The following is a 112766-nucleotide window of genomic DNA, read 5'->3' as shown; positions in this document are numbered from 1 at the left end:
CCAGCAGTTGGGCCAGGGCCTGGACGCCAATGGCGAGTTCGGCTCGTCGCTGTTTAACAGCATCAACAGCGAACAGGCCATCAGCCAGCGCAGTTTGGCAGCCACGGGCAACAGCAAGGGCTCGGGCAACCTGAACGTGAGCATTACCGACAGCGGCAAACTCACGACTTATGATTATCAGGTGACGTTCAGCAGCGACAAGGACTACACAGTCAAGCGCTCTGATGGCACCACGCTGGGTCCGTTCGATCTCACCCGCAAACCGGCCGCCGTCATCGACGGGTTCAGTCTCGATCTCAAGGGTGGCCCGGTTGCGTCGGGCGATACGTTCAAGGTCAGCCCCACCCGCAACGGCGCGAGCACTATTGGCGTGCAGATGACCGATGCCAGCAAACTGGCATTTGCTGGTCCTCTGGTGGCAGGTAAGGGCGGCTCCAACACGGGCACCGGCGCCATCAGCGGCCTGAACCTGTCATCGGCACTGGATATTTACAGTGGCAGCAATCTGGGGCAGGCGCAGGTCGAGGCCGCGATGCCGGTGCGTGTGGTCTTTGATGGCGCTAACGCAGATGGCACCCATGGCTACCGGGTGCTGAACGAAAAAGGCGAAAACATCAGCAGCGGTACCTATGTGCCGGGCCAGGACAACGAAATCAAGGTCAAGGTGCCTGTCACTAACGCGGACGGCACCACCACGGATGTCGCTTTCGGGGCCACGATCAGCGGTTCGCCCGCCAAAGGCGATAGTTTCGACATCAAGTTCAACAAGGACGGCAAGGCGGACAACAGCAATGCCAACCAATTGCTGGAGCTGCAAACGAAGAAAACCGTTGGTGTGAGTGACGGGGGAGGCGGCTCCAGCCTGGCCGCCTCGTACAGTCAACTGGTCTCCAAAGTCGGTGGCAAGGCCAGTCAGGCTGCGGTCGACGGCACGGCCAACAGCGCGGCACTGGCGTACGCCAAGGAAGTGCGCGGCTCGGTATCCCAGGTCAACCTGGACGAAGAAGCATCCAACCTGGTCAAGTTCCAGCAGTACTACACGGCATCGTCGCAAATTATCAAAGCGGCGCAAGAAACCTTCAGCACGCTGATCAACAGCCTTTAAGGGAGCCCTCGACGATGCGCATTTCCACGTCCCAGTTTTTTGAGTCGACCAGCGCCACTTACCAGAACAATTTCTCGTCGGTGATCAAGACCCAGCAACAGATCGACTCCGGCGTGCGGATCCAGACCGCGGCAGATGATCCGGTGGGCGCGGCCCGCTTGCTGCAATTGCAGCAGCAAAAAGACATGCTGGGCCAATACACGGCCAACATGAACAGCATCAAGTCGTCGCTGGGCAGCCAGGAAATCGTACTCGACAGCATCAACATTGCGCTGCAAAAGGCCAGTGAGCTGGCGCTGCGGGCCGGGGGCGCGATCAGCGACGCCGACCGCGGCGCGATCGCCAACGAGCTGGGCAGTATCGAAGACCAGGTCTTCGGCCTGCTCAACAGCAAGGACGCCGCGGGCAACTACATGTTCTCCGGCTCCAAAACCGACACCCCGCCCTATACCCGAAACAATGATGGCACTTACAGCTATCAGGGCGATGATACCCAGCTCAACCTCAAGATTTCGGACACCTTGTCCATGGCCAGCACCGACACGGCCAAAAGCATCATGGAAGGCTCGGTCAATACCGGGCGCACCCAGGCCACACTGCAGCCGCCATCGGTCAACGATGGCAAGGTCTCCGTGTCGGCGGGCCTGATTACCTCAAGCCCGGTGTTCAACCAGAGCTTTGCCCAAGGCCAGCCTTACACACTTGAATTCACCAGTAGCACCCAATACACGTTGACCGATGCCACGGGCAAGGATGTGACCTCGCAGGTACCGGGCAATGGCGTGCTGGATCCGGATAAAGCAGGCGGGCAGAGCATCAGTCTGAACGGGGTCTCGTTCGACATAAACCTTGATCTCAAGGATGTGCCGGCGGCAGAGCGGGATGCGGCAGTGGCCGGGCGCGTGTTCAGCCTTGAGGCCAGGCCTGATTCGTTCAGTGCTTCGCGGACCCCGAGCAACGACTCGACGGCGCAGATTACCGGTACCACGATCGACAAGGTGGACGCGGGCGCTGCCGATGCGTACCGCGACAGCTTTCCGAGCAACGGCGCGGTGATCAAGTTCACCAGCGAGACCGAGTACGAGGTCTACGCCCAGCCACTGACGGCCAGCAGCAAGTCGATTGCCGCTGGCAGCATGAACGGTGATTCACTCAGCGCCATGGGCGTTACCTTCAGCTTCTCCGGGGCGCGGGCGGCGGGCGACCAGTTCGTGGTCAATCGCAACAATCATCAGAGCCAGAGTGCGCTGGATACCTTGAGCCAGTTGCGTCAGGCGCTGGTCATTCCCATCGACAAGGACCCGCAGGCCCAGCAAGCCCAAAGGGATGCGATCAACTCGGCGATCGGTAACCTGAAAAACGCCAGCGCAGGCGTCGACAGCGCACGGGGGTCGATCGGTGCGCGCTTGAACGCGGTGGACATTCAGAACGAAGAAAACATCAGCATGGGCCTGGCCAATAACTCCACCACGGCAGCCATTGGCAATACCGACCTGGCCGGTGCATCCATTGATCTGGCTTTCCAGAAAGCCATGCTCGAAGCCTCGCAGTTGGCTTTCGTGAAAATCTCCCAACTGAGCCTGTTCAACCAGTTGTAACTGCGCAGGCTTTGCCGGCACCCTCTCCAGCGGCTACAGAGATGATCCAGCGCGTAATCTGTAGCAGCGGACGAGTAGAACGAGGCCGCGTCCGGCGGCGTAGCCGTCGTAAAGCCTGGCGGACCTATCCTTGCGTACGGCCTCCCGAAAGGGGGCGGATGGATCAAAGGCAAGATCAAACCCGGACGCGGCCTCGCTTCGCTCGACCGCTGCTACGGGTCTCGGGTGATCCTGAAATCTTGAAGCCCCTTCGGGCCTTTTCGCAGTCTGTGGCAGCGGCTACAGGTTGGGTGATCCTGTAGCAGCGGACGAGTAGAACGAGGCCGCGTCCGGCGGCGCAGCCGTCGTAAAGCCTGGGGGGCCTATCCCTACGGCCTCGCTTCGCTCGACCGCTGCTACGGGTCTCGGGTGATCCTGAAATCTTGAAGCCCCTTCGGGCCTTTTCGCAGCCTGCGACAGCGGCTACAGGTTTTGGGTGATCCTGTAGCCGCTGCCGAGGCACGAAGGCTGCGAGGCTTGGCGGGCAGCAGCGTTTCGACAGTGTTTATCCGCGGTAATCCTTGAAATCTTTTGTATAAAAGCGCACAAAATTGAGTGACTTGCGAGTCATAACGCGCATCTTCACTGTATCGTGTGAAACCTATGGGCGGGCGCCGGGCCTTTTTCAGGCTATTTTGTGTCTATTCGGGTGCCCACTTCGCCGAATTTTTTCGCGACGAAGCCCTTTTATTGTCAACGCCCCTCGATTGTGAGAGCGGGTGATCTCCAGCTATTCAGTATTGGGAAGCCACAATGATTGGCATTAAAAGCATCGCCAGTTACGTGCCAGCAAGCGGTGTAGACAACTACGCGCAAGGCGCGAAGTTCTCCAAGGACGAAGAATTCATTCTGGGCAAGATTGGCTCGGCATTCCTGCCGCGTAAAGATGCTGACCAGGAAACCTCGGACCTGTGTGTCGAAGCGGTTAACGCGCTGTTCGCCAACAATCCGCAGCTCAATCGCGAATCCATCGATGCGCTGATCGTTGTCACGCAAAACGGCGACGCCGAAGGCCTGCCGCACACGGCCGCCATCGTTCAGGACAAGCTCGGCCTGCCGACCCACGTCGCTGCGTTCGATATTTCCCTGGGGTGCTCGGGTTATGTCTACGGCATCTACGCGATGAAGGGCTTCATGGAAGCGGCCGGTCTGAAAAACGGCCTGCTGGTGACCGCTGACCCGTATTCGAAAATCGTCGATCCCGAAGACCGCAACACCACCATGCTCTTTGGCGATGCTGCTACTGCCACCTGGATGGGCGAAGATGCGCCCTGGCAGCTGGGCAAGGCCAAGTTCGGCACAGACGGTTCGGGTGCTCCGCACTTGAAAGTCAGCGATGGCGTGTTCTTCATGAATGGCCGTCAGGTGTTCAACTTCGCGCTGCTCAAAGTGCCGGCGCACTTGAATGAGCTGCTGCAAGAGTCCGACCTGACGTCTGCCGACATCGATGCTTTCTGCATCCATCAGGGCAGTGCGGCGATTGTCGATGCCGTGGCCCGTCGCTTTGAAGGCGAACCGGAGAAGTTCATCAAGGACATGGTCGAGACCGGTAACACCGTGTCTTCGAGCATTCCGCTGCTGCTGGAAAAGCACGTGATGGACGCCACCTGGACACGCGTAGCCCTCAGCGGTTTCGGCGTAGGCCTGTCGTGGGGCTCGGCGATTATCTATCGCCCTTAAGCTGCTCGTCGAAACACCCCGCGCCCGTGGCCTCAAAGCCATGGGCGTTTTGCATTCATCCCCTCTGTTCTTTGCAGGCGTTGAGCGTGCTCGCGATCCGGTCGACGCGGTATGCCTGACTTAGCGCGGTGATTCCATCGCGAGCAAGCTCGCTCCTACGGGGATTTTTGTCGCTTCAGGTGTCGCTAACCCCCTGAAATAAAAGGGATGGCACGCCGCCAGTAAAAAAATTCAAAAAATCCCTCAAGCAACCTGCATTCACGACGATAACTATTACGAAGGTTCTCTAGGCCACACCCGGCGGTTGCCAGGGCCGGAAGCCGCAGTATTCATCCAATGAGGATTTCGTCATGGCTTTATCAGTAAACACTAACGTCACGTCCCAGACCGTTCAGAAGAACCTGAACAAAGCCGGCGATGCTCTGAGCACCTCGATGACCCGTCTGTCTTCCGGCCTGAAAATCAACAGCGCCAAAGACGACGCCGCCGGCATGCAAATCGCCAACCGTCTGACCTCTCAGGTTAAAGGCATGACAGTGGCCATCGCCAACGCCAACAACGGCACCTCGATTGCCCAGACCGCCGAAGGCGCGATGCAAGAGTCGACCAATATTCTGCAACGTTTGCGTGAACTGGCCCTGCAGTCCGCGAACGGTGATAAAAGCGCCGAAGACCGTGCGTCCCTGCAACAAGAATTCACGGCGAAAACCGGTGAACTGACCCGTATCGCCCAAACCACCACTTTCGGTGGTCGTAACCTGCTGGACGGCTCGTTCCAGAACCAATCCTTCCAGATCGGTTCCGACGCCAACCAGACCATCTCGTTCGGCATGAACGACATCAGCGCTACCGGTTTGAAAGGCTCTTTCAGCGAGGCAAGCGTCGCGGGTTCGGCGACCAGTCAGTTGAAGGCTTCGGTAACGGGCAGTGCTGTGACCTTGCCGGGCGGTACTGCGGGTACTCCAGCTGTTCCTGCGACTGATTTTGTTCGTACAGGTGCTGCGTATGTTGCGCCAGCGGGTGCTGACGGCACGTTGAACATTAACGGCACAGCCGTAACAATCGCCGATGGCGCCACGATTCAAGACGCCGCGGATGCCATCAACCTCGCAGCTGTTGGCGATGTTAAGGCGACCTTGAACACGGCAGGTGATGCGCTCGTTCTGACTTCTGCCGCTACGATCACCATTGACCCGACAGATAACTCTGGTCTTGGCGTCAGCACTGAAGTTGCAGGTTCGGCCGGTACACCAGCCGTTCCAGGCACGCCAGGCGCACTGGTTGCCGCAACGACCATCAAGATCAACGATAAGGATGTGGTGTTTGCCGCCGGTGACAGCATGGCTGACGTCATGGATGCCATCAACACCGCTAACACCGCTGCCAACCCAGGTGGGGCGACGGGTGTGAGTGCGACCTTGTCGACAGATGGCCGTCTGCAATTGGCGACCGCTGATGGCAGCGACATCAAGCTGGCCAACGGCACGGGTGGTTCTCTGGCCGCGCTGGGCCTAGCGTCGGGGACGACTCCGGCCAAACTGGAAAACGCAACGTCGATCAGCCTGAACGGTACTGAAGTCAAGTTCACCGCCGGTTCGACCATGGCCGATGTTGTTTCGTCGATCAACAGTGCAAGCACCGGCGTCACCGCCAGCCTGAAAGATGATGGCAGCCTGAGCCTGTTCTCCACTAAAAACATCAACATTGCAGACGGCAGTGCGGGTACGGGCCTGGCGGCATTGGGTCTGACGGCTGCTCCGGCATCGACCACTGCCATCAAGCAGGAAACCACCGTTTCCGACCTGAGCATTCTGAGTGCAGAAGATTCGCAGCGTACTGTCCAGGCGCTGGCTGATGCGATCTCGCAGATCGACACCCAGCGTTCGGCTCTGGGTGCTGTTCAAAACCGTTTCACCAGCACCGTGGCCAACCTGCAGAGCATTTCCGAGAACTCCACCGCGGCACTGGGTCGGGTTCAGGACACTGACTTCGCTTCCGAAGCTGCTGAGCTGACCAAACAACAAACCCTGCAGCAGGCGTCCACTGCGATCCTGTCCCAGGCTAACCAGCTGCCATCCGCTGTGATGAAACTGCTTCAGTAATTTCAGCGCTTGGTTGAAAACAGAAGGGCGCGTTTACGTGCCCTTTTGTTTTTTCAGGTTTTGGCGTTTGAAGGTGGCATGAAATGTGAAGCACTCTGTGGCTTCGGCACGCTTCGCCAATAAAGCGCCAGCCACCGGATAAGGAGAATACAGATGGCAAGTTCAACCATTACGGGGGTCGGCTCGGGTTTCGACACGGTCGGTATTGTAAAAGCCCTGGTTGATGCGGAAAAAGCGCCCAAGCAAAGCCAGATTACCAAGCAGCAAACCGTCACCACGACTCAATTGTCGGCGGTGGGTACGGTCAAGGTTGCGCTTGAGGCCTACCGTACAGCGATTGCCAAGCTCGATAACGCGTCCAGCTTCAATGGTCTGGCCGCATCGTCGTCTGACGAAAAAATTTCCAAAGTCACCATCGATGACAAAGCGTCCAGCGGCACCTATGCGCTGGACGTCACTCAGTTGGCGACTGCGTCGAAAATCACCAGCAAGATGTTCGCGGGTGGCCCTTCGGCGGTTGTGAACACCAGCGAAGCGGCTGCAACCCTGACCCTCTCGCAGTCTGGTGACAATTACGATGTCACGATTCCGGCGGGGGCGACCATGCAGCAGACCCGCGACGCAATCAACACGCAGTTGCAATCCAAGGGTATCAGCGCCAACGTCCTGAGCGACGCCAATGGCTCGCGGCTGGTGATCAGCTCGCAGACCACAGGCAAAGGCACCGACATTACCATCAGTGGCGATTCGGAGCTGGCGATCGGTTATGACGCCGGCAAGCCGCCGGTGAACGCCGAATACACGATTGATGGCATTGCCATGGAGTCGAAGAGCAATAAAGTGACGGCGGCCATCAGCGGCGTGAGCCTGGAGTTGATTGACACCAAGGCATCCACCATTACCGTGGCGTCCAACACCACCACCCTGAAAACCTCGGTTCAGTCGTTCATCACGGCGTACAACGCGCTGTTGACCAGTATCAACACCCAGACCAAAGTCACGGCCACCGGCGATGCGTCGACCACCACCTCGGGCGCGCTGACGGGCGATGCGTCAATGCGCCAACTGGTCAACGGTATCCGCAACGAGTTGCTGCAAAACACTGGTTCGTCGAGTGTCGGCAACCTGTCGCAGATGGGAATCAGCACTGACCAGAAAACCGGGCTGCTGACGCTGGATGACACCAAGTGGAAGGCTGCGGTGGAGACCGCCAATGGCCCCACCGAGATTGCCAAGGTGTTTACTGGCGACACAGGCCTGGTGGCACGAATGACCAAGGCCACCGAAAGCTATGTCGGAAGTTCTGGGTTGCTGGCGTCCCGCGCCACTGACTTGAATACCAAACTGACGGACCTGACGACGCAACAGGCAGACCTGGATCGGCGCATGGACGCCCTTAAAGACACCCTCAGCGCCAAATACACGGCGATGGACACCTTGATCGCGAAGATGAACGCCAGCAGCTCCAGCATCATGACCACGCTCAACTCGTTGAATAACCCTAAAAAAGACTGATGTGAGGCGCTCGGGTGGCTAAAGTTTTGCGCCCCTGGGTCGACATATAAAGCATGTCCCAGTCATTTTGCCTGTCATCTGTAATGAGGTAGAAACATGAACCCGATGCGCGCCCTTCGTCAGTATCAGAAGGTCAATTCCCACGCCCAAATCTCCGAAGCCAGCCCCCATCGTTTGATTCAGATGCTGATGGAAGGCGGTCTGGATCGCATGGCGCAGGCCAAGGGTGCAATGAGCCGTGGTGATGTTGCGCAGAAAGCACTGTTTATTACCAAGGCCATCGACATCATTACCGGTCTGCGTCAGGGCCTGGATGAAGAGAAGACCGACGACAAGGCCGCCTTGCAGCAGCTCGACAGCCTGTACGAATACATGGCCGTCCGCCTGACCCTGGCCAACGCGCAAAACGACCCTGAAATCATCGACGAAGTGGCTCGTCTGCTGATCACTGTGAAAAGTGGTTGGGATGCGATCGCAGCTGAATAAACCCCGCAGGTTTGAGGAGTGCGCCATGAGTCAATTGCAACGAATTCAAGAAACCCGCGTAGCGCTGATTGATGCTCTGGCCGAGCGTAATTGGGATGCGATCGGTGAGCTGGACTCGGCGTGTCGGGTATGTGTCGAGAGCGTACTGGATGAAGCACCGCTGGATGAGGCGGTGTTGCGCGAGAACCTGGAAGGGTTGTTGGTGGTGTATCGCATGCTGCTGGAGGCGGCGACGGATGAGCGGCAATTGCTCGTTGAGCAAATGGGGCAGATCAATCAAGCAAAAAATGCTTCAAAGGTTTACCATCTCTTTGGTTAAGGCCTAAAAAAGATGTGGTTAATCGCGTTTAAAGCGCCATAAATTTGACTATGCACGGTTTTTTGACTTAACTAGCGCGTTATTTTGTTTTTTAGTCGTCTTGGATATCCATCGGGTCAGGGCGACGAATATGTCCTGCTTGGCCAGGGCATTGAGTTGACTAGGGAAGTTGCTATTGCATGTGGCGTGAAACCAAAATTCTGCTAATCGATGACGATAGCGCTCGCCGCCACGATTTGGCGGTGATTTTAAATTTTCTGGGTGAAGAAAATTTAGCCAGCCCTAGCCACGACTGGGAACAGGCGGTGAGCGCTCTGTCGTCGAGTCGTGAAGTGCTTTGTGTCCTGGTCGGCGACGTCAGCATCGCTGGCGGCGTATCAGGACTGCTTAAGACACTCGCTGCATGGGATGAGTTCCTGCCCATCATGCTTTTAGGTGAAATTTCTTCGGTCGACCTGCCTGAAGATCAGCGCCGCCGGGTGCTGTCCACCCTCGAAATGCCTCCCAGCTACAGCAAATTGCTTGATTCCCTGCACCGTGCGCAGGTTTATCGCGAGATGTACGATCATGCCCGTGTGCGTGGCCGGCATCGTGAACCCAATTTATTCCGCAGCCTGGTGGGCACCAGCCGTGCGATTCAGCACGTGCGGCAAATGATGCAGCAAGTGGCCGACACCGAGGCCAGCGTGCTGATCCTCGGTGAGTCCGGGACTGGCAAGGAAGTGGTCGCCCGTAACCTGCATTACCATTCCAAGCGCCGCGATGCGCCCTTTGTGCCGGTTAACTGTGGGGCGATTCCTGCCGAACTGCTTGAGAGTGAGCTGTTCGGCCATGAGAAGGGCGCCTTCACCGGAGCAATCACCAGCCGCGCCGGGCGTTTTGAGTTGGCCAACGGCGGTACGCTGTTCCTCGATGAGATCGGTGACATGCCGTTGCCGATGCAGGTCAAGCTGCTGCGGGTGTTGCAGGAGCGGACGTTTGAGCGGGTGGGCAGCAACAAGACCCAAAGCGCGGACGTGCGGATCATTGCCGCGACTCACAAAAACCTCGAAAGCATGATTGAGGTCGGCGCCTTTCGCGAAGACTTGTACTACCGCCTCAACGTGTTCCCGATCGAAATGGCCCCCTTGCGCGAGCGGGTCGAAGACATTCCGTTGCTGATGAACGAGTTGATCTCGCGCATGGAGCACGAAAAACGCGGCTCGATCCGCTTCAATTCCGGCGCCATCATGTCGCTGTGCAGTCACGGGTGGCCGGGGAATGTCCGGGAGCTGGCCAATCTGGTCGAGCGCATGGCAATCATGCATCCGTATGGAGTGATTGGTATCGCCGAACTGCCGAAGAAATTCCGCTACGTCGACGACGAAGACGAGCAGATGGTCGAGAACCTGCGTTGCGACCTGGAAGAGCGTGCAGCGATCAACAATGCCCCCGATTTCACGGCCACGGCGATGCTGCCGCCCGAAGGCCTGGACCTCAAGGATTACCTCGCCGGTCTGGAGCAAGTGCTGATTCAGCAGGCGCTGGACGATGCCAATGGCATCGTGGCGCGTGCCGCTGAGCGTCTGCGCATCCGGCGTACTACGCTGGTTGAAAAAATGCGCAAGTACGGCATGAGCCGTCGTGAAGGGGACGACCAGGCAGAAGATTGACGCCTGGCTGTTTCCCCGTAGCCGCTGCCGAGTGCAGCAAGGCTGCGACCGATTGCGCAGCAGTCGCCAAACCTGTCCGCGAGGGCGGGCCTGCCCCCACCGTATTATCCGGCTTTGCGGCCGATCGCAGCCTCGCTGCGCTTCCCGGTGGCTGCATTTTGAGCTGTGCATAGCGCGCGTCCAGCTGATTCATTCGATGTGGGCACGGGTATTGCTTCGTCAGGGCTAACGAACCGTTTTATGACGGTCAGCCACGCGAGAACACCTCATGCCTCATGCCGCCCACCGGTCCTCGATTCCTGATCTTGCAGGGCAAGCCACTGCACTCGCAGCGCAGCCGACCAGCCGCGAAGGGCTTGAGCAGGCGTTCTCGCTGTTCAATCAAATGTCCACTCAATTGAGTGACTCCTACAGCCTGCTTGAAGCCCGGGTCACTGAGCTCAAGGGCGAGCTGGCGCTGGTCAGTGCCCAGCGCATGGCCGAGCTGGCCGAGAAGGAGCGACTCGCCAATCGTCTGCAGCATCTGCTGGATCTGTTGCCAGGCGGGGTGGTGGTGATTGATGACCGTGGCCGTGTCCGCGAAGCCAATCCGGCGGCCGGTGAGTTGCTGGGGCTGCCCTTGGAAGGTGAGCTGTGGCGGCATGTGATTGCCCGCTGTTTTGCACCCCGTGAAGACGATGGTCACGAAGTGTCCCTCAAGGACGGTCGACGGTTGTCGATCACCACGCGCTCGCTGGACGCCGAGCCCGGGCAATTGGTGGTGCTTAATGACCTGACAGAAACCCGGCGCTTGCAAGACCAGTTGGCCCGGCATGAGCGGCTGTCTTCTTTGGGGCGCATGGTCGCCTCCCTGGCGCATCAGATTCGTACGCCGCTGTCGGCGGCCTTGATTTATGCCAGCCATTTGACCGAGCAAGCACTGCCGGTGGAAACCCAGCAGCGGTTTGCCGGGCGCCTCAAGGAGCGCCTGCACGAACTGGAACATCAGGTGCGCGACATGCTGGTGTTCGCCCGCGGCGAGCTGCCGCTGACGGATCGGGTCAGCCCCAAAGCGTTGATGCAGGCCCTTCAGGCCGCTGCCCAGCCCCATGTTGAGGGCGTCTCGCTGCGCTGGCAGTGCGATGTGCACGGCGGGCAGGTGCTGTGCAATCGGGACACACTGGTGGGGGCGCTGCTCAACCTGATTGAAAACGCGCTGCAGGCGGGCGCCGCGAACGTGCGGCTCAAGGTGCATCTGTATGCCCGCGATCACAGCTTGCGGTTGTGTGTGAGCGACAGTGCCGGCGGGATTGAACCCAAGGTACTGGCGCGCGTGGGTGAGCCTTTCTTTACCACCAAGGCCACGGGCACCGGCCTGGGTCTGGCGGTGGTCAACGCGGTGGTGCGAGCGCACCAGGGCGAGCTGAAACTACAGTCGCGCCTGGGGCGCGGTACGTGTGCCTTGCTCAGCTTGCCGCTGATACCGCACACACTGGAGACAAACTGATGGTGATGAACATCAACGTGTTGCTGGTGGAGGACGATCGCGCCCTGCGCGAAGCCCTGGCTGACACCCTGTTATTGGCGGGGCATGGTTTTCGTGCTGTGGCGTCGGCTGAAGAGGCGCTGGCGGCTGTTGCGACCGAGTCGTTCAGCCTGGTGGTCAGCGACGTCAATATGCCGGGCATGGACGGCCATCAGTTGCTTGCCCGGTTGCGTGCAAGCCAGCCGCAATTACCGGTGTTGCTGATGACTGCCCATGGCGCCGTCGAGCGTGCCGTGGATGCCATGCGCCAGGGCGCAGTGGACTATCTGGTCAAGCCGTTTGAGCCCAAGGCCTTGCTGGACCTGGTGGCCCGTCATGCGCTCGGCAGCCTCGGCGTTGCCGACAGCGAAGGTCCGGTGGCCGTTGAACCGGCCAGTGCGCAACTGCTGGAATTGGCAGCGCGGGTGGCCCGCAGCGACTCGACGGTGCTGATTTCCGGTGAGTCCGGAACCGGCAAGGAAGTGCTGGCACGCTACATTCATCAGCATTCCCATCGGGTTGATCGACCGTTTGTAGCGATAAACTGTGCGGCGATCCCGGACAACATGCTGGAAGCCACTTTGTTCGGCCATGAAAAAGGCTCGTTTACCGGGGCCATTGCAGCCCAGGCCGGCAAGTTTGAGCAGGCGGATGGCGGCACCCTGTTGCTCGATGAAATTTCCGAGATGCCCCTGGGGTTGCAGGCCAAGCTGTTGCGCGTGTTGCAAGAGCGTGAAGTCGAGCGTGTGGGCGGGCGTAAACCGATCGTGCTGGATATTCGCGTGGTTGCCACCACCAACCGCGATCTGGCGGGCGAGGTGGCGGCGGGGCGCTTCAGGGAAGATCTCTACTACCGGCTTTCGGTGTTTCCGCTGGCCTGGCGTCCTTTGCGCGAGCGTACCGCCGACATCGTGCCGCTGGCCGAGCGCTTGCTGGCCAAGTACATCAGCAAAATGAAACACACAACGGTGCGTTTTTCGCCCCGCGCCAAAGCGTGCCTGATGGGGTATCCGTGGCCGGGCAACGTGCGTGAGCTGGATAACGCGATCCAGAGGGCGCTGATCCTGCAACAGGGCGGGTTGATCGAAGCGGCAGACTTTTGCCTCGCCGGGCCGGTGACCTGCGCGCCTTTGCCGGAGATGGCAATGGCGCCCGTGGAAGAACCGACGGGAGGCTTGGGCGATGACCTGCGCCGCCGGGAATTCCAGATGATTATCGACACCTTGCGTGCCGAGCGCGGGCGGCGCAAGGAAGCCTCCGAACGCCTGGGCATCAGCCCGCGCACCTTACGTTACAAGCTGGCGCAAATGCGCGATGCGGGGATGGATGTCGAGGCGTATTTGTTTGCGGCGACCTGAGTGCGCGCGCCATCGCTGACCTACCGAAGGGCCTGAATGTGTGAGGGCTTCGTCAGGATGTCTTGCCGCGCCGGTCGCAGCCTTCGTGCCTCGGCAGTGGCTACAGGGAGGCGTTTGATTTTACAGCCTGCGACGATTGGTAACGTTTATTCGGATACTGTGACAAAGAGCTGGCACCCTTGTTGCTACACCACTTCCAATGTCGTGAAAGTGTCAAAAAAATGCGTGTTGTCGGAGGCGGTTGTCCATGAGCCAAGGTATTGAATTTAATCGATTGATGTTGGACATGCGGGCCATGCAAATGGACGCGATGGCCCAGCCGAAGTCGGCTGTGCAAGTCCCGCAAACGGGGGCCGGCAGTTTCTCCGACATGCTCGGCAACGCGATCAACAAGGTCAGCGAAACGCAGCAGGCATCGTCCCAGCTGTCGACGGCTTTTGAAGTCGGTAAAACCGGCGTTGATCTGACGGATGTGATGATTGCGTCGCAAAAAGCCAGCGTGTCCTTCCAGGCATTGACCCAAGTGCGTAACAAACTGGTTCAGGCGTATCAGGACATCATGCAGATGCCGGTTTAAGGACGATATCAAGTCATGGCAGATGCACTTCCGGATAACGTTCCGGCCACTCCGGGCCCCGGCGGCAAACCGCTGTTCGGCCTGACCTTCCTCGATAATCTGGCCGACATGACCATGCTGCGTCAGGTCGGTCTGATGGTCGGCCTGGCCGCGAGCGTGGCGATTGGCTTTGCCGTGGTGCTGTGGTCGCAACAGCCTGATTACCGGCCGCTGTACGGCAGCCTGGCCGGGCTGGATGCCAAGCAGGTCATGGAGACCCTGGCAGCGTCGGATATCGCCTATACCGTTGAGCCAAACTCCGGGGCCTTGCTGGTCAAGGCCGATGACGTGGCGCGTGCCCGTCTCAAGCTGGCGGCAGCGGGGGTGATGCCTACCGACAGCAACATCGGCTTTGAAATCCTCGATAAAGAACAGGGCCTGGGTACCAGCCAGTTCATGGAAGCCACGCGCTATCGCCGTGGACTGGAAGGCGAGCTGGCGCGGACCATTTCCAGCCTGAATAACGTCAAGGGTGCCCGGGTTCATCTGGCGATCCCTAAAAGCTCGGTGTTCGTGCGCGATGAACGTCGGCCAAGCGCTTCGGTGCTGGTTGAACTGTACGCCGGGCGATCCCTAGAGCCGGGACAGGTGCTGGCCATCGTCAATCTGGTGGCGACCAGCGTGCCCGAGCTGAACAAGTCACAGATCACCGTGGTCGACCAAAAAGGCAACCTGCTCTCGGATCAGGCGGAAAACTCCGGGCTGACCATGGCCGGCAAGCAGTTCGACTACAGTCGCCGCATGGAAAGCATGCTGACCCAGCGCGTGCACAACATTTTGCAGCCGGTGCTGGGCAATGACCGCTACAAGGCTGAAGTCTCGGCCGACGTCGACTTCAGTGCGGTGGAGTCCACCTCCGAGCAGTTCAACCCGGATCAACCGGCCCTGCGCAGTGAGCAATCGACCACCGAGCAGCGTACGGCCAGCAATGGTCCGCAAGGTGTGCCCGGGGCGTTGAGCAATCAGCCGCCAGGCCCGGCCACGGCACCCCAGCAAGCCGGTCAGGGCGCTGCAGCGGCCGGCATGATCCAGCCCGGTCAGCCGTTGCTCGATGCCAACGGTCAGCAAATCATGGACCCGGCGACGGGGCAGCCGATGCTGGCGCCGTACCCGGCGGACAAACGTTCGCAGTCGACCCGCAACTTCGAGCTGGACCGCTCCATCAGCCACACCAAGCAGCAGCAGGGCCGCGTCAATCGCCTGTCGGTGGCGGTGGTGATCGACGATCAGTTCAATGTCGATCCGGCCAGTGGCGACGTCACTCGGGCGCCGTGGAGCACCGATCAATTGGCGCGCTTTACCCGCCTGGTGCAAGACGCCGTAGGCTTTGATGCCAGCCGCGGCGACAGCGTGAGCGTGATCAACGTCCCGTTCTCCCCGGAGCGTGCTGAAGTAGTGGCCGATATCCCGTTTTATTCCCAGCCCTGGTTCTGGGGCGTGGTCAAGCAAGTGCTGGGCGTGCTGTTCATCCTGGTGCTGGTTTTCGGCGTGTTGCGCCCGGTGCTCAACAACATCAGCGGGCAGGGCCGCAACAAACACGCAGCCGGGATTGGCAATGATGCCGAGTTGGGGGCGATGAGCGGCTTCGACAGCGAGCTGGCCAATGATCGCGTCAGCCTCGGCGGCCCGCAAAGCATTCTGTTGCCGAGCCCTAGCGAAGGCTATGACGCTCAATTGAATGCGATCAAAAGTCTGGTAGCAGAAGACCCGGGCCGTGTGGCTCAGGTCGTGAAAGAATGGATCAACGCTGATGAGTGACAACCGAGCTGCCCTTAACGCCAAGCTGAGTCGGGTCGACAAGGCCGCCATCTTGCTGTTGTCGCTGGGTGAAACCGATGCGGCCCAGGTGCTGCGGCACATGGGGCCCAAAGAAGTCCAGCGGGTGGGTGTGGCGATGGCGCAAATGCGTAACGTGCACCGCGAACAAGTTGAACAGGTGATGAGCGAGTTCGTCGAAATCGTCGGTGATCAGACCAGCCTCGGCGTGGGTTCTGACGGTTATATCCGCAAAATGCTGACTCAGGCCTTGGGCGAAGACAAAGCCAATGGCCTGATCGACCGCATTCTGCTGGGCGGCAATACCAGTGGCCTCGACAGCCTGAAGTGGATGGAGCCGCGAGCGGTGGCGGATGTAATTCGCTTCGAACACCCGCAAATCCAGGCCATTGTGGTGGCTTACCTCGACCCGGATCAGGCGGGCGAGGTGCTGGGGCATTTTGACCATAAAGCGCGGCTGGACATCATCCTGCGGGTTTCATCGCTCAACACGGTGCAACCGGCGGCGCTGAAAGAGCTGAACCAGATTCTTGAAAAGCAGTTCTCGGGCAACTCCAACGCCGCACGCACGTCTTTGGGCGGGATCAAGCGAGCGGCCGACATCATGAACTTCCTCGACAGCTCGATGGAAGGTCAGTTGATGGACTCGATTCGTGATGTCGACGAAGACCTGTCCGGCCAGATCGAAGACCTCATGTTTGTCTTCAACAACCTGGCCGATGTCGACGACCGCGGGATTCAGGCATTGTTGCGCGAAGTGTCTTCGGACGTGCTGGTGCTGGCCCTCAAGGGTTCCGACGAAAACGTTCAGGAAAAGATCTTCAAGAACATGTCCAAGCGTGCGGCCGAACTGTTGCGCGATGACCTCGAAGCCAAGGGGCCGGTACGCGTCAGCGATGTCGAAACGGCGCAGAAAGAAATCCTCACCATTGCCCGCCGTATGGCCGAAGCCGGAGAAATCGTTCTCGGTGGGAAGGGCGGCGAAGAGATGATCTAAGTGAGCAATGGCGAGTCTCCGGCAGATGTAATCCGCGCCAAGGATGTGGGTGCTTTCGAGGTATGGGGGTTGCCCAGCTTCGATCCGTGGCGCGAGCCTTGCGAACCTGAGCCGCAGCCGGAACCCGAGCCGGTTGAGGCGCCGCCGGTGGAAATGGAGGAGGTGCCGCTGGAGGACGTCCAGCCACTGACCCTCGAAGAACTCGAGAGCATTCGCCAGGAAGCCTGGAACGAAGGCTTTGCCACGGGTGAAAAGGAAGGCTTCCACAGCACTCAGCTTAAAGTGCGTCAGGAGGCCGAGACGGCCTTGAGCGCCAAGGTCGCAAGCCTTGAGCGTTTGATGGGCAACCTGTTGGCGCCGCTGGCCGAGCAGGACCAGCAACTTGAAAAGGCCATGGTCGGCCTGGTCGAACACATCACCCGGCAGGTGATCCAGCGCGAATTGAAAACCGATTCCCGGCAAATCGAGCAGGTGCTGCGCGAGGGGCTGAAGCTGTTGCCGATGGGCGCCGAGAATATCCGACTGCTCATCAATCCCCAGGACTTTGATCAGATCAAGGCCCTGCGTGAACGCCATGGCGAACATTGGCGGATCGTCGAAGACGACACGCTGCAACCGGGTGGCTGTCGCATTGAAACCGAACACAGCCGGATCGATGCCAGCATCGAAACCCGCATCACCCAGGCCATGAGCCAGCTGTTCGATCAGTTGCATGAGCAGTCGCTGCACCCGGCTACGGCGGACCTGGACATCGATCTGGACGCGCCGGATGCGCCTTAGACGCACCAGCTTTGCCAAGCGCCTGAGCAGCTATGCGCCAGCGGTGTCGTTGCCCGCACAGCCGGTGGTCGAAGGCCGCCTGCTGCGCATGGTCGGCCTGACCCTTGAGGCCGAAGGCCTGCGCGCCGCCATGGGCAGCCGCTGCCTGGTGATCAACGACGACAGCTTTCATCCGGTCGAAGTTGAGGCTGAGGTGATGGGCTTTTCCGGCAGCAAGATTTTCCTCATGCCAGTGGGCAGTGTCGCCGGGATTGCGCCAGGAGCACGGGTGGTGCCCTTGGCCGATACCGGTCGTTTGCCGATGGGCATGAGCATGCTCGGCCGGGTGCTGGATGGTGCCGGGCGGCCGCTGGACGGCAAGGGCGGGATGAAGGCTGAAGACTGGGTGCCCATGGACGGCCCCACCATCAACCCGCTCAAGCGCGACCCCATCAGTGTGCCGCTGGACGTGGGTATTCGCAGCATCAACGGTTTATTGACGGTCGGCCGCGGTCAGCGGCTGGGCCTGTTCGCCGGTACTGGCGTGGGCAAGAGTGTGTTGTTGGGCATGATGACCCGCTTTACCGAGGCCGATATCATTGTGGTTGGCCTGATCGGCGAGCGGGGCCGCGAGGTGAAGGAGTTCATTGAGCACAGCCTCGGCGCAGAAGGGCTCAAGCGTTCTGTGGTGGTCGCATCGCCGGCCGATGACGCGCCCTTGATGCGTTTGCGTGCCGCCATGTACTGCACGCGGATTGCCGAATACTTTCGGGACAAGGGTAAAAATGTCCTGCTGCTGATGGATTCCCTCACCCGATTCGCCCAGGCCCAGCGGGAAATCGCCCTGGCCATCGGTGAGCCGCCGGCGACCAAAGGCTATCCGCCTTCGGTGTTCGCCAAACTGCCGAAACTGGTAGAGCGCGCCGGCAACGCCGAAGCCGGTGGCGGCTCGATTACCGCGTTTTATACCGTGCTGTCCGAAGGCGACGATCAGCAGGACCCGATTGCCGACTCGGCACGGGGCGTGCTCGACGGTCATATCGTGCTGTCCCGGCGCCTGGCGGAAGAGGGGCACTATCCGGCCATCGATATTGAAGCGTCCATCAGCCGGGTGATGCCGTCGGTGGTCAGCGAGGAGCACCTGAGGCGGGCGCAGCAGTTCAAGCAGTTGTGGTCGCGCTTCCAGCAGGCGCGGGACTTGATCAGCGTCGGTGCCTACGTACCCGGCGGTGACCGCGAAACCGACACGGCGATTGCCTTGCAGCCGGCGATGGTGGCGTACTTGCGCCAAGGATTGAACGACAACGTCAGCCTGGCTGAGAGTGGTGGTCACCTGGGCTCGATTTTCGCGCCGGCAGCGGGTGGCTAATCCGTTATGGCCAGTGGAGGAAGGGCGGCGCGCCTGGCGCCGGTGGTGGACATGGCCGAGAAGGCAGAGCGCGCGGCCGCCCAGCGTCTGGGGCACTTTCAAGGCCAGGTCAATCTGGCGAACAGCAAGCTCGGCGACCTTGAGAAGTATCGCGGCGAATACCAGTCGCAATGGGTCGAGCGCGGCAGTCAGGGCGTGAGCGGACAGTGGTTGCGCAACTATCAGTACTTCCTCAACCAGCTTGAAACGGCCGTCGGCCAGCAGCGCCAGAGTCTGGTGTGGCATGAAAACAATCTCAACAAGGCCCGTGAAACCTGGCAGCAGGCCTATGCCCGGGTCGAAGGGTTGCGCAAGCTGGTTCAGCGCTATGCCGACGAAGCACGGCAGCTCGACGACAAGCGTGAACAAAAGCTGATGGACGAGTTGTCCCAGCGCTCGTCACGCCAGGACGCTGACTGATCCTTTCGGCGCAACGACACCGTTGGTCGGCCCGCTTGGGCCAGCCGCCGTCCCCCCGGCGATGGTCGCAGTGCGGCCATAGAGTTTTCATGGGAGGCTCTGGCATACTTCGCCCATTCTTGATCAAGGAGTGAACAAGTGTCTGACATTCATATGGATTCAAACGTCGTCAGTGCGTTGCGCGATGTCATGGAAGGCGGGTTTGCCGACCTGCTGGACACCTTTCTTTCCGACTCGGAAGAACGCCTCGGGCAATTGCACAATGCCAATGAAGCCGGTGCTCTGACGCTGGTTGCCCATAGCTTCAAAGGCAGCAGCAGCAACATGGGGGCCATTCGGCTGGCGCACCTGTGCGGCTTGCTTGAAGAGCGTGCGCAGAAGAAGCAACTGGCAGGCATCGAAGAGCTGGTGATCAAAATCGACGATGAATATCAAATGGTACGGCAGCTTTACCGCGCCGAACGCCAGCGTCTCGTGCCGCCCAACCTCGCCTCCAGCTGATTGCGCCAAAACTGGCCCGAACCTTGCTCTAAGTCTCTGACCTGTACCTAAGCCAGCGTACAGCGGAGACCTGTCAATGCCCCTTGCTGCCCAAACACTGCTTCAGACACCTGCCTCTGCTGCCTCCCGGTCAGCAGCGGCAAACCCTGCGCCACCGGCCGCCGAGCCCGTCCGTTCCGGGACGGAGCACTTTTCGCGGGTTTATGCCAAGGCGTCAGAGGGCAAGTCTGGGGGCGTTGCACACAAGGTCGAGGTGAGCAAGGACGCGCCAGCAGACAGGTCACCTGACGTTGCCGATAGCGGCAAGCCCTTGCCTGCCGGCAAGGGCACGGCCGGCACTGATCAGGATGCCGACACCGCCGCCTCCGTGGATGAGGCGGGTGTTGTGGCGCCGGGGGCTGTGCAAACACCGACGGTGCCTGTAACCGATACACCGCCCGACAGCGTGTCGCCGCAACCCGAGCTCCAGGCGCCGCAATGGCTGGCCGTGGCAGTGCCGCCGCCCACCGTGACGGATGAAACATTCGATCCCGAAGCCGATCCCCTCGACAACCTGCCGGCGGTACGCCTGGCAATGGAGCAGGGCGGGCATGTTTCGGCCAGCAGTCAGGCGTCTGTCAAGCCCGGCACCCCCGACAATGCACCGGTTGCGGCTCAGGGTCAGACCAGCGGGATCGCCATGCTGGTCGACTCGCAAGCAGATGCCGCGACCAGCGGGGAAGGTGGGGAGAAGGCATTCAAAGGGCTGGTTGACGATGGGCTGAAGGATCTGGCGAATGCCTCCAGCGATACCCGAGTCGATGATTTTGCCAATCGCCTGGCGGCACTGACGCAGGCGGCGGTGCCCAAAACCACCCATGCGCTGCCGGTCAATCAGCCATTGGCCATGCATCAGAGTGGTTGGTCTGAAGAAGTGGTCAATCGGGTGATGTACCTGTCCAGCGCCAACCTCAAGTCGGCGGATATCCAGCTGGAGCCTGCGGAACTGGGCCGTCTGGATATTCGGGTCAATATCAGTGCCGACCAGGCGGCACAGGTCAACTTCGTCAGTGGTCACGCCGGGGTGCGTGAGGCGCTGGACAGCCAGATGCATCGTCTGCGTGAAATGTTTGCCCAGCAGGGCATGGGGCAGGTCGATGTCAGCGTGTCCGACCAGTCGCGTCAGTGGCAGGGCCGGGAGCAGGAGCATCAGGAGCAGGCTCGCCGTGGCGCCAGGCCTGAAAACAGCCACGAAGACGAGCTGAACATCGCCCCGGCCCAGGCGGTAGCGCCAGGCATCGTGCTGGGCTCCAGCGCCGTGGATTACTACGCGTAACCCGTGCAGTCCAGCGCCTGAATCGACGACGGCGACGAAAGCCCGTAGCCGCTGCCGAGGCACGAAGGCTGCGATGCTTGACGGGCAACAGAGTATCTACAGTGTCATCTGCCACTTCTGGCACAACCCTTGCTCTGCCTAGTCCCGCACCTGTGAAAACCAAATAGTGACGGATTATTGGCATGGCGACGAATGACGCAGTGAATGACACCGCAGGCAAAGGCAAGCTCAAGCTGATTATTCTGATCGCCGTAGCCCTGCTGTTGGCGGTAGGCCTTTCCGTGGGCGCGACCTGGTATGTCATGCACACCCCGAAAACTGAATCGGCACCTGTGGTTGAGTCCGGCATCAAGCCCGCCGCCATTTATGAGGCGATGGCTCCGGCCTTTGTGGTCAATTACAACGCCAATGGCCGCCAGCGCTACATGCAAGTGAGCATGACCTTGCAAGCGCGTGATGCCGCGGACCTCAATGCCCTTAAAGTGCATATGCCGGTGATTCGCAATAATTTGGTGATGCTGTTCTCTGGCCAGGCCTTTGACGATCTGGCAACGCCGGTGGGCCAGGAAATCTTGCGCCAGAAAGCGACTGCCAGCGTGCAGGCCGTGGCGCAAAAAGAACTCGGCAAAGTGGTTATCGACCAGGTGCTCTTTACTAACTTTGTATTGCAGTAGGATCACGACATGGCCGTGCAAGACCTGCTGTCCCAGGATGAGATCGACGCGCTGTTGCATGGTGTCGACGACGGTCTGGTACAGGCCGAAACCGCTGTCGAACCCGGCAGTGTCAAAAGTTATGACCTGACCAGTCAGGACCGCATTGTCCGGGGCCGCATGCCGACCCTGGAGATGATCAACGAGCGCTTCGCTCGCTACACCCGCATCAGCATGTTCAACATGCTGCGCCGCTCCGCAGACGTGGCCGTGGGCGGGGTACAGGTGATGAAGTTTGGTGAGTACGTGCACTCGCTGTATGTGCCCACCAGCCTAAATCTGGTCAAGATCAAGCCGTTGCGTGGCACGGCGCTGTTCATTCTCGACGCCAAGCTGGTGTTCAAGCTGGTGGACAATTTCTTTGGTGGTGACGGCCGTCATGCCAAGATCGAAGGTCGTGAATTCACCCCCACCGAGTTGCGGGTGGTGCGCATGGTGCTGGAGCAGGCCTTCATCGATTTGAAAGAAGCCTGGCAAGCGATCATGGAAGTCAATTTCGAGTACATCAACTCGGAAGTGAACCCGGCCATGGCCAATATCGTCGGCCCCAGTGAAGCGATCGTGGTGTCTACCTTCCACATCGAACTCGATGGCGGGGGCGGCGACCTGCACGTGACCATGCCGTATTCGATGATCGAGCCGGTGCGCGAAATGCTCGATGCCGGTTTCCAGTCTGACCTCGACGATCAGGACGAACGCTGGAGCAAAGCGCTGCGCGAAGACGTGCTGGACGTCAGTGTGCCGCTCAGTGCCACCGTGGCCCGGCGTCAATTGCGCCTGCGTGACATCTTGCACATGCAGCCCGGGGATGTGATTCCGGTCGAGCTGCAGGACGAACTGGTCATGCGCGCCAATGGCGTGCCTTCGTTCAAGGTCAAACTGGGCTCGCACAAAGGCAACCTCGCGTTGCAAGTGGTTGAGCCCATCGGCCGGCGCTGAGCGTCGGTCTTTCTACAACATTGCTGTGCTAATGATTGACTGCCCGCCGAGGACACCCGATGGCTACCGAACACGAAACAATTTCTGCGCAAGATCAGGCGCTGGCTGACGAATGGGCGGCGGCTCTGGAAGAAACCGGTGATGTCGGCCAGGCAGACATCGACGCGTTGCTGGCAGCCGACGCGGCGAAAAAACCGGCCTCCAGCCGTTTGCCGATGGAAGAATTCGGCAGCGTACCGCGCAATAACGAACCCGTCTCGCTGGAAGGCCCCAACCTGGATGTGATTCTGGATATCCCGGTGTCCATCTCCATGGAAGTGGGCAGCACCGAGATTAACATCCGCAACCTGCTGCAACTCAACCAGGGTTCGGTGATCGAACTCGATCGCCTGGCCGGAGAGCCGCTGGACGTGCTGGTCAACGGCACCCTGATTGCCCACGGCGAAGTGGTGGTGGTCAATGAAAAGTTCGGCATCCGCCTGACTGACGTGATCAGTCCAAGCGAACGCATCAAGAAGCTGCGCTAAGTGAAGCGGATTCTTGGCGGTTTACTGGCGTTACCCTTCAGTGTGCTGGCGGCCGAGCCGCTGGCCACCGGCGCGGCCGCGGCTGCCCCGGTCGTCGTGGCCGGTACGGGCGTGGGGGCACAACTGACACAACTGGTGCTGGGCCTGTTGCTGGTGCTGGGGCTGATTTTCGCCCTGGCCTGGCTGTTGCGTCGGGTGCAGCAGACGGGCGCGCGCCAGGGCGGCCAAGTGATCGAGCTGATCAGTTCGCGGGCGCTGGGTGCTCGTGATCGGCTGGTGCTGGTCCAGGTGGGCAACGAGCAAATTCTGCTGGGGCTCACCCCGGGACGGATCACCCCGTTGCACGTGCTCAAGGAGCCGGTGCCGGTACCACAGGGCGCACCTGCGGCCACCTCGGAGTTTGCCAAGCGTTTGATGGACGTGTTGGGTCAGCAAAAGGACAAGCCGTAATGCGTTTAGTGGTTGCGCTGTTATTGGCGTTGGTTGCGCCCATGGCGCTAGGGGCGGATCCGCTGTCGATTCCGGCGATCACCCTGGGCACCGGCGCCAACGGCCAGCAGGAGTATTCGGTCAGCCTGCAGATTTTGCTGATCATGACGGCGCTGAGTTTTATTCCGGCGTTCGTGATGCTGATGACCAGCTTTACCCGCATCATCATCGTGTTCTCGATCTTGCGTCAGGCCCTGGGTTTGCAACAAACGCCGTCGAACCAGATCCTGACCGGCATGGCGCTGTTTCTGACGATGTTCATCATGGCGCCGGTGTTCGACAAGGTGAACGAAAACGCCTTGCAGCCGTATCTCGCCGAAAAGCTCTCGGCCCAGGAGGCGATCCTCAAGGCCGAAGTGCCGATCAAGGATTTCATGCTGGCGCAAACCCGGACCAGTGACCTGGAGCTGTTCATGCGGCTGTCAAAGCGCACCGACATTGCCACTCCGGACGCCGCCCCCTTGACCATTCTGGTGCCGGCGTTCGTGACGTCGGAGCTGAAAACTGCCTTCCAGATCGGCTTCATGATCTTCATCCCGTTCCTGATCATCGACCTGGTGGTCGCCAGTGTGCTGATGGCGATGGGCATGATGATGCTGTCGCCGCTGATTATCTCGTTGCCGTTCAAGATCATGCTGTTTGTGCTGGTGGATGGCTGGGCGCTGATTATCGGCACCTTGGCCAGCAGCTTCGGCGGGGTGTGACGCCATGACCGGGAGTAATGCGCAATGACCCCTGAAGTGGCTGTTGACCTGTTTCGCGGTGCCTTGTGGCTGACCACCCTCATGGTGGCCGTGCTGGTGGTGCCCAGTTTGCTGGTGGGCCTGCTGGTGGCGATGTTTCAGGCCGCTACCCAGATCAACGAACAGACCCTGAGCTTTTTGCCGCGTTTGCTGGTGATGCTGGTAACCCTGATTGTGGCCGGGCCCTGGCTGGTGCAAACCTTCATGGAGTACATCCTGCAGTTGTACGGCAGTATTCCGCAGTTGATCGGTTAAATGTCTCTGCTCGCCCTGACTGACGCACAGATCAGCACCTGGGTCGCCAGCTTTATGCTGCCGCTGTTCCGGGTGGGCGCGTTGCTGACCACCATGCCGATTATTGGTACGACGCTGGTGCCCAAGCGCATCAAGCTGTTTTTGTCCCTGGCCATCACCCTGGCGATCATGCCGAGCCTGCCGCCGATGCCCACCGTCAACGCTCTGGATTTGAGCGGGCTGCTGCTGATTGCCGAGCAAATCATCATCGGTGCGCTGCTGGGCTTTTCGTTGCAGCTGTTCTTCCAGGCTTTCGTGGTGGCCGGGCAAATTGTCGCGATCCAGATGGGCATGGGCTTCGCGTCCATGGTCGACCCGGCCAACGGGGTCAATGTGGCGGTGATCGGGCAATTCTTCACCATGCTGGTGACCTTGCTGTTTTTGTCGATGAATGGCCACCTGGTGGTGTTCGAGGTGATAACCGAAAGCTTCACCACGTTACCGGTCGGCGGCGGGTTGCTGTCGAATCACTACTGGGAAATCGCCAACAAAATGGGCTGGGTGCTCGGGGCTGCGCTGTTGCTGGTATTGCCGGCCATCACCGCGTTGCTGGTGGTCAACATCGCCTTTGGCGTCATGACCCGGGCGGCGCCGCAACTGAATATCTTCGCGATCGGCTTTCCGCTGACGCTGGTGCTGGGCATGGTGATCCTGTGGATCGGCCTGGCTGACATTCTCAATCAGTATCAACCGCTGGCCTCACAGGCCTTGCAGTTTTTACGTGAGCTGGCGCGAGCACGGTAGCGATGGCAGAAAGTGAAAGCGGTGCCGACAAAACAGAAGACCCCACGGAGAAACGAAAAAAGGACTCCAGAGAAAAGGGTGAAATAGCGCGCTCCAAAGAACTTAACACGCTGGCAATCATGCTCGCCGGATCGGCGGGGCTGTTGATTTTTGGTGGCGCCCTCGCTCAGGACCTCATGGCGTTGATGCGCTACAACTTCAGCCTGAGCCGCGAAGTGCTGCTTAATACCGACTCCATGGGTATTTTCCTGCTGCACTCCGGAAAAATCGCACTGCTGGCTGTGCAGCCGGTGTTGATCACCTTGTTGATTGCCGCGCTGGTCGGTCCCATTTCGCTTGGCGGCTGGTTGTTTGCTGCGGGCAGCCTGGCCCCGAAATTCAGTCGCATGAACCCGGCCGCCGGGATCAAGCGCATGTTCTCGACCAAGGCGCTGGTAGAGCTGCTCAAGGCATTGGCCAAGTTTTTCATCATCTTGATCGTCGCGCTGCTGGTCTTGAAGTCCGACATCGACGACCTGTTGCGCATTGCTCACGAACCGCTGGAGCTGGCGGTGATCCATAGCCTGCAAGTGGTGGGCTGGAGTGCTTTGTGGATGGCCTGCGGGCTGATCCTGATCGCTGCGGTCGACGTGCCGGTGCAGCTGTGGGAAAGCCATCAGAAGCTGCTGATGACCAAGCAGGAAGTGCGCGACGAGCACAAGGATCAGGAAGGCCGACCCGAGGTCAAGCAGCGGATCCGTCAGCTTCAGCGCGACATGTCCCAGCGGCGGATGATGGCGGCAATCCCCGATGCCGATGTGATCATCACCAACCCGACGCACTACGCCGTCGCCCTCAAGTACGACCCGCAAGAGGGTGGGGCGCCGATGTTGCTGGCCAAGGGCAGCGACTTCCTGGCGCTGAAAATCCGTGAGATCGGTAAGGAGCACAACGTCCTGTTGCTTGAGTCCCCTGCATTGGCGCGCTCGATCTACTATTCCACTGAGCTAGAGCAGGAAATCCCCGCCGGGTTGTACCTGGCCGTGGCCCAGGTATTGGCCTACGTGTACCAGATTCGTCAGCACCAGGCCGGCCGCGGCAAACGCCCGGACCCACTGAAAGACCTGCCGATCCCGCCTGACCTGCGACGTGATGAGTAAGGCGGCATGGCTGCGGCGCTTGTTATCAGTAGTGGCTTTGCGTAAATCTGCTTAACTTGAGAAGGCCGAGAGTCATGAAGCTTCGTGCCTGCAATGGAGATGCGCGATGTCCATCGAGTTAACCCTTATTCCTCAAGGCTCTGCCAGCACTTATGCGCTGAGCGACTCGCGCGATATCGCGTGCGTCGATCTTGAGAGCCCGTTCACCACCTTCCCGGTGCTGGACGGCACATTTGCGATTTTCTGGCTGGATCAGCTACAGGGTTCGCACATTATTGGCTTTGGCAATGAATGCACCAACCTGCTGGCATTGATTGCGCTACCGACGGTGCCCGAAAGCAGCGGTCGGGCGCAGTACTACGAGGCAATCATGTCGCGTTGCCATCAGGAGCGTGATTCGATCCTGGGATTCCTGCGCAAATCATTGAGTTTTGAAGGCATCAATGGACGTTGTGTGCGCAGCTTTATTTTGTACAAGCTGCTGCGCCAGTTGCGGCTGGCCAATGTGCCGATATGGCAGGGTGGCGCGGGCGAGTGGGACGAGCGATGCGGCGAGATCCTGATCGGTGGACGCGGCTCGCCGCATTACGAGCCCAATCGCAGGATCGATGTGGCATTTGAGTCCAGCAGCAATGCGTGCCTGGTGATCGACCTGGGTGAGTGGCACTGGAACTGACCGCGTTTTCGTAACCGCCGGACGCGGCCTCGCTCTGCTCGTCTGCTGCTACAGAATGCTTGTAGCAGTTGTCGAGTGAAACGAGGCGACGTCCGGGCAGCATCCCGCCTGCTTCGCCATCTTAATCGAATGATTTTTAGAGCAAACAGAGAGTTGGAAGGCTTCTTGCACAAGCAGGCTTTGTGGCGCGTATGGCGTCAAAAGTTTGCTAAAGGTTTCTCGCAATGTCATTGGATCGCTCTCAGTTAATCAACACCGCACGCAACGGTCTGGCCGGATTGGGTCAGGGGCAGTTGGGTGTGCCGTTGTTGCTGTTGGTGATGCTGGCGATGATGATGTTGCCCATCCCTGCATTTTTGCTGGATGTGTTTTTCACCTTCAACATCGCGCTGTCGATTGTGGTGCTGCTGGTGTGCGTGTACGCCTTGCGTCCGCTGGACTTCGCGGTGTTTCCGACCATTTTGCTGGTGGCGACCCTGATGCGCCTGGCGCTGAACGTGGCGTCGACCCGGGTGGTGATGCTCCACGGGCAAGAGGGTCACGCGGCGGCGGGCAAGGTGATCCAGGCCTTCGGCGAGGTGGTGATCGGCGGTAACTACGTGGTCGGCATCGTGGTGTTCGCCATCCTGATGATCATCAACTTTGTGGTGGTGACCAAAGGTGCCGGGCGCATTTCCGAGGTGAGTGCGCGCTTTACCCTCGATGCCATGCCCGGCAAGCAAATGGCGATCGACGCGGACCTCAATGCCGGCCTTATCGATCAGAACCAGGCCAAGCTGCGCCGTCAGGAAGTGGCCCAGGAGGCGGAGTTCTATGGCTCCATGGACGGTGCCAGCAAATTCGTGCGCGGGGATGCCATCGCCGGCTTGCTGATTCTGTTCATCAACCTGATCGGCGGTATGGCCGTGGGTATCTTCCAGCACGGCATGAGCTTCAGCGAAGCCGGCAAGGTCTACGCCTTGCTGACCATCGGTGACGGTTTGGTGGCGCAGTTGCCCTCGCTGCTGCTGTCGACGGCCGCCGCGATCATGGTCACCCGGGCTTCAGGCTCTGAAGACATGGGCAAGCAAATCAATCGGCAGATGTTCGCCTCGCCCAAGGCGCTGGCGGTATCCGCCGGTTTGATGGCGGTGATGGGGATTGTGCCGGGCATGCCGCATTTTTCCTTCCTGAGCCTGGCCGCAGTGGCCGGCGGCGTGGCGTACCTGATGTGGAAAAAACAGGCCGTGGTCAAGTCGCAGGCCCTGCAAGAGGTGCAGCGCCAGCAAGAGTTGCTGCCGTCTCCGGCCCGAGCCCTGGAAACCAAGGAGCTGGGCTGGGATGACGTGACGCCGATCGACATGATTGGCCTGGAAGTGGGTTACCGCCTGATCCCGCTGGTGGATCGCAATCAGAGCGGCCAGTTGCTGGCGCGGATCAAGGGCGTGCGCAAAAAGCTGTCTCAGGACCTGGGCTTTTTGATGCCCACCGTGCATATCCGCGACAACCTCGACCTCGCACCCAGCGCCTATCGGCTGACCCTGATGGGGGTGATTCTGGCCGAGGCCGAGATTTACCCGGACCGGGAGTTGGCGATCAATCCAGGGCAGGTATTCGGTACGTTGAACGGCATTACCACCAAAGATCCGGCCTTTGGTCTGGAAGCTGTGTGGATTGAGGTCAGCCAGCGCAGTCAGGCGCAATCGCTGGGCTATACCGTAGTGGATGCCAGTACGGTGGTGGCGACCCACTTGAATCAGATTCTGTACAAACACTCCCATGAACTGATCGGTCATGAAGAAGTGCAGCAGTTGATGCAGTTGCTGGCCAAGGCTTCCCCCAAGCTGGCTGAAGAGTTGGTGCCCGGGGTGTTGAGCCTCTCGCAGTTGCTCAAGGTGTTGCAGGCCTTGTTGGCCGAGCAGGTGCCGGTGCGTGATATTCGCAGCATTGCCGAGGCGATCGCCAATAATGCCCATAAGAGTCAAGATACTGCCGCTTTGGTCGCGGCGGTGCGGGTCGGGCTGTCCCGCGCAATCGTGCAAAGCATTGTAGGTGTTGAGTCCGAGCTGCCTGTGATCACCTTGGAGCCAAGGTTGGAACAAATATTGCTCAATAGTTTGCAGAAGGCCGGACAAGGCCAGGATGAAGGTGTTTTGCTGGAGCCGAGCATGGCTGAAAAGCTCCAGCGTTCGTTGATCGATGCGGCTCAGCGTCAGGAGATGCAAGGCAACCCGGTGATCTTGCTGGTGGCAAGTCCGGTACGCGCAATGCTTTCGCGGTTTGGCCGTTTGGCGGTGCCGAACCTGCATGTGCTGGCGTACCAGGAAATTCCTGACAACAAGCAAGTCACGATCGTCGCGACAGTAGGCCCTAACGGCTGAGGGTTTGATTTATGCAAGTGAAGCGATTTTTCGCCGCCGACATGCGTCAGGCCATGAAGCTGATACGTGATGAGTTGGGGGCAGATGCCGCCATTATTGGTAACCGCCGGATTGCCGGGGGCGTGGAATTGACCGCGGCCCTGGATTACAAGCTGTCCGCGCTGGCACCCCGGGTGCCAAACATTGAACTTGAAGAAGAGCTGCGCAAGACCCAGTCACGGATTGTTTCGGCCCAGGCCGAACTGAGTCTGCGCGGTGAGGGCGATGCCGAGGGCAGCCGTCAGCTGTTTGCCGGTTTGCCGCTGACCGCCGCCGAACCGTTGATTGAGCCGGTCCCGGTCGAACCGCTGCGCCCGGCGCCGGTGGTCATGCAATCGATGGATCAGCATGCGTTCGACACCATGCGCTCCGAACTCTCCGGGTTGCGGGAGTTGCTGGAAGTGCAATTGGGTTCGCTGGCCTGGAATCAGCTCCAGGGAAGCATGCCCGAGCAGGCCAATTTATGGCGCCGACTGCAGCGCATCGGTTTGTCCGGGCCGCTGTCGCGGGATCTGCTGGCGCAAGTGGTGGGCATCCAGGAGCCGCGCCAGGCCTGGCGCATGTTGTTGGCGCACCTGGCACGGATGATTATCACGCCGGAGCTTGAGCCGCTGGAAGAGGGCGGGGTGATTGCGATGGTCGGCCCCGCGGGCATGGGCAAAACCACGACGCTGGCCAAGCTGGCGGCGCGTTATGTACTCAAGTACGGCGCGCAGCATATCGCGCTGGTGAGCATGGACAGTTTCCGGATCGGTGCCCAGGAGCAGCTCAAGACCCTGGGGCGTATCTTGAATGTATCCGTGACCCATGTAGCGCCTGGCCAGTCGTTGGGTCAGACGCTCGAACCGCTGGAACGCAAGCGCGTGGTACTGGTGGATACCGCCGGCCTGCAGGCCAGCGACCCGGCGCTGCGGTTGCAACTGGAGAGCCTGGCGGGGCGCGGCATCAAGGCGAGAAATTATCTGGTATTGGCCACCACCAGTCAGAAGCAAGTACTGGCGGCCGCGTACCTGAGCTACAAGCGTTGCGGGCTGGCCGGGTGCATCCTGACCAAGCTGGATGAAACGGCAAGCCTGGGTGAGGTGTTGAGTCTGGCCATCGGTCACGAGTTGCCGGTGGCCTACCTCACGGACGGTCCTCGTATCCCCGATGACCTTCACCTGCCGCGGCGTCACCAGTTGGTGAGTCGTGCAGTCAGTGTGCAAATGCAGGAAGAACCCAGCGAAGAGGCCATGGCCGATATGTTCGCTGATATCTATCACAGCCCCCCCAAGCGGGTCGGCTGAGTTAGCTACGATTACGTTGCAATGTACCTACATTGATGGTCTGCAAGGTGTTGTTCCGCTGGGGAACGCGCAGCCAACCTATGTAGCCGCGCCTAAGTAAGACAAGGTAAAGAAAGATCATGGGCAGCATGCATCCCGTACAGGTTATCGCAGTGACCGGCGGCAAGGGTGGCGTCGGTAAAACTAACGTGTCAGTCAACTTGTCCATCGCGCTGGCCGAGTTGGGCAGGCGCGTCATGTTGATGGACGCTGACCTTGGGTTGGCGAATGTTGATGTCCTGCTCGGACTGACGCCCAAATTTACCCTGGCCGATGTGGTCGAGGGGCGTTGCGAGCTGCGTGACGTATTGGTGCAAGGCCCTGGCGGGATTCGCATTGTGCCGGCGGCCTCAGGCACCCAGAGCATGGTTCATTTAAGCCCGGCGCAACACGCCGGCCTGATTCAGGCGTTCAGCGACCTGGGCGACAATCTGGACGTACTGGTGATCGACACGGCGGCCGGGATCGGCGAGTCGGTGGTGAGCTTCGTGCGCGCCGCTCAGGAAGTGCTGCTGGTGGTGTGCGACGAGCCGACGTCGATCACCGATGCCTATGCCTTGATCAAGCTGCTGAATCGTGATTACGGCATGAACCGCTTTCGCGTGCTGGCAAACATGGCCCAAAGCCCGCAGGAGGGTCGCAACCTGTTCGCCAAACTGACCAAGGTCACTGACCGTTTTCTCGATGTGGCCCTGCAATACGTAGGCGCCGTGCCCTACGACGAATGCGTGCGCAAGGCGGTGCAAAAACAGCGGGCTGTCTACGAAGCATTCCCGCGCTCCAAATGCTCGCTGGCGTTCAAGGCCATTGCGCAGAAAGTCGATACCTGGCCATTGCCGGCCAACCCCCGTGGGCACATGGAATTTTTTGTTGAGCGTCTGGTGCGCCAGGGTGGGGGGCGGATCTGATGACGGCCAGCGGTTATCGCATGTACAGCAAGTCGTCACGCGACAGCCAGTATGAGCTGATCGAGCGCTATGCGCCGCTGGTCAAGCGCATTGCGTATCACCTGCTGGCGCGCTTGCCTGCCAGCGTGCAGGTGGATGACCTGATTCAGGCGGGGATGATCGGCCTGCTTGAAGTGTCGACCAAATACGACGCAACCAAAGGCGCGAGTTTCGAGACCTATGCGGGGATCCGCATTCGTGGCGCGATGCTCGACGAAGTGCGCAAGGGTGACTGGGCACCGCGCTCGGTGCACCGCAATACCCGTATGGTCAGTGACGCCATTCGGGTAATTGAAGCAAAAACCGGCTGTGACGCTAAAGATCATGAAGTTGCGGCCGAACTCCAGTTAAGCCTTGATGATTATTACGCGATTTTGAATGACACCCTGGGCAGTCGCCTGTTCAGTTTTGACGACCTGCTGCAGGACGGTGAACACGAAGGGCTGCACGAGGATGGCGCGAGCGCTCAACTCGGGCCTTCGCGGGATCTGGAAGACCAGCGGTTTCAGACGGCGCTCGCCGACGCCATCGCCAATTTGCCGGAGCGTGAGCGCCTGGTACTGGCGCTGTATTACGACGAAGAACTGAACCTCAAAGAAATCGGCGAGGTGCTGGGGGTGAGCGAATCGCGGGTCAGCCAGCTGCACAGCCAGTGCGCCGCACGATTGCGCGCACGTCTGGCCCAGTGGCGAGCACACTGATCGCATAGGCCCCCTGTAGGGGCGAGCTTGCTCGCGATGCGGTTTACGCGGCCTCATCGCGAGCAAGCTCGCTCCTGCAGGTTCTGAGACGTATTAACCGAATTGATTGAATGGCGCGCTCACAGGCTGGGCGCGTTTAAAACTGCTTGGAGGTCGAATTGGACAAGAACATGAAAATCCTCATCGTTGATGATTTTTCAACGATGCGGCGGATCATCAAAAACCTGTTGCGTGACCTCGGGTTCACCAACACGGTCGAGGCAGATGACGGTATTACCGCGCTGCCGCTCCTTAACCAGGGTCACATCGACTTTTTGGTGACGGACTGGAACATGCCGGGCATGACCGGTATCGAGTTACTGCGCCACGTGCGGGCCGACGAAAAGCTCAAGCATTTGCCTGTGCTGATGGTGACCGCCGAAGCCAAGCGTGAACAGATCATCGAAGCCGCCCAGGCCGGGGTTAATGGCTATGTGGTCAAGCCGTTCACGGCGATCGCACTCAAAGACAAGATTGAAAAAATCTTTGATCGCATCGGCTGATCGGTTTGCCTCGGGGGCGTTATGGAGCAGCAAGAATCTACATTGGGCGAGTTTGAGTCGACCCTGAAAAAACATGCACGGGAATTGGTCGAAAGCCTTGAAAACGGCCAGTTCGGCGATGCGGTGCAACTGATTCATGAACTGAACCAGACCCGCGACCGCGGACTGTATCGGGAAGTCGGCAAGCTGACCCGTGAATTGCACAGTGCCATCGTCAACTTTCATATTGACCCGACGGTGCCGCAAGCTGAAGAAGTGTCGCAGATCACGGATGCCACTGAGCGTTTGGCTTATGTTGTGCGCCTGACGGAAGCGGCTGCCAATCGAACCATGGACCTGGTTGAACACTGCACGCCACTGGTCAACGGCCAGGGGCAGGAAGCCAAAGCCCTGAGTGCTGACTGGGGACGCTTTATGCGGCGCGAGATCGGTGCTGAAGAGTTTCGTGAGCTGGCGCGCCGGGTTGACAGTTTTCTGACGCGCAGTGATCGCGACAATCAGGTGGTGTCCGCTCATCTCACCGACATCATGCTGGCCCAGGATTACCAGGATCTCACCGGTCAAGTGATCAAACGGGTGACGCAACTGGTCACGGATGTCGAAAGCAATCTGCTCAAGCTGGTGCTCATGGCGAGCCAGGTCGATCGCTTCGCAGGGATCGAACATGACCGTGAAGCCCTGCGCGCTGAAAATAATTCGCAAAAAAACCAAGCGAAGGGTGAAGGTCCGCAGATTCATGCCGATAAGCGTAATGACGTCGTATCCGGTCAGGATGATGTAGACGATTTGCTGTCCAGTTTAGGTTTCTAGGTCTTGAGTTGGCGCGCGGGCGCTGTTGTCCGACGGCGTCGCACAGACCTACTTCAAGGAGCACATACATGAGCTTCGGCGCCGATGAAGAAATCCTTCAGGATTTCCTGGTTGAAGCCGGCGAGATTCTAGAGCTGTTGTCCGAACAACTGGTTGAGCTGGAAAGCCGACCGGACGATGCGGATTTGCTCAATGCAATCTTTCGCGGTTTTCACACTGTAAAAGGGGGCGCCGGCTTTTTGCAGCTGCATGAGCTGGTGGAGTGCTGCCACATTGCCGAGAACGTTTTCGACATCCTGCGCAAGGGTGAGCGCAAGGTCGACTCGGAATTGATGGACGTGGTGCTGGAAGCGCTGGACGCCGTCAATGGCATGTTCACCCAAGTGCGCGAGCGCAGCCCGGTCACGGCGGCAACGCCCGAGTTGCTGGCGGCACTGGCGCGCCTGGCAGAACCTGCAGCGCTGGTGGTGCCTGAACCGCAACCCGCAGCGGCTGTGACCAGCGACAGCAGCGATATCACCGATGACGAGTTCGAGTTGCTTCTGGACTCGTTGAATGCAATCAAGGCCGATGCCCCGGCCATCGCCGCCAGTGATGACATCAGCGATGCCGAGTTCGAGTCGCTGCTCGATCAGTTGCACGGCAAGGGGCGTTTCTCTGCGGACACCGTGGCGGACACGGTACCCGATGCGGTACCTGCCGCCGCTGTAGAGCCCGCCGAAACTGGCAATGAAATCACTGACGATGAGTTTGAAGCGTTACTGGATCAGTTGCATGGCAAAGGTGCATTCAGCAGCGATGCGCTGCAGGCATCCGCCGTACCTGTCACCGAGGCTGCCGTCTCGGCCACGGTTGCCGCGCCATCCGCAGCGCCTGAAGCTGCCAGCCATCCGGACCTGATCAGTGATCATGAGTTTGAGGCCTTGCTCGATGAGCTGCATGGCAAGGGCAAGTTCTCGGCCGACTCGGCTGCCGTCGCTGTAGCGCCTGCGGTGGAAGCGCTGGTCACACCGCAACCGAAAAAAACCGCCGCCAGGCCTGCTCCGGCGCCGACGCGTCCGTCCGCTGGCGCAGAAAAACCGGTCGCCTCCGAGGCTGAAACCACGGTTCGGGTGGATACCGCGCGACTCGACGACATCATGAACATGGTCGGCGAGCTGGTCCTGGTGCGTAACCGTTTGGTGCGCCTGGGCCTCAACAGCAGTGACGAAGCGATGGCCAAGGCGCTGTCGAACCTCGACGTGGTGACCGCCGACCTGCAAACCGCGGTGATGAAGACCCGCATGCAGCCGATCAAGAAAGTCTTCGGTCGCTTCCCGCGACTGGTGCGGGATCTGGCGCGTCAGCTGAATAAAGAAATCAGCCTGGAACTGGTCGGCGAAGAGACCGACCTCGACAAGAATCTGGTCGAGGCGCTGGCCGATCCTCTGGTGCACTTGGTGCGCAACGCTGTCGATCACGGCATTGAAACCCCGCAAGAACGTGAAGCCGCGGGCAAGCCGCGTGGCGGTCGGGTGATCCTGTCGGCCGAACAGGAAGGCGACCATATTCTGTTGTCGATCTCCGATGACGGCAAAGGCATGGATGCCAATGTCCTGCGGGCCATCGCGGTGAAAAAAGGCCTGATGGACAAGGACGCTGCTGATCGCCTGAGTGAATCCGATTGCTACAACCTGATCTTCGCCCCGGGGTTTTCGACCAAGACCGAGATCAGCGACGTGTCCGGACGGGGTGTGGGCATGGACGTGGTGAAAACCAAAATCGCCCAGCTCAATGGTTCGCTGAGTATTCATTCGACCCTGGGCCAGGGTTCGAAAATCGTGATCAAGGTGCCGCTGACCCTGGCAATCATGCCGACCCTGATGGTGATGCTGGGCAACCAGGCGTTTGCCTTCCCGCTGGTCAACGTCAACGAGATTTTCCACCTCGACCTGTCACGTACCAATGTGGTCGACGGTCAGGAAGTGGTGATCGTGCGCGACAAGGCATTGCCGCTGTTCTACCTCAAGCGCTGGCTGGTGGCGTCTGCGGCCCATGAAGAACAGCGCGAAGGGCATGTGGTGATTCTGTCGGTGGGCACCCAGCGCATCGGTTTCGTGGTCGATCAGTTGGTCGGTCAGGAAGAGGTGGTCATCAAGCCGTTGGGCAAAATGCTTCAGGGTACGCCGGGCATGTCGGGCGCCACCATCACCGGTGATGGCCGTATTGCCTTGATCCTGGATGTGCCGAGCATGCTCAAGCACTACGCCGCACGGCGTATTTGATTCTGGCGGCGCAGGGCATTTTCGCCGTGCGCTGTCTAACGGAGTGTTTATGGTAGTCAAGGTCCTGGTGGTGGATGATTCCGGTTTTTTCCGCCGCCGCGTCTCGGAAATTCTGTCGGCCGATCCGACGATTCAAGTGATCGGCACTGCCACCAATGGCAAGGAAGCGATAGACCAGGCTCTGGCGCTCAGGCCCGATGTGATCACCATGGACTACGAGATGCCATTGATGGACGGCATCACAGCGGTGCGTCATATCATGCAGCGCTGTCCGACCCCGGTGTTGATGTTCTCCTCGCTGACTCACGAAGGGGCCCGGGTAACCCTGGATGCGCTGGATGCAGGGGCGGTGGATTTCCTGCCGAAAAACTTCGAGGACATCTCGCGTAACCCGGAGAAGGTCAAGCAACTGCTGTGTGAGAAAGTCCACAGCATTTCCCGCAGCAACCGTCGCTCGTCCAGCTACAGCGCGCCAGCCCCCCAGCTCTCGACCCCGCTGCCAACGCCACGGGTGCCCAGTGCCAGCCCGTCGCCCGTTCGCACGACCCCGATTGCCAGTCGCACGGCACCGGCCCCGGTGACGACGTCTGCGGCGCCGAAGCGCAAGGCTTACAAACTGGTGGCCATTGGTACCTCGACCGGCGGCCCGGTGGCTTTGCAGCGCGTATTGACTCAGTTGCCCGGGCACTTTCCGGCCCCCATCGTGCTGGTGCAGCACATGCCGGCGGCGTTCACCAAGGCGTTTGCCGAACGTCTCGACAAGCTCTGCCGGATCAGTGTCAAAGAGGCCGAGGACGGCGATGTCCTGCGTCCGGGCCTGGCCCTGCTGGCCCCGGGCGGCAAGCAGATGATGATCGATGGCCGTGGTACGGTGTGTATCCTGCCGGGTGACGAGCGGTTGAACTACAAGCCGTGCGTAGACATTACCTTTGGTTCCGCAGCCAAGTCCTATGGTGACAAAGTTTTGGCGCTGGTCCTCACCGGCATGGGCGCGGACGGCCGGGAAGGTGCGCGCCTGCTCAAGCAAAGTGGCAGCCATGTATGGGCTCAGGACGAAGCCAGCTGCGTGATTTACGGCATGCCGATGGCCATCGTTAAAGCCGGCCTCGCGGATGCGGTGTACAGCCTCGACGATATGGGCAAATACCTGGTCGAGGCCTGCCACTGATGGATGTGCTCAGCCTGATCGGCATCATCATGGCTTTTGTCGCGATTATCGGCGGCAACTACCTCGAAGGCGGCCACCTCGGCGCCCTGGTCAATGGCCCGGCGGCGCTGATCGTGCTGGGTGGCACGGTGGGCGCGGCGTTGTTGCAGTCGCCAATGAGTGCGTTCAAGCGGGCGATGCAAACCGTGGTGTGGATTCTGTTCCCGCCGCATATCGATCTGGCGGGCGGCATTGACCGTGTTGTCAACTGGAGCCTGACGGCCCGCAAGGAAGGCCTGCTGGGTCTCGAAGGCGTGGCCGATAGCGAGCCGGACAACTACGCGCGCAAAGGCTTGCAGTTGCTGGTCGATGGCATGGAGCCGGAGGTTATCCGGAGCATCCTGGAAGTCGACTTCCTGACCCAGGAAAGCCGTGACATTGAAGCTGCGAAAGTGTTTGAAAGCATGGGCGGCTATGCGCCGACCATTGGCATTATCGGGGCGGTGATGGGCTTGATCCATGTGATGGGCAACCTGGCGGACCCCGGCCAGCTGGGCAGCGGCATTGCGGTGGCCTTTGTCGCGACCATCTATGGCGTGGCCAGTGCCAACCTGGTGTTGTTGCCGGTGGCCAGCAAGCTCAAATCGATTGCCCGGCGCCAGGCGTTGTACCGCGAGATGCTGCTCGAAGGCATCCTGTCGATTGCCGAAGGCGAAAACCCGCGCTCCATTGAACTCAAGCTTCAGGGCTTTATGGGGTAATCATGAGTCGCCGTCGTCGCCAGGATGAAGAGCCTGTAAATCACGAACGCTGGCTGGTGTCCTACGCTGACTTCATCACCTTGCTATTCGCTTTTTTTGTGGTCATGTATTCGATTTCATCGATCAACGAAGGCAAGTACAAGGTGGTCTCCGAGGCCTTGCTCGGGGTGTTCAATGATGCCGAGCGCAGCGTCAAGCCGATCCCGCTCGGGGATGAGCGCGCCCGGACCATGAAGCCCGCCCAGCCACTGGTCAAAGACAGCGAACTGAGCGACGCAGGCCTTGGGCAAAACCCCGACGACCCGCTCAAAACCATTGCCAATGACATCACCACCGCGTTCGGTGACCTGCTCGCGTCCAAACAATTGACGGTGCGCGGCAATGAGCTGTGGGTCGAGATCGAACTCAACTCCAGTTTGTTGTTTGGCAGCGGTGATGCGATGCCCAGTGATCTGGCGTTTTCCATCATCGACAAGGTGGCCGCGATTCTCAAACCTTTCGACAACCCGATCCATGTAGAAGGTTTTACCGACAATCAGCCGATTCGCACCGCGCAATACCCCACGAACTGGGAGCTGTCGTCGGCCCGCTCGGCGAGCATCGTGCGCATGCTGGCGATGCAGGGTGTGAACCCCGGGCGCATGGCGTCGGTGGGCTATGGCGAGTTTCAGCCGGTGGCCAATAACGCCACGGCGCAGGGGCGCGCACTCAATCGCCGGGTGGTGCTGGTGGTGTCGCGCAACCTGGAAGTGCGACGCAGCCTGACCGGAACCGGTACGGCGAATGCCACACCGGATGCCGCCTTGAAGCGGGCTGGCACACAAACTGCACCGCCGCCCGTACAGTCACTGGTTCGTGGGAATGCCGTCAATTCCCCGTCGCCAACCCTATAAGTGCATGTCAATTCTCGGCCGGCACAGCCATAGCCGGGAGGAACAACTGAATGAGAGTCTGGGCAGTAGCCAATCAAAAAGGTGGAGTCGGCAAGACCACCACATCCATCGCTCTGGCCGGTTTGCTGGCTGAGGCGGGCAAGCGCGTGGTGGTGGTCGATCTCGACCCCCACGGTTCCATGACCAGTTATTTCGGTTACGACCCCGACGCCCTGGAACAGAGCAGTTACGACTTGTTCTTGCACAAGGGGCAGGTGCCGCAGGGCATGACGGCGCAATTGCTGTTGCCCACCAGCCATGAACAGATTGCCTTGCTGCCTTCCAGCACCGCGCTGGCGACGCTGGAGCGCCAGTCGCCGGGGCAGAGTGGCCTGGGGCTGGTGATTGCCCGTGGCCTGGCGCAGCTGTGGCAGGACTATGACTACGCCATTATCGACAGCCCGCCGTTGCTGGGCGTGCTGATGGTCAATGCACTGGCGGCGAGCCAGCAACTGGTGATCCCGGTGCAAACCGAACACCTGGCTGTCAAAGGCCTGGAGCGCATGGTGCACACCCTGACGATGATCAACCGCTCACGCAACCAGGCGCTGCCGTTTTGCGTGGTACCGACCCTGTTCGACCGTCGCACCCAAGCATCAATGAGCACACTGCGGCATTTGCGTGATCATTACCCGGACACGCTGTGGCAGGGCTTCATTCCGGTCGATACCCGGCTGCGCGATGCCAGCCGGGCAGGGCAGACGCCTTCGCAGTTCGATGGCAAAAGCCGTGGCGTTGTCGCCTATCGTGCCTTGCTCAAGCAATTATTGACCCGTCAACTTGCGCCGCAGGCCGTTTGACGTGACCGTGCATTCAAGTATCTGCGCTGCGCGGCCGATAACCACCACAGGCCTGTCTCGCAGGACCGTTGAATGGGTCACCTCATGAAGCCGCCAGTCGCTCTCGCCAGCCGTCCGCAGTTGGCATTGCAGTCCTATCTCGATGAGTTGCTGCAAGACGCGACTGAAGCGTTGCCGTCGCCTGAGCCGCACGCCCCGTTGCTGGACGAGTTTGCCGCCGCCGTGCTTGAAGAGCAGGTGCGCGATGCCCGTGTGGTACCGCCGGCGATGCCGGTGCAGTTGCCGGCTCTGACCCAGCCCTTGGCAGAACCGCCCCGGCCTTGGGTGCCGGTGCCTGATGACGGTCGACCCGCGTGGGCCGCCGAGCCCTTCGAGTGTTTATTGTTCGATGTGGCCGGGCTGACGCTGGCGGCGCCGCTGGTGTGCCTGGGTTCGATCCACTCCCTGACCGGGCGCGAGCTGACGCCGTTGTTCGGGCACCCTGACTGGTTCCTGGGAATACTGCCCAGCCAGAGCGGCAACCTCAATGTGCTGGATACGGCGCGCTGGGTGATGCCCGAGCGCTACCGCGAGGATTTTCGCGACGGCCTGCAATACGTAATTTCGGTTCAAGGTCATGACTGGGGGCTGGCGGTGCATCAGGTCAGCCGTTCGTTGCGCCTGGACCCCGACCAGATCAAATGGCGCACCCGCCGCGGGCAGCGTCCGTGGCTGGCGGGCACTGTGATTGAGCACATGTGCGCGCTGCTGGATGTAACGCAGCTGGCGCAATTGATCGCCAGCGGTGCGCTCAAGCACAAAGACACTGCCGTTGCGCCAGGCACAGACAAATAGCGACCGGGCCTTGGCCGCGGTCAGACCGTACACACCGCACCCGCGGTTTTTTAGTCAGAGGTTTGGGTATGCAACAATCAGCCGCACAGGGTTCCGAAGATCCGATCCTGCAATGGGTCACCTTCAAGCTGGACAACGAAACCTACGGCATCAATGTGATGCAGGTGCAGGAAGTACTGCGCTACACCGAAATCGCTCCGGTGCCGGGTGCACCATCCTACGTGCTGGGCATTATCAATCTGCGCGGCAACGTGGTGACGGTCATAGATACGCGTCAGCGTTTTGGCCTGATGAACAGCGAAATTACCGACAACTCGCGCATTGTGATTATTGAAGCCGACAAGCAAGTGGTCGGTATTCTGGTCGACAGCGTGGCGGAGGTGGTTTACCTGCGTCAGTCTGAAATTGAAACTGCGCCGAATGTGGGCAACGACGAGTCGGCCAAGTTTATCCAGGGCGTGTGCAACAAGAACGGCGAACTGCTGATTCTGGTTGAGCTGGACAAAATGATGAGCGAAGAAGAATGGTCGGATCTGGAGAACTTCTGATTGATGCTTGAGGCGGCGGTAATCGTCCTGGGCCTGCTATGGGCAGTGACCTTGTGGGTGTTCGTGTCCCATGTGCGCGGTCAGCGCGTGATCGCAGCGCAACAGGCGGCGGGCGATGCGCTGCGTGATCGGCGTATCAGGGAGCTGGCTCGCCGTCTGGACACCTACCAGAACGGCACCGTGCAAATGGGTGAAGACTTGCATCAGCTGCGTGCGGTGCTGGCGCCGTTGCCCGAGAAACTGACGCTACTCGAACAGCGCGACCCCACCAGCCTGTCCTTCACCCAGGCGGCGCGTCTGGTGAGCATGGGCGCCAGTGTCGAAGAGCTGACCCACTCCTGCGGCCTGACCCAGGCCGAAGCCGAACTGATGCGCAAAATGCACAAAGGCTGAAGCGCATCGTCAACGCCGCAGGCAACCTGAAGGCCTTTCGGGTCTTTACCCGGCCTGCGGCAGCGGCTACTGATCGTGATCCGTGCAATCCCGCTCCGGCGTCCCCGCATCCGGATCAAATCCCACCGGGAACTTGCCTTTGAGTTGCCAGGCAAACGCGATGATCTCGGCCAGGGTCAGGTACAGCTCCCGCGGGATGCTGTCTCCCAGTTCCAGGCGCGCCAGCAATTTGACCAGTTCGGCGTTTTCATAGATCGGTATCTCGTGCGCTCGGGCGCATTCAAGAATGGCGGCAGCCAGTTCGTCGTCCCCTTTGGCGGTGAGAGTAGGGGCGTGCTTGCCGTCGTATTTGAGGGCGATCGCCTGGCGCGGTTCGGGCGGTGTATTCATGCGGTTTCGTCGACCCAGCGTTGTTCGAGTTGGGTGGGGCCGCTGTCTGGCGGGGTGCCTTGGTGGCAATCGAGATCGGTCACGCTTAACCCGGCATCGTTCAAACGTTGACGCAATTCGCCCAGTTGGCTGGCAATCAGTTCGGCGGTAAAAGCCCGTTGTGCCCAGAGCTGGCCCGAGAGGTTGCCGCGCAGCAATTGCGCCTGAACATGCAGCGGGCCCAGGGGTGAGAGGTCGAAGGCCAGTTCGATCCGCCACAGAGGGTCCTTGATTGCGCGTGCTTGCGGGGTTTCTGCTGATTCTTTTTCGGGGGGCTCTTCTCGCTGGAGCTTGACCTGCAGCGGCACGATGTCGTGGGCGTTGCGCATCGGGATTTCCAGCTGCCAGGTGGTCAGCAGATTGCCGTCGGGGGTGCGTCCGCTTTGTTCCAGGCTGGACAGTTGATGGCTTTGCAGGCGGGACAGCGCGGCTGCCGCCAGTTTCAGCAGGCTTTCCAGGCTGTCTTCGTTGTCGGTATTTTGCAGCGCCCGTTGTGGCAGCGGAAAGCCACCGGGCTGGGCTTTGGCGCTGATCTGGCCGAGCATGCCCAGAGCATTGCGAACAAAGGTCGGCATGGCCTGGGCCTGAACGCTGGCGGCGACGGCCGGATTGAAACCGGGGTTGGCCGGGACGCCGGGCAGGATCTGGGCAATCAGGCGTAACACGCTGGCCTTGAGATCCGGCGTCAGTGCGCGACCTTCGCCATTGAGCAGCCGGGCTTCCAGAAAGGCACCGCTGTTGAGCAAGGCGTTGCTCAAGGTCTTGGGGTCGCCCAGTTGCTGCGGTGTCGGCAGCCCCGTCAGCAGGGCTTCAACCGAGGTGCGCAGACCGATGGGAAGGTTTTGGTGGGCGGGCAGTTTTTGCAGGGCGCTCAGCAGACCTTCCAGCGAGCCTTGGCGGCTGAGTTGCCGGGCCAGTTGCTGGGTCACGGCCAGTTGATCCTGACGCCCGCCGAGCGAGACGAACTTCAGGGTGTGGGCGTCTTCTACCCGGGCGCTGAGCAAGCTGCCGACCCGCAAGGGTTGCGGGCTGTCCAGCATCAGGGTGCGGGTGCTCAGGGCGCTGTTGAGCAGCGTCACCAGCGAGCGGTAGATCGTCGGTCCGCCGTTTGCCTGTGCCAGCACTTGAGCACTCAGCACCTTGCCTTGTAGCAAAGTGCCCGGTGGCAGCTGTTGCGTATCCAGGCGGGTGAGGGCGTTTGCCTGGTGACTCAATGCCTGTTGTACGCTGATGGCCAGGCTGCCTGCCGTGGGTTGACTCACGCTCAGTAGCGTACCCAGCGGCAGGGGTTGGCTGCTGCTGACATGCACGTTTGCCTGGCGCCCGCTTTCAAGGGTCAACTTAAGCAATAGCTGGAAGGCCAGTTCACCCTGCTTGAGCGATAACACTTCAGCGGTGGCGCGGTGACCGGGGCTGATCAGGCCTTCGAGGGGTTGCAACAAGGTGAGCACGTCACCACCGCTCAGGGCGGGCCGTGGGCCGTTTGGCACGGCTGACGGAAGAGGTGGAATATTCATGTCGGCTTTCATCGTTACAACCTGTCGAAATTGCCATCTTTAGAGTAGGACATGGCATGTATAATGCGGCCCCGTTGTTCAAGGAGCCTAAAAACATCACCATTGTTTGATCCAGCTCCCTGAAACGGGCCGCAAATGCATTTATCCTGCATCACTTTAACGGCCGAGCCTGAGCCGACTTGAACCGTGAAGGCCTCAATTACGTGACCAGCCCTCTTCTAGAAGCCGTAGCACTCGCCTGTGAGCGTGATTGGCGGATGTTGTTCGAGAACCTCGAATTGCGTCTGTCCAGCGGTGACATGTTGCAAATCAGCGGCCCCAACGGGAGTGGCAAAACCAGCCTGCTGCGATTGTTGGCGGGCCTGATGCAGCCGACGGCGGGCGAAGTCCGGCTCAACGGCCAGGCCCTGGGCAACCAGCGTGCGCAACTGACCAGCAACCTGCTGTGGATCGGACATGCTGCCGGGATCAAGGACCTGCTCACGGCCGAAGAAAACCTCGCCTGGTTATGTGCCTTGCACCGTCCTGCCAGCCGCGAGGCGATCTGGGCAGCGCTGGCCGCAGTCGGCCTCAGCGGATTTGAGGATGTGCCGTGCCACACGCTGTCGGCCGGCCAGCAGCGACGGGTGGCCCTGGCCCGCCTGTATCTGGACAGCCCGCCCTTGTGGATCCTTGACGAACCGTTTACAGCGCTCGACAAACACGGTGTGGCGCAACTTGAAGAACACCTGGCCGGCCACTGCGAACGTGGCGGCATGGTGGTGCTCACCACTCACCATACGTTGACCCGGATGCCGGCCGGTTACCGCGATATCGACCTGGGGCGATGGGCTTTATGAATGTGTTTGGCGTATTACTGGCGCGTGAGGCGCGCCTGTTGTGCCGGCGTCCTGCCGAGTTGGCCAATCCGCTGGTGTTCTTCGCGATTGTGATCGCCATGTTTCCCCTGGCGGTCGGGCCCGAGACTCAATTGTTGCAAACCTTGTCTCCGGGGTTGCTCTGGGTGGCAGCACTTTTATCGGTTCTGCTCTCGCTGGACGGGCTGTTTCGCAGTGATTTCGAGGACGGTTCGCTAGAGCAGTGGGTCCTTTCGCCGCACCCTCTGGCGCTACTGGTGCTGGCCAAAGTGCTGGCACACTGGATGTTTTCCGGCCTGGCGCTGGTCATTCTGTCGCCGCTGCTGGCGTTGATGCTGGGACTGCCGGTAGCCTGCCTGCCAGTACTGCTGATGTCGTTGCTGCTTGGCACACCGGTGTTGAGCCTGCTCGGGGCCGTGGGCGCGGCGCTGACAGTCGGCCTCAAGCGCGGCGGTCTGTTACTGGCATTGTTGATTCTGCCCCTGTATATCCCGGTGTTGATTCTTGGCAGTGGCGCCCTGCAAGCCGCCCTCCAGGGAATGCCCGCGACGGGTTATCTGCTCTGGCTGGGCAGCCTGACCGCCCTGGCCGTAACCCTGACACCTTTTGCAATAGCTGCCGGACTGAAAATCAGCGTCGGCGAATAATGAGGTCTGGTCCAACGGACCAGTAAAGACCCTGGCTTTGATAACGGCCCGTACAGGCCGTGTCCTGGCACCGTGATGGAAACAGCGTGATGAACTGGACTTGGTTTCACAAACTGGGCTCGCCCAAATGGTTTTATGCCATCAGTGGGCGCCTGCTGCCCTGGCTAAGCATTGCCTCCGTGCTGCTGATCAGCGTCGGGGTGGTCTGGGGCCTGGCGTTTGCGCCACCGGACTACCAGCAGGGCAATAGCTTTCGCATCATCTATATCCACGTTCCGGCGGCGATGCTGGCCCAGTCCTGTTACGTGATGCTGGCAGTCTGCGGCGTGGTGGGGCTGGTCTGGAAGATGAAAATTGCCGATATCGCGCTGCAGTCCGCCGCACCGATCGGCGCCTGGATGACAGCCCTGGCGCTGGTCACTGGGGCCATTTGGGGCAAGCCGACCTGGGGCTCATGGTGGGTCTGGGATGCGCGCCTGACCTCGATGCTGATTCTGCTGTTTCTGTACTTCGGCCTGATTGCCCTGGGCAATGCCATCACCAATCGCGACAGCGCGGCCAAGGCCTGTGCGGTGCTGGCGATTGTCGGTGTGATCAACATCCCGATCATCAAATACTCGGTGGAGTGGTGGAACACCCTGCACCAGGGCGCGACCTTCACCCTTACCGAAAAACCGGCGATGCCCGCAGAAATGTGGCTGCCGCTCTTGCTCACGGTGCTGGGGTTCTATTGCTTCTTTGGGGCCGTGGTTCTGCTGCGCATGCGCCTGGAAGTGCTGAAGCGTGAGGCCCGCAGCAGTTGGGTCAAGGCGCAGGTTTCAAAAGCTCTGGAGGGCGCGCGATGAGTTTTGCTTCATTTGGCGACTTTATCGCCATGGGTCATCACGCGGTGTATGTCTGGTCGGCCTATGGCATTTGCCTGGCGGTGCTGGGAGTGAACGTGGCGTTGCCGATCATGGCGCGCCGACGTTATTTGCAACAAGAGGCGCGACGCTTGCGCCGGGAGAATTCGAAGTGAATCCGCTGCGCAAAAAACGCTTGATCATCATCCTGGCGATTCTGGTAGGGGTGGGCATTGCCGTGGCCCTGGCCTTGAGCGCTTTGCAGCAGAACATCAACCTGTTCTACACCCCGACCCAGATCGCCAATGGCGAAGCGCCGCTGGACACCCGGATCCGTGCCGGGGGCATGGTGGAAGCCGGCTCGCTGAAACGCTCCGGGGATTCGCTGGACGTAGCGTTCGTGGTCACCGACTTCAATAAGTCCGTGACCATCCAGTACCGTGGCATCCTGCCCGACCTGTTCCGTGAAGGGCAGGGCATCGTCGCATTGGGCAAACTCAATGCCGAGGGTGTGGTGGTGGCCGATGAGGTACTGGCCAAGCACGACGAAAAATACATGCCGCCCGAAGTGACCAAAGCGCTGAATGAAAGTGGTCAATCGGCGCCGGCGAAAGGGGTTAAGTGATGACGTCTGGACTGTTTATTCCCGAGCTTGGCCATCTGGCCATGATCCTGGCCCTGTGTTTTGCCGTGGTGCAGGCTATCGTGCCGCTGCTCGGCGCCTGGCGTGGCGACAAGTTGTGGATGAGCCTGGCGCAACCCGCCGCCTGGGGGCAATTCGCTTTCCTGCTGTTCTCCTTCGGCTGCCTGACCTATGCCTTTATGGCCGATGATTTTTCGGTGGCCTATGTGGCCAGCAACTCCAACAGTGCGCTGCCGTGGTACTACAAGTTCAGTGCCGTGTGGGGTGCCCACGAAGGGTCGCTGTTGTTGTGGGCGATGATTCTGGGCGGCTGGACGTTCGCGGTCTCGATTTTCTCGCGCCAATTGCCGCAAGTCATGCTGGCGCGGGTGTTGTCGATCATGGGCATGATCAGCATCGGTTTTTTGCTGTTTCTGATCCTGACTTCAAACCCGTTCGCACGTCTGTTGCCGCAGGTTCCTGCTAACGGCAACGACCTCAACCCGTTGCTGCAAGACATCGGCCTGATCGTTCACCCGCCGATGCTGTACATGGGGTATGTCGGCTTCTCTGTAGCCTTCGCGTTTGCCATTGCGGCTTTGCTCGGTGGTCGTCTGGATGCGGCCTGGGCCCGCTGGTCACGACCGTGGACCATCGTGGCCTGGGCTTTCCTGGGGATTGGTATCACCCTGGGCTCCTGGTGGGCTTACTACGAACTTGGCTGGGGTGGCTGGTGGTTCTGGGACCCGGTGGAAAACGCCTCGTTCATGCCTTGGCTGGTGGGCACCGCGCTGATTCACTCGCTGGCGGTGACTGAAAAACGCGGTGTGTTCAAGAGCTGGACCGTTCTGCTGGCGATTGCTGCATTTTCCTTGAGCCTGCTCGGGACCTTCCTGGTGCGTTCCGGCGTGCTGACCTCGGTCCATGCGTTTGCTTCAGACCCAGAGCGCGGCGTGTTTATCCTGATCTTCCTGTTGTTTGTGGTCGGCGGTTCGCTGACGCTGTTTGCGTTGCGCGCACCGGTGGTGAAAAGCCACGTGAGCTTCAAACTGTGGTCTCGCGAGACGTTGTTGCTGTGCAATAACCTGGTGCTGGTGGTAGCGGCTTCGATGATTCTGCTGGGCACCCTGTACCCGCTGATTCTGGATGCCATCAGTGGCGCCAAGATGTCGGTTGGCCCGCCGTACTTCAACGCGCTGTTCATTCCGCTGATGGGCTTGCTGATGGTGGTCATGGCCGTGGGCATGCTGGTGCGCTGGAAAGACACCCCGGTCAAATGGCTGCTGGGCATGCTGACCCCGGTCTTGCTGGGCACCGCGGCGTTGTCGGCAATTGCCGGAGTGGCCTATGGCGACTTCAACTGGGCCGTGATCACGACCTTTGCCCTGGCGGCCTGGGTGCTGCTGGCCGGTGTGCGCGATATTGGTGACAAGACCCGGCACAAAGGCCTGGTCAAGGGTGTACGCAGCCTGACCCGCAGCTACTGGGGCATGCAGATCGCTCACCTGGGCATCGCCGTTTGCGCGCTGGGCGTCGTGCTGTCGAGCCAGAACAGTGCCGAGCGTGACTTGCGCCTGGCCCCGGGCGAATCGATGGAGCTGGGCGGTTATCACTTCCTGTTTGAAGGGGCCAAACATTTTGAAGGGCCGAACTTCACCTCGGACAAAGGCACGGTGCGGGTTATTCGCAACGGCAAGGAAGTCAGCGTGCTGCACCCGGAAAAACGCCTGTACACCGTGCAGAACTCGATGATGACCGAAGCCGGTATCGACGCGGGTTTCACCCGCGACCTGTATGTGGCGCTGGGTGAGCCGCTGGGTGATGGCGCGTGGGCTGTGCGGGTTCACGTCAAGCCCTTTGTCCGCTGGATCTGGTTCGGCGGTTTGCTGACAGGGTTTGGCGGTTTACTGGCGGCCATGGATCGCCGCTACCGGACCAAGGTTAAAAGCCGCGTGCGTGAAGCACTGGGCATGACAGGAGCCACCGCATGAGACGCTGGTTGATGCTGATCCCGCTGGCTGTCTTTTTGGGCATGGCGTGGTTTCTTTATAAGGGCTTGTACCTGGATCCGACCGAATTGCCTTCGGCGATGATCGACAAGCCGTTCCCGGCGTTCAGTCTGCCGTCGGTCGAAGGTGACAAGACCCTCACTGAAGCGGACCTCAAGGGCAAGCCGGCGCTGGTCAACGTGTGGGCTACCTGGTGCATTTCGTGCCGGGTCGAGCACCCGGTGCTGACCAAGCTGGCCGAGCAGGGCGTGGTGATCTATGGCGTCAACTACAAGGACGTCAATGCCGATGCCAGGAAGTGGCTGCAGGAATTCCATAACCCGTACCAGTTGGACATCAACGACGAAGCCGGTTCGCTGGGCTTGAATCTGGGCGTGTACGGCGCACCTGAGACTTTCCTGATCGACAGCCAGGGCATCATCCGCCACAAGTTTGTCGGCGTGATCGACGAGACCGTGTGGCGCGAACAACTGGCCGGCAAGTATCAGGCGCTGGTTGACGAGGCTCGACCATGAAGCGCTGGTTAGCTGCGGTGGCCCTGGGGTTGACGTTGAGCGGCCTGGCCCATGCCGCCATTGACACCTATGAGTTCGCCAACGACGCCGAACGTGATCGTTTTCGTGAACTGACCAAGGAGTTGCGTTGCCCCAAGTGTCAGAACCAGGACATTGCGGATTCCAACGCACCGATTGCCACTGATCTGCGCCGGGAGATTTTCCGCATGCTCGGCGAAGGCAAGAGCAATCAGCAGATCATTGATTTCATGGTCGACCGCTATGGCGAGTTCGTGCGCTACAACCCGGCCCTGACCGGTAAAACGGCGGTGCTCTGGTTTGGGCCGCTGGGGCTGTTGGTGGGCGGGCTGGTGGTGATCGGGGTGATTGTCGGCCGCCGTCGTCGTACATCCCTGAGCGATCACGCTGACACACTTTCTGCCGAGGAGCGTCAGCGCCTCGACACCTTGCTGGATAAAAAACAAGATGATTGATTTCTGGCTTGCAGCAGGCTTGCTGCTGCTCATCGCCCTGAGCTTTATATTGATCCCGGTATTGCGTGGGCGTCGTGCCCAGCGTGAAGAAGATCGCACGGCCTTGAACGTGGCGTTGTACCAGGAGCGCGTGGCTGAGTTGCAGGTTCAGTACGAGGAAGGCGGCTTGACCGCCGAGCAACTGGAAACCGGGCGTGCCGAAGCGGCCCGCGAATTGCTGGCCGATACCGAAGGTGTGGCTCCGGCACGCGTGTCGAGCCTCGGCAAAGCGCTGCCGCTGTTGGCAGCGGTGCTGGTGCCGGTGCTGGGGTTGGGCCTGTACCTGCACTTTGGTGCCAGCGACAAAGTCGAGCTGACCCGCGAATTCTCCCAACCGCCGCAGTCCCTTGAAGAAATGGTGTCACGCCTTGAGCGTGCTGCGGCCGCGCAACCGGAGTCGGCCGAAGGCTGGTACTTCCTGGGGCGTGCCTACATGGCGCAAAACCGTGCAGCCGAGGCGGCCAAAGCGTTCGAACGCGCCGTGGCAGTGGCCGGCCGTCAGCCTGAGCTGTTGGGGCAATGGGCTCAGGCCCAGTACTTTGCCAACAACAAGCAATGGAACGACACGCTTCAGGCCTTGACCGATGAAGCCTTGAAGGCCGACCCGAAAGAAGTCACCAGCCTGGGCCTGTTGGGTATCTCGGCGTTTGAAGCCAAGCGCTACCAGGAAGCCATCAACTATTGGCAGCGTCTGCTGAACGAGTTGCCCGCCGGGGATCAGTCCAGCGTGGCGCTGCAAGGCGGCATCGACAAGGCCCGCGAGCAGTTGCTCGCCAGCGGCGGCCGGGTTGAAGCTGCGCCTGCCAAGACTCAAGCCTCGATCAAGGTCAGCGTTGACCTGGCCGACGCAGTCAAGGCCAAAGCCTTGCCCGGCGACAGTGTGTTCATCTTTGCCCGGGCCGTGTCCGGCCCGCCGGCACCTTTGGCCGTCAAGCGGGTGACGGTGGCGGATTTGCCAATCACCGTCGAGCTGAGTGATGCAGACGCAATGATGCCGCAGTTGAAACTGTCCAGCTTTCCTGAAGTCCAACTGATGGCACGCATCTCCCGCGCCGGTCAGCCAACCGCCGGCGAGTGGGTAGGGCGTAGCAAGCCACTGTCCAGCAGCACCGATACGCTGCAACAGTTGACCATCGACAGCCCGGATAAATAAGAGAAACCGCTATGGCCGCACTTGCACGCATCACCTTGTTCAGTCTTGTCCTCGGCCTGAGCGCCTGTGCGGTTCATCCTCCTTACGAGGAGCCCACTGCGCCGTCGGTGCCTTCAGTACCTTCAGTACCGAAGCCGCAGCCGTCCAGCAAGCCGTTGCCGGACATGCCGATTCCCAAGCCGCCGAAGCCGCTGCCGCGCACGTCGGCAACCTTCGCGCCGCCGCCCGGTGGCCCGAGCCATTGGGACGCACGTCTTGGGGTCTATGTGCTGGATAACCAGAGCAACACCTTCTACCGTCAGCGCGCCTACTACCGCTGGGACAACGGCTGGAGCCGCTCGGTCAGCCCCAACGGGCCGTGGGAAGAAACCGACATCAGCGGTGTACCGCCGGGGTTGAGCCGCCAGTTCAAGTGATGCATCGCGGCGGCCCTTGGGCCGCCGTTTTGCTTATGGCCTGCGGTATCAGGTCAATCCGCAATAGCCGCGTCAAATCTGTATAATCCGCTTCTGTTCGTGTCAGGGCTTTGCCTTTGATACAGGACTCATCTTCCGGCAACTGCCGGCCCTTGCTGCAAGCACCCGGCTCAACGTGCTAGCGCACGCTTTGCCTTTTGACGTGGGACGCCCTTTGCGTTCCGTCACTTGCCAGCCTTCACGACCACAACCCACGGACCGCTGTCCGCTATCGCCTGTTTCTCAGGAAAACCGGGTTGTTGCGCCTGCCAATATTGGCCTTTCGTTGCGTCTGCAACGGCTGTGGCGCACATAAAGGAGAAAGGAATGTTCCAACTTTCCACCCCCACTGTGCTTCTGCTTTTGTTTTGTTTCTATGGCCTGACGTTTTTGGTGTCTTTGCGTGTGGGTCGCAAAGAGGAAAACGTCGACGGTTACATGGTTTCCAATAACTCGATCGGCTTTGGCATGTCAGCCGCCAGCATGACCGCCACCTGGATCTGGGCAGCATCGTTTTATGCCGCCGCCAGCGCGGGTTATAAGTTTGGCCTGTCAGGCGCCTTGCATTACGGCTTCTGGGGGGCGCTGATGATTTTGTTCATCTACCCGTTTGGCCGGCGTTTTCGGCAACTCGCACCCAAAGCCCATACCCTCGCTGAAATCATGCATGCCCGTCACGGGCGTTCCAGTCAGATGATTCTGGCAGGCTCCAACATTGTCGGGAGCCTGATCAGCCTGATGGTCAACTTTACGGCTGCCGGGGCCCTGGTGGCAGTTCTCTCGCCTCTGAGCTTTACCCATGGCGTATTGATCGCTGGTGTCGGGGTCCTGACGTACACCATTTGGTCCGGTTTCCGCTCTTCGGTACTGACAGACTTCGGCCAGTTGTTTGCCATGATCTTTGCTGCGGTGGTGATCATCCCGATCATCTTCTTTCAGCTTGGCGGGCCGGAAATCTTCACTCAGGGCATGCCGAACATTACGCCTGAGCAAGCCAGTTTCTACTCAAAAACCGCAATTCTGGAGCAGGGTGCTCCCTACTTCGTGGCCGTGCTGGCCTACGCCATTGGTAATCAGACGATCGCCCAGCGGTTGTTTGCCGTGCGCGAAGACTTGATGAAGTCGACCTTTGTCACCGCGACCATCGGCTATGCCTCGATTGTCATCGGCCTTGGCATGCTGGGTTTTCTGGCGCTGCTGGCAGGTATCGAGCCGCAGGATGGCGATCTGAATAACTTGATCCCGCAGATGGCTTCGACCTATTTGCCGCCCTTTGCGGTCGGCCTGTTTTTCATCATGGTGATCGGCTCGCTGTCGTCCACCGCTGATTCTGATTTGTCGGCGCTGTCGGCGTTGGTGATGACCGATGTCTACGGTAAAAACGTCGCCAAAGGTAAGCCCAATCCCAAAACCATGTTGTTCGTGGGGCGCTTGACGATGGTGGTGGCGACGATGCTGGCCATGCTGTTCGCCAGTATGAAACTCGACATTCTGACCATGCTGATTTTTGTCGGCGCGTTGTGGGGCGCGATCGTGTTTCCGGTGATTGCCAGCCTGTATTGGGAGCGGATCACCAATGCGGCCTTTACCAGTGCAGCCATTGCCGGCTTCTTGATGTTCCTGGTGGCGCGTTTCGAATTGCTTGAAATGCAAGGCACTGTGGCGTTGTTGTTCGAACTGTGTGCCTCCATCGGTGGCGGCGTCGTGATTGGCTTGATGGCGTTCGGCTTCTTCGGCAAACGTGTGGGGTTTGTACTGGGTACATTGGCCTTCTTGATCATGGCCCCGTTCGCCTTTGGCTTCTTGCGCGATTATCCGGTTCTGTTGAGCTCCTTGACGGCTTACGGAGTCAGCACCGTGGTCTGTGTGCTGGTCAGCTTGCTGGCCAATGAATCCTTCGACTTCGACTGCATCAATGAACGCGTGGTCGCCTTCCACGGCACCGCTGAATCTGCCCCGGAAAGCAAACCTGCCACTGAAAAAGGAACCTCTCCATGTCCAGTTTCGCTCTAACCCTGTACGTCCTGATCTGGCCGGCGATTGCGGCGGCCGTGATGATTACTTTATGCGTCAGCCTGTATCGCGACATGCGCAAGGCCAAGCGTGATGGCACCGATTTGCTGTAGGTCGATGAAAAAACGGGCAAGGCGGTACGCTTGCCCGTGACGGATTTAAAACGCCGCTTTCCCGATTGACGCGCCACCGTCTACAAACAGGGTCTGGCCGGTGATGTAGCCGCTGTTCTGCGACAGTAAAAAGGCAATGGCCGAGGCGATTTCTTTGGGCTGACCCAGGCGCGCCATCGGGACACTGGCCAGATAACGTGCTTCACCGGCCGAGCCTGGCGGATTATTGTCGCGGAACAGTTCGGTTTCGGTCGGGCCGGGTGCGACAGCGTTTACCGTGATCCCGGTTTGCGCCAGTTCCAGTGCCCACGAACGGGTAAAACTCACCAGGGCCGCCTTGGCGGCGGCGTAGGCCGTGCGTTGAGTGATGCCGAGCACGGTGAGACTCGAAATGTTCACAATCCGCCCCCAGCCCGGGCGCGCATCCCCGGCAACAGTGCTTGTGTGGCTTGCAACGCTGAATGCAGATTGACCCGCATCACGTCATCGAATGCATCCAGATCAATCTCGCCCAGCGCTTGCGGGCGCACCAGCCCGACGTTGTTTACCAGTCCGTCAAACGCAAAGCGTTCGCTGAGTTCCTTGAGCACCTGCGCACTGCGCTCGCGATCCGCCAGATCCAGGGCAATCAAGGTACCGGGAAAGCTTGCGTCGTCAGCGTGACGAGCGATGCCTACCACTGTGTGGCCCGCCTGGGCCAGATACGTTGCCAGTGCGCGACCGATGCCTTTGCTGGCGCCGGTGATGAGGAAAGTACGTGCGGTCATGGTGTGCTCCTGAGTAAAAACTCTGGGGATGATACTGATTTGCTCAGCGGGTGTGCGTAAGAGGCTGGGCGGTTATGCTCTGCCCGGAAGTTGTCTTTTCGTGAACGGGAGTGGGATGTGAGTCGATTTGAATTCAAACAGGTGGATGTTTTCAGCGCCGTTGCCCTCAAAGGCAACCCGGTGGCTGTTGTTCTGAACGCTGACAGTTTGACCGATGCGCAAATGGTCGACTTTGCGCGCTGGACCAATCTGAGTGAAACAACATTTGTCCTGAAACCGCAAAACCCCGAAGCCGATTACCGGCTGCGTATTTTTACTACCCTCTCAGAATTGCCTTTTGCCGGACACCCGACGCTGGGCAGTTGCCACGCCTGGTTGGAAGCGGGCGGTAAAGCCCGTGGCGAAGTCGTGATTCAGGAATGCTCGACAGGCTTGATCCGAATCCGCCACAGGGACGGGCCGCTGGCTTTTACCGCGCCGCCTCTGTTGCGACAAGGTGCCGTCGAGGATGCCTTGCTGCAACGCATTTGCCGAGGCCTTGGGATTGAACTCAAGGCGGTGGTGCAGGCGCGTTGGGTGGATAACGGCCCGGGCTGGATAGCCTTGCTGTTGCGTGATCGCGAACAGGTGCTGGCCTTGAAACCTGATTACGCACAATTGATGGGCTTGTCCATCGGCGTGGTGGCCCCCTGGAACCCTGAGTGCGATGGGGATGAGGCGCAGTTTGAAGTGCGCGCGTTTTGTGCCGGTGAAGGCATGTCCGAAGACCCGGTGACCGGCAGCCTGAATGCCGGGCTGGCACAGTGGTTGATCGGAGAAGGCCTAGCGCCGGCGCGTTATGTGGCCAGCCAGGGCACGGCCATGGGGCGGGCCGGACGGGTATCGATCGAGCAAATTGGCGAGGATATTTGGGTCGGCGGCTCGGCAGTGACCTGCATTTCGGGGTGGCTGGATATTTGAACCGGTTTCAGCCAGCGGTAAATATCCCTCAGGCGGGTCGGTATCTTGAGTGTTGACTCCCCTTAAACACTTTTACTCTTGGGCTTTACCGCCCGTTTTGCCTTTGTTTTGCCGGGCGTTGACTTGCGCTTTTTCTTCCACGCCGGCGCGACGCCGGCCGGGCTGGCCGGTCCGCTGATGGTCATGCTCATGCCGCTGCAACGGGCGATATGCTTGCTCATCCAGGCGGCCTGCTTGGCGACGAACGTCTCCAGGGGCATTTCGCCACTTTGCACCATGTCCAGAGCCTGTTCCCAGATGGCGGTTGTGCCGGGGTCGGCGATGGCCCGGGGCACGGCGTCGATCAGGCTGAACGCCGGCGCAGTGGCGGCCAGGGCCTTGCCGTTTTTACTCAGGTAGCCGCGATCGAGCAGGCCCTGAATGATTCCGGCGCGGGTGGCTTCGGTGCCGATGCCGGTGGTGTCCTTGAGTTTTTGCTTGAGTTGCGGGTCCTGCACCAGCTTGGCCACGTTTTTCATGGCCTTGATCAAGTCACCTTCGGTGAAGGGCTTGGGCGGCTGGGTCCACAGGTCTTTAAGCTGGACGCCGGCAATGGCGCAGTCGAGCCCTTCGCGCAATACGGGCAAAGGTTGCGGGGCAGGGGCTTCGCGGCCTTTGGCTGGTGCCAGGGCTTCAGGCAGCGCGCGTTTCCAGCCGGGCTCGACGATCTGCTTGCCGACGGCACGCAGGGCCTGGCCGGCGCAGTCGAAGTCGGCCTGGGTGCGATCGTATTCGTGGTTGGGCAGGAACTGCGCCAGATAGCGTGCACGAATCAGGGTGTAGACCGCTCGATGTTTGCCGGTCAGACGCTCAAGATTTTTTGCGGCAGCGGTAGGAATGATGCCGTGGTGGGCGCTGACCTTGGCGTCGTTCCAGGCGCGTGAGCGCCGTTGCGGGTCCAGATGCCCGCTGAGCGGGGCCAGCGTCGGATCGACCCGCTGCAAGGCGGACAGGATCGACGCCGCCTCGCCGTGCTGACTTTGTGGCAAGTAGCCGCAGTCGCTGCGCGGGTAGGTGATGACCTTGTAGGTTTCGTACAGCGCCTGGGCGATGTCGAGGGTTTCTTGGGCACCGAGACCGAGTTTTTTCGAGCACACCTCTTGCAGCGTGCCAAGGTCGAACGGCAGCGGGGCGACTTCGCGTACGCGCTCGGTGCGCAATGTGCTGACACGGGCGCTGCTGGCGCTGTTGATTGCTGTAGCAGCCTGTTGCGCGTGGGGCTGATTGAGGCAGCGGTCATGTTCGTCGCAGGTATCGGGATCGGCTCGCCATTGTGCGGTGAACAGTTGCCCGTCGTGCTTGAGCTGTACGTCGATGGCCCAGTACGCGACGGGCACAAAGTCACTGATGCTGCGGTCGCGATCGACCACCAGGCGCAAGGTCGGGGTTTGCACCCGGCCCACGGGCAACACGCCCTGATACCCGGACTGGCGCCCGAGCAGGGTGAACAGGCGGCTCATGTTCATCCCGATCAGCCAGTCGGCCCGCGAGCGGCCCAGGGCTGAATGGTACAGGTTGAAGGTTTCGGTGCCAGGCTTGAGGTTAGCCAGGGCCTTGCGAATGGAGGCATCGTCCAGCGCTGACAACCACAGGCGCTGGATGGGCCCGCGATAGCGGCAGTGATCGAGCAGTTCGCGGGCGATCATCTCGCCTTCGCGGTCGGCGTCGGTGGCAATCACCAGCTCGCTGGCTTCGCCGAGCAGGCGCTTGACCGCCTTGAACTGGCTGGCCGTCTTGGGCTTGACGCGCATTTTCCACTTTTCGGGGATGATCGGCAGGTCGGCCAGCACCCAGCGCTTGTAGCGTTCGTCATAGGCGTCAGGCGGGGCCGTTTCGAGCAGGTGACCGATGCACCAGGTGACCGTGGCATTGGGCCCCACCCAGCAGCCATCACCGCGTCGGCTGGCACGGAGCACGGCTGCAATATCTTTGGCCTGGGAAGGTTTTTCACACAGAAACAGCCGCATAACGCCACTCATTGAACTTGCCGCGCAGAAGGTGCACAGCATGGGCAGAGTTTGGCTGCAGGGCAACTGTTTTTACTGGGTTTATGTACAGCTTGCTGTGTGCGCAGCGAAGGTTTTGCGCAGGGGCAAGGCCATTTTGCTGACGTTTGTGGCTGATTGACAACACAGAGCCGCGGTCAGGGCGCAAACCGTAGAGCGCCGCGGCGCACTCAACGGAAAGGTACACCAGGCTTTGCGACGGCTGCGCCGGCGGACACGGCCTCGTGCTACTCGACCGCTGCTACAGGCTGCGATAAGGGCGAGGATTCACCCAAACCCGTAGCAGCTGCTACGGGTTTGGGTGCAAAGCGATTACTGGCCGCTGTAGATCTGATCGAACACGCCACCGTCGTTGAAGTACTTTTTCTGCACGTCACGCCAGTCGCCGAAGGTTTTCTCTACCGACAGGAAATCGACTTTCGGGAAGCGGTCGGTGTACTTGGCCAATATTGCCGGGTCCCGTGGACGCAGGTAGTTCTTGGCTGCGATTTCCTGGCCTTCAGGCGACCACAGGTACTTCAGGTACTGTTCGGCAACGGCACGGGTGCCTTTTTTGTCGACCACTTTGTCGACCACGGTCACTGGCGGCTCGGCTTCGGCGGAGACGCTGGGGTAAACCACTTCGAACTGGTCGCGGCCGAACTCACGGGCGATCATTTCGGCTTCGTTTTCGAAGGTCACCAGCACGTCGCCGATCTGGTTGGTCATGAACGTGGTGGTTGCGGCACGGCCACCGGTATCCAGCACCGGGGCCTGTTTGAACAGCTTGGCCACGAAGTCTTTGGCCTTGGTCTCATCGCCGCCATTTTTCAGCACGTAACCCCAGGCCGAGAGGAAGGTGTAACGGCCGTTACCCGAGGTTTTCGGGTTGGGGACGATCACTTCCACGCCATCCTTGAGCAGGTCTGGCCAGTCTTTGAGGGCTTTCGGGTTGCCTTTGCGCACGATAAACACGGTGGCCGAGGTGAATGGCGCGCTGTTGTCCGGCAGTCGGGTGACCCAGTTTTCCGGCACCAGCTTGCCGTTGTCGGCCAAGGCATTGATGTCGGTGGCCATGTTCATGGTGATGACGTCAGCCGGCAGGCCATCGATCACCGAACGTGCCTGTTTGCTTGAACCGCCGAAAGACATTTGTATGTTGAGCTTGTCTTTGTTTTCGGCTTGCCAATGTTTCTGGAAGGCAGTGTTGTAGTCCTTGTAGAAGTCTCGCATCACGTCATAGGACACGTTTAATAGCGGTGGCTGAGCGGCATGAGCAATGCTGCCGAGCACCAGGCCTGCGGCCAGAATTGAGACGCTAAAGAGTTTTTTCACTGCGCATTCCTTGTTATGGGAGCAATAAAGGGGCAATTTGCGAGCGACTATAGCTGCTGCTGTATAGTCCTTAAAAGATTAAAAAGTACTTTTGTTATGCTTTTTTACTAAATAGCGCATTGCCACACCGCGAACAAAATGAGGCCGCCGGTTCGTGGGTGTTCTTCTTGCAGGTGGGGCAGTTGTGCTTGAGTTGCTCGCCGCGCATGGCATTGGCCAGTTCGGCGGTAAAAATCCCGGTGGGCACGGCGATGATCGAGTAACCGGTGATCATCACCATGGCCGAGATGATCTGGCCGAGCACGGTTTTGGGCACGATATCACCGAAGCCGACCGTGGTCAGCGTGACGATGGCCCAATAGATACTGAGCGGGATGCTGGTAAAACCGTTTTCAGGACCTTCGACGACGTACATCAAGGTGCCGAACACGGTAACCAGCGTCGACACGCTGACCAGAAATACGATGATTTTCTGTTTGCTGCCGCGCAGGGCCGAGAGCAGGTAATTGGCCTGGCTCAGGTACGGGCGCAGCTTGAGTACGCGAAAAATTCGCAGCATGCGGATGATGCGGATAATCAGCAGGTACTGCGCATCGCTGTAGTAAATGGCCAGAATCCCCGGCACGATCGCCAGCAAGTCCACCAGCCCATAAAAACTGAAGGCGTAACGTAGGGGCTTGGGCGAGCAATACAGGCGCAAGGCGTATTCCACCGCGAACACAAGGGTGAATCCCCATTCGATGTACGCCAGCAACGCCGCGTAGTCGCGGTGGATGCTGTCGATACTGTCGAGGACCACCACCACCAGGCTGAGCAGAATAATCAGCAGCAGTGCGGTGTCGAAGCGCCGTCCGGCTGCCGTGTCGGCTTGAAAGACCATGACATACAAGCGTTGGCGCCAATCGTTGTTATCCATGCAGGTTGCTCGATGCCCAAATATCAGAAGGTTCGAGGATTAACGCTCAATGCGCAACCTGCATTGTTCTTTTGCTTCTAGAGGCTTGGGCCAGAGCGCCCTCAGTGTGGCCTGGACCAGCCAGCAGCCAAGAATAAAAGGGGCGGTCAGGGGTGGCAGGCCAAGTGCCGAAAAAACCGGAAGCAGCAACAACGTCAGGAGAATGCCGAGTGCGGGCAGCCAGGGACGCTGAGGTTGATGGCTCAGGGCCAATGCGGCCAGCACCGGGTTATAGCCGGTGAGTCCGCTCAGCGCGTCGCCCGGTTCCTGCTGCCAGAGCCCGAACAGCAGGCCGGCCAAAGAGCCCGTCAGTGCCCACAATGCCGCGCGCCAGTTGCTCAGCCACACACCGATCACGATCAACAGCCCCGCAAGCGGATGTTGCAGCAGCATCACCTGGCCGACACCTTTGAGCAGGGCCAGCACCAGCGTCAGGCTATTGAGCGTTGAGTCGAGAGGCGCGGCGGGAGCTGGGTTGGCAGTGAAGTGCAGCACGATCCAGCCCAGGCCCACAAAAGGCGCGGTGTAGGCCATCAGGACAGGCGTATGGCGGGTACGCTTGAGCCATTGCTGGATCAGGATCGAGCTGAACCCGGCGCAGGCGATGATCAGCAGGGGCAGCAGCGCGGACCACGGCAGTTGATGGCTCAGCAGCAGGCCCAGCAGCGCACCGTTGTAGCTGTAAAGTCCGGCCTGGCGTTCGGCTTTGGCATAGCCCCGGCGTTGGGCCGTCAGCAGGCCCGATGCGGCGCCCAACAAGGCACCGGCGAGCAAGGTGGGGGCACTGACCAGAATCGCCAGCAGGCAAAACACGCCGCACACGGGATGACGTTGCAGGAAAATCTGGCTGAAACCATTGCACAGAGCAGTGGCCCAGTCGGGGCACTGGGGAGTGAGCAGGGGCATACTCGTGGCTCGATCAGCTTTTTTGGGGATGTGCAGAGGTCCCCGCGTCAAAGGCAGGTGCCTGCAGTCGATGTAGACATCACAGCGGCGCCTGCGGGGCAGGCGCCGGAGAAGGAGTCAGTCGCGGATCGAGAAGTTGGCCATGTGTTCCAGGCCTTTGATCAGCGCGGAGTGATCCCAGTTGCCGCCACCCAGCGCAGCGCAGGTACTGAACACCTGCTGTGCGTTGGCAGTGTTGGGCAGGTTGATCCCCAGTTCACGAGCGCCAGCCAGCGCCAGGTTGAGGTCTTTCTGATGCAGGCTGATACGGAACCCTGGATCGAACGTGCCTTTGATCATGCGTTCGCCATGCACTTCGAGGATTTTTGACGAAGCAAAGCCGCCCATCAGCGCTTCGCGAACCTTGGCCGGATCCGCCCCGTTTTTGGCCGCGAATACCAGCGCTTCGGCAACCGCCTGAATGTTCAGGGCCACGATGATCTGGTTCGCCACCTTGGCGGTCTGGCCATCGCCGTTGCCGCCGACCAGGGTGATGTTTTTACCCATGCTCTGCAGCAAGGGCAGAGCCCGCTCGAAGGTTTTTTCGTCACCGCCGACCATGATGCTCAGGGTGCCCGCTTTTGCGCCGACCTCACCGCCGGAAACCGGGGCGTCCAGGTATTGCGCACCCTTGGCGTTGATTTTTTCAGCGAAAGCCTTGGTCGCGGTCGGTGAGATCGAGCTCATGTCGATCACCACCTTGTTCGGGCTCAGGCCAGCGGCAATGCCGTCCTCGCGGAACAGCACGTCTTCGACCTGAGGGGTGTCGGGCACCATGACAATGATGAACTCGGCCTCTTGGGCAACTTCCCTGGGGTTGGCCAGCGCCACGGCGCCTGCGGCCACCAGTTCGGCGGGAGCGGCGCCGTGGTGAGTCGACAGGAACAGGCTGTGCCCGGCCTTTTGCAGGTTGCTGGCCATAGGTGAGCCCATGATGCCGGTGCCGATAAATCCGATTTTAGCCATGACAAATCCTCTTGTTTTTATTGGAGGTCTGATTCGTTTCTGCAGGAACGGTGCTTGCTCCAGCAATAGAAAGAGGGTGTTGCTTAAACCGCATTATGGGTTTTGAGCCAGCCAAGGCCGGCTTCGGTGCTGGTCAGGGGCTTGTATTCACAGCCTACCCAGCCTTGATAGCCAATGCGGTCGAGGTGTTTGAACAGGAAGCGGTAGTTGATTTCACCGGTGCCCGGTTCGTGGCGGCCGGGGTTATCGGCCAGCTGGATATGGTTGATCTGCGGCAGGTGCGCTTGCATCGTGCGGGCCAGATCCCCCTCCATGATTTGCATGTGGTAGATGTCGTATTGCAGGAACAGGTTGGCGCTGCCGACCTTCTCCTGGATGGCCAGGGCCTGGCGGGTGTTGTTCAGGTAGAAGCCCGGAATGTCACGGGTATTGATGGCTTCCATGACCAGTCTGATACCGTGCGCCTGCAGCTTGTCGGCCGCGTACTTGAGGTTGGCGACAAAGGTTTTTTCGACCACGGCGGGGTCTGTGCCCTGCGGGCAGATACCGGCCAGGCAGTTGATCTGGTCATTGCCCAGCACTTGGGCATAGGCAATGGCGAGGTCCACGCCGGCACGAAACTCTTCGATACGGTCGGGGAGGCAGGCAATGCCGCGTTCACCGTTGGCCCAATCCCCGGCCGGCAGGTTGAACAGGACTTGGGTCAGCTTGTTGGCCTCGAGCTGGGCCTTGATCTCGGCGGAGCTGTAATCGTAGGGAAACAGGTATTCAACGCCGTGGAAACCAGCGTTGGCAGCCGCTTGAAAACGGACAAGAAAATCCTGTTCGGTGAACAGCATGGACAGGTTGGCGGCAAAACGCGGCATGGTGAACTCCTGTGAAAGTGTTGGCCCCCTGAGGGGCCTTTGCGTCTGTTCAGATCTCGGCAACGTTTGTGCGGCGGATAGACCTGAGATTAATCCAGCATCGAAATGGCGGTCGGTGCATCGTTACCTACCAGCGCCAAGTCTTCAAACTCATTCACGGCGTTGATTTCAGTGCCCATCGAAATATTGGTCACGCGCTCCAGAATGATTTCCACCACCACCGGCACGCGGAACTCTTTGATCAGCTCTTGTGCCTGGCGCAGTGCGGGCTGGATCTGGCCGGGCTCGAACACGCGCAGCGCCTTGCAGCCCAAGCCTTGTGCGACCGCCACGTGATCGACGCCGTAACCGTTGAGTTCAGGGGCATTCAGGTTGTCGAAAGACAACTGCACGCAGTAGTCCATTTCGAAACCGCGCTGCGCCTGACGAATAAGCCCCAGGTAGGAGTTGTTCACCACTACGTGGATATACGGCAGGTTGAATTGAGCGCCCACCGCCAGCTCTTCAATCATGAACTGGAAGTCGTAGTCGCCCGACAATGCCACGACATTGCGGTTCGGGTCGGCTTTGACCACGCCCAGTGCGGCTGGAATGGTCCAGCCCAACGGGCCGGCCTGACCGCAGTTGATCCAGTGACGCGGTTTGTAAACGTGCAGGAATTGCGCACCGGCAATCTGCGACAAACCGATGGTGCTCACATAACAGGTGTCTTTGCCGAAGACCTGGTTCATCTCTTCGTACACGCGTTGTGGTTTGACCGGTACGTTGTCGAAGTGAGTCTTGCGGTGCAGGGTGGCCTTGCGCTGCTGGCAGTCCTGGAGCCAGGCGCTGCGGTTTTTCAGCTTGCCGGCAGCTTTCCACTCGCGGGCAACCTCGAGGAACACCTTCAGTGCCAGACCTGCATCGGAAACGATGCCCAGATCCGGGGTGAAGACACGGCCGATTTGCGTCGGCTCGATATCAACGTGAATAAAGGTGCGGCCTTTGGTGTAGACCTCGACTGAGCCGGTGTGGCGGTTCGCCCAGCGGTTGCCGATGCCCAGCACCACATCGGATTCAAGCAGGGTGGCGTTGCCGTAACGGTGGGAGGTTTGCAGACCGACCATACCCACCATCAGCGGGTGATCATCGGCAATGGTGCCCCAGCCCATCAATGTCGGGACAACCGGGATGCCAGTCAGCTCAGCGAACTCGACCAACAGTTCGCTGGCATCGGCGTTGATCACACCGCCGCCGCTGACCAGCAGCGGACGTTCGGCCTGATTGAGCAGGGTCAGGGCTTTTTCTACCTGGGTCCGCGTCGCCGAAGGTTTGGCCAGCGGCAGCGGCTCATAGGCGTCGATATCGAATTCGATTTCTGCCATTTGCACGTCAAAAGGCAGGTCGATCAATACCGGGCCGGGGCGGCCGGAGCGCATTTCGTAAAAGGCTTTCTGGAAGGCGTAGGGCACCTGGCCCGGTTCCAGCACGGTGGTCGCCCACTTGGTCACGGGCTTGACGATGCTGGTGATGTCCACGGCCTGGAAGTCTTCCTTGTGCATCCGGGCCCGGGGTGCCTGGCCGGTAATGCACAGAATCGGGATGGAGTCGGCGCTGGCGCTGTACAGGCCGGTCACCATGTCGGTGCCCGCCGGCCCGGAAGTGCCGATGCACACCCCAATATTGCCGGCCTTGGTGCGGGTATACCCCTCAGCCATGTGCGAGGCACCTTCGACGTGGCGAGCAAGGACGTGATCGATGCCCCCGACCTTTTGCAGGGCCGAGTACAGCGGGTTGATGGCGGCGCCCGGGATGCCGAATGCAGTGTTGACACCTTCGCGACGCATCACCAAAACGGCGGCTTCGATTGCTCTCATTTTGCTCATTGCTTTGTGCCTCTTACGTTTTGTAATTGTATACAAGTGGCTGTGTGGCGAGTGTATTCATGCTCCGGTGTATCGGTCAATCGGTTTTATCGGTTGAATGAGGCGAAGGCTTTAAGCCCTGTATTGCAGCGCTTAAGGGTAAGGGTTATTAAATTTATGAAAAAAATTGTATACATAATGATTGTAAGTTGTGATCTATTATTGCGATCGGCTGGGCCCTGAATGGCCGGCAAAAGGCTTTCCATAACAAGATAAGGACAGCAACCATGAGTGCTTTAACCTTGAAAGTCGCTTTAAACCTGACTGCCCAGGCCTTGGGCGCCGGGCGCCAGATAAACGCGGCACCGCTAACAGTGGCGGTGCTGGATAGCGGTGGACATTTACTGGCGTTGCAACGCGAAGACGGTGCCAGCCTGTTGCGCCCCTCGATTGCAATCGGCAAGGCGTGGGGCGCGGTTGCACTGGGCAAGGGCTCGCGGTTACTGGCGCTGGATGCGCAGCAACGGCCGGCATTTTTTGCCGCGCTCAATGGCATGGGGCAGAGCGACGTAGTGCCGGCACCGGGCGGGGTCTTGATTCGTGACGATGCGGGTCATGTGATCGGCGCGATTGGCATCAGCGGCGACACCTCGGATATCGACGAGCAATGCGCGATCAGTGCGATAGAGACGCTGGGCCTGCGGGCGGATGCGGGAGTGGCGATCTGATGTAGCGAGCAAGCCCGACGCCTGCAGGGATGGGGAGCTGCCATCGCTCTACGTTTCTGCAGGCGCGTGCTTGCTCGCGATTCAGACGACGCGGTACGCCTGCTAAAACACGGTGCTGCCATCGCTCTACGTTTCTGTAGGAGCGAGCTTGCTCGCGATTCAGGCGACGCGGTACGCCTGCTAAAACACGGTGCTGCCATCGCTCTACGTTTCTGTAGGAGCGAGCTTGCTCGCGATTCAGGCGACGCGATACGTCAGCCAAAACACGGTGCTGCCATCGCGAGCAAGCTCGGCGCCTACAGGGACGCGGTCTGTCAGTCGGGCGCGCAGCCTTTCAACACCATGCGGATGATGGTCTGGGTCGCGGCTTCGTAGTCGCTGTCTTCAAGTTTGGCTTTGCCAGTGATGGCGGAGATTTGCCAGTCGAAGTCGGCGTAGGTCTGGGTGGCCGCCCAGATGCTGAACATCAGGTGATGCGGGTCGATCGGGGCGATCTGACCACGGTCGATCCAGATCTGGATGCAGTCGATGTTATGCCGGGCTTGTGCGTTGAGCAGTTCCACCTGACTTTCGCTCAGGTGCGGGGCGCCATGCATGATTTCGCTGGCGAATACCTTGGACGCAAAAGGCAGGTCGCGTGAAATGAGGATTTTGGAGCGGATGTAGCCACTCAGCACCTCGTTCGGTTCGCCGTCGGCATTGAATGGCGTCGAGGCCCGCAGAATCGGGTCGATGATGCTTTCAAGCACCTCGCGATAGAGGTTTTCCTTGGATTTGAAGTAGTAATAAACATTGGGCTTGGGCACGCCTGCCTTGGCCGCAATGTCGCTGGTCTTGCTGGCCGCGAAACCCTTGTCGGCGAATTCTTCGCTGGCGGCACGCAAAATCAGTTGTTTATTACGTTCGCGGATACTGCTCATAAACCCGATATTTCCTTGCCTGTTTGGGCGGTCGGCCATGGTAGCACCGGGCTTGCAAGCGTCTCAAGATTGTCGCTGCGAGGCTGGCACGCGCTATGCTTAGCGCCATTCATTCAGGAAAGGATCTTCTCCATGGCAGGCAGCAGTTTGCTGATGTTGCTCGACGATATCGCCGCCGTACTCGACGACGTCGCGCTGATGACCAAAATGGCCGCCAAAAAGACTGCGGGGGTACTGGGTGATGACCTGGCGCTCAATGCGCAACAGGTGTCGGGGGTCAGGGCCGAGCGGGAATTGCCGGTGGTGTGGGCAGTGGCCAAAGGCTCGTTTCTCAACAAGCTGATTCTGGTCCCGGCGGCGCTGGCCATCAGCGCTTTTGCACCCTGGGCGGTGATCCCGCTGTTGATGGTCGGTGGTGCTTATCTGTGCTTTGAAGGGTTCGAAAAACTCGCGCACAAGTTTCTTCACAGTGCCGCTGAAGAACAAGGTGAGCGACAAGCCCTGCACGAGGCGGTTGTCGACCCCGAAATCGACCTGGTGGCTTTTGAAAAAGACAAGATCAAAGGCGCTGTGCGCACCGATTTCATTTTGTCGGCCGAGATCATTGCCATCACCCTGGGCACGGTGGCCGATGCGCCCTTGATGCAGCAAGTGATCGTGTTGTCCGGCATCGCGATCGTAATGACCATTGGTGTCTATGGCTTGGTGGGTGGCATCGTCAAGCTCGATGATGGCGGCCTGTACTTGAGCCAGAAGACCGGTGAAGGCCTCTGGACCCGGGCCCAGCGCAGTTTTGGCCGGGGTGTGCTGAACACGGCACCGTACATGATGAAAAGCCTGTCGGTGATCGGCACGGCGGCAATGTTCATGGTCGGTGGCAGCATCCTGACCCACGGTGTGCCGGTGGTGCATCACTGGATCGAAGGTGTCGCCCAACACAGCGCCCAGTGGTTGAGTGTGGTGTCGGTCATTGTGCCGACCTTGCTCAACGCCGTGGCCGGCATTATTGCCGGCGCAGTGGTGTTGGTCGGGGTGATGGCCGTGAGCAAACTCTGGCGTGCCGTTAAAGGCTAGTGCGTCGCGAGGGTGCGGGGCAGGGTGCTGTTTTGCAGCAAGCGGTAACCCGATATTGCGAACAGCAACATCCCGCCCCCCGCCGCCAGTGACACGGTGAAACCGGCCTGTGCGCCGTAGGCGTCGATGACCCAGCCGCCAACAACGGCGCCCAGGGCAACACCGATGCCCAGGCCGGTAATCATCCAGGTCAGGCCCTCGGTCAGTTTGGCCGCCGGCACGATGTTTTCCACCAGGCCCATCGCCGTGATCAATGTCGGTGCGAAAAACAGCCCGGCGACAAACATGGCCACGGCCAGGGTGGTGATGCTGTTGACCCACATCAGCGGCACGACGGCAATGGCGGTGGCCAATGCCCCCAGCAAGAACAGCTTGGGCAACGGCATGTTGAGCTTCAAGGTGCCAAACACCAGCCCGACGATGCACGAGCCCAGCGCGTACACGGACAGCACAATGCTGGCGGCGGCGGGCTGACCTTGTTGTTGAGCGAACGCCACGCTGACCACATCCACGGTACCGACAATGGTGCCCATGCCCAGCAGCACCATCAGCAAGATCACCACTGCCCTCTGACGCAGCACCGTGCCGTGATGTTCAGTGCTGCGCGGATGCACGGGGGGTTCGGTTTTGCGCTGCATGACAAAGGCGGTCACGCCGATGGCCAGCAGAATCGCTGCTGCCAGGGGCCCGGCCTGAGGGAATACCGCCACGCTGAGCCCTACCGAAATGGGCGGTCCGACGATAAAGCTGACTTCATCGAGCACCGACTCCAGCGAAAAGGCCGTGTGCAGTTTGGGTGAGCCGCGGTACAGCTCCGTCCAGCGCGCCCGCACCATCGCCGGCATGCTCGGAATAAAGCCGGCCAAAGCTGCAGACACGAACAGGGTCCAGTCCGGAGTGCCTAAATGGCTGCACAGCAGCAGCGCCAACAGCCCGCCCACCCCAAGTGCGGTAACGCCCGGCAGTACCCGGCCTTGTCCGTAACGGTCGACCCAGCGCGAGATCTGGGGCGCAATCAGCGCCATCGCCAGGGCAAAGGTCGCCGCCACAGCGCCGGCCAGCCAATACGAACCGTGCAGTTGAGCCAGCAAGGTAATGATGCCGATCCCGGTCATGGAAATCGGCATGCGTGCGATCAGGCCCGCAGCACAAAAGGCCTTGCTGCCCGGGGCGCTGAAAATCTCGCGATAAGGATTAGCCATTGAAGCTCCACAACAATAAAAGGTGTGGACGCGGGGACTGCGAGTGCATCAGCGCGTCTTCGATTGAAATCGGGCTGAATGCATCGGAGCAAGCTCGCGCCTACGGTATTGGGGCTACGTCACATACGCAGCGTATGCAGAAATATACGCATACGTGACGTATGTCAATTAACATACGCTACGTATCCAAAAAAGGAGGCGAACATGGCCCCCAAAGCCCGCTCGCAAATGATTGAAGAAACCCGTGCCAAGTTGCTGGAGGCTGCGCGTCACGCGTTTGGTTCAGTGGGCTATGCCCAGACCTCGATGGATGACCTGACGGCGTCTGTCGGGCTGACCCGGGGAGCGTTGTACCACCACTTTGGCGATAAAAAAGGCTTGCTGCTGGCCGTGGTGCAGCAACTGGATGTCGAGCTGGACGCTCAACTGGCGCAGGTGTTCGAGCAGGCGTTGAGCCCATGGGAGGGGTTCAAGGGGCGCTGCCGGATGTTTTTGGAGATGGCGCTGGAGGTCGAGGTGCAGCGAATCATGCTGCGTGATGCACCGTCGGTGCTGGGCTCGGAATACTTGCAGAGCAGTCAGTCGGAGTGCAGTTCATCCCTGGCAGCGATGCTCCAGGACTTGATGGACACCCGGGTAGTGCGACGCACCGACCCTGAAGCGCTGGCGCGCTTGATCCAGGGCGGGCTGATGGACACGTCCTTCTGGATTGCCGGGGACAACCACCCGCCGCAGCGTCTGGTGGCAGCGCTGGACAGTCTTGACTTGATGTTGAACGGCATATTGCGGGCGCCTCAACCGGACCTGGCCGGCTGAGGCGGGCGCATCAGAAGTGGTATTTCACCAGCAGGCTTGCCGTGTTCTGGTTGGTGGTGAAAGAGCCGCTGTCTTCAATGCCGTACTTGTTTTTCCAGTAGTCGTATTCGATACCGACATACAACTGTTTATCGCCCCAGCTCAAGGCCTTGCCCAGGTCATATTTGATCTGTGGGTTGAAGTGCAGGTTGGCGTGGTAAGTGCCGCGCGAGTTCTGGTCGTTGTCGACCACCCAGTCCATGTAGCCATCAATCAGCACATCTGAGTTGCCCACTGGCAGGGTGTAGGACCACACCGGTGTGATCTGCCAAACGCCCTTGCCGGCACGGTTGCCTTCAGGGAAGCGCTTATAGAAGTTCAGCTGGAAGTAATCGAAGCCCGGCACGTTGAGGTCGAAACCCGGACCAATCAGGTAAGCGTCGGAGTCGCCTTCACCAAACTCGTAGGTCATGGCCAGCAACACGTCTTTGATCGGGCCAAATTCAAACTTCTGATCGAAGATTTTGCCCATCGACAGGCGGGGGGTGAATTCGCCGTAATAAGTATTGGGGCCCAGGTTGCCGTCTTCTTTGGCGTTGTAAAAAATACGATCCAGAAAGAAGAAGTTGTCACCGTACTTCCAGCTGTCAGCATGCTCGAAGGTCACAGTTTGTTGAATCGCTGGATTCACCTTGAAGTTCTTGCCCCACAAGTACGTCAGGCTGTTGGTTTGCCATTGCAACAGGTCGCCGGCGACGGCCGGAGTCCCGCCCAGCAAGCCCCCCGCAAGCATCAGGCTGGTCAAGGTACGGTTCATTCGGTTGCTCCAAAAAAATAAGGTTTTGCGCTTAAAAGAACACGACGCTCTGGATAGGCATCTTGGTTCCCGATGTTTTATAGACGGCTTTAAAACTTGCCCAATCGGTCAGTTTTATAGCTGACAGCAAGTACCGGGCCATGCCTGTCAAAGGCCCGCAGCCGTTGTTTGGCCGGGGCGTGAAACAGGGTAATGAAAGGCCGTAACTCATTGAGTTAAAGATATAAAGTTGGCTTTAAAGTCAGCTTTAAAACAGTGTCGGCTATTGAGCGGCCGCGGAGAATACTGGCTCTGGCGCTTGCACTCAAGCGCCCTGTCATTGTGCGGGGTGCGCGATGACAGGGCGGGCGCAGGATTTGAATCAGAAGTGGACTTTGATCAGGGCGCTGGCGGTGTTTTGGTTGGTGTCCAGCCGGTGGCTGTTTTCGATGCCGTATTTGTCTTTCCAATAGCTGTATTCAATACCGACATACAACTGCTTGTCCCCCAAGCGCAGCGCTTTGCCCAGGTCATATTTGATCTGCGGATTAATGTGCAGGTTAGCGTGGTAGGTACCGCGTGAATTCTGGTCGTTGTCGACCACCCAATCGATGTAGCCGTCAATCAGCAGGTTGGAGCGCCCCATTGGGATGCTGTAGGAAAACGACGGAGTGATCTGCCAGACACCCGTGCCTGGGCGTGGCCCTTCGGTGTGGCGGCGATAGAAATTAAGGGTGAAGTAATTGAAGCCAGGCACTGCCAGGTCGAAGCCGGGGCCGATCAGATAAGCCTCGCTGTCACCTTCGCCGTATTCGTAGGTCATGGCCAGCAACACGTCCTTGATCGGGCCGAACTCGAGCTTCTGATCGAAAATCTTGCCGAACGAGAGCCGGGGGCTGAACTCGCCGTAGTAGGTGTGCGGCCCCTTGTTCGGATCCGCTTTGCCGTTGTAGAAAATACGGTCGACGAACAGGAAGTTATCGCCGTACTTCCATTTGTCGGCGTGTTCAAAGGTCATCGTTTGCTGGATCGAAGGGTTGATCGCAAAGTTTTTGCCGTAGAGGTAGGTCAGGCTGTTGGTCTGCCACAAAAACAGATCTCCGGCCATGGCTTGACCGGCAGCCAAAAGCCCACCCGCGAGCGTAACGCCCCAGTGTTTGCAGTTCATGGGTCATTCCCTTTTTATTATTGTTTTACTGAAACGCGCGTGCATGCTCCGTCAGGAGATGCCGCCGGTTGCGACCTTCAAGCGTGTGATCGCAGCCGGCGTGTGCTGTGCCAGTTTTAGAGTTGATGCACGTGACCGCTCATGGCGGCGCGCTCGGCACCGCCCAGAACGTTGAACATCAGGTTCAGGCTGACAGCGCTGACAGCGGCCATGGCGATACCGCTGTGGGTGATGGGGCCCATCCACATCGGCAGGTGAGCGAAGAATTCCGGACGTACGACGGGGATCAGGCCCATGCCAATGCTGACGGCCACCAGCAGTTGATTGCGGCGGTCGGCAATATCGGCTTCCTGGAGGATTTTGATCCCGGTGGCGGCCACCATGCCGAACATGGCAATGGCTGCGCCGCCCAATACCGCGGGCGGAATCGAAGCCACCAAAAAGGCCGCTTTAGGCAGCAGGCTGAGGGTAATCAAAAATACCCCGGCCATGATGGTCACCGAGCGGCAGCGCACGCCGGTCATTTGCACCAGACCGATGTTCTGGGCGAAGGAAGAGTGGGTGAAGGTGTTGAAGAAACCGGCCAGGAACGACGCGCCGGCATCACACAGCAAACCGCGGCGCAGCATGCGCGGGGTGACTTCCTGGCCGGTGATTTTGCCCAGTGCCAGAAACATCCCGGTGGACTCGACGAAAATGATCACCACCACCAGACACATGGACAGGATCGGCGCCAGATGGAACTCAGGCATACCGAAATGCAGCGGCGTGACGATCTGGAACCACGGCGCCTGGCCGATGCCGGAGAGGTCGACCATGCCCAGCGCACCGGACAGCACATACCCCAGCGCCATGCCGATCAGTACCGAGATGTTGACCCAGAAACCGCGCAGGAAGCGATTGATCAGCAAGATGGTGGCCAGCACCAGTGCGGCAATGGACAGGTACAGCGGTGAGCCGAACTGGACGGCTGCATTGCCGCCACCTGCCCAGTTCACCGCCACCGGGAACAGTGACAAGCCGATCGAGGTAATCACCGTCCCAGTCACCAGCGGCGGGAAGAAACGCACGATTTTGGACATGAAGGGCGCGATGATCATCCCGAAGAAACCGGCGGCAATGGTTGCACCAAAGATCCCGGTCATGCCGATGCCTGGCATTCCGGCCATGGCCACCATGCTGCCGACCGCGGCAAAACTGGCGCCCATCATCACCGGCATGCGAATGCCCATAGGCCCGATGCCCATGGACTGCACGATGGTTGCGACCCCTGCCACCAGCAGGTCGGCATTGATCAGGAAAGCGATTTCCTCACGGCTCAGGCCGGCGGCTTGCCCGATAATCAGCGGCACCGCGACAGCGCCTCCGTACATCAACAACACATGCTGTAAACCGACCAGTATCAATTGCAACAACGGCAGCCGCTGAATCGGCGGTGGCGCGGTCACGGCGGGTATGCGCGGTTCGGTTAATTCGGACATGCAACACCTCGGTCTTTTTTATTTTTGTGAGCTAGTGGTGTAATGGCGTGGCCGCACAACCGCGGCGGCCACGCAGCAGCGTGTACGTCAGTGAGTAGAAGCTCCGGTTTTGACCCAGGCACCGATCAGGTCGCGTTCCTGTTGAGTCATCTGGGTAATGTTGCCAACCGGCATGATCTGGCTGGTCACTGCCTGGGCCTGAATCCGCGGCGCCATCAACTGGATCTGTTGCGCCGTGTCGAACATCACGCCTGCCGGAGCCGTGCTGAACAACGGGCTGGTGGGTTTGGCGGAATGACACACGGTGCAGCGCTCCTGGATCACCAGGTGGACCTTTTCGAAGTCGACAGTGGCCACCGGCGCTGCAGGTTCGGGCGTCGCTTCAGGCGCAGGGCCGGCTTGCGGTTTGACACCGCCGACGGCTGTTGCCGGGAGGGGCTGATACTTGATTACCTTGGCCGTCTCGGGCGCGTCGGATACGGGTTTTGGCCCCGTGACATAGGCCAGGCAGATCATGCTCAGTGCCGCGACCGGCAAGGTCCACGCATATTTGTGGCTGTCGTGACGGGTATTGAAGTAATGCCGCACCAGCACTGCCAGAACCGCGATTCCGGCCAGGATCAGCCAGTTGTAGGCGCTGCCGTAGGTGCTCGGAAAGTGGTTGCTGATCATGATGAACAGCACCGGAAGGGTGAAGTAGTTATTGTGCCGCGAGCGCAGCAAGCCTTTGGCGGGCAGGGCCGGATCGGGGCTGCGGCCTTCCTTGATCGCGGCGACCAGCGCGCGCTGGGCTGGCATGATGATGCGAAACACGTTGCCGACCATGATGGTGCCGATGATGGCGCCCACATGCAGATAAGCACCGCGTCCGCTGAACACCTTGCTCAGGGCAAACGCTGCGGCTACCAGCAACACAAACAGGATAAAGCCGAGCAGTGCCGGGCGTTTGCCCAGTGCCGAGTCGCACAGGAAGTCATAAATGAACCAGCCCGCAACCAACGACCCGATACCGATCGCTACTGCTTCAGGGCCGCTCAGGCTGCTGCCGGGTGCAATCAGGTACAGCGCAGGGTTGAAGTAGAACACCAGGCATAACAAGGCGATGCCTGACATCCAGGTGAAATAGGCTTCCCACTTAAACCAGTGCAGGTTGTCCGGCATGGTCGGGGGAGCCAGCTTGTATTTTTCGAGGTGGTAAATGCCGCCGCCGTGAATGGCCCATAAATCGCCGGCCAGACCCTCTTTGGGGGCGGTCCGGTTGAGGTTGTTCTCGAGCCAGACAAAGTAAAACGACGCGCCAATCCAGGCCACACCGGTAATCATATGAATCCAGCGCACGCTCAGATTCAGCCATTCCATTAGATGTGCTTCCACAGTCGCTACCTCTTGCCCGTCACTCGTGCTTGCTGGCGTGAGTGTCAGGGCCTTCTCTTATTGGTGGGGGGCGAGGATCAATCGCTCATCCTCTTTGAAGAAATGCTCATCGCAGTTATTGCCTGCGCCACTGCGATCAACCACCAGGAAGTCATCCCGCTTTTCGATCGTCAGCACCGGGTGGTGCCAGACGCCGCGATGGTAATTAATGCCCTGCCTGCCATTACTGACAAAGGCGCGGACCAAGCCTGATACAGGTGCATCGCCAAGTGGCGCGACCACGATCAGAAAGGGGTTGCCGAGCAGCGGAATAAAAGCCTGGCTGCCCAGCGGATGGCGCTCCAGCATGCACACGGTGAACGGCATGTCCTGCGCATCGGCGCGGAAAATGCTGATGATCGCTTTGTCTTCCGGCGTCGCTGTTTCCACTTCGGCCAGACGATGAAAGCGCATGGTCGAACCGTTATTGATCATGAAGTGGTCGCTGCCGTCGGTTTCAATCACATCACCGAAAGGGGCGAAGGCTTCTTTGGTCAGCGGTTCAATCATCAATGTGCGCATGGTGGTCTTCTTTTTCTGGTTTCTGTCAGGTGTCCGGTCGTGCATGTCCGTATTCTGTAGCCGCTGCCCAAGGCTGCGACAGCGGCTACAGTCGCGGCATTATTTTGCGATTTTGCCCAGGATGCGCAGGCGGCTCACACCACCGTCCGGGAACAGGTTCAAGCGAATATGAGTGATCGGGCCCAGGGCTTTGATCTGTTCGCTGAAGCTGTGCTCTTCGTGCATTTCGAGCTTTTGGCTCGGCAGCAATTCACGCCAGAACAGGCTTTGGGTTTCTATCTGGCTGTCGGTGCCACCTTTGACAAATGCGCCCTGGATCGAGCAGCTGTCCGGGTAGTTCCCTTTGAAGTGCAGGGTGTCGACGACGATTTTTTCGATCTCGCCGGCATGGCCCAATGCGACGATGACCCAGTCATTGCCCGGCGTACGGCGGCGTGCGGTTTCCCAGCCGTCGCCCATGTTGATGCCTCGGCCCGGGTTGAGGATGTTGCTCATGCGGCCGAAGTGTTCGTCGGAGCAGGCGAGGGCGCGGCCACCATTCAGGGCGGCTGCAAGGTCGACCAGTTCGTTGTCGCCTACGGCGGTCCAGTCACGGAACGGCACGCCATACACCCGCAGACGCGCTACACCGCCGTCCGGGTAGATATTGAAACGCAGGTGACTGAACGCCTGGTCATTGTTGATCTCGTGGTAGTGATGGCTGTTGCCTTGCAGCTCGACAGCCGACAGTACTTCAACCCACTCAGTGGTTTCGGTAGGTTCGCCCGAGGCCAGGAAGCAGGCTTCGAGTGAAGCAGACGGCGGGAAGTTGCCGGTGAAGAATGAAGTATCGATGTCCACGCCTTTGATCGAGCCGGGTACGCCCAGGCGGATCACCGCGCTGTCGTAGCCTTCGAAGCGCTTGCGGCGTGACTCCCAGCCGTCCATCCACTTGCCGTTATCATCGAAAACGCCCTCCTTCCATACGGCCGGGGTCGGCTGGAACATCCGGTTGGCGTCAGCGAACCAGTCATCGGTCACCGAGATAATCTTGGTGCCCAGACGGGCGTCGGCCAGGTTAACGAACTTCTCGAAAGGTACGGCGTAAGCTTTCATTCTTCTTGTCTGCCTTTAAATAAGTGGCTGGAGATGCGTCGTCGGCAGGTGCCGGCTTGGCTTAGAGCTGGAGTAATCGGAACAGGGCGATTTTGTTGATTTCTGCCAACGCGCATTTGAACTCGGCGTCTGCCGGGTTGTGGATGCGTGTCTCGAACGCGGCGAGGATCTGGTGCCGGTCGCTGCCTTTTACCGCCATGATGAAGGGAAACTTGAACTTGGCTTTGTAGGCTTCGTTCAGCTCGGTGAAGCGCTGGAACTCTTCGGCCGTGCAGTGGTGAATACCGGCGCCCGCTTGTTCGTGAGTGCTGGCTTCGGTCAGTTGGCCCTGGACGGCAGCTTTGCCGGCCAGGTCCGGGTGAGCATTGATCAGCGCCAGCTGGCTGGCGTGATCGGCGCTCAACAAAATGTCACTCATGCGCTGGTGCAGACTCTCGATCTGATCGACGCTGGCATCCAGGCCCAGGTCCCAGGCCTTTTCCGCGACCCAGGGCGAGTGCTCGTAGATATCGGCAAAGGCCTCGACGAACGCTTCACGGCTCAGAGTCGAAGGTGTGAGGGTCTTGAAGCGGCTCATTTCGAGGCCTCTGCATTAAAAGGGTGGGTAGCTTGCCAGTGGCGGGCAATATCGATCCGGCGCGTGAACCACACCTGCTCATGCCCCTTGGCGTACTCAATAAAACGCTTGAGGGCCGCGAGGCGGGCAGGGCGCCCGATCAAGCGGCAATGCAAGCCGATCGAGAGCATTTTCGGGGCCTCGGCACCTTCGGCATAAAGCACATCGAAAGCATCCTTGAGGTACTGGAAAAACTGCTCGCCGGTATTGAATCCCTGTACCTGGGTGAAGCGCATGTCGTTGGTGTCGAGGGTGTACGGGATCACCAGGTGCGGCTTGCCGGTCGGGTTGTTCGGTTCCCAGTACGGCAGGTCATCGTCATAGGTGTCCGAGTCGTACATAAAGCCGCCTTCTTCCATGACCAGGCGCCGGGTGTTGGGCCCCGTGCGGCCGGTGTACCAGCCCAGCGGACGCTCGCCGCTGATTTCGGTGAGGATGCGAATGGCCTCGAGCATGTGTTCACGCTCCTGGGCTTCATCCATGTACTGGTAGTCGATCCAGCGGTAACCGTGGCTGCAAATCTCGTGCCCTGCAGCGACCATGGCCCGAATGACGTCCGGATGGCGCTGGGCGGCCATAGCGACGGCGAAGACGGTGAGTGGAATATCGAACTCGCGAAACAGCTTGAGCACCCGCCAGACACCGGCGCGGCTACCGTATTCGTAAAGCGATTCCATGCTCATGTTGCGCTCGCCTTGCAGCGGTTGCGCCGAGACCATTTCCGAGAGAAAGGCTTCAGATTCTTTGTCGCCATGGAGGATGTTGCGCTCACCGCCTTCTTCGTAGTTGAGTACAAACGAGAGGGCGATACGGGCGTTGTCCGGCCAATGCGGGTGCGGAGGGGTGGGACCGTAACCAATCAGGTCGCGTGGGTAGTCAGCGCTCACTACAGTCATCCTTATTGTTCGTGTTAACAGTCGATCGGCCAGACCTGGCGTCACTGCGATGGCCTGATTGTATACAACTTTATAAACACTTTGTAAGCCTGTTTTTTTGCATTTTTATCATGCCCTGTACCAAAAAGGTACTTGCAAGAAACCTGCCTGATCGGTCAGCTTATGAATATAAAGTCTATGGGCTCTGCGGCTTTGGTGGATAAACGCCTGTGAGGTATGCCACGCAAGGGTTGCGGAAAATTGCCATTTTAATTGTGTACAATTTTTTTAATAAATGTCTTAATCGTGACATTGCCGCAGACCTGAGTGTTCAGAGGGGATGGCGGCCTTTACGGTGACTCTTATCAATTGACTTCAGGAGGCGCGAGGTCTGGGCCGGTGATCACTGACCAGGCACGCAGAATCAATGGGACGTTTGACTACTCACGTTTTGGATGCCGCACACGGGTGCCCTGGCAGCTCGATCAAGGTTGAGCTCTATCGGGTTGAAGGTTCACAGCTGACACGGATGGCAACGGCGCTGACCAACAGCGACGGTCGTTGCGACACGCCATTGCTGGAGGGCGATGACTACCGCTCCGGGGTTTATCAGTTGCAGTTCAGTGCAGGAGATTATTACCGGGCCCGCGGTGTTGAGTTGCCGGAACCGGCATTTCTGGATGTGGTGGTGCTGCGTTTCGGCATCAATGCCGAGCAGTCGCATTACCACGTGCCCCTGCTGATCTCGCCTTACAGCTACTCGACCTATCGCGGAAGTTAGGGTTCTCTCGATCTGCGCATGTGGTTTTTGCCCGCTCACACTGCGGGCTTTTTTTTGCGTGAATTCCCCAGGCCTGCAGGGGCGAGCCTGGTCGCGATAGCCTTGCTGAGATCACTCAGGCATCGCGAGCAGGCTCGCTCCTACAGAGGGGTATCAATGGTTAGCGACTCAGCAGTGACGCGGTACCGGCCAGGCTGAACAGTCCGGCGCTGATCCGGTTGAACCAGCCCTGGCCCTTGCCGCTGCGCAGGTAACCTGCGGCCCCATGGGCGCCAAGGCCGTAAGCCAGCTTGCACAGCAGGTCGAGCACAGTCCAGGTGGCGATCATCACCAGCAATTGCGGGAGGAAGGGCTGGTCAGGGTTCAGGAACTGCGGCAAAAAAGCTGCAAAGAACAGAATGTCTTTTGGATTGCTGGCGCCGAGCACAAAAGCGCGCCCAAACAGGGCACTAAAGCGCGGTTTGGGTGCAGCTTCAGGTACTTGTGCTGCGGTGGCCGGCTGGCGCGATTGTTTCCAGCTTTGCCAGGCCAGATAGAACAGGTACAGCGCACCCACGATTTTAAGCACGCTGAACAATTGCTCCGAGGCCAGCAACAAGGCACCCAGCCCCAGCGCCGAGGCGCTGAGCAAGCAGATCGAAGCGATCACTCCGCCCAAAAACGCAGGGAACGAGCGACGCAAGCCGTAGTTCAAGCTGTTGCTGATCATCAATAACGACAAAGGCCCGGGGATCAGGATGACCACCAGGGCGGCGCTGCTGAACAGCAGCCAGGTTTCCAGACTCATCACTTCCTCCATGTACAAACGCCCCGCGCCATTGCCGGGCCAAGTGATTTATGCGTTTGTATACAAATAAAGCAAGTATTGTTTTCAGTTATTGGGGCTGGTCTTTGCTGGTTCAGGACAAACGGCTTTGTCCGAGCGCCTGATTGATCGTCAACCAGCCGTTCACAGCTTCTTCACCGGCCTGGCCGAAGACCCGTTGCAGCAGCCTGACCTGCTCGCGCCGAAGGTTTTTTTCGAAGCGCACGCCATCCACCGTCAATTCCAGCAGGCGCTTGCGCTTGTCGGTCTCGGGGGCCACGCTGCGTACCAGGTTCATCTCGATCAGTTGACGCAAGGGCGTGTTCAGCGCCTGCTTGCTGACGCCCAGCAAGGTCAGCAGCTCCTTGACGCTCAAGCCGGGGTAGTGGGCGATAAAAAACACAATGCGCTGATGCACCCGACTGAGCCCACGACGGGCCAGCATCTCATCCGCTTTGGCGGTAAATGCTTGATAGCCAAAGAAGAAGGCTTCCATGGCGGCGCGCTGAGTGGTCGGATTTTTAAGGTCAAGCATATTGACGTATCTAGGCTTCGCGGCGTAATTTCGGTCAATCAGTTTGACTTATTTCCAATTACTTCCGCTACCGGTGATCTGTATGGCCTTCTCCGAACGTGTTTCCCGCCTGAAAAGCTCTTTGATTCGCGAAATTCTGGCTGCGGCCCAACGTCCGGAAGTCATGTCCTTTGCTGGCGGCCTGCCGGCAGAAGCGATGTTGCCCAAGGTCGACTGGAGCGATATGCCAGCTTCGATGGGGCAGTACGGCATGAGCGAAGGCGAGCCGGCGCTGCGTGAAGTGCTGGCGGCTGAAGCCCGTGCCCTGGGCGTTGATTGCGACGCGAGCCAGGTCATGGTGCTCAGCGGTTCGCAACAGGCGCTTGATCTGGCAGCCAAGCTGTACATCGACAAGGGCACCGAGATCATGCTCGAAGCTCCGACCTACCTGGCGGCGCTGCAAATTTTCCAACTGTTCGGTGCCGAGTGCCTGAGCTTCCCGCTGCAGGCGGATGGCCCGGACCTGGCGGCGCTGCGTCGCGAGCTGGAAAAACACAACCCGGCGTTCATCTACCTGATCCCGACCTTCCAGAACCCGTCTGCCGTGCGCTACAGCGAAGCCAAGCGTGACGCTGTCGCCGCCTTGCTCGACGAGTTCGGCGTAACGCTGATCGAAGACGAACCCTACCGTGAGCTGAACTTCGATGGCGGCAGTGCGACCCCGATCGTCAGCCGCCTGAAGAAAGCCAGCTGGATCTACACCGGCACCGTGTCCAAAACCCTGCTGCCAGGCTTGCGTGTCGGTTTCCTGATTTCCAGCCCGGACCTGTTCCCGCATTTGTTGCGCCTCAAACAATCGGCCGACCTGCACACCAACCGTGTCGGTCAATGGCAAGCCTTGCAGTGGATCGGCACTGAGAAAATGCGGACTCACCTGGCGGAGCTGCGTGATTTCTATCGCGTACGCCGCGACGGGTTTCAGCTGGCGCTGGAAGAGCACTTTTCGGATCTGGCCGACTGGCACGTGCCGCAGGGGGGATTATTCTTCTGGCTGACCCTCAAACAGCCTCTGGACACCCGGACCTTGCTCAAGCCTGCGCTGGAGCAAAACGTTGCGTTCATGCCGGGCGAACCGTTCTTTGCCGAGCCGGACCAGAACACTGGCAGTCTGCGCTTGAACTTCAGCCACATCGATCCTGCGCGTTTGCACGAGGGCCTCAAGCGTCTGGCCAACGTGATCCGCCAGGCACAGGCTGCCCAGGCAGCTTAAAGGAGTCACGATGCTCAAGGTTTATGGCGATTACAACTCGGGGAACTGCTACAAAATCAAGCTGATGCTGCATTTGCTCGGGCTTGAGTATGAATGGCAGCCGGTGGACATTCTCAAGGGCGAAACGCAGACCCCGGAATTCCTCGCGAAAAACCCGAACGGCAAAGTTCCGGTCGTGGAACTGGAAGACGGCACCTGCCTGTGGGAGTCCAATGCGATTCTCAATTACCTGGCTGATGGTAGCGAGTTCTTGCCGTCAGAGGCGCGTTTGCGCACTCAGGTCCTGCAGTGGCAGTTTTTCGAGCAATACAGCCATGAGCCTTACATCGCGGTGGCCAGGTTCATTCAGTTCTATCTGGGGTTGCCTGAAGAGCGGCTTGAGGAATACCGCAAGCTGCAAAAGCGGGGCTACCGGGCGCTGACCGTGATGGAGCAACAACTGGCGCGCACACCGTACCTCGTGGGTGAGCACTACTCGATTGCGGACGTGACCCTGTACGCGTACACCCATGTGGCGCACCAAGGGGGCTTCGATCTGAGCGGCTACCCGGCGATTCAGGCCTGGCTGGCGCGTGTGGCGAGTCATCCGCGGCATGTGGCGATGCTCGACTGAGTGACCTGCACCTGCAAAAAAACCGGCCTGGTGCCGGTTTTTTTGTGCGCGCCAGCGGTAAATCCCTGTCCGGCACCCGCCAGACTGGTGAGTGAGGGAGGGCGTTTAAACGTTGGCAAACCGCTGGTTCAGGTAATCGATGATGACCTTGGATTCGTACATCCAGGTGGTCTTGCCATCTTCCTCAATGCGCAGACAAGGCACTTTGATCTTGCCACCTTGCTCCAGCAGGGTCTGGCGGTCCTGAGCATTGTTTTTGGCGTCACGCAGCGCCACCGGCACATTCAGGCGGCGCAGGGTACGGCGGGTTTTTACACAGAACGGACATGCATGGAACTGGTACAGGGTCAGGCCTTTGGCGGCTTGATCGACCTGTGCCTGGGCGGCGGCGGGGCGCTGTTTTTTGCTGGGGCGGGTGACGAAATCGCCAGCGATGATCAGCTGACCCAGGCCTACGCGAAGCGCTTTGATAAACACAGTAGTAGCCTCATGGGCGAGTAAAGAAGGGCCGCAGCTTACCTGAAAATGGCAGGCGAAAAAAAACCGGCGATGAGCGCCGGTTCTTTTTGGGACAGGAATTACTTGATCAGGCTGAGAAACTCGCTGCGGGTGGCCGCATTTTCGCGGAACTCACCCAGCATCACCGAAGTGATCATCGACGAATTTTGCTTCTCGACACCGCGCATCATCATGCACATGTGCTTGGCTTCAATCACCACGGCAACGCCCAGGGCACCGGTGACTTGCATCACCGCGTCGGCGATCTGGCGGCTGAGGTTTTCCTGGATCTGCAGGCGACGGGCGTACATGTCGACGATGCGTGCCACTTTCGACAGGCCCAGCACCTTGCCGCTCGGAATATAAGCAACGTGGGCCTTGCCGATAAACGGCAGCATGTGGTGTTCGCACAACGAGTAGAGCTCGATGTCCTTGACCAGCACCATTTCGCTGTTGTCGGAGCTGAACAAGGCACCGTTGGTGACTTCTTCGAGGGTTTGTTCGTAGCCGCGGCAAAGATACTGCATGGCCTTGGCGGCACGCTTTGGCGTGTCCAGCAGGCCTTCACGGGAGACGTCTTCGCCAAGCTGACCGAGGATGGCGGTGTAGTTTTGTTCCAGGGACATTAATCTACCTGTGGGATTTTTCGCAAAGAGCAAGGGTACGGGGGCTGGCGCGGCGCTGCAAGTGTGGTGACACGGCTCACTCGTCGCGACCGTCCATCATGGTGCGCTTGAGCATGACGTAAACCGCCCCTGCGCCGCCATGTCTGGCCTGGCATGAGCAGAAGCCCAGCACCTGTGAATGCTGGCGCAGCCAGGTATTGACGTGGCTTTTGATCATGGGGCGCTTGCCGTCCAGGCGCACGGCCTTGCCGTGGGTGACGCGCACACAGCGTACTTCGAGGCGGGTGGCCTCGGTGAGGAATTCCCAGAGGGTCTCGCGGGCTTTTTCAACACTCATGCCGTGCAGATCGAGGCTGCCTTCGAAGCCGATCTGGCCCAGTTTGAGCTTGCGCATCTGGCTTTCCTGCACGCCGTCACGCGACCAGATGAGTGAGTCTTCGGGGCCGACATCAATCACGAACTGGTCTGACAAACCGTCGATGATGGTCTCGTTGGAGCGCACGGTGGCCGATTGGCGCAGCTTGGCCAGTTGTGCCCGATCAGCTTTGGGTTTGCCGGTGTCGGCCCGATCATGCTTGATCGGTTTGACACCGCGAATCTCGTTTTTGAACAGGGAAAAATCGTCGTCTTGCATGTCAGCCTCCGCGAAGGGCGCACAGTTTACCCAAGTCGACGACCGGCGTGCGGTGGATCTGCTTCAGTCGCGTTTTTTCATCAGGTGTGGGGCCATGTTCAGCCCGAACGGCTGGCGCATTTGCCGACGGCGCCGCCGCCATAGCCAGACACCCAGCCAGAAGATCAGCAAGCCGCATACCAGTACCAGCGTCGTGCCGGCCGGGCTGGCATTGAGATCGCCCAGGGCGGCGGGTTGGCTAACCAGGCTGATCAAGCCCGCCAGTAACAGCAGTGCGCCGAACAGGGCGAGCAGCGCAGAAAATATCAGTACCAGGCGTGATCGCCAGTTGCCATGGGATTTGGGGCGCAAGCGCCGAGCATCAAAACCATCGGAGATCTTCATTCCGATTTTTCCTTGTAGGGTATCGGCCCTTCGACAGGAACATGGGCGGGTTGTTCCTTGCATGCACTGAAATAGACCGCAGGCATACAACTGTAGGTGGATCCTGGACAGGCAGGTCAAGCATGCCGCCTGTCCGGGGCCGTGTCAGATCAGATCAAATTCCGGGTCAGTGTCAGGGTCGCGAAGTTGTCGTTCATGATAGCCATTTCGGTTCTTTGCACCTGTTGTGCGCTGATCACGCCGCCGTCCGGGGTCGGCAGGTCGCGGGTTGCGCAGGCGTCTTCGACCAGGGTGCACCGCAAGCCATAGTCCTTGGCGGCGCGAACGGTGGTGCTGACGCTGGAGTGGCTCATGAAGCCGCATACGATGACATCCAGCGAACCGAGGTTTTCCAGGGTTTTTTGCAGGCCGGTGTCGTTGAAGGCGTTGGGCATGCGTTTTTCGATGATCAGTTCATCGCCCTGAGGTTCCAGGCCTTTGATGAAGTTGCCGCGTTCGCCCTGGGGGTCGAACATGCCGCCCACGGTGCCCAGGTGACGGATGTGAACCACGGGGCGCTTGGCCTTGCGGGCAGCTTCGAGCAAAAGGGCGATGTTGGCAGTGGCAGCTTCCATTCCGGACAAGGCCAATGGCCCGCTCAGGTATTCATTTTGCGCATCAATGATCAGCAGGCTGGCATTACTCAGGCTGGCAGCGGCATAACCACGTCCAGTGAGTTGAAACATCGTCTTTAAAGCGGGCATTCGGGGGCTCCTTCAGGTGGGGCTTTTGCGACATTCTCCACTGGCGGAGCGCTTATGTGAATGGCCAGTCGTGTAAGCGTGATGGTTGCTGGGCTGCAGCGATGTCAAGCGCTAGCAGTAGAACCAAAAAATGTACGAAATGGAACGATGGTACGATTTTTTATGGCGGAACTTACGCTCTTTGGCTACAGCTGAGCAACCGCCCGGCACAACTTTGGCCGCGTCGGGATTTGGCTGTTAGAATCATCGGTCGATTTTGAGGAGTAAGACCATTGATCACTTCCCGCCTGCGCACTTTGCGCGACCATATTCGCTGGGCCGTTAGCCACTTTCATGGGGAAGAGCTGTTCTTTGGTCATGGTACCGATAACGCTTGGGACGAAGCCCGCCAGTTGGTGTTAGGTGCACTGAACCTGCCGTGGGAAATCGCGGACAGTTATCTGGATTGCCGTCTGGAAGACGACGAACTGGTCAATCTGCAACATTTGCTCAAGCGCCGTATCGAAGAGCGTATCCCGACCGCCTATCTGTTGGGCGAAGCCTGGTTTTGCGGCATGTCGTTCATCGTTGACGAGCGCGTATTGATCCCGCGTTCGCCGATTGGCGAGTTGATCGAAAACCGTTTCGAGCCCTGGCTGGCCGCCGAGCCTGCGCGGATTCTTGACCTGTGCACGGGGTCGGGCTGCATCGGTATCGCCTGCGCCTATGAGTTCCAGAACGCTGAAGTGGTACTGGCCGATCTGTCATACGAAGCCCTTGAAGTCGCCAATCAGAACATTGAGCGCCATGGTGTCGATGAGCGTGTGTACACCGTTCAGGGTGATGGCTTCGACGGTCTGCCGGGTCAGCGCTTCGACCTGATCGTCTCCAACCCGCCCTATGTCGACGCCGAAGATTTCGCCGACATGCCGGCTGAATACCAGCATGAGCCTGAACTGGGCCTGGCCTGTGGGGATGACGGGCTGAATCTGGTTCGCCGCATGCTGGCCGAGGCGGCTGATCATCTGACCGACAAGGGTTTATTGATCGTTGAAGTGGGCAACAGCCAGGTGCATGTCGAGTCTCTGTACCCTGAGGTCGACTTTGCCTGGCTTGAATTCGAGCGCGGCGGTCATGGGGTGTTCATGCTCACTGCTGAACAATGCCGCGAACATCAGGCGTTGTTTGCTGCCCGTATCTGATGTGTAGCCGCTGCCGAAGGCGGCGTCCGGCTGTGCAGCGGCCGTAAAACTGACGACTGCTGCGCTCGGCAACGGCTACGAATGCCAGTAGCCGCTGCCGAGTGTTTAACGAGCAGCAGTGTCTCTAAAGGCGATGCACACGTCTTCGCTAGCGGTGGGTCGCAATCCAGATCAACAGCCCGGCCTGGAATACGGCGAACGCTACCAGGCAGGTGATGGTGAAACGCAAACCGGTGTCTTCGCGCTGGAACCGGCTGATTCTTTCTTCTTTCTCCCGCAGTTTTACTTCCATTTCCAGCAAGTTCTGTTCTGCCTGTTGAAGCATCTGCGCGGCCTCAAGAATGTCGATCAGTTGCAGCTTTTCGCTGTTCCAGGCGTCGAATAATTCGCCGGCCTGCACGTCTTCGATATGCGACTTCAGGTGCTGAGCGTCGGCATATACCACATCAAACCCTTGGGTGCGCAAGCTGTGATCGCGGCGCAGTCGGGCGTCTTCATTCAAGGCGTCCTTGCTGGGCAAGAGCATGCTGTCAAAGCGATAGTGCGACCATCTTTTTTGCGCCCATTGAATGCCCTGGGCCATCAGGAAGCGCCCGACGCCGCGATTCAGGGGTTCAAGCTGCAAGCCGCTGTCAGGGCGGACGCGGATGCGGTGGGTGGTGTGGTCGACCCAGACGTCCAGATGATTTTGCTCTTTGCGCACCCGCTGGTTGGGCAGCTGGATGTTCATGCGCAACAAGCTGTGCTCTGCGTTGTTGCGCTCGGCATAGCCGAACTGCACGAAGCGCAGGGGGCGGGCGCCCGTACTGCGATCGGTTTGCAGGGGGGCCAGGCGCAGCATCTTGAAATGTTCGGGCTGCACGTCTGCCCAAGGCAGCGGCGGGGCCTCGGGCATGACCGGTGCTTCAGGCCCGGCGGGGTTTGATGGGTTGTCGCTCATAACGGCAGAATCCTGTGCTTGCCCGGTATGTCGACAAGGCAATGGCCGCCGACACAGGTTTATCGGCCGCTGCGGGCAAGACTGGAGGGGCAAACGCTTACTTGGCGCTCACTTTAGTGATGAAGCGCACAATTCGATCATTAAGCTCGCTGGACAAGCGCTGGTTGGGGTCGTTGTAGGACTGGACCTGGCGCTTCATGTCCATCGGTACGATGCGCATTACATGGTTCATACCGTCGATCAGCGTCAGCTCGGCGTCTGGTTTGGCTGCCTTGAGCCGGCGGGCATCGTCGACATCGACCTGGATGTCGTGGGTGCCCTGAATAATCAGTGCAGGCATTTTCAGTGCCGCGAAAGCCGCCGCCGGATCACGGCGCAACAGGCTGATCAAGTACGGCTGAACGCTGGGCCGGAAGATCACTTTCAGATCATTGGGCACGTCAGGGTCTGTGCGCCCGGCCTCGAGCCCGTCGATCAATTCATAGCTGCGTTGCAGCAGGGCAGGTGGCAGGCGGTTGCGCTGCAATTGTTCACGCAGCACCGTGCCGACCGGGCGCCCGGTGCCCGCAATGGAGATGACGCCGGCGGCGTTGATTTGAGGGGCCGTCAGGCTGGCGATCAGCGCGCCTTCGCTGTGCCCCAGCACATACACATCGCCGAAACGCGTGTCACTTTTCAGTTTCTGGCCCCAGGCCACGGCGTCGGTGACGTATTGGTCCAGGCTCAGGGTGCGTTCGTCGGGGCCTGCCGCCACACTTTGGGCGATGCCGCGCTTGTCGAAGCGCACGCTGGCGATGTTGTTTTGCGCCAGGTGGCGGGCCAGCTTTTTCAGGCTGTCGTTGCGCCCGCCCTGGGTATTGTTGCCGTCGCGGTCGGTGGGGCCGGAGCCGGCCAGAATCAGCACCACCGGCACCGGTCGGGTACTTTTTGGCAGCATCAGCGAGCCATACAGCGTGCCGGAGCCGGTTTCCAGCTCGATGGGACGCAGTAATACATTGGGGGCGGCGGCCATGGCCTGGGTGCCGAACAGCGTTAAAACCAGAAAGATAATTCGCAGCATCATCACGCCATCATTGACTAAGTGCCGGTTGGACAGACCCGGATGGATAAGGTTCGAGGATGAACTACAGAGGCAGCCTGCGTATACTGGCGCGCTTAGTTATCCAGGCTGAGTTTTTCGGCTGATTTTCGCGGAGCGCCCTGCATGTCCGGCAATACCTACGGCAAGCTGTTCACTGTCACTACCGCTGGCGAAAGCCATGGCCCGGCGTTGGTCGCCATTGTCGATGGCTGCCCGCCAGGGCTTGAGCTGTCCCTCGACGACTTGCAGCGCGATCTGGATCGACGCAAGCCGGGCACCAGCCGCCATACCACGCAGCGCCAGGAAGCAGACGAAGTCGAAATCCTCTCCGGCGTGTTCGAAGGGCGCACCACCGGTTGTGCCATCGGCCTGCTGATTCGCAATACCGACCAGAAGTCCAAGGACTACTCGGCGATCAAGGACCTGTTCCGCCCGGCCCACGCCGACTACACCTATCACCACAAGTATGGCGAGCGTGACTACCGCGGCGGTGGTCGCAGTTCGGCGCGTGAAACCGCCATGCGGGTGGCGGCCGGTGCCATCGCGAAAAAATACCTGGCGACCCAGGGCATTGTGATTCGTGGCTACATGAGCCAGTTGGGTCCGATTGAAATCCCGTTCAAAACCTGGGACTCGGTCGAAGAAAATGCCTTCTTCAGCCCCGATCCGGACAAGGTGCCGGAACTTGAGGCCTACATGGATCAACTGCGTCGCGACCAGGACTCCGTAGGTGCCAAGATCACCGTGGTGGCAGAAGGTGTGATCCCAGGCCTGGGCGAGCCGATTTTCGACCGTCTGGACGCTGAACTGGCCCATGCCCTGATGAGCATCAACGCGGTCAAGGGCATCGAAATCGGTGCGGGCTTTGCCAGCGTCGCCCAGCGCGGCACTGAACACCGCGACGAGATGACCCCTGAAGGTTTCCTCAGTAATAACGCGGGCGGGATTCTGGGCGGTATTTCGTCCGGGCAACCGATCGTGGCGCACTTGGCCCTCAAGCCTACGTCGAGCATCACCACCCCAGGGCGCTCGATCGATGTGCATGGCAGCCCGGTTGATGTGATCACCAAGGGCCGCCATGACCCGTGCGTCGGCATTCGGGCCACGCCGATTGCCGAGGCAATGATGGCCATTGTGCTGATGGATCATCTGCTGCGCCATCGTGGGCAAAATGCCGATGTGCGCGTGAGCACCCCCGTACTGGGCCAGCTGTAATGAAAGGTCTGTTGAGCGCCACGGTCTGACGACGGTGGCAGCACTTCCTTACTGGCGGTTGTCGGGCTTCTATCTTTTCTATTTCGCCCTGCTCGGTGCTACAGCGCCTTTTCTGGCGCTGTATTTCCATCACCTCGGGTTCTCCAGTGCGCGGATTGGCGAGTTGGTGGCCATTCCCATGCTGATGCGCTGCGTCGCCCCCAACTTGTGGGGCTGGCTGGGAGACTACACCGGCCAGCGCCTGCTGATCGTACGCCTGGGCGCGTTGTGCACGTTGCTCAGCTTTGCCTTGATCTTTGTCAGCCAGAGCTATGCCTGGCTAGCGCTGGTCATGGCGTTGCACGCGTTTTTCTGGCATGCCGTATTGCCGCAATTCGAAGTCATCACCTTTGCCCACTTACGTGAGCAGCCCGAGCGTTACAGCCAGGTGCGCTTGTGGGGGTCGATTGGATTCATCCTCACGGTGGTGATTCTGGGACGCCTGTTCGAGTGGCTGAGCCTGGACATCTACCCGGTAGCACTGATCGTGGTCATGGCCGGGATCGTGCTGTGCAGTTTGTGGGTGCCCAATGCCCAGCCCTCGAGCCAGGGGCGCAAACTGCTGTCGGGTGGTTTTCTCGAGCAATTGTGCAGCCCGGGCGTGCTGGCGTTTTATGGCTGTGTCGCCTTGATGCAGATGAGCCACGGTCCGTATTACACCTTTCTGACCCTGCACCTTGAGAACCTCGGTTATAGCCGGGGTGTGATCGGTTTGCTCTGGGCCTTGGGGGTGGTCGCTGAAGTGCTGATGTTCCTGGCCATGCGCCGTATCCTGCTGAAGTTTTCGGTGCGTCGGGTACTGATGTTCAGCTTTATGCTGGCGGCATTGCGCTGGCTTTTGCTGGGTTCGTTTGCCGAGCATGTGGGGGTGTTGTTGCTGGCGCAATTGCTGCACGCGGCCACGTTTGGCAGTTTTCATGCGTCGGCCATGGCCTTTGTCCAGCGCAGTTTCGGCCCCGGTCAGCAAGGGCAGGGCCAGGCCCTGTACGCCACACTGGCCGGGATTGGCGGCGCGGCCGGTGCCCTTTATGCCGGATACAGCTGGAATACGCTGGGCCCGACTATCACCTTTAGTATGGCGAGCGTCGCAGCGCTGGCTGCAGCCGTTATCATTGCCGCCCGACTGCAAGAGGACAGGCCACACACCTGAGCCTGTAAGTCATCGAAGCCGAGGAATAACGCCCCATGAGCAGCCTGTCCGTTTATCACGTCTCGACCCCAGAATTGCCCAACAAAGTACTGACCCACCTGGATGACATCGCCTCGACGCTGGCGGAGCAGGGCGTGCGCTTTGAACGCTGGCAAGCGGTCGCACCGATAGGGCCGGATGCCACCCAGGGCGAAGTGATCGATGCTTATCGAGAGCAAATCGATCAATTGATGACCGAGCGCGGTTATCTCGCTGTCGACGTCATCAGCCTCAACGATGCCCATCCGCAAAAAGCCGAGTTACGCGCCGGGCTTCTTGAAGAGCATCGAACAACTGAAGACGTAGTCCGTTTCTTCGTCAGCGGTCGCGGGTTATTTACCCTGCATATTGGCGATTATGTGTACGCAGCCCTGTGTGAGAAGAACGACCTGATTGTGGTACCTGCGGGTACACCGCATTGGTTCGACATGGGCGAACGCCCGCATTTTGTCGCTATCCGGCTGTTCAACAACCCGGGTGACGGTGGGGTGAGTTTCACCGGTGATGACATCGCCCGCCGTTTCCCGGGGCTCGACGAGCAGTGAGCTGCTTTGCCGGGAGCTAGCAGGCATGCTTTAAGGTTATCCAGCAAAAAGCCAGCAGGCGCTGATCGCGCCTGCTGGCTTTTTTACATCCTGCGTTACGCTATCAGCGAGTGTGATAGGTCGGCAGGGCGAAGCGGTGTTGGCTTTGCAGCAGCGAAATTGACGGAAGCTCACTGGCAGTACCTGCCAGGTCACGACGAATCGCGCTAATTACCCACGTCAGTTGTTCAGCGGTATGCAGTTGGGCGTAAGAGATCGAACGCTGTGTCTGCTTGCCATCGCTGTCGCACAAAGTGAGCAATACACCACCATCCGGACGGGGTTTGACCGTTACCGTGTGATTGGTAAATAGCGACGAGAATTTTTCTTGGATCAGGCTCATGTTTCTAGCTCCATTTGCTCAGCGGGCTGCATGGAGTAAGAGTTGCAGTGATTGTGCCACTATCCGTGTTTTAAAAAATCATTGTAAATCAATAACTTAAAAAAGATCCTCATGTCACCTGTCGTGCATTTTGCATGAGTGGCCATCGTGCATCCTGCATTTTGCCCATTTTTGTCGTATTTGATTTCAAGGGGATGGAATTTTCAGGGTGGATTGATTGTCGCTATCGCCGTCTTCCATAAAAAAGGGATGACACAGGGCGGCGGTCTCAGGAAACTAGCTCTTTTTTGCAGCGTACGTGGAGCCTCACATGTCAGATGAAAAGCCAGCAGACCAAACCCGGCAGATGACTCCGGAAGAGGCCGCCGACTTTGCCGAGCAGGTTTTCAACAAGGCCCGCGAAGGTGATGCAGCCATGCTGGCAGCCTTGCTGAGCAAGGGGCTGCCGCCCAACTTGCGTAATCACAAGGGCGATACCTTATTGATGCTGGCCAGCTATCACGGCCACGTCGAGGCCGTTAAGGTTTTGCTGGAACACAAGGCCGATCCCGAGGTCCGCAATGACAACGGCCAGAGCCCGATTGCCGGCGCCGCCTTCAAAGGCGATCTGGAGATGGTCAAGGCGCTTGTGGAAGGAGGCGCTCAGGTTGAGGGAGCATCGTTTGATGGCCGCACGGCATTGATGATGGCGGCAATGTTCAATCGCACGGCGATCATTGACTACCTGATCAGCAAAGGCGCCGACCCGAAGGCCAAAGATGCCAATGGCATTACGGCTCTGGACGCGGCCAGGACCATGGGCGCTACCGACGCGGTCGCCCAGATCGAGAAATACGTGGGCTGATCGTCGCCGGCCACTTCACGGCAATGACCCAAGAGGGGCGCAATTGATATATCCTGCGCGCCCTCAATTTTCCTTGTGACAGGTCATACCCATGAAAACCACGCTCGTTGAACTCATCAGCAAAATCAGTTCTGGGTGCATGGGCGACGACGAAATCGCCGCGATCGCCGATGAAGCGGCTCAGGCTTACGCCGATCCTGAGGCGTTTCTGGCAGCCAATCCAGACATCAACTACGACGACAGCTTTCCCATCCCGTTGGGGGAGTGGGTGGTGATCGGCAGCTTGCCGGAGACGGTTTTGTTTCAGGCCGACACCTACATGGATCTGTTTGCACAGATCATGGCGTCGTTCGGTCCGGGTGTTGCGTTCAATATCAAGCCCAAGCAACTGGCCAAGACCGAGGCGCTCACGGCGCTTAACCGGATTCAAATCCAGATGGGCAGCATGAACCCCGAAAACGGCGGTTATGTACTGATGAACCTGAGCCAGCCACTGGATGACGACATTCAGGTGGTGCTGGTATTCGGCAATGACGTACCCCGTGTTCTCGAACTGTGCGCGCACGTGGGCATCGCTGCGCAGCCGTCGCTGGAAGCCCTGAAGGTCGCCGTTCACGTTTGATGGCCGGGCCATTGCAATAAATAACGGAACCCTGGTGATAGCTGTCTATCCTATGTGAACCAGCCTTCACTCAGGAGCGTCATCATGGGTTCTACATTTAATGGACTGATTGGCCTGATCATTCTGGCTCTGGATATCTGGGCGATCATCAATGTGATCAAAAGCGGTGCGGGAACCGGGGCGAAAATCCTCTGGGTGTTGCTGATTATCTTCCTGCCGGTGCTCGGTCTGGTTATTTGGGCCATCGCAGGCCCCCGAGGGAATGTGCGCATTTAAGTGGCCGAACAGCGACGGTGCAGTGCCGAACGCTGTTTTGCAGAGCGGGCAGCAAACCGGTAACGATTAAAATCCAGTAACAATTAAGCAAGGGCCGAAAGGCCCTTTCTTGTGTTTGGAAACAGCCTCTGGACAAAATTTTCACGTGCTATTGACGACAATCCGCGCGCTAAATATCGACGCCAAAGCGTGTTCGCAGATGCCGAACGGGTCGTGCCAGCGCAGTGTCGAGCCACACGTTGGGTAAAAATTCTTACAGCATCAGTGGCAAACCACTGGTGATCATGCAACATTTGCCCGCCGCGCACACATCCGCACACCGACGCCCTTGGGCGTAGATGCCGAGGGTTGTGCACATCAAAAGCTTCTTCAACTCGAATCAATGGGTCCTAAAACGACATGGCAATCCCGGACGCCCCAAGACAACAACCCGCGCTCTCGCGGGTGTTGCAACCGACCGTCAAATCGCATCTGGCGTTTACGCTGCTCTGTGCCTTGATCATGATGGTGATGTTCACCCTGCTGCGGGTGGCATTGCTGGTTTACAACAAGGAAATGATCCTCGACACCCCGGCCTCGACCTTCATCGAGGCGTTCGTCAACGGTCTTCGTTTTGACCTGAGAATTGTGGTGTACCTCAGCATCCCTCTGCTGCTGGCTGTGCTCAGCGTCAAGGCCATGACCCAGCGCGGTGTGCTGCGTTTCTGGCTAACGGCCGCTTCCAGCCTGGCGCTGTTCCTGGGCTTGATGGAGATGGATTTCTACCGTGAGTTCCACCAGCGCCTTAACGGTCTGGTTTTCCAGTATGTGAAGGAAGACCCGCAAACCGTCATGAGCATGCTCTGGTATGGCTTCCCGGTGGTGCGCTATTTGTTGTCATGGGCTGTGGGCACACTGGTGCTGTACGTTGCATTCCGCGGTGCAGATCGCCTGACCCGTCCCAGTGCAGTCGCTGCCACAGGCGGCAGCAACGTTGGCGTGGCACCGTGGTACGGGCGTGTTGCCGTGTTCGTCGTGGTGTTGCTGGTGTGTGTAGTTGCTGCTCGCGGCACCTTGCGCCAGGGGCCTCCTCTGCGTTGGGGTGATGCGTATACAACAGATTCCAACTTCGCTAACCAATTGGGGCTCAATGGCTCGCTGTCGCTGATTGCTGCCGCGAAAAGCCGTTTCTCCGAAGACCGTACCAATGTCTGGAAGGCCACGCTGCAAGAGCCTGTGGCTGTGCAGAAGGTTCGTGAAATGTTGTTGACCGAGCACGACAAACTGGTCGACCCGGACACCGCGCCCGTGCGCCGTGATACCACGCCGCCTGACGAGAAAACCCTGCCGATCAAGAACGTTGTCGTGATCCTGATGGAAAGCTTCGCCGGCCATTCGGTGGGTGCGCTGGGTCGTCCTGGCAATATCACGCCGTATTTCGACAACCTGGCCAAAGAAGGCCTGTTGTTTGATCGCTTCTTCTCCAACGGTACGCATACACACCAGGGTATGTTTGCGACCATGGCCTGCTTCCCGAACTTGCCGGGTTTTGAATACCTGATGCAAACCCCGGAAGGCAGCCACAAACTGTCCGGCTTGCCGGAGTTGCTCAGTGCACGCAAGTTCGATGATGTGTATGTCTACAACGGCGATTTCGCCTGGGACAACCAGTCAGGTTTCTTCAGCAACCAGGGCATGACTACGTTCGTAGGTCGCAACGATTTCGTTGACCCGGTGTTCTCTGACCCGACGTGGGGCGTGTCAGATCAGGATATGTTCAACCGTGGTCTGGAAGAGCTGAAGAAGCGTGAAGGCAAAGAGCCGTTCTATGCGCTGCTGCAAACCCTGTCCAACCACACCCCGTATGCCTTGCCAACGCCGCTGCCGGTCGAACCCGTGACCGACCGTGGCCCGCTGAATATGCACCTGACCGCGATGCGCTATTCGGACTGGGCATTGGGCCAGTTCTTTGAGAAAGCGCGTAAAGAACCGTACTTCAAGGAAACCCTGTTTGTAGTGGTCGGTGACCATGGCTTTGGTAATGAGCAGCAGATTTCCGAGATGGATCTGGGTCGTTTCAACGTGCCATTGCTGCTGATCGGGCCTGGTATCCAGGAAAAATTCGGACTGCGTAATGACACTGTCGGTACTCAGGTCGACATCGTGCCCACCATCATGGGCCGACTGGGTGGCGAGTTCCGTCAGCAATGCTGGGGCCGTGACTTGTTGACCCTGCCGGAAGGCGATAAGGGCACGGGCGTTATCAAACCGTCGGGCAGTGATCAGACAGTGGCCATCATCAGTGGCGACCACATGCTGGTTCAGCCCAAGGATATGCCGGGCAAAGTGTGGCAATACAACCTGGGTGCCAACGCTGGCGCCAAGGTGGTAACCGGTTCGCCGGCAGAGGCCGAGCTCAAGCAGAAGCTCGAATCCTTCCTGCAGACCGCGACCAAGAGCTTGCTGGATAACACCGCAGGTGTAGAAGATCCGAAGTAAGTCATGACGCAATAAAAAAAGAGGCCCTTGGGCCTCTTTTTTATTGCGCTGAATGGCAGGGCCGGGGCCCGTTATATCTTGCCGAGCAAGAGCAAGACCAGCAGCACAATCAGAACGGCACCAATAATCCCGGACGGCCCGTACCCCCAGCTTTTTGAGTGCGGGAAAACGGGCAGGCCACCTACCAGCAGCAAGATCAGGATGATGAGCAGAATCGTGGTCATAGTCATTTCCTTATTGATGCGTTTCGCCAACACGCAGGATTTACAGAGCGCTGCTTGAGGTACAAGGCTGGGCAGTGCTTATAAAATCCGACTGGTCCGGCAGGTAAAAGATTCAACTTTATATTCGCTGCGCCAAGAATACGTTTGCCTTGATCAGCCTCCAGCGCAAGGGTAGGGTGGCGCGCTGAATCCTGGGGGGCTGCGGCATGCTTAATTATGTTTGGTTTTTTTTGGCTGCGGTGTTTGAAATAGCCGGCTGCTATGGGTTCTGGATGTGGTTGCGCCAGGGCAAAAGTGCATGGTGGGTGGTGCCGGCGGTATTGAGCCTGGCAGCGTTTGCCTTGCTCCTGACCAAGGTTGAAGCCACTTATGCCGGGCGTGCCTATGCAGCCTATGGCGGCACCTACATCATCGCGTCCATTGCCTGGCTGGCGGTCGTTGAGCGTATTCGGCCACTGAGCTCTGACTGGGTCGGGGTCGGCTTATGCGTGCTGGGCGCAACCGTCATTTTGCTGGGGCCACGCTTTTCGAGTAACTGAAGGGAGATTCTCTGGTAGGTGTAGGACGCTACTGAATTCTCTTGTAGGGATTGAAGCGCTCGATCATGCGATGCAGTCTTTGAGGCTCCACCGAAAAGGATGAGAGCCATGTTGATATTGAGCCGTGCCATCGACGAATATATTTCCATCGACCAGAACATTAAGGTACGCATCATTGGCGTCAGTGGTGCCCACGTGCGCCTGGGCGTCGAAGCCCCTCGAGATGTAGGTGTGCACCGAACGGAAATCTACGAGCGGATCAAAAATGAGGAGGCTAAAGGCGTGCCGGACTCGTCCTTGAGCACCCGCTAATCAAAGAACTCCTTGGGTACCGCATGCTTGGGCATCAACTGGCATTGCTGGCTTTCGAGGTCGAAGAAAATCACCGCCTGGCCTTTGCTCAGCGCGTGCCGAACCCGCAGCACGCGGGTTTCTTGAGGCGTGTCATCGCCGTTGTCAGTGCCATCGCGGCTCACGAAGTCCTCGATCAGGCGGGTGAGGGTTTCGGGTTCAAGCTGGTCGTAAGGAATAAGCATGAGGTGTTCTCGTAAACAGTGCAGGCGATGCTACTGGCCAGCAGCCCGTACGGCTAGCTCTGAATGCCAGCACTGTTTGCGCGGTTACTGCTGCCAGATGCCATTGCCGGCCAGACGGGCGCGATCATGGGCCGCGTTGAAGTCCTGCGCCGGACCTTTAGGAATGATGCCTGTCGGGTTAATCGTGCGGTGGCTGGCGTAATAATGCCCTTTGATGTGAGTCATATCCACGGTTTGAGCTACGCCAGGCCACTGGTAAAGCTCCCTGAGCCAGTTGGAGAGGTTTGGATAATCGACAATGCGGCGTTCATTGCATTTGAAATGGCTGTAGTACACCGCGTCAAAACGAATAAGGGTAGTGAAAAGCCTTACGTCCGCTTCAGTTAAGTACTCACCCGCTAGATAGCGATGTTCTGTCAGATGGTGTTCCAGCTCTTCAAGCTCGCGAAAAACATCATCAAATGCCTGTTCATAAGCGGATTGTGATGTGGCGAAGCCAGCCCTGTAGACCCCATTGTTCAGCGCCGGATAAATCCTGTCATTCCAGCTGTCGACCTGTGGGGCCAACGCTGACGGATAAAGATCCAGCGTGTTGCCGGTCAGGCCGTCGAACGCGCTGTTGAACATGCGAATGATGTCGGCGGACTCATTGCTGACGATGCATTGCTGATGTTTGTCCCAGAGCACGGGCACGGTGACGCGGCCGGTGTAATCGGCAGTGTCTCGGGTATAGCGCTGATGCAGGAAGTCCAGTGGATCGAGGTGGTCGCCGCTGGAGCCGAAGGCCTTGTCGAAGGTCCAGCCGTTTTCGAGCATGAGCCAGCTGACCACAGACACCTCGATCAACGACTCAAGTCCCTTGAGCCGGCGGGTTATGAGGGTGCGATGAGCCCAGGGGCAGGCGAGGGACACGTACAGGTGATAGCGTCCGGCCTGGGCCGCAAAGCCGCCGGTGCCGGTGGGCCCGGGTGAGCCGTCGACGGTCACCCAGTTACGGCGCTGCGCCTGTTCGCGCTGGAATGCCCCGTCTTTACTGCTTTCGTACCACTGGTCATGCCAGCGCCCATCGATTAACAGTCCCATGTGAACTCCTTGGCAGGTGTGCTTTGGTGTTCAGTTTAAAGGGCTGGGTTCGAACGAATAGCGCAAAACGTGGGCGCTAACTATCAGTTAAATCGATTTGTCGCGGTTATCCCAATAGCGCTGTGCCAGCTCAAAGGCTTGTTCACGCGGCGTACCCAGCCCACGCAAGGCCAGGGCCATGGTCGAAATAAGCGCCAGTTGCGGGTAGCTGTCTTCGACCTCGCCACGCCACAGGGCCTTGAGATGCCCAGGTTCCAGGGATGCCGGTTTGACATGGCGCTGTGAAGACAGCGCAGGCCATTCCTCGTCCCAGCTGACGCCTGCAGTAGTCCCGTAAAGATGGCTCAGGGTGTCCGGGTTGATTTCGACTTCGCCGCCGTCGCCCTTGACCACGATGCTGTTGTCTCCCAGCAGGCCGCTGGCCTCACGGTGCACGCTTTGGTAGCCCGGGTGGAAGATGCTTTGCAGGCCGCAGCGTGCGCCCAGGGGGTTCAGAATCCGCGCCAGCGAATGAATTGGTGAGCGCAAGCCCAGGGTGTTGCGCAGATCGATCATGCGCTGTAACTGCGGGGCCCAGTCCTGCAACGGCATAAAGGCCAGGTGGCCTGAGTCCAGTGCCGCCTCGACGCTTTGCCAGTCGCGGCACAGCGGGATCGCAAGTTCGCTGAGTAACTGTTCGCTGTAGAGCCGGCCCGCCGTGTGGGCCCCGCCGCCATGCATGAAAATGCGCACGCCGTTCTGTGCCAGGCATTTGGCCGCCAGCAAATACCAGGGCAGATGGCGTTTTTTGCCTGCGTACGTAGGCCAGTCAATGTCGACGTTGAGCGTGGGCGCGATTAGACGTTCGCGCACCGCTTCGGTAAAGCCGGCCATTTCTTCAGGGCTTTCTTCCTTGTGCCGCAGCAGCATCAGGAAGGCGCCCAGCTGGGTGTCTTCAGTCTTTTCGTCAAGCAGCATGCCCATTGCTTCGCGAGCTTCTTCACGGGTCAGGTTGCGAGCACCTCGTTTGCCTTTGCCCAGGATGCGCACGAATTGTGCGAAAGGGTGTTCGGCCGGGGTTTCAAGGGTGAGCGGAGCTTGAGCGTTCATAGGCAATTGGTCGGCTTGGGGAGTCCCGCCAGCTTGGCGGCGAGCTTGGCGGGAGTGCCATTGAACAGACGGTTGAGGTGCAAGCTATTGCCTTTCTCTGCACCCAGCTTCAGCGCGGTGTACTTGATCAGCGGGCGAGTGGCGGGAGACAGCTGGAACTCCTGATAGAAGCTGCGCAGCAGCTCCAGGATTTCCCAGTGCTCTGGGCTCAACTCAATCCCTGATTGCGCGGCCAGCGCCTGCGCGACGTCAACGGACCAGTCATTGAGATCGACCAGGTAACCGTCTTTGTCCAGCTCGATCTGTTTGTCGTCGAGGATGAGTGCATTCATAGCCAGCTGTTGACCTTGTCATAAGTAATCGACAACTCGACGAAGGCGGGGTAATCCACGACCGTCGCCCACTGCGGGCATTCAAGATGACGCGCCAGAAGATCCTCCTCGAGCATAAACAGCTTGAACGTACCGATACGCTTTTCGAGGCATTGAAGCGCGCTGCTGTCGGGCTGCAAGGCATAGACTGCATCGCCGCAGAGCAGCAGGCCGTCATTCTCGCCAAGCAGGCGCAAGCAACTGGCCAGGCGCGTGTCGGAGAAAGGTGAGTGACTCAAAACGTGTAAGGTCGACATCAGAGAGTAATCACCTGGTCATAACGGTCAATGAGTGCGCGGACATCCTCTGTCGACAGCGCCCGGACGTCATCCACAGCAAGTGCAGCAGGCGAGATACCGCGCTCGCCCAGGCTGTGGGCGCAGGCATACAGCTCATCCACCCCGAACAGGGAGAGGGCTTGCAGATTGGCCGTCAGGTTTTTTTGCTGAATCGCGGCGGCGTTTTGCTCCGGTAATAGCTGGAACACCCCGTCATCCATAAACATCAGGCCGATTGGCAGGTCAAATGCACCGCCCGCCAGCACGATATCCAGTGCTTCTTTGGCGCCGGGCCCCGCCCAGGGTGCCTGACGGCTGATAATCAACAGCGACTTAGGCATTTCAAGGCCCTCCGAAGCAGATCAGTCGATCGGCGGATTGAATCGCGTCGTGCAATTGCCCCAGCCCGGACAACTCCCACGGCGCCTCCAGGTTGACCGCCGGGCGCTGATAACGCGCGGCTTCCTCTTCATTCAACACTCCGCGGCGCAGGGCCGCCGCAATGCACACCACGCCGTCGAGCTGATGCTCACGGACAAACGTCGCCCATTGTCGGGCAAGATCTTGCTCGTCCTGTGGTACCACGATGTTGTTCGAAGCGCTGTGGATGCCGTCCTGGTAGAAGAACAACCGGACAATCTCGTGGCCGCCAGCCAGCGCAGCCTCGGCGAATCGCAGGGCGCGGCGGGAAGAGGGCGCATGGGCTGCTGAATAAAGGGCAATGGCAAATTTCATGGTGGGCTCTGTCAGCAAATCTGTCGCAATGATAAAGCCAGATGCCTAAAGATGCTTGCCGCAGACAACAAAAAGCCCGCCGAAGCGGGCTTTTTGTCAGGTGCTGTACATCAGTCGTCGCGGCTCATGATGCCGAACAGTTGCAGCAAACTGACAAACAGGTTGTAGATCGATACATACAGGCTGATCGTCGCCATGATGTAGTTACGCTCACCGCCATGAATGATGGCGCTGGTCTGGAACAAGATGCAGACCGAAGAGAACAGAACGAAACCGGCGCTGATAGCCAGCTGCAGCCCGCTGATCTGGAAGAAGAAGCTCGCCAGAACCGCGCCCAGCAACACGAAGAAGCCAGCGGTGATGAAACCGCCGAGGAAGCTCATGTCCTTGCGGGTGATCAATACATAGGCCGACAAGCCACCGAACACCAGCGCTGTCATCGCGAATGCGGAACTCACCACCTCAGCGCCGCCCTGCATGCCCAGGTAGCGGTTGAGGATTGGACCCAACAGAAAACCCATGAAACCGGTCAGGGCAAAAGCGGACACCAGGCCCCATGCCGAATCACGCAACTTGTTGGTCAAGAAGAACAGCCCGTAAAAACCGATCAGCACCACGAAAATATTGGGATAGCCGACACGCATCTGCTGAGCGACAAAAGCCATCACACCGCTGAACGCGAGAGTAAGGGCCAGCAATCCATAAGTGTTGCGCAGGACGCGGCTAACCTCTAGCTGCTCAGCAGCCTGCAAGCTGCGATCAACAGCGTAATCCTGTTCGCGCATGGCGATACTCCTGTGTTTGGAAATGTTAAGTAGCAAAGATCATAGCAGAGGCTCTGTAACAAGCGATCAAGAGAGTTTGACAGCGTGTGTCATTCAGGTATTATGGCGCCCGCAACAACGTTAGGAGGTGTGGCCGAGTGGTTTAAGGCAACGGTCTTGAAAACCGTCGACTGTAACAGGTCCATGAGTTCGAATCCCATCGCCTCCGCCATATTGCTACACCGCAGAGCCCGCCATTGGCGGGCTTTGTCGTTTCTGGGGTTTGATGGCGTCGGTGCCTGGCTGTGAGGTATTCCGAGACTATCGCTATGTTGAAGGCTCCGCAGTAGCGCCAAGCCTCCTGTAGGCCCGCTTTGTAATATCGCTTTTCGTAAGCCCCAACAGCAGGCTTGCGTCCTCGATATTCTTGATTTCAGATGCAGCCATCGGTCGAATATCCCTAAATGGGAATGCCGCAATTCGACTGGTCAGCAACGAATCCTCTTTATCAATTGCAGAATTCTTGGCCTGCACCTGCGCATCCAGCTATAGCCGCAGGTGTTATCGAGTCAATGGGGACGTCATCGAGCATGGGGCAGAGTTGCTTGAGTCGGGCTAAGTTGTCCTTCTGAGTGCGAGCAGCTTTCTTAGGCAGAATGTCTCGTATAAGGAACAACTGTTGAGCCTGTCTTATTCACGCTGACTCAGCCTTGACCAAGCGTGCATAGACACACAATTTGAGAATGCCGCCCGTCCTCCGTGCATTTTCCGATCTATAGTCAGTCTCGTTTCTTGAAAGTACTCACGGAGCGAGCGCGATGAAGCAAAGATCTACGACCGGTTTCGAGACTCACGGCACGTCAAAGCTGGTCCGCACAACCTGCACCCGGACTTATGGTGAGAATTTACCGCTGCCATCACCGGTCTGGTACTTATTGAGAGTAACTTCCAGGCATTTGCGGGTATCGAAATGAACGTCATTCACGTCCGCGAATTGTGTCATCCGCCAAAAAAATGCCTCGGGCGATTCTTTTAGCCTTCTTTGAGGGCTTCAATATGCCGTGGGCAGCGCCGATCATGGCGGTCGTGGGAGATGGTTCCGAAGGCTGAGTCGGATCAATACTCTGCGACGCTACAGGACCTGCAAACCTGGAACGGCTCACGGAGTGTATTTATCAAATGAATACCTACCGCGACATACACTAAACAAGTCGAACGTAGAGGTTTTTAATGCCTGCTTATTCGCGTCACATGCCCACCCATAATATTGAACTCCCCCCCCACGACCGGTGTACTTGCTGTTCGCCCCTGATACAAGATTTTCACCAAAGAATGATGATTGATCTGTCTCAACGTGATGTCTTCAGTCACCTTAAGCCGAAAGGTGCCCGGCTGCCTGGCTCTAACGTCTCAACTATTTCAGCCCGGAGTACTGACGCCGGCGACGCCATGCGCGACATTTTACTCACAAATATTCGTCTGTTTGACGGTAGTCCTGTACTTAACGAACAGGTCTCTCTACTCATTAAAGATGGCGTTATTAACGCATTGCTGTCTGTTAATGCGACGGTTGAGGGCGCGACGGTTATCGATTGCGGGCGGCGAGTCGTAATGCCGGGGCTGATTGATGCTCACTGGCACACGACCTTGGCGGCAATAACCGAACTCGATGCGATGAGCGCGGACCCCGGATATATACATTTAATTGCCGCTCGTGAAGCAGAAAAAACCCTGATGCGTGGATTTACGACTGTTCGCGACCCCGGTGGGCCTTCATTTGCGTTGAAGCGTGCAATTGACGAGGGGGTTGTTATCGGGCCTCGAATTTATCCTTCAGGTGCCATGATTTCGCAGACCTCAGGCCACGGTGATTTCAGAATGCGCTCCGAGGTCCCTCGCACTGCACTTAGGTCGCTCAGCTTTGCTGAACAAATCGGTGCAGCCGAGATAGCCGACGGTGATGCTGAAGTGCTCAGGCGGACAAGAGAGCAACTGATGCTCGGGGCTTCTCAAATAAAACTTCTAGCGGGTGGCGGTGTGGCTTCCATCCACGACCATCTCGACAGTACCCAGTTCATGGAGTCCGAATTAAAAATGGCCGTGGAGGCCGCTGCCGATTGGGGCACCTATGTGATGGTGCATGCGTATACACCGAGAAGCATTCAACGCGCCATTCGGGCAGGTGTGAAATCGATTGAGCACGGTCAACTTGCGGATGAAGAAACTGTGCGCATGATGGCGGATAACGATATCTGGTGGAGCCTTCAACCTTTTCTACAAGATGAAGATGCTAATGTTTATCCTGACCCGGTGCGTCGAGAGCGTCAGCGTGTGGTGGCTGAAGGGACCGCTAGAGCCTATGAGTTTGCGCAACGCTTTAATATCAAGACCGCCTGGGGAACGGATGTCTTGTTCAATCCGGAAAAGACTGCTTCTCAGGGACGTCAGCTGGCAAAGTTGACGCGATTTTACGCGCCCAATGAAGTATTGAATATGGCGACAAAACTGAATGGAGAGCTTTTAGGTTTGTCGGGCCTCCGTAATCCTTATCCAGGAAAAATTGGACAGATAGAAATTGGTGCACTGGCAGACTTATTGGTTGTTGACGGTGACCCTACAAAAAACCTCGAGTTCTTGGACGATCCAGATAGAAATATTGCGGTGATTATCAAAGACGGGAAAGTGTATAAGAAAAGCTTCTGATTTTATGGGTGGGGCGGGAGCGCTTGGGTGAGCTCTCGCTTTGAGGGCGGCTTTAGCGGCTTGTTTTTGGACGTGGTCGAGGTCAAATAGACAAGGCATCGTATGGCCAAGTGAATCGCCCCGGGTTCCCTGGATACCCGGCAAGCTCACGGGGTGGCGAACATGCGCTGAGATTACCAAGGGTGTATCGCTCATTCACTACTGCTATAGGATGGTGCGCTCGCCAAAGATTAATGTGGCAAAATCGATGATTGAAATTATTGCTCTTGGAAGGGATAGCAGACATGGATGGCGTGCATTCTATACAAGTTATCGCTGTGGCAAGTGGTAAAGGGGGTGTTGGAAAGACGACTGTGGCTGTGAATCTTTCATTCGCATTGGCTAAATGCGGGAGGCGTGTCGTCTTGTTGGATGGCGATCTTGGGTTAGCGAATATTGACGTTCTGTTGGGGCTTGCCCCTACGTACACGCTTGCTGATTTGATGGAGGGTCGCTGCGTGCTATCCGATGTCCTGATGCGAGGGCCTGGAGGAGTGCGTATTGTTCCTGCTGCTTCTGGTGTCGAGAATATGGTGAATCTGTCATCTGCCCAGCACACAGGCCTGATTCAAGCTTTCAGCGACATATCTGACAGTCTTGATGTGCTGGTGATTGACACTGCAACAGGGTTGGGCAAATCAATGGTCAGTTTCGCTAGGGCCGCTCAAGATGTATTGCTTGTCGTCTGCGACGATCCAGCTTCTATCGCGGATACCTACGCTCTGATCCGGCTGCTGAATCGTGACTACGGGATGAGTCGCTTCCGGATTTTGGCCAGTATGGTGCATAACCTTGATGACGGACGCCGCCTGTTTGGCAAGCTAAACAATTTGGCTGATCGCTTCTTGGACGTATCCTTGCACTATGCGGGGGCCGTTCCATATGACGAGTGCGTGCGCAAAGCAGGGCACAAACAGCGGGCGGTCAGTGAGGTTTTTCCGAATTCAAAATCCGCCTGCGCATTCAATGTGATTGCTCAAAAGGTCGATGCTTGGTCGCTGCCCAGCAGCCCAAGAGGGCATATAGAGTTCTTCATTGATAAGCTCGTCAGCAACTCGAAAAGATGAGATTTTCCGACCGAGAGAGCATCAGTGCATGTCCGACAAGTTATCGGAGTTGACGGTGATGGCATCGCGCCGCCAGTCTCCGACGGCCTCGGGCTCTACGTCATGCGAATTGGGGCTTTCCCTGTCGAAGTCTTCAACGACAGCATTTTCCGAACACCCTGATTTCCTTGCAGAGTCCCTGAAGCCGGTGATGGCCAGGAACAATAAATGTTCAAATATGGCGGTGATGTAAAAAGCATGCTCATGCAATTTTAGTTGTGCTATAAGGATATAAGTCCACATAAAAACGAAAGAAGAACATGCGCTCGATCCTGTACTCAATTGATATCTATTCTTGGTGTTTGTTGGTCTCTATGCTGCTGGGCTTGTGCGTTGCAGCTTTTGCGGGGAAGGCAGTGTGGGGGCGTAAGGTTGCTCATGATTCTAATTACGATGATGAGATAAAAGTTGTGCTGGGTGGTACATTATCCATGCTGGGTTTACTTATTGGCTTTATTCTGACGTTTGCAATCAGCGGGTTGAATTCCCGTATCGTCGCAGAAGAGAATGAGACTATTGCTATCGGTAATGCATTTCAGCACACGACGTTACTCACTGAGTCCCAGCAGGCAATAGCTGAGAAAATGTTGCGGGACTATTTGCTTTTGCGTATTTCTTTTTTTGCGACGAACGATGACGACAAGCGTGCAGCGATCCGAGCAGAGTCTATTAAAGTACAATCGCACATGTGGGCTTTGATCAGCAAGATAACGAAGGCTAGACAGGGTTCAGTGATTGTTACTGTGCTTCATGCAAGCAGTGAATTATATGTGACCCAACAAAAGACGATGTCTAGTTGGCGGCATCAAATACCCGGCGTGGCTTGGGCGCTGCTGATTTTGTGCGCGGTCTGCTCTAATTTTCTTATTGGCTATAATGCCAGGGGACGCCGTGGAGGCAATACTTTAGTTTGTATCATGCCCATTTTTACTGCGCTAGCATTGTTTATGATTGCAGAAATCGACGTTCCAGGAAAAGGCCTCATACAGGTGGCGCCGGATAATTTGAGGGCTTTAATGTTGACGCTGGATCAAGGAGGATTAACGTTGTAGTGAAATCAAATTATCTATTTCATGTGATTGGATGAGCAATCGCTCGACGATGAGAAGGCACTGATTGCGGAGCAATGAAGGGCGGACACTGTAGTCACTCTGGTGGTGTTAGGTCTTTTCGCCCGGAGCCTGCAGCAATACTTGAAGCGTCACGCACAACCACATGAAGACAATAAGGATGTATTCCCCGTTATGGTTTCATGCTGTTGAATGCCGTTCGGCAATAAATGCGCGCTTGACATCCAGTGTTGGCGATTTTGAAAGGTTGGTTTTTTGTAGTTGTCATGTCATTGGTCATAGTGTGCGGTCGTCTGTCAAATCTGGATGTCTTGCAAGATTGCTTCGGGGCTTTAAGTTAAAGCGTTATGCATGATTCTTGATAATAGGGATCATCATTATCCGCACTGCAGATGAGGGCTCTGGCTCAAATAATCACCAGTTTGAGGGTGCTAGACGCGCAAGGAAGTGACGGTGTCAAAAGGCCCTGGGTGATCATCAGGTTCGTGCGGGATGCTAATCCAATGATCATTTTTTGCTTTTCGCGAGGGAATGATGGGTGTCAATGATATTTAAACGTGTTTTTTTATCGAAGAGGGTATACGGTTATCTTGATGGGTGAGCTGATACAGTGACGGGGGTTTATATAAGGCTGTCTTTAAATTGACGTTCATGCGTTGCTGGAAACTCTGCTCTATACGTTGATGTTGTATGAACAGGGGGTGAAAGTCTCTCATCCGCAGGCTGGTTGTAGAGCAATCGCTGGAGGTTGCATTTCATATGCACGTCATTAATCAAGCATACAAGACAGTATAAATGATTATCGAAGATGTTCGTCGCGAAGTCTCGGAAGGTAGCGTTTCGCTTAAGGCCCATGTGAGGTTCCACTCGGCTGAGCGTGAATCGATAGAACTTTACTATACGTTCTTTGGTGCCGAGGAGGGGCATGTAGACGATACGGCAGACGCATTTGCTGCTGCTTGTCTGATCAAGTCCATGCGTGTGGACGAACCGCTTGAGATCGCCTCCCCGATCTCAAACAGGCTCCATGTCATGCTGCCGCGTATTCGTGACATCTATCACACTTGGTGGCCCGCATTGTTCAAGCGAGTACCGATCCGGACCGTCCCGCGTTCAGAGTTGCCTGCTGCGCCGCAGAAGACTACCGCGACGTTCTTTTCCGGCGGTGTTGACTCCTTTTACAGCCTGTTGAAACATCATGAAGAAGGTGCGGCGGCGGGCCGTCCCTTGACGTATCTGGTCTTCATGCGAGGCGTGGAAACGCCGATTGAAACGACGGTAGGGGTAGAAGAGTCGGAGGACTGGGTGCGCTCTGTGGCCGATGAACTCGGGGTGAAGACCATTTTTGGAATCACCAATGTTCGTACCCATGTCATGTCCAATTGGGAAAAGTTCGATCACGGCAGTGCATTAGCCTCAATCGGCCTGTGCCTGTCTCCCGTGATCGGGCACATGTGCATACCTTCAGCCTTTTCCTACGCGCACCAGGTCCCGCACGGCAGTTCTCCGCTGGTCGACGAAATGTTTTCAAATGAGCAGATGTTCATTTTTCATGACGGTTCGGAAGTGACACGGCCCGAGAAGGTCGCGTCGATCATTCGCTGGAACAAAGCGCTTGGGCTGCGTTATTTGCGAGTCTGTCTGGGTAATTTCGGGGGGGCATACAATTGCGGGCGTTGTCGGAAATGTGTGCGCACCGCTATTCCACTCAAGGTACTGGGGGTGTTGGCGGAAGCGCAAACGTTCTTGTACAAGGACGACGCACATTGGGAAGCCATTCTGGCGAAAGATCATCTGGAGTTGTTGCGGGAAAACCACGAGTTCGCCCGCCGGGAGGGGACAGATATCAACCTGACCAGGATGCTGAATAAAGCACTGCGTAAGCAACAGTTTGAGCATGCTGTCGACGAAATGCAGCGCCTTGCGCTCGGCAAAGTAACAACTAAATAAAACGAGGTTGGATATGATTGCCCGGTGCCTTGCGTCTGTGATTTTTTTACTCGCCGCAAATGCCTTTGCGAACGATCATGTTGTTGGCTGCGCTGACAGAAAAAATGCAGAACTGAACAAACTCGAGAAGGTTCATGCGCTGAACGGTATTCGTGTGTTCTATACGGAAGTGGCGCCTGTCTCGGGCAAGGATCACCGACTTCCAGAACAGTCGCAAGCCGATGCCAATGCCAATGGTGTGCCTGACTTTATAGAAAATATTGCAATACAGGCCGACGTGGCTAGAAAGGTATATAACGCGTTGGGGTTTACGGATCCAACGCTGACGCAAAAGTATCTGGCGGTTAAGTATATTGATATCAACGTCATGAATATTCAGCCGAACGGGCTGGCATTCAACTCACCCGTCAGATACTCCGCAGCCCCAGGGCGGGGAGAAGCCTGCACATTAAGAGTCGATATATCGACGCAGCTGGAAGCGCAAGTCATTGGTTCAGCAAAAAAACCGGTGCAAGCAACATTCACCCGGTATTGGTTTGTGGTCGCCCACGAAGTCTTCCACCTTTATCAATACGGACAAACCCCGCTCAAGAGATCCTGGTGGATGGAGCCTTCGGCAAGGCTTATGGAGTACGCTTTCAGGTTACAGGCACACTATCCGTCAGGCATGTCGACCTATAAGCTCCCCGCTAGTCGAAATGAGTTGAATTCGAAGGTGGTCGCGTTGCCGAATGGTCCCGATGCCATGAGGTTTTGGACGAAAATGGCGATGCTTCATGACGGGGGGCAGGATGTCATGAGGATGTCTGACGAGTTGCTTCAAGCCCGTTACACCGACGGTCAACCGGTACTGAAAGATAATAAATTCATTGGCTATGCATTCTTGCAGTCTTTTATGAATGAACTAAAAACCAATGAGAATTTGATATCTCATAATAACAATAGACGTGTTCAAGCGCGGAGTGAGCGGGGCCAGACATCACCTTCAAATGACTCTTTCATCATAAAATCCATACAGGCCACCCTCAAATCGACACGTGTGAACAGCCCGGAGGTTGCAAGTTTTATGAGCGTGGAGCCGTAAGAGCCCCCAGCCGGCTTATCGATGGCTCAGTCGATATATCGACACGTCGCGCCGGGTTGCGAGACTTTCTGCCATGGTCTCATTGCTGCTGCGAGGGTGCGTCCTGCCTACCGCAACGGTGGGCTGCTGAAGGTCTAAAACGTAAGCGCGTTATCAGCTTGTCGCTTCAAGTACAGGTGGCCCGCACGGCGATGCGGTGTGGGTGATATCCCGATGGCGCCATGTTTGACCCGGGCTGTGGATGTCAGGTGATTCTTGCCAGATGTTACTGAATCGCGGTCAAAGCTTGTTAGGATAGCGGCACCAGTATCTCGTTTTTACCATCAGAACAGCGGGGCTACACACCATTGCACGCAGATGCGTGCCATAAATAAGGAAGCTCTTATGGGTAAGATACCTATGGATGACCTGCCAGTTAATCCTCAGCCTGTCGGTGAGGATGGTATTCCAGCTCCTAGCGGAGCGGCCAATTTGATTGATACCGACTACGTTATCGGCCAGGACAATATCAAAGGTGAGTTTTCATTCTCGCTCGATATCCACGGCAAGGTTTTCATCATTTCGGCAGCCGCAATATTGCTTTTCGTCATTTTGACCTTGGCATTGCAGAACGAAGTTGAGCCTCTGTTCAGTTCGATCCGCAATTGGTTGACCAGTCACCTTGCCTGGTTTTTCATGAGCGTTGCCAACGTTTTCGTTGTGTTGTGTTTAGGGCTCATCGTTTCCCCTTTGGGCAAGGTGCGGTTAGGGGGGCGAGACGCCACACCTGACCACTCATACGTTGGCTGGTTTTCAATGTTGTTCGCGGCGGGCATGGGCATCGGTTTGATGTTCTACGGCGTTGCTGAACCCATGTCGCACTACTCGGCAGCGATGGGTGGCGTCACTCTCGATGCCAGCGGGGCGCGTACTGATTGGGCTCCACTCGGGGGTGCTGCGGGTGATTCAAAAACATCTGCCGACCTGGCGATGGCGGCCACCATCTTTCACTGGGGCCTGCACCCTTGGGCGATTTACGCGATTGTTGCCCTGTCCCTGGCGCTCTTCTCGTACAACAAGGGCCTGCCTCTATCGATACGCTCGATATTTTATCCGCTGCTGGGGGAGCGCGTATGGGGATGGCCGGGGCATATCATCGATATTCTGGCCGTGTTTGCGACGTTGTTCGGTTTGGCGACATCTTTAGGGATTGGTGCAGAACAGGCGGCGGCGGGTATTGAGTATCTGTTTGGCATCGAGTCGACGAATCTGAGCAAAGTAGTACTCATCATCGGCATTACGCTTATTGCTCTCTGGTCAGTACTTTCCGGCCTGGACAAAGGCGTCAAGATGTTATCCCAGATCAACATGGGGCTTGCTCTGCTTCTGTTGGTATTCATCATTGTTGTGGGACCTACGCTGGCCATATTCACGGGTTTCTTCAAGAACCTCGTGAGCTATGGACAGTACCTGCCTGCGCTTTCGAATCCTTTCGGGCGAACGGATACCGGGTTCACCCAGGGATGGACGGCGTTCTATTGGGCGTGGTGGATCAGTTGGTCTCCATTCGTGGGGATGTTTATTGCCCGAGTCAGTCGTGGCCGTACGGTTCGCGAGTTTTTGATCTCTGTGTTGCTCGTTCCGTCGCTGGTTTCCGTATTGTGGATGACGACGTTTGGTGGAACGGCAATTGATCAGGCCGCAGTCGAAGGCTTTGTTGGCGTCAAGGATGCGGTGCTGGAGCTCAAACTGTTTGCGATGCTCGGGGACTTGCCACTTAAGGAGATAACGTCCTTTCTGGGGATTGTTCTGGTGATTGTATTTTTCATCACTTCCTCGGACTCCGGTTCATTGGTGATCGATACGATTACAGCAGGCGGCAAGGTCGATGCACCTGTGCCACAGCGCGTCTTCTGGGCGGTCATTGAGGGCGTGATTGCTATCGCCCTGTTGCTGGGTGGTGGATTGGTGGCCTTGCAGGCAATGGCTGTCTCAACGGGACTGCCGTTCGCCATAGTGCTGCTGATTGGATGTATTTCCCTGGTGAAGGGACTGATGTCTGAACCACGCTCCTGAGGCAATGCACTGAGTGAAGCCAGGTGCACCTGCCCGGTGCACCTGGCTGACAGTCTCAGGTGATTAACTCCACAGTTCTTCAATGGGCGTGGAGGGCGCGTAATGATGGGCGACTTGAGCCTGCAATAACTCCGCCGTTGCGAGCGCATCAGTCAATGCATGGTGGGCATGGTAGGGCGGCAAGTTATAGCGGGCGCGGCTATCAGCAAGCCTTATCGACGTCTGGGGACGACGCAGAAGACTGTCCAGCCACCCTCGTTTCTTTCTGTGCATTCGGGCTTCCAGTTGCATCGTGTCTACGACCGGAAATTGCAGTCCTTCTCCCAGAAAGTTACGCAGCGCCTGATCCAGAAAGGCCCTTTCGATATTCCTGTAATGCACCACAATGACTTTGCCTGCCATGGCCTCTAACAGGGGTTCCACTACATCGGGCAAAGAGGGGGCGAGCAAGATATCGGCATGGGTGATGTGATGGAACGTTACGGACTTTTCATTCAAACCGGATGGCGGCTTTATAACCCAGTAGAGCGACTCACCACAGCGTATTCGCTGCAGCGTAAACGGTATCAGGCCGATGCTGACTATATTGTGGGCTTCGGGGTTGAGGCCGGTGGTTTCTATGTCCATCGCAAGCAATGGAACATCCTCTATCGGCGTCTGTGCAGAGATAACGCCAGCCTCATAATAGCGTTTAAGACCTGGGTGAATGGCCTGTTGCGCCAACAACTGGAATTTGGCTGACCAGTCCAGTGCTCGCTGATCTCGACGTGCTGTTAAATCAATCATTGTAGTGCCGGCCCTTGGCCGGATAGCGGAAACGCAGAAAGTTCTGCGCATTGCTCAATACCTGAAAAGCTTCTTTGAGGTTATGTCGTTCGCTGGTGGAAAAACGCTCTGGCTCGATGTAGTTGTCAGGCGTGTTGCCTTGCTCTATGGCGTCAGCCTGATGCCGGATCCGCACCATGGATAGAAACTCCAGTGCATAACGTAGATGTTTTAAGGCATCCGGCTGCATGAGTTTTGTGTTGCTGATCGCCTCAAGCCGATCAAAAGAGTTCTGCGCTGTACTGCCGCAAGCCAGTGCGTGGATACGTATAAGATCTGTAAGCGGTGCGGTACCACGCCCTTTGAGATTGATGATCCGTTTTTGCTGGCCATCTGTTTCCAGCATGAATGTGCGGAAAAATCCCAAAGGCGGTGTACGGTTCAGCGCATTCCTGGCCATGGCATTCAGAAAGCGGGGATGCGTACTGGATTTATGCGCGCATAAAACCTTGAGCTCCTCCACAAATTCAAGCTGGCCATAAACCCCGTCAAGGTCGAAGAAAATGCAGCTATTGAGAAGCGTCGTGGGATTCGGTTTTTCGATCCATTGATTAAAGTACTCACGCCATACCCGCAATGGTTGCCGCCACTGACTGTTGGTGGCCATGATTCCACCCTTGCAATAACTGTATCCGCACTCGGCCAAGCCATCACTGACAAACGTGGCCAGATTAAGGAAGTAGTCGTCATGCAATGCGGGATCGAACTGGTCGTCCAATACCAATGCATTGTCTTGATCGGTCACCAGCAATTGCTCATCGCGTGCCATCGACCCCAGCACCATGAAGCAATAAGGCACAGGAGGAGGGCCCAGTTTCTTTTCTGCCAGTTCAAGCAGGCGCTGAGTAAAGGCGCGGCCGATACCCGAAATTGCACTGCCGATCATGTGTGCCGTTGCGCCATCGCGCACCATGCGGATGTAAGTCCCTCGCAAGTCGCGTAGCAACGAGCGCAGGCCTATAACTGACGTTTGGTTGGATATGGTGCTGACGAGATACAGACTGCTTTGGGATTCGTAGCGGATAATGTCCGACAGATTGATCAAGCCCAGGGTTCGGTTTCTTTGCACGACTGGCAGGTGGTGAATATTGCGCCGTAACATCACCAGCATGGCTTCGAACACGGAGTCGTCTGCCTGAATCGATACCGTATCGACCGACATGATTTCGCTGATGGATGTCGAGCGGTCGCTGAGTGCCGCCGCGACGACCCGGGTGCGCAAATCCCGGTCGGTCACGATACCGACCATTTGTCCCGCCTGCGCGGCACCAGGTGCCATCACGACTACGCAGGAAACGCTCTGTTCCGTCATTAACCTGGCCGCTTCGTGCACGCTCGTATCTGCGGTTACCCATACCAGCTCACGGGATATCAAGGCTCGGCATTTGAGTTGGATCAGCTCGCTCGCGCGGCCTTGCGCCTCGACCGCAGACTGCAGGCGTGAGTGGCCCTCGGCTTCGACAAAGTCCGCGAAGGTGTCATGTTGGGCGCACAGTTCTGCGAACAGGCTGCCCGGAATAAAGTAGATCAGGCAGTCTTCAAGGGCGCGGGCAGGGAAGCGAACTTTGTTGCTACGCAATAAGCCGGCTTGGCCGAAGATATCGCCTTCGACAAGCCGGTTATAAAGTTCGCCATTACGCCGATATATCTCCACAGCCCCGTTGCGTACATAGTGCAAGTCCTGGATAACAGCCCCGGCTTCGAGGATGTCGCTCCCGGCCTTGAAATATCTGACCTCGATCCGTTGGGCGATGGCGTCCAGCGTTTCCAGGGGGAGAGCATCAAAAGGTGCATGGCGGTGAAGGTG

Annotated in this window: 117 protein-coding genes, 1 tRNA gene and 1 pseudogene (2 of these 119 cut by a window edge); 78 read left to right on the top strand and 41 right to left on the bottom strand. The window is 58.5% G+C overall.

The window, feature by feature from the left end; all coding sequences use genetic code 11:
* The 41 genes from flgK to DQN55_RS14580 form a co-directional block, all read left to right on the top strand.
* A protein-coding gene (gene flgK, locus DQN55_RS14780) for a flagellar hook-associated protein FlgK (protein ID WP_048383009.1) crosses the window boundary here: on the top strand, positions 1–1105 show its 3' portion. The gene continues 914 nt to the left of window position 1, outside the view; only the last 1105 of its 2019 coding nucleotides appear in the window; its start codon lies off the left edge, out of view; its stop codon occupies positions 1103–1105.
* Between the two features lie 14 nt (positions 1106–1119).
* Positions 1120–2703 carry a flagellar hook-associated protein 3 gene (locus DQN55_RS14775; RefSeq protein ID WP_048383010.1) on the top strand — a complete coding sequence of 528 codons (1584 nt, stop codon included), beginning with the start codon at positions 1120–1122 and terminating at the stop codon, positions 2701–2703.
* Positions 2704–3495: 792 nt separating this feature from the next.
* A complete protein-coding gene (locus DQN55_RS14770) occupies positions 3496–4422 on the top strand; it encodes a ketoacyl-ACP synthase III (protein WP_048383011.1) in 927 nt (308 codons plus the stop codon).
* A gap of 350 nt (positions 4423–4772) precedes the next feature.
* The gene (locus tag DQN55_RS14765) at positions 4773–6524 is read left to right on the top strand and encodes a flagellin N-terminal helical domain-containing protein (protein ID WP_048383012.1); all 1752 of its coding nucleotides are present in this window, start codon (positions 4773–4775) and stop codon (positions 6522–6524) included.
* A gap of 153 nt (positions 6525–6677) precedes the next feature.
* A complete protein-coding gene (gene fliD, locus DQN55_RS14760) occupies positions 6678–8039 on the top strand; it encodes a flagellar filament capping protein FliD (RefSeq protein WP_048383013.1) in 1362 nt (453 codons plus the stop codon).
* A gap of 96 nt (positions 8040–8135) precedes the next feature.
* Positions 8136–8525: a flagellar export chaperone FliS gene (gene fliS / locus DQN55_RS14755; RefSeq protein WP_048383014.1), complete on the top strand. Its 390-nt coding sequence runs from the start codon at positions 8136–8138 to the stop codon at positions 8523–8525.
* A gap of 25 nt (positions 8526–8550) precedes the next feature.
* Positions 8551–8844: a hypothetical protein gene (locus tag DQN55_RS14750; protein WP_048383015.1), complete on the top strand. Its 294-nt coding sequence runs from the start codon at positions 8551–8553 to the stop codon at positions 8842–8844.
* 179 nt (positions 8845–9023) lie between these two features.
* The gene (locus DQN55_RS14745; protein ID WP_048383016.1) at positions 9024–10496 is read left to right on the top strand and encodes a sigma-54 dependent transcriptional regulator; all 1473 of its coding nucleotides are present in this window, start codon (positions 9024–9026) and stop codon (positions 10494–10496) included.
* Between the two features lie 268 nt (positions 10497–10764).
* Positions 10765–11982 (top strand): sensor histidine kinase, encoded by a 1218-nt coding sequence (locus DQN55_RS14740; RefSeq protein WP_048383017.1) that lies wholly within the window; start codon positions 10765–10767, stop codon positions 11980–11982.
* A 5-nt stretch (positions 11983–11987) separates the two neighbouring features.
* The gene (locus DQN55_RS14735) at positions 11988–13358 is read left to right on the top strand and encodes a sigma-54-dependent transcriptional regulator (protein WP_048383221.1); all 1371 of its coding nucleotides are present in this window, start codon (positions 11988–11990) and stop codon (positions 13356–13358) included.
* Between the two features lie 247 nt (positions 13359–13605).
* Positions 13606–13935 carry a flagellar hook-basal body complex protein FliE gene (gene fliE, locus DQN55_RS14730; RefSeq protein ID WP_048383018.1) on the top strand — a complete coding sequence of 110 codons (330 nt, stop codon included), beginning with the start codon at positions 13606–13608 and terminating at the stop codon, positions 13933–13935.
* Between the two features lie 15 nt (positions 13936–13950).
* Positions 13951–15732 carry a flagellar basal-body MS-ring/collar protein FliF gene (gene fliF / locus DQN55_RS14725; protein WP_048383019.1) on the top strand — a complete coding sequence of 594 codons (1782 nt, stop codon included), beginning with the start codon at positions 13951–13953 and terminating at the stop codon, positions 15730–15732.
* Positions 15725–16747, top strand: coding sequence for a flagellar motor switch protein FliG (fliG, locus tag DQN55_RS14720; RefSeq protein ID WP_048383020.1), 1023 nt, complete (start codon positions 15725–15727; stop codon positions 16745–16747). The genes fliF and fliG overlap by 8 nt, the downstream gene beginning before the upstream one ends.
* Positions 16748–17527 carry a flagellar assembly protein FliH gene (fliH, locus tag DQN55_RS14715; RefSeq protein WP_048383021.1) on the top strand — a complete coding sequence of 260 codons (780 nt, stop codon included), beginning with the start codon at positions 16748–16750 and terminating at the stop codon, positions 17525–17527.
* Positions 17517–18875, top strand: a complete 1359-nt coding sequence (fliI, locus tag DQN55_RS14710; RefSeq protein WP_048383022.1) for a flagellar protein export ATPase FliI — start codon at positions 17517–17519, stop codon at positions 18873–18875. Before fliH ends, fliI begins: the two co-directional genes overlap by 11 nt.
* A gap of 6 nt (positions 18876–18881) precedes the next feature.
* Entirely contained in the window at positions 18882–19334 is a 453-nt protein-coding gene (gene fliJ / locus DQN55_RS14705) for a flagellar export protein FliJ (RefSeq protein WP_048383023.1), read from the top strand.
* A 138-nt stretch (positions 19335–19472) separates the two neighbouring features.
* A complete protein-coding gene (locus tag DQN55_RS14700) occupies positions 19473–19835 on the top strand; it encodes an Hpt domain-containing protein (protein WP_048383024.1) in 363 nt (120 codons plus the stop codon).
* 76 nt (positions 19836–19911) lie between these two features.
* Positions 19912–21150: a flagellar hook-length control protein FliK gene (locus tag DQN55_RS14695; RefSeq protein WP_048383025.1), complete on the top strand. Its 1239-nt coding sequence runs from the start codon at positions 19912–19914 to the stop codon at positions 21148–21150.
* Positions 21151–21332: 182 nt separating this feature from the next.
* Complete coding sequence (gene fliL, locus DQN55_RS14690; RefSeq protein WP_048383026.1) at positions 21333–21824, top strand: flagellar basal body-associated protein FliL; 492 nt, start codon at positions 21333–21335, stop codon at positions 21822–21824.
* Between the two features lie 9 nt (positions 21825–21833).
* Entirely contained in the window at positions 21834–22802 is a 969-nt protein-coding gene (gene fliM, locus DQN55_RS14685) for a flagellar motor switch protein FliM (protein WP_048383027.1), read from the top strand.
* Positions 22803–22861: 59 nt separating this feature from the next.
* Positions 22862–23329 carry a flagellar motor switch protein FliN gene (gene fliN, locus DQN55_RS14680; protein WP_048383028.1) on the top strand — a complete coding sequence of 156 codons (468 nt, stop codon included), beginning with the start codon at positions 22862–22864 and terminating at the stop codon, positions 23327–23329.
* The gene (gene fliO, locus DQN55_RS14675; protein WP_048383029.1) at positions 23330–23779 is read left to right on the top strand and encodes a flagellar biosynthetic protein FliO; all 450 of its coding nucleotides are present in this window, start codon (positions 23330–23332) and stop codon (positions 23777–23779) included.
* Positions 23779–24522, top strand: a complete 744-nt coding sequence (gene fliP / locus DQN55_RS14670) for a flagellar type III secretion system pore protein FliP (RefSeq protein ID WP_048383030.1) — start codon at positions 23779–23781, stop codon at positions 24520–24522. The genes fliO and fliP overlap by 1 nt, the downstream gene beginning before the upstream one ends.
* Before the next feature lie 24 nt (positions 24523–24546).
* On the top strand, positions 24547–24816 hold the full coding sequence (gene fliQ / locus DQN55_RS14665) for a flagellar biosynthesis protein FliQ (protein WP_048383031.1): 270 nt from the start codon (positions 24547–24549) through the stop codon (positions 24814–24816).
* Positions 24817–25599, top strand: coding sequence for a flagellar biosynthetic protein FliR (gene fliR / locus DQN55_RS14660; protein ID WP_048383032.1), 783 nt, complete (start codon positions 24817–24819; stop codon positions 25597–25599).
* Positions 25600–25601: 2 nt separating this feature from the next.
* Positions 25602–26738, top strand: coding sequence for a flagellar biosynthesis protein FlhB (flhB, locus tag DQN55_RS14655; RefSeq protein ID WP_048383033.1), 1137 nt, complete (start codon positions 25602–25604; stop codon positions 26736–26738).
* A gap of 106 nt (positions 26739–26844) precedes the next feature.
* Positions 26845–27414 carry a hypothetical protein gene (locus DQN55_RS14650; protein WP_048383034.1) on the top strand — a complete coding sequence of 190 codons (570 nt, stop codon included), beginning with the start codon at positions 26845–26847 and terminating at the stop codon, positions 27412–27414.
* A 230-nt stretch (positions 27415–27644) separates the two neighbouring features.
* A complete protein-coding gene (flhA, locus tag DQN55_RS14645; protein ID WP_048383222.1) occupies positions 27645–29774 on the top strand; it encodes a flagellar biosynthesis protein FlhA in 2130 nt (709 codons plus the stop codon).
* An 11-nt stretch (positions 29775–29785) separates the two neighbouring features.
* A complete protein-coding gene (flhF, locus tag DQN55_RS14640; RefSeq protein ID WP_048383035.1) occupies positions 29786–31099 on the top strand; it encodes a flagellar biosynthesis protein FlhF in 1314 nt (437 codons plus the stop codon).
* 119 nt (positions 31100–31218) lie between these two features.
* Entirely contained in the window at positions 31219–32046 is an 828-nt protein-coding gene (gene fleN / locus DQN55_RS14635; protein ID WP_048383036.1) for a flagellar synthesis regulator FleN, read from the top strand.
* The gene (fliA, locus tag DQN55_RS14630; protein WP_231995695.1) at positions 32043–32786 is read left to right on the top strand and encodes an RNA polymerase sigma factor FliA; all 744 of its coding nucleotides are present in this window, start codon (positions 32043–32045) and stop codon (positions 32784–32786) included. Before fleN ends, fliA begins: the two co-directional genes overlap by 4 nt.
* A 170-nt stretch (positions 32787–32956) precedes the next feature.
* Complete coding sequence (locus DQN55_RS14625; RefSeq protein ID WP_162199358.1) at positions 32957–33328, top strand: chemotaxis response regulator CheY; 372 nt, start codon at positions 32957–32959, stop codon at positions 33326–33328.
* A gap of 21 nt (positions 33329–33349) precedes the next feature.
* Positions 33350–34138: a protein phosphatase CheZ gene (locus DQN55_RS14620; protein WP_048383039.1), complete on the top strand. Its 789-nt coding sequence runs from the start codon at positions 33350–33352 to the stop codon at positions 34136–34138.
* A 68-nt stretch (positions 34139–34206) separates the two neighbouring features.
* Complete coding sequence (locus tag DQN55_RS14615; RefSeq protein WP_048383040.1) at positions 34207–36402, top strand: chemotaxis protein CheA; 2196 nt, start codon at positions 34207–34209, stop codon at positions 36400–36402.
* A 49-nt stretch (positions 36403–36451) separates the two neighbouring features.
* Positions 36452–37570, top strand: a complete 1119-nt coding sequence (locus tag DQN55_RS14610; protein WP_048383041.1) for a protein-glutamate methylesterase/protein-glutamine glutaminase — start codon at positions 36452–36454, stop codon at positions 37568–37570.
* Positions 37570–38310 (top strand): flagellar motor protein, encoded by a 741-nt coding sequence (locus tag DQN55_RS14605; RefSeq protein WP_048383042.1) that lies wholly within the window; start codon positions 37570–37572, stop codon positions 38308–38310. The genes DQN55_RS14610 and DQN55_RS14605 overlap by 1 nt, the downstream gene beginning before the upstream one ends.
* 2 nt (positions 38311–38312) lie before the next feature.
* A complete protein-coding gene (gene motD / locus DQN55_RS14600; RefSeq protein WP_048383043.1) occupies positions 38313–39203 on the top strand; it encodes a flagellar motor protein MotD in 891 nt (296 codons plus the stop codon).
* A gap of 50 nt (positions 39204–39253) precedes the next feature.
* Entirely contained in the window at positions 39254–40042 is a 789-nt protein-coding gene (locus DQN55_RS14595; protein ID WP_048383044.1) for a ParA family protein, read from the top strand.
* 84 nt (positions 40043–40126) lie between these two features.
* On the top strand, positions 40127–40876 hold the full coding sequence (locus tag DQN55_RS14590; protein WP_048383223.1) for a chemotaxis protein CheW: 750 nt from the start codon (positions 40127–40129) through the stop codon (positions 40874–40876).
* A gap of 68 nt (positions 40877–40944) precedes the next feature.
* Complete coding sequence (locus DQN55_RS14585) at positions 40945–41424, top strand: chemotaxis protein CheW (RefSeq protein WP_048383045.1); 480 nt, start codon at positions 40945–40947, stop codon at positions 41422–41424.
* A complete protein-coding gene (locus DQN55_RS14580) occupies positions 41425–41817 on the top strand; it encodes a DUF2802 domain-containing protein (protein WP_048383046.1) in 393 nt (130 codons plus the stop codon).
* A 66-nt stretch (positions 41818–41883) separates the two neighbouring features.
* Here the strand turns inward: DQN55_RS14580 and DQN55_RS14575 are convergent, their stop codons facing one another.
* Positions 41884–42207 carry an EscU/YscU/HrcU family type III secretion system export apparatus switch protein gene (locus DQN55_RS14575; RefSeq protein ID WP_048383047.1) on the bottom strand — a complete coding sequence of 108 codons (324 nt, stop codon included), beginning with the start codon at positions 42205–42207 and terminating at the stop codon, positions 41884–41886.
* On the bottom strand, positions 42204–43775 hold the full coding sequence (fliK, locus tag DQN55_RS14570; protein ID WP_048383048.1) for a flagellar hook-length control protein FliK: 1572 nt from the start codon (positions 43773–43775) through the stop codon (positions 42204–42206). The genes DQN55_RS14575 and fliK overlap by 4 nt, the downstream gene beginning before the upstream one ends.
* A 245-nt stretch (positions 43776–44020) precedes the next feature.
* On the opposite strand from fliK, the gene ccmA reads away from it, so the two are divergent.
* The 12 genes from ccmA to DQN55_RS22465 all read left to right on the top strand — a co-directional run bounded on the left by ccmA (position 44021) and on the right by DQN55_RS22465 (position 53501).
* The gene (gene ccmA, locus DQN55_RS14565) at positions 44021–44602 is read left to right on the top strand and encodes a cytochrome c biogenesis heme-transporting ATPase CcmA (RefSeq protein ID WP_231995694.1); all 582 of its coding nucleotides are present in this window, start codon (positions 44021–44023) and stop codon (positions 44600–44602) included.
* Positions 44599–45267: a heme exporter protein CcmB gene (ccmB, locus tag DQN55_RS14560; protein ID WP_048383225.1), complete on the top strand. Its 669-nt coding sequence runs from the start codon at positions 44599–44601 to the stop codon at positions 45265–45267. The genes ccmA and ccmB overlap by 4 nt, the downstream gene beginning before the upstream one ends.
* 86 nt (positions 45268–45353) lie before the next feature.
* The gene (locus DQN55_RS14555; protein WP_172601029.1) at positions 45354–46112 is read left to right on the top strand and encodes a heme ABC transporter permease; all 759 of its coding nucleotides are present in this window, start codon (positions 45354–45356) and stop codon (positions 46110–46112) included.
* Positions 46109–46285, top strand: coding sequence for a heme exporter protein CcmD (gene ccmD, locus DQN55_RS14550; RefSeq protein WP_048383050.1), 177 nt, complete (start codon positions 46109–46111; stop codon positions 46283–46285). The genes DQN55_RS14555 and ccmD overlap by 4 nt, the downstream gene beginning before the upstream one ends.
* Entirely contained in the window at positions 46282–46734 is a 453-nt protein-coding gene (gene ccmE, locus DQN55_RS14545) for a cytochrome c maturation protein CcmE (protein WP_048383051.1), read from the top strand. The genes ccmD and ccmE overlap by 4 nt, the downstream gene beginning before the upstream one ends.
* A complete protein-coding gene (locus DQN55_RS14540; protein ID WP_048383052.1) occupies positions 46734–48722 on the top strand; it encodes a heme lyase CcmF/NrfE family subunit in 1989 nt (662 codons plus the stop codon). Before ccmE ends, DQN55_RS14540 begins: the two co-directional genes overlap by 1 nt.
* Entirely contained in the window at positions 48719–49255 is a 537-nt protein-coding gene (locus DQN55_RS14535; protein WP_048383053.1) for a DsbE family thiol:disulfide interchange protein, read from the top strand. The genes DQN55_RS14540 and DQN55_RS14535 overlap by 4 nt, the downstream gene beginning before the upstream one ends.
* On the top strand, positions 49252–49728 hold the full coding sequence (locus DQN55_RS14530; protein WP_048383054.1) for a cytochrome c-type biogenesis protein: 477 nt from the start codon (positions 49252–49254) through the stop codon (positions 49726–49728). Before DQN55_RS14535 ends, DQN55_RS14530 begins: the two co-directional genes overlap by 4 nt.
* Positions 49721–50920: a c-type cytochrome biogenesis protein CcmI gene (ccmI, locus tag DQN55_RS14525; protein WP_048383055.1), complete on the top strand. Its 1200-nt coding sequence runs from the start codon at positions 49721–49723 to the stop codon at positions 50918–50920. The genes DQN55_RS14530 and ccmI overlap by 8 nt, the downstream gene beginning before the upstream one ends.
* An 11-nt stretch (positions 50921–50931) precedes the next feature.
* Positions 50932–51336, top strand: coding sequence for a hypothetical protein (locus DQN55_RS14520; protein ID WP_048383056.1), 405 nt, complete (start codon positions 50932–50934; stop codon positions 51334–51336).
* 366 nt (positions 51337–51702) lie between these two features.
* The gene (locus tag DQN55_RS14515; protein ID WP_048383057.1) at positions 51703–53388 is read left to right on the top strand and encodes a sodium:solute symporter family protein; all 1686 of its coding nucleotides are present in this window, start codon (positions 51703–51705) and stop codon (positions 53386–53388) included.
* On the top strand, positions 53370–53501 hold the full coding sequence (locus tag DQN55_RS22465) for a putative transporter small subunit (protein WP_218017838.1): 132 nt from the start codon (positions 53370–53372) through the stop codon (positions 53499–53501). The genes DQN55_RS14515 and DQN55_RS22465 overlap by 19 nt, the downstream gene beginning before the upstream one ends.
* Before the next feature lie 45 nt (positions 53502–53546).
* Here DQN55_RS22465 and DQN55_RS14510 read toward each other — a convergent pair.
* Positions 53547–54268, bottom strand: a pseudogene (locus DQN55_RS14510) (SDR family oxidoreductase).
* Positions 54269–54385: 117 nt separating this feature from the next.
* Between DQN55_RS14510 and DQN55_RS14505 the strand changes: the two are divergent.
* On the top strand, positions 54386–55228 hold the full coding sequence (locus DQN55_RS14505; RefSeq protein ID WP_048383059.1) for a PhzF family phenazine biosynthesis protein: 843 nt from the start codon (positions 54386–54388) through the stop codon (positions 55226–55228).
* 62 nt (positions 55229–55290) lie between these two features.
* Here the strand turns inward: DQN55_RS14505 and DQN55_RS14500 are convergent, their stop codons facing one another.
* The 7 genes from DQN55_RS14500 to gcl form a co-directional block, all read right to left on the bottom strand.
* Positions 55291–57234, bottom strand: coding sequence for a DNA topoisomerase III (locus DQN55_RS14500; protein ID WP_048383060.1), 1944 nt, complete (start codon positions 57232–57234; stop codon positions 55291–55293).
* A 351-nt stretch (positions 57235–57585) separates the two neighbouring features.
* Entirely contained in the window at positions 57586–58587 is a 1002-nt protein-coding gene (locus DQN55_RS14495) for a sulfate ABC transporter substrate-binding protein (RefSeq protein WP_048383061.1), read from the bottom strand.
* Positions 58588–58681: 94 nt separating this feature from the next.
* Positions 58682–59503 carry an ion transporter gene (locus DQN55_RS14490; RefSeq protein ID WP_048383062.1) on the bottom strand — a complete coding sequence of 274 codons (822 nt, stop codon included), beginning with the start codon at positions 59501–59503 and terminating at the stop codon, positions 58682–58684.
* Between the two features lie 39 nt (positions 59504–59542).
* On the bottom strand, positions 59543–60448 hold the full coding sequence (locus DQN55_RS14485) for an urea transporter (protein ID WP_048383063.1): 906 nt from the start codon (positions 60446–60448) through the stop codon (positions 59543–59545).
* A 117-nt stretch (positions 60449–60565) separates the two neighbouring features.
* Positions 60566–61453, bottom strand: coding sequence for a 2-hydroxy-3-oxopropionate reductase (locus tag DQN55_RS14480; RefSeq protein ID WP_048383064.1), 888 nt, complete (start codon positions 61451–61453; stop codon positions 60566–60568).
* 83 nt (positions 61454–61536) lie between these two features.
* Positions 61537–62319, bottom strand: a complete 783-nt coding sequence (gene hyi, locus DQN55_RS14475) for a hydroxypyruvate isomerase (protein WP_048383065.1) — start codon at positions 62317–62319, stop codon at positions 61537–61539.
* An 89-nt stretch (positions 62320–62408) separates the two neighbouring features.
* Positions 62409–64184 carry a glyoxylate carboligase gene (gene gcl, locus DQN55_RS14470; protein ID WP_048383066.1) on the bottom strand — a complete coding sequence of 592 codons (1776 nt, stop codon included), beginning with the start codon at positions 64182–64184 and terminating at the stop codon, positions 62409–62411.
* A 266-nt stretch (positions 64185–64450) separates the two neighbouring features.
* Between gcl and DQN55_RS14465 the strand changes: the two genes are divergently transcribed.
* Positions 64451–64891 (top strand): GlcG/HbpS family heme-binding protein, encoded by a 441-nt coding sequence (locus DQN55_RS14465; protein ID WP_048383067.1) that lies wholly within the window; start codon positions 64451–64453, stop codon positions 64889–64891.
* 314 nt (positions 64892–65205) lie between these two features.
* Here the strand turns inward: DQN55_RS14465 and DQN55_RS14460 are convergent, their stop codons facing one another.
* Positions 65206–65811: a TetR/AcrR family transcriptional regulator gene (locus tag DQN55_RS14460; protein ID WP_048383068.1), complete on the bottom strand. Its 606-nt coding sequence runs from the start codon at positions 65809–65811 to the stop codon at positions 65206–65208.
* Between the two features lie 132 nt (positions 65812–65943).
* Between DQN55_RS14460 and DQN55_RS14455 the strand changes: the two genes are divergently transcribed.
* A complete protein-coding gene (locus DQN55_RS14455) occupies positions 65944–66885 on the top strand; it encodes a DUF808 domain-containing protein (protein WP_048383069.1) in 942 nt (313 codons plus the stop codon).
* Here the strand turns inward: DQN55_RS14455 and DQN55_RS14450 are convergent.
* Positions 66882–68087: an MFS transporter gene (locus DQN55_RS14450; RefSeq protein ID WP_048383070.1), complete on the bottom strand. Its 1206-nt coding sequence runs from the start codon at positions 68085–68087 to the stop codon at positions 66882–66884. The genes DQN55_RS14455 and DQN55_RS14450 overlap by 4 nt on opposite strands.
* Before the next feature lie 204 nt (positions 68088–68291).
* Here DQN55_RS14450 and DQN55_RS14445 point away from each other — a divergent pair, with 204 nt between their 5' ends.
* Positions 68292–68903 carry a TetR/AcrR family transcriptional regulator gene (locus tag DQN55_RS14445; protein ID WP_048383071.1) on the top strand — a complete coding sequence of 204 codons (612 nt, stop codon included), beginning with the start codon at positions 68292–68294 and terminating at the stop codon, positions 68901–68903.
* A gap of 10 nt (positions 68904–68913) precedes the next feature.
* Here DQN55_RS14445 and DQN55_RS14440 read toward each other — a convergent pair whose 3' ends face one another.
* From DQN55_RS14440 to puuE, 8 genes are all read right to left on the bottom strand, one after another.
* Entirely contained in the window at positions 68914–69699 is a 786-nt protein-coding gene (locus DQN55_RS14440) for an outer membrane protein OmpK (RefSeq protein ID WP_048383072.1), read from the bottom strand.
* A gap of 361 nt (positions 69700–70060) precedes the next feature.
* Positions 70061–70846 carry an outer membrane protein OmpK gene (locus DQN55_RS14435; protein WP_048383073.1) on the bottom strand — a complete coding sequence of 262 codons (786 nt, stop codon included), beginning with the start codon at positions 70844–70846 and terminating at the stop codon, positions 70061–70063.
* Positions 70847–70962: 116 nt separating this feature from the next.
* A complete protein-coding gene (locus DQN55_RS14430; RefSeq protein WP_048383074.1) occupies positions 70963–72327 on the bottom strand; it encodes a nucleobase:cation symporter-2 family protein in 1365 nt (454 codons plus the stop codon).
* Between the two features lie 87 nt (positions 72328–72414).
* The gene (locus tag DQN55_RS14425) at positions 72415–73701 is read right to left on the bottom strand and encodes a urate hydroxylase PuuD (protein WP_048383075.1); all 1287 of its coding nucleotides are present in this window, start codon (positions 73699–73701) and stop codon (positions 72415–72417) included.
* Between the two features lie 57 nt (positions 73702–73758).
* Positions 73759–74262, bottom strand: coding sequence for an ureidoglycolate lyase (locus tag DQN55_RS14420; RefSeq protein WP_048383076.1), 504 nt, complete (start codon positions 74260–74262; stop codon positions 73759–73761).
* Positions 74263–74361: 99 nt separating this feature from the next.
* A complete protein-coding gene (gene alc / locus DQN55_RS14415; RefSeq protein ID WP_048383077.1) occupies positions 74362–75357 on the bottom strand; it encodes an allantoicase in 996 nt (331 codons plus the stop codon).
* A gap of 61 nt (positions 75358–75418) precedes the next feature.
* A complete protein-coding gene (uraD, locus tag DQN55_RS14410; RefSeq protein ID WP_048383078.1) occupies positions 75419–75934 on the bottom strand; it encodes a 2-oxo-4-hydroxy-4-carboxy-5-ureidoimidazoline decarboxylase in 516 nt (171 codons plus the stop codon).
* On the bottom strand, positions 75931–76860 hold the full coding sequence (gene puuE / locus DQN55_RS14405) for an allantoinase PuuE (protein WP_048383079.1): 930 nt from the start codon (positions 76858–76860) through the stop codon (positions 75931–75933). The genes uraD and puuE overlap by 4 nt, the downstream gene beginning before the upstream one ends.
* A gap of 415 nt (positions 76861–77275) precedes the next feature.
* Between puuE and uraH the strand changes: the two genes are divergently transcribed.
* Positions 77276–77629, top strand: coding sequence for a hydroxyisourate hydrolase (gene uraH / locus DQN55_RS14400; protein ID WP_048383080.1), 354 nt, complete (start codon positions 77276–77278; stop codon positions 77627–77629).
* 160 nt (positions 77630–77789) lie between these two features.
* Here the strand turns inward: uraH and DQN55_RS14395 are convergent, their stop codons facing one another.
* Together DQN55_RS14395 and DQN55_RS14390 are read right to left on the bottom strand one after the other, a co-directional pair.
* Positions 77790–78416 (bottom strand): LysE family translocator, encoded by a 627-nt coding sequence (locus DQN55_RS14395; RefSeq protein ID WP_048383081.1) that lies wholly within the window; start codon positions 78414–78416, stop codon positions 77790–77792.
* Between the two features lie 112 nt (positions 78417–78528).
* Positions 78529–78969: a MarR family winged helix-turn-helix transcriptional regulator gene (locus DQN55_RS14390; RefSeq protein WP_048383082.1), complete on the bottom strand. Its 441-nt coding sequence runs from the start codon at positions 78967–78969 to the stop codon at positions 78529–78531.
* An 82-nt stretch (positions 78970–79051) separates the two neighbouring features.
* Between DQN55_RS14390 and DQN55_RS14385 the strand changes: the two genes are divergently transcribed.
* On the top strand, positions 79052–80218 hold the full coding sequence (locus DQN55_RS14385) for an aminotransferase-like domain-containing protein (protein ID WP_048383083.1): 1167 nt from the start codon (positions 79052–79054) through the stop codon (positions 80216–80218).
* 10 nt (positions 80219–80228) lie between these two features.
* Positions 80229–80831, top strand: coding sequence for a glutathione S-transferase family protein (locus tag DQN55_RS14380; RefSeq protein WP_048383084.1), 603 nt, complete (start codon positions 80229–80231; stop codon positions 80829–80831).
* 105 nt (positions 80832–80936) lie between these two features.
* On the opposite strand, the gene DQN55_RS14375 is transcribed toward DQN55_RS14380, so the two are convergent.
* The 5 genes from DQN55_RS14375 to DQN55_RS14355 form a co-directional block, all read right to left on the bottom strand.
* On the bottom strand, positions 80937–81308 hold the full coding sequence (locus DQN55_RS14375) for a glutathione S-transferase N-terminal domain-containing protein (protein ID WP_048383085.1): 372 nt from the start codon (positions 81306–81308) through the stop codon (positions 80937–80939).
* 101 nt (positions 81309–81409) lie between these two features.
* The gene (gene folE / locus DQN55_RS14370; RefSeq protein WP_048383086.1) at positions 81410–81955 is read right to left on the bottom strand and encodes a GTP cyclohydrolase I FolE; all 546 of its coding nucleotides are present in this window, start codon (positions 81953–81955) and stop codon (positions 81410–81412) included.
* 76 nt (positions 81956–82031) lie between these two features.
* Positions 82032–82589, bottom strand: a complete 558-nt coding sequence (locus DQN55_RS14365) for a Smr/MutS family protein (protein WP_048383087.1) — start codon at positions 82587–82589, stop codon at positions 82032–82034.
* 63 nt (positions 82590–82652) lie between these two features.
* Entirely contained in the window at positions 82653–82973 is a 321-nt protein-coding gene (locus DQN55_RS14360) for a hypothetical protein (RefSeq protein WP_048383088.1), read from the bottom strand.
* Between the two features lie 149 nt (positions 82974–83122).
* On the bottom strand, positions 83123–83716 hold the full coding sequence (locus DQN55_RS14355) for a cysteine hydrolase family protein (RefSeq protein WP_048383089.1): 594 nt from the start codon (positions 83714–83716) through the stop codon (positions 83123–83125).
* A 272-nt stretch (positions 83717–83988) separates the two neighbouring features.
* On the opposite strand from DQN55_RS14355, the gene prmB reads away from it, so the two are divergent.
* Positions 83989–84897, top strand: a complete 909-nt coding sequence (prmB, locus tag DQN55_RS14350) for a 50S ribosomal protein L3 N(5)-glutamine methyltransferase (RefSeq protein WP_048383090.1) — start codon at positions 83989–83991, stop codon at positions 84895–84897.
* Positions 84898–85045: 148 nt separating this feature from the next.
* Here the strand turns inward: prmB and DQN55_RS14345 are convergent, their stop codons facing one another.
* Positions 85046–85837 carry a hypothetical protein gene (locus DQN55_RS14345; protein ID WP_048383091.1) on the bottom strand — a complete coding sequence of 264 codons (792 nt, stop codon included), beginning with the start codon at positions 85835–85837 and terminating at the stop codon, positions 85046–85048.
* Between the two features lie 97 nt (positions 85838–85934).
* On the bottom strand, positions 85935–86900 hold the full coding sequence (locus DQN55_RS14340) for an alpha/beta hydrolase (RefSeq protein WP_048383092.1): 966 nt from the start codon (positions 86898–86900) through the stop codon (positions 85935–85937).
* A gap of 141 nt (positions 86901–87041) precedes the next feature.
* On the opposite strand from DQN55_RS14340, the gene aroC reads away from it, so the two are divergent.
* Genes aroC through DQN55_RS14325 form a run of 3 tightly spaced genes read left to right on the top strand, consistent with a single transcriptional unit; the run spans position 87042 to position 89906 of the window.
* On the top strand, positions 87042–88133 hold the full coding sequence (gene aroC / locus DQN55_RS14335; protein WP_048383093.1) for a chorismate synthase: 1092 nt from the start codon (positions 87042–87044) through the stop codon (positions 88131–88133).
* A gap of 34 nt (positions 88134–88167) precedes the next feature.
* Complete coding sequence (locus DQN55_RS14330; RefSeq protein ID WP_048383094.1) at positions 88168–89322, top strand: MFS transporter; 1155 nt, start codon at positions 88168–88170, stop codon at positions 89320–89322.
* 35 nt (positions 89323–89357) lie between these two features.
* A complete protein-coding gene (locus tag DQN55_RS14325; RefSeq protein WP_048383095.1) occupies positions 89358–89906 on the top strand; it encodes a 1,2-dihydroxy-3-keto-5-methylthiopentene dioxygenase in 549 nt (182 codons plus the stop codon).
* A gap of 103 nt (positions 89907–90009) precedes the next feature.
* On the opposite strand, the gene DQN55_RS14320 is transcribed toward DQN55_RS14325, so the two are convergent.
* A complete protein-coding gene (locus DQN55_RS14320) occupies positions 90010–90288 on the bottom strand; it encodes a DUF3509 domain-containing protein (RefSeq protein ID WP_048383096.1) in 279 nt (92 codons plus the stop codon).
* A 310-nt stretch (positions 90289–90598) separates the two neighbouring features.
* Between DQN55_RS14320 and DQN55_RS14315 the strand changes: the two genes are divergently transcribed.
* From DQN55_RS14315 to DQN55_RS14300, 4 genes are all read left to right on the top strand, one after another.
* Positions 90599–91132: an ankyrin repeat domain-containing protein gene (locus DQN55_RS14315; RefSeq protein WP_048383097.1), complete on the top strand. Its 534-nt coding sequence runs from the start codon at positions 90599–90601 to the stop codon at positions 91130–91132.
* 91 nt (positions 91133–91223) lie between these two features.
* Positions 91224–91754, top strand: coding sequence for a hypothetical protein (locus DQN55_RS14310; RefSeq protein ID WP_048383098.1), 531 nt, complete (start codon positions 91224–91226; stop codon positions 91752–91754).
* A gap of 84 nt (positions 91755–91838) precedes the next feature.
* Positions 91839–92030 (top strand): PLDc N-terminal domain-containing protein, encoded by a 192-nt coding sequence (locus DQN55_RS14305; RefSeq protein WP_048383099.1) that lies wholly within the window; start codon positions 91839–91841, stop codon positions 92028–92030.
* 399 nt (positions 92031–92429) lie between these two features.
* The gene (locus DQN55_RS14300) at positions 92430–94508 is read left to right on the top strand and encodes an LTA synthase family protein (RefSeq protein WP_048383100.1); all 2079 of its coding nucleotides are present in this window, start codon (positions 92430–92432) and stop codon (positions 94506–94508) included.
* A 71-nt stretch (positions 94509–94579) separates the two neighbouring features.
* Here DQN55_RS14300 and DQN55_RS14295 read toward each other — a convergent pair whose 3' ends face one another.
* Positions 94580–94738: a DUF3309 family protein gene (locus DQN55_RS14295; RefSeq protein WP_162199359.1), complete on the bottom strand. Its 159-nt coding sequence runs from the start codon at positions 94736–94738 to the stop codon at positions 94580–94582.
* A gap of 200 nt (positions 94739–94938) precedes the next feature.
* Here DQN55_RS14295 and DQN55_RS14290 point away from each other — a divergent pair, with 200 nt between their 5' ends.
* Complete coding sequence (locus DQN55_RS14290) at positions 94939–95271, top strand: YnfA family protein (RefSeq protein WP_048383102.1); 333 nt, start codon at positions 94939–94941, stop codon at positions 95269–95271.
* A 108-nt stretch (positions 95272–95379) separates the two neighbouring features.
* Positions 95380–95583 carry a carbon storage regulator CsrA gene (gene csrA / locus DQN55_RS14285; RefSeq protein ID WP_048383103.1) on the top strand — a complete coding sequence of 68 codons (204 nt, stop codon included), beginning with the start codon at positions 95380–95382 and terminating at the stop codon, positions 95581–95583.
* Here the strand turns inward: csrA and DQN55_RS14280 are convergent.
* From DQN55_RS14280 to DQN55_RS14245, 8 genes are all read right to left on the bottom strand, one after another.
* Entirely contained in the window at positions 95580–95807 is a 228-nt protein-coding gene (locus tag DQN55_RS14280; RefSeq protein ID WP_048383104.1) for a YheU family protein, read from the bottom strand. The genes csrA and DQN55_RS14280 overlap by 4 nt on opposite strands.
* Positions 95808–95891: 84 nt before the next feature.
* The gene (locus DQN55_RS14275; protein ID WP_048383105.1) at positions 95892–96890 is read right to left on the bottom strand and encodes a glutathione S-transferase family protein; all 999 of its coding nucleotides are present in this window, start codon (positions 96888–96890) and stop codon (positions 95892–95894) included.
* A gap of 87 nt (positions 96891–96977) precedes the next feature.
* Positions 96978–97979, bottom strand: coding sequence for a glycosyl transferase family protein (locus DQN55_RS14270; protein WP_048383106.1), 1002 nt, complete (start codon positions 97977–97979; stop codon positions 96978–96980).
* Entirely contained in the window at positions 97976–98311 is a 336-nt protein-coding gene (locus DQN55_RS14265; protein ID WP_048383107.1) for a TusE/DsrC/DsvC family sulfur relay protein, read from the bottom strand. Before DQN55_RS14265 ends, DQN55_RS14270 begins: the two co-directional genes overlap by 4 nt.
* Complete coding sequence (tusB, locus tag DQN55_RS14260) at positions 98308–98607, bottom strand: sulfurtransferase complex subunit TusB (protein WP_048383108.1); 300 nt, start codon at positions 98605–98607, stop codon at positions 98308–98310. Before tusB ends, DQN55_RS14265 begins: the two co-directional genes overlap by 4 nt.
* Positions 98607–98969 carry a sulfurtransferase complex subunit TusC gene (gene tusC / locus DQN55_RS14255; RefSeq protein WP_048383109.1) on the bottom strand — a complete coding sequence of 121 codons (363 nt, stop codon included), beginning with the start codon at positions 98967–98969 and terminating at the stop codon, positions 98607–98609. The genes tusB and tusC overlap by 1 nt, the downstream gene beginning before the upstream one ends.
* A 1-nt stretch (position 98970) precedes the next feature.
* Positions 98971–99363 carry a sulfurtransferase complex subunit TusD gene (tusD, locus tag DQN55_RS14250; protein WP_048383110.1) on the bottom strand — a complete coding sequence of 131 codons (393 nt, stop codon included), beginning with the start codon at positions 99361–99363 and terminating at the stop codon, positions 98971–98973.
* Positions 99364–99473: 110 nt separating this feature from the next.
* Positions 99474–100148 carry a Bax inhibitor-1/YccA family protein gene (locus DQN55_RS14245; RefSeq protein ID WP_048383111.1) on the bottom strand — a complete coding sequence of 225 codons (675 nt, stop codon included), beginning with the start codon at positions 100146–100148 and terminating at the stop codon, positions 99474–99476.
* 123 nt (positions 100149–100271) lie between these two features.
* Here DQN55_RS14245 and DQN55_RS14240 point away from each other — a divergent pair.
* The 8 genes from DQN55_RS14240 (at position 100272) to DQN55_RS14195 (ending at position 110134) form a co-directional block, all read left to right on the top strand.
* Positions 100272–100359 (top strand) — tRNA-Ser (locus tag DQN55_RS14240).
* 1100 nt (positions 100360–101459) lie between these two features.
* Positions 101460–102830 carry a metal-dependent hydrolase family protein gene (locus DQN55_RS14225; RefSeq protein ID WP_082150768.1) on the top strand — a complete coding sequence of 457 codons (1371 nt, stop codon included), beginning with the start codon at positions 101460–101462 and terminating at the stop codon, positions 102828–102830.
* A gap of 284 nt (positions 102831–103114) precedes the next feature.
* Entirely contained in the window at positions 103115–103936 is an 822-nt protein-coding gene (locus tag DQN55_RS14220; protein WP_048383114.1) for a MinD/ParA family protein, read from the top strand.
* Positions 103937–103964: 28 nt separating this feature from the next.
* Positions 103965–104168 (top strand): hypothetical protein, encoded by a 204-nt coding sequence (locus DQN55_RS22250; RefSeq protein WP_126514214.1) that lies wholly within the window; start codon positions 103965–103967, stop codon positions 104166–104168.
* Positions 104169–104235: 67 nt separating this feature from the next.
* Positions 104236–105027 carry a bestrophin-like domain gene (locus tag DQN55_RS14210; protein WP_048383116.1) on the top strand — a complete coding sequence of 264 codons (792 nt, stop codon included), beginning with the start codon at positions 104236–104238 and terminating at the stop codon, positions 105025–105027.
* An 813-nt stretch (positions 105028–105840) separates the two neighbouring features.
* Positions 105841–106995, top strand: coding sequence for an adenine nucleotide alpha hydrolase family protein (locus DQN55_RS14205; RefSeq protein ID WP_048383117.1), 1155 nt, complete (start codon positions 105841–105843; stop codon positions 106993–106995).
* Between the two features lie 13 nt (positions 106996–107008).
* A complete protein-coding gene (locus tag DQN55_RS14200; RefSeq protein ID WP_048383118.1) occupies positions 107009–108079 on the top strand; it encodes a hypothetical protein in 1071 nt (356 codons plus the stop codon).
* Between the two features lie 384 nt (positions 108080–108463).
* A complete protein-coding gene (locus DQN55_RS14195; protein ID WP_088500039.1) occupies positions 108464–110134 on the top strand; it encodes a BCCT family transporter in 1671 nt (556 codons plus the stop codon).
* A gap of 63 nt (positions 110135–110197) precedes the next feature.
* Here the strand turns inward: DQN55_RS14195 and DQN55_RS14190 are convergent, their stop codons facing one another.
* Positions 110198–110920, bottom strand: a complete 723-nt coding sequence (locus DQN55_RS14190) for a 3'-5' exonuclease (protein ID WP_048383120.1) — start codon at positions 110918–110920, stop codon at positions 110198–110200.
* On the bottom strand, positions 110913–112766 hold the 3' portion of the coding sequence (locus DQN55_RS14185) for a DUF294 nucleotidyltransferase-like domain-containing protein (RefSeq protein ID WP_048383121.1). It continues 30 nt past the right edge of the window; the window shows 1854 of its 1884 coding nt (coding positions 31–1884); its start codon lies off the right edge, out of view — the gene reads right to left on this strand; the stop codon is at positions 110913–110915. The genes DQN55_RS14190 and DQN55_RS14185 overlap by 8 nt, the downstream gene beginning before the upstream one ends.

Origin of the sequence: Pseudomonas taetrolens (assembly GCF_900475285.1) — a bacterium.
Taxonomy (GTDB): Bacteria; Pseudomonadota; Gammaproteobacteria; order Pseudomonadales; family Pseudomonadaceae; genus Aquipseudomonas; species Aquipseudomonas taetrolens.
The sequence above is the reverse complement of the archived record's forward strand: the minus strand, read 5'-3'. Positions and strand labels throughout refer to the sequence as shown.

Bases quoted from the DNA above. Each gene is read 5' to 3' on its own strand.
- uraH (WP_048383080.1), top strand. From the start codon at position 77,276: ATGGGACGTTTGACTACTCACGTTTTGGATGCCGCACACGGGTGCCCT.
- DQN55_RS14340 (WP_048383092.1), bottom strand. From the start codon at position 86,900: ATGATGCTGCGAATTATCTTTCTGGTTTTAACGCTGTTCGGCACCCAG.
- DQN55_RS14595 (WP_048383044.1), top strand. From the start codon at position 39,254: ATGAGAGTCTGGGCAGTAGCCAATCAAAAAGGTGGAGTCGGCAAGACC.
- DQN55_RS14280 (WP_048383104.1), bottom strand. From the start codon at position 95,807: ATGCTTATTCCTTACGACCAGCTTGAACCCGAAACCCTCACCCGCCTG.
- DQN55_RS14300 (WP_048383100.1), top strand. From the start codon at position 92,430: ATGGCAATCCCGGACGCCCCAAGACAACAACCCGCGCTCTCGCGGGTG.
- aroC (WP_048383093.1), top strand. From the start codon at position 87,042: ATGTCCGGCAATACCTACGGCAAGCTGTTCACTGTCACTACCGCTGGC.
- fleN (WP_048383036.1), top strand. From the start codon at position 31,219: ATGGGCAGCATGCATCCCGTACAGGTTATCGCAGTGACCGGCGGCAAG.
- DQN55_RS14390 (WP_048383082.1), bottom strand. From the start codon at position 78,969: ATGCTTGACCTTAAAAATCCGACCACTCAGCGCGCCGCCATGGAAGCC.
- DQN55_RS14465 (WP_048383067.1), top strand. From the start codon at position 64,451: ATGAGTGCTTTAACCTTGAAAGTCGCTTTAAACCTGACTGCCCAGGCC.
- DQN55_RS14530 (WP_048383054.1), top strand. From the start codon at position 49,252: ATGAAGCGCTGGTTAGCTGCGGTGGCCCTGGGGTTGACGTTGAGCGGC.
- DQN55_RS14205 (WP_048383117.1), top strand. From the start codon at position 105,841: ATGATTATCGAAGATGTTCGTCGCGAAGTCTCGGAAGGTAGCGTTTCG.
- DQN55_RS14290 (WP_048383102.1), top strand. From the start codon at position 94,939: ATGCTTAATTATGTTTGGTTTTTTTTGGCTGCGGTGTTTGAAATAGCC.
- fliF (WP_048383019.1), top strand. From the start codon at position 13,951: ATGGCAGATGCACTTCCGGATAACGTTCCGGCCACTCCGGGCCCCGGC.
- DQN55_RS14455 (WP_048383069.1), top strand. From the start codon at position 65,944: ATGGCAGGCAGCAGTTTGCTGATGTTGCTCGACGATATCGCCGCCGTA.
- DQN55_RS14365 (WP_048383087.1), bottom strand. From the start codon at position 82,589: ATGCAAGACGACGATTTTTCCCTGTTCAAAAACGAGATTCGCGGTGTC.
- alc (WP_048383077.1), bottom strand. From the start codon at position 75,357: ATGAAAGCTTACGCCGTACCTTTCGAGAAGTTCGTTAACCTGGCCGAC.
- DQN55_RS14695 (WP_048383025.1), top strand. From the start codon at position 19,912: ATGCCCCTTGCTGCCCAAACACTGCTTCAGACACCTGCCTCTGCTGCC.
- ccmA (WP_231995694.1), top strand. From the start codon at position 44,021: ATGTTGTTCGAGAACCTCGAATTGCGTCTGTCCAGCGGTGACATGTTG.
- fliG (WP_048383020.1), top strand. From the start codon at position 15,725: ATGAGTGACAACCGAGCTGCCCTTAACGCCAAGCTGAGTCGGGTCGAC.
- uraD (WP_048383078.1), bottom strand. From the start codon at position 75,934: ATGAGCCGCTTCAAGACCCTCACACCTTCGACTCTGAGCCGTGAAGCG.
- DQN55_RS14310 (WP_048383098.1), top strand. From the start codon at position 91,224: ATGAAAACCACGCTCGTTGAACTCATCAGCAAAATCAGTTCTGGGTGC.
- DQN55_RS14355 (WP_048383089.1), bottom strand. From the start codon at position 83,716: ATGCCCGCTTTAAAGACGATGTTTCAACTCACTGGACGTGGTTATGCC.
- DQN55_RS22465 (WP_218017838.1), top strand. From the start codon at position 53,370: ATGTCCAGTTTCGCTCTAACCCTGTACGTCCTGATCTGGCCGGCGATT.
- motD (WP_048383043.1), top strand. From the start codon at position 38,313: ATGAGTCGCCGTCGTCGCCAGGATGAAGAGCCTGTAAATCACGAACGC.
- DQN55_RS14270 (WP_048383106.1), bottom strand. From the start codon at position 97,979: ATGAACGCTCAAGCTCCGCTCACCCTTGAAACCCCGGCCGAACACCCT.
- fliL (WP_048383026.1), top strand. From the start codon at position 21,333: ATGGCGACGAATGACGCAGTGAATGACACCGCAGGCAAAGGCAAGCTC.
- fliE (WP_048383018.1), top strand. From the start codon at position 13,606: ATGAGCCAAGGTATTGAATTTAATCGATTGATGTTGGACATGCGGGCC.
- DQN55_RS14745 (WP_048383016.1), top strand. From the start codon at position 9,024: ATGTGGCGTGAAACCAAAATTCTGCTAATCGATGACGATAGCGCTCGC.
- DQN55_RS14750 (WP_048383015.1), top strand. From the start codon at position 8,551: ATGAGTCAATTGCAACGAATTCAAGAAACCCGCGTAGCGCTGATTGAT.
- DQN55_RS14195 (WP_088500039.1), top strand. From the start codon at position 108,464: ATGGGTAAGATACCTATGGATGACCTGCCAGTTAATCCTCAGCCTGTC.
- tusD (WP_048383110.1), bottom strand. From the start codon at position 99,363: ATGAAATTTGCCATTGCCCTTTATTCAGCAGCCCATGCGCCCTCTTCC.
- DQN55_RS14320 (WP_048383096.1), bottom strand. From the start codon at position 90,288: ATGAGCCTGATCCAAGAAAAATTCTCGTCGCTATTTACCAATCACACG.
- tusB (WP_048383108.1), bottom strand. From the start codon at position 98,607: ATGTCGACCTTACACGTTTTGAGTCACTCACCTTTCTCCGACACGCGC.
- ccmD (WP_048383050.1), top strand. From the start codon at position 46,109: ATGAGTTTTGCTTCATTTGGCGACTTTATCGCCATGGGTCATCACGCG.
- flhF (WP_048383035.1), top strand. From the start codon at position 29,786: ATGCAAGTGAAGCGATTTTTCGCCGCCGACATGCGTCAGGCCATGAAG.
- DQN55_RS14650 (WP_048383034.1), top strand. From the start codon at position 26,845: ATGTCCATCGAGTTAACCCTTATTCCTCAAGGCTCTGCCAGCACTTAT.
- DQN55_RS14460 (WP_048383068.1), bottom strand. From the start codon at position 65,811: ATGAGCAGTATCCGCGAACGTAATAAACAACTGATTTTGCGTGCCGCC.
- fliK (WP_048383048.1), bottom strand. From the start codon at position 43,775: ATGAAAGCCGACATGAATATTCCACCTCTTCCGTCAGCCGTGCCAAAC.
- DQN55_RS14775 (WP_048383010.1), top strand. From the start codon at position 1,120: ATGCGCATTTCCACGTCCCAGTTTTTTGAGTCGACCAGCGCCACTTAC.
- hyi (WP_048383065.1), bottom strand. From the start codon at position 62,319: ATGCCGCGTTTTGCCGCCAACCTGTCCATGCTGTTCACCGAACAGGAT.
- DQN55_RS14395 (WP_048383081.1), bottom strand. From the start codon at position 78,416: ATGAGTCTGGAAACCTGGCTGCTGTTCAGCAGCGCCGCCCTGGTGGTC.
- fliM (WP_048383027.1), top strand. From the start codon at position 21,834: ATGGCCGTGCAAGACCTGCTGTCCCAGGATGAGATCGACGCGCTGTTG.
- DQN55_RS14610 (WP_048383041.1), top strand. From the start codon at position 36,452: ATGGTAGTCAAGGTCCTGGTGGTGGATGATTCCGGTTTTTTCCGCCGC.
- DQN55_RS14265 (WP_048383107.1), bottom strand. From the start codon at position 98,311: ATGAATGCACTCATCCTCGACGACAAACAGATCGAGCTGGACAAAGAC.
- folE (WP_048383086.1), bottom strand. From the start codon at position 81,955: ATGTCCCTGGAACAAAACTACACCGCCATCCTCGGTCAGCTTGGCGAA.
- fliR (WP_048383032.1), top strand. From the start codon at position 24,817: ATGTCTCTGCTCGCCCTGACTGACGCACAGATCAGCACCTGGGTCGCC.
- DQN55_RS14385 (WP_048383083.1), top strand. From the start codon at position 79,052: ATGGCCTTCTCCGAACGTGTTTCCCGCCTGAAAAGCTCTTTGATTCGC.
- DQN55_RS14200 (WP_048383118.1), top strand. From the start codon at position 107,009: ATGATTGCCCGGTGCCTTGCGTCTGTGATTTTTTTACTCGCCGCAAAT.
- fliJ (WP_048383023.1), top strand. From the start codon at position 18,882: ATGGCCAGTGGAGGAAGGGCGGCGCGCCTGGCGCCGGTGGTGGACATG.
- DQN55_RS14765 (WP_048383012.1), top strand. From the start codon at position 4,773: ATGGCTTTATCAGTAAACACTAACGTCACGTCCCAGACCGTTCAGAAG.
- DQN55_RS14540 (WP_048383052.1), top strand. From the start codon at position 46,734: ATGACGTCTGGACTGTTTATTCCCGAGCTTGGCCATCTGGCCATGATC.
- ccmB (WP_048383225.1), top strand. From the start codon at position 44,599: ATGAATGTGTTTGGCGTATTACTGGCGCGTGAGGCGCGCCTGTTGTGC.
- fliS (WP_048383014.1), top strand. From the start codon at position 8,136: ATGAACCCGATGCGCGCCCTTCGTCAGTATCAGAAGGTCAATTCCCAC.
- DQN55_RS14325 (WP_048383095.1), top strand. From the start codon at position 89,358: ATGAGCAGCCTGTCCGTTTATCACGTCTCGACCCCAGAATTGCCCAAC.
- DQN55_RS14515 (WP_048383057.1), top strand. From the start codon at position 51,703: ATGTTCCAACTTTCCACCCCCACTGTGCTTCTGCTTTTGTTTTGTTTC.
- DQN55_RS14485 (WP_048383063.1), bottom strand. From the start codon at position 60,448: ATGCCCCTGCTCACTCCCCAGTGCCCCGACTGGGCCACTGCTCTGTGC.
- fliD (WP_048383013.1), top strand. From the start codon at position 6,678: ATGGCAAGTTCAACCATTACGGGGGTCGGCTCGGGTTTCGACACGGTC.
- DQN55_RS14520 (WP_048383056.1), top strand. From the start codon at position 50,932: ATGGCCGCACTTGCACGCATCACCTTGTTCAGTCTTGTCCTCGGCCTG.
- DQN55_RS14740 (WP_048383017.1), top strand. From the start codon at position 10,765: ATGCCTCATGCCGCCCACCGGTCCTCGATTCCTGATCTTGCAGGGCAA.
- DQN55_RS14770 (WP_048383011.1), top strand. From the start codon at position 3,496: ATGATTGGCATTAAAAGCATCGCCAGTTACGTGCCAGCAAGCGGTGTA.
- DQN55_RS14435 (WP_048383073.1), bottom strand. From the start codon at position 70,846: ATGAACTGCAAACACTGGGGCGTTACGCTCGCGGGTGGGCTTTTGGCT.
- ccmI (WP_048383055.1), top strand. From the start codon at position 49,721: ATGATTGATTTCTGGCTTGCAGCAGGCTTGCTGCTGCTCATCGCCCTG.
- DQN55_RS22250 (WP_126514214.1), top strand. From the start codon at position 103,965: ATGTCCGACAAGTTATCGGAGTTGACGGTGATGGCATCGCGCCGCCAG.
- DQN55_RS14305 (WP_048383099.1), top strand. From the start codon at position 91,839: ATGGGTTCTACATTTAATGGACTGATTGGCCTGATCATTCTGGCTCTG.
- DQN55_RS14585 (WP_048383045.1), top strand. From the start codon at position 40,945: ATGCAACAATCAGCCGCACAGGGTTCCGAAGATCCGATCCTGCAATGG.
- DQN55_RS14430 (WP_048383074.1), bottom strand. From the start codon at position 72,327: ATGTCCGAATTAACCGAACCGCGCATACCCGCCGTGACCGCGCCACCG.
- DQN55_RS14360 (WP_048383088.1), bottom strand. From the start codon at position 82,973: ATGAAGATCTCCGATGGTTTTGATGCTCGGCGCTTGCGCCCCAAATCC.
- DQN55_RS14590 (WP_048383223.1), top strand. From the start codon at position 40,127: ATGAAGCCGCCAGTCGCTCTCGCCAGCCGTCCGCAGTTGGCATTGCAG.
- DQN55_RS14245 (WP_048383111.1), bottom strand. From the start codon at position 100,148: ATGCGCGAACAGGATTACGCTGTTGATCGCAGCTTGCAGGCTGCTGAG.
- fliQ (WP_048383031.1), top strand. From the start codon at position 24,547: ATGACCCCTGAAGTGGCTGTTGACCTGTTTCGCGGTGCCTTGTGGCTG.
- DQN55_RS14735 (WP_048383221.1), top strand. From the start codon at position 11,988: ATGAACATCAACGTGTTGCTGGTGGAGGACGATCGCGCCCTGCGCGAA.
- DQN55_RS14420 (WP_048383076.1), bottom strand. From the start codon at position 74,262: ATGCGCACATTGATGATTGAACCGCTGACCAAAGAAGCCTTCGCCCCT.
- DQN55_RS14295 (WP_162199359.1), bottom strand. From the start codon at position 94,738: ATGACTATGACCACGATTCTGCTCATCATCCTGATCTTGCTGCTGGTA.
- DQN55_RS14620 (WP_048383039.1), top strand. From the start codon at position 33,350: ATGGAGCAGCAAGAATCTACATTGGGCGAGTTTGAGTCGACCCTGAAA.
- DQN55_RS14490 (WP_048383062.1), bottom strand. From the start codon at position 59,503: ATGGATAACAACGATTGGCGCCAACGCTTGTATGTCATGGTCTTTCAA.
- DQN55_RS14380 (WP_048383084.1), top strand. From the start codon at position 80,229: ATGCTCAAGGTTTATGGCGATTACAACTCGGGGAACTGCTACAAAATC.
- csrA (WP_048383103.1), top strand. From the start codon at position 95,380: ATGTTGATATTGAGCCGTGCCATCGACGAATATATTTCCATCGACCAG.
- fliP (WP_048383030.1), top strand. From the start codon at position 23,779: ATGCGTTTAGTGGTTGCGCTGTTATTGGCGTTGGTTGCGCCCATGGCG.
- flhB (WP_048383033.1), top strand. From the start codon at position 25,602: ATGGCAGAAAGTGAAAGCGGTGCCGACAAAACAGAAGACCCCACGGAG.
- DQN55_RS14535 (WP_048383053.1), top strand. From the start codon at position 48,719: ATGAGACGCTGGTTGATGCTGATCCCGCTGGCTGTCTTTTTGGGCATG.
- DQN55_RS14220 (WP_048383114.1), top strand. From the start codon at position 103,115: ATGGATGGCGTGCATTCTATACAAGTTATCGCTGTGGCAAGTGGTAAA.
- DQN55_RS14445 (WP_048383071.1), top strand. From the start codon at position 68,292: ATGGCCCCCAAAGCCCGCTCGCAAATGATTGAAGAAACCCGTGCCAAG.
- DQN55_RS14480 (WP_048383064.1), bottom strand. From the start codon at position 61,453: ATGGCTAAAATCGGATTTATCGGCACCGGCATCATGGGCTCACCTATG.
- DQN55_RS14275 (WP_048383105.1), bottom strand. From the start codon at position 96,890: ATGGGACTGTTAATCGATGGGCGCTGGCATGACCAGTGGTACGAAAGC.
- tusC (WP_048383109.1), bottom strand. From the start codon at position 98,969: ATGCCTAAGTCGCTGTTGATTATCAGCCGTCAGGCACCCTGGGCGGGG.
- DQN55_RS14450 (WP_048383070.1), bottom strand. From the start codon at position 68,087: ATGGCTAATCCTTATCGCGAGATTTTCAGCGCCCCGGGCAGCAAGGCC.
- gcl (WP_048383066.1), bottom strand. From the start codon at position 64,184: ATGAGCAAAATGAGAGCAATCGAAGCCGCCGTTTTGGTGATGCGTCGC.
- DQN55_RS14440 (WP_048383072.1), bottom strand. From the start codon at position 69,699: ATGAACCGTACCTTGACCAGCCTGATGCTTGCGGGGGGCTTGCTGGGC.
- DQN55_RS14225 (WP_082150768.1), top strand. From the start codon at position 101,460: ATGATGATTGATCTGTCTCAACGTGATGTCTTCAGTCACCTTAAGCCG.
- DQN55_RS14190 (WP_048383120.1), bottom strand. From the start codon at position 110,920: ATGATTGATTTAACAGCACGTCGAGATCAGCGAGCACTGGACTGGTCA.
- fliN (WP_048383028.1), top strand. From the start codon at position 22,862: ATGGCTACCGAACACGAAACAATTTCTGCGCAAGATCAGGCGCTGGCT.
- DQN55_RS14575 (WP_048383047.1), bottom strand. From the start codon at position 42,207: ATGAATACACCGCCCGAACCGCGCCAGGCGATCGCCCTCAAATACGAC.
- DQN55_RS14315 (WP_048383097.1), top strand. From the start codon at position 90,599: ATGTCAGATGAAAAGCCAGCAGACCAAACCCGGCAGATGACTCCGGAA.
- DQN55_RS14500 (WP_048383060.1), bottom strand. From the start codon at position 57,234: ATGCGGCTGTTTCTGTGTGAAAAACCTTCCCAGGCCAAAGATATTGCA.
- DQN55_RS14345 (WP_048383091.1), bottom strand. From the start codon at position 85,837: ATGAGCGACAACCCATCAAACCCCGCCGGGCCTGAAGCACCGGTCATG.
- DQN55_RS14615 (WP_048383040.1), top strand. From the start codon at position 34,207: ATGAGCTTCGGCGCCGATGAAGAAATCCTTCAGGATTTCCTGGTTGAA.
- DQN55_RS14210 (WP_048383116.1), top strand. From the start codon at position 104,236: ATGCGCTCGATCCTGTACTCAATTGATATCTATTCTTGGTGTTTGTTG.
- fliI (WP_048383022.1), top strand. From the start codon at position 17,517: ATGCGCCTTAGACGCACCAGCTTTGCCAAGCGCCTGAGCAGCTATGCG.
- DQN55_RS14625 (WP_162199358.1), top strand. From the start codon at position 32,957: ATGAAAATCCTCATCGTTGATGATTTTTCAACGATGCGGCGGATCATC.
- DQN55_RS14605 (WP_048383042.1), top strand. From the start codon at position 37,570: ATGGATGTGCTCAGCCTGATCGGCATCATCATGGCTTTTGTCGCGATT.